Annotated in this window: 101 protein-coding genes, 1 tRNA gene and 1 pseudogene (1 of these 103 only partly in view); 51 read left to right on the top strand and 52 right to left on the bottom strand. The window is 59.6% G+C overall.

Annotation, left to right across the window (positions count from 1 at the left end):
• Window positions 1-267 precede the first annotated feature (267 nt).
• The 7 genes from AC2CHD_RS10070 to AC2CHD_RS10040 are packed head-to-tail and all read left to right on the top strand — an operon-like array spanning window position 268 to window position 8,264.
• Window positions 268-1,428, top strand: coding sequence for a transporter substrate-binding domain-containing protein (locus AC2CHD_RS10070; RefSeq protein ID WP_484553563.1), 1,161 nt, complete (start codon window positions 268-270; stop codon window positions 1,426-1,428).
• Complete coding sequence (locus AC2CHD_RS10065; RefSeq protein ID WP_484553562.1) at window positions 1,425-2,042, top strand: ANTAR domain-containing response regulator; 618 nt, start codon at window positions 1,425-1,427, stop codon at window positions 2,040-2,042. The genes AC2CHD_RS10070 and AC2CHD_RS10065 overlap by 4 nt, the downstream gene beginning before the upstream one ends.
• Window positions 2,023-2,913, top strand: coding sequence for an ABC transporter permease (locus AC2CHD_RS10060; RefSeq protein WP_484553561.1), 891 nt, complete (start codon window positions 2,023-2,025; stop codon window positions 2,911-2,913). Before AC2CHD_RS10065 ends, AC2CHD_RS10060 begins: the two co-directional genes overlap by 20 nt.
• Window positions 2,913-3,833 (top strand): ABC transporter permease, encoded by a 921-nt coding sequence (locus tag AC2CHD_RS10055; protein ID WP_322339778.1) that lies wholly within the window; start codon window positions 2,913-2,915, stop codon window positions 3,831-3,833. Before AC2CHD_RS10060 ends, AC2CHD_RS10055 begins: the two co-directional genes overlap by 1 nt.
• A 46-nt stretch (window positions 3,834-3,879) precedes the next feature.
• A complete protein-coding gene (locus AC2CHD_RS10050) occupies window positions 3,880-5,508 on the top strand; it encodes an ABC transporter substrate-binding protein (RefSeq protein WP_484553560.1) in 1,629 nt (542 codons plus the stop codon).
• Window positions 5,498-6,442: an acetamidase/formamidase family protein gene (locus AC2CHD_RS10045; protein ID WP_484553559.1), complete on the top strand. Its 945-nt coding sequence runs from the start codon at window positions 5,498-5,500 to the stop codon at window positions 6,440-6,442. The genes AC2CHD_RS10050 and AC2CHD_RS10045 overlap by 11 nt, the downstream gene beginning before the upstream one ends.
• A 10-nt stretch (window positions 6,443-6,452) precedes the next feature.
• Window positions 6,453-8,264 (top strand): ABC transporter ATP-binding protein, encoded by a 1,812-nt coding sequence (locus AC2CHD_RS10040; RefSeq protein ID WP_484553558.1) that lies wholly within the window; start codon window positions 6,453-6,455, stop codon window positions 8,262-8,264.
• Window positions 8,265-8,414: 150 nt separating this feature from the next.
• Here the strand turns inward: AC2CHD_RS10040 and AC2CHD_RS10035 are convergent, their stop codons facing one another.
• Window positions 8,415-8,624, bottom strand: a complete 210-nt coding sequence (locus AC2CHD_RS10035; protein ID WP_229447997.1) for a cold-shock protein — start codon at window positions 8,622-8,624, stop codon at window positions 8,415-8,417.
• A gap of 203 nt (window positions 8,625-8,827) precedes the next feature.
• Complete coding sequence (locus AC2CHD_RS10030; RefSeq protein ID WP_229447998.1) at window positions 8,828-9,571, bottom strand: sulfite exporter TauE/SafE family protein; 744 nt, start codon at window positions 9,569-9,571, stop codon at window positions 8,828-8,830.
• A gap of 237 nt (window positions 9,572-9,808) precedes the next feature.
• Between AC2CHD_RS10030 and AC2CHD_RS10025 the strand changes: the two genes are divergently transcribed.
• Window positions 9,809-11,020: a GGDEF domain-containing protein gene (locus AC2CHD_RS10025; protein ID WP_484553557.1), complete on the top strand. Its 1,212-nt coding sequence runs from the start codon at window positions 9,809-9,811 to the stop codon at window positions 11,018-11,020.
• A gap of 14 nt (window positions 11,021-11,034) precedes the next feature.
• On the opposite strand, the gene AC2CHD_RS10020 is transcribed toward AC2CHD_RS10025, so the two are convergent.
• Window positions 11,035-11,946 carry a LysR family transcriptional regulator gene (locus AC2CHD_RS10020; RefSeq protein WP_229448002.1) on the bottom strand — a complete coding sequence of 304 codons (912 nt, stop codon included), beginning with the start codon at window positions 11,944-11,946 and terminating at the stop codon, window positions 11,035-11,037.
• 107 nt (window positions 11,947-12,053) lie between these two features.
• On the opposite strand from AC2CHD_RS10020, the gene AC2CHD_RS10015 reads away from it, so the two are divergent.
• From AC2CHD_RS10015 to AC2CHD_RS09995, 5 genes are all read left to right on the top strand, one after another.
• The gene (locus tag AC2CHD_RS10015; protein ID WP_484553556.1) at window positions 12,054-12,560 is read left to right on the top strand and encodes a TRAP transporter small permease; all 507 of its coding nucleotides are present in this window, start codon (window positions 12,054-12,056) and stop codon (window positions 12,558-12,560) included.
• Window positions 12,561-12,575: 15 nt separating this feature from the next.
• Complete coding sequence (locus tag AC2CHD_RS10010; RefSeq protein WP_229448005.1) at window positions 12,576-13,853, top strand: TRAP transporter large permease; 1,278 nt, start codon at window positions 12,576-12,578, stop codon at window positions 13,851-13,853.
• A 30-nt stretch (window positions 13,854-13,883) separates the two neighbouring features.
• Window positions 13,884-14,714, top strand: a complete 831-nt coding sequence (locus tag AC2CHD_RS10005; RefSeq protein ID WP_484553555.1) for a creatininase family protein — start codon at window positions 13,884-13,886, stop codon at window positions 14,712-14,714.
• Entirely contained in the window at window positions 14,711-15,661 is a 951-nt protein-coding gene (locus AC2CHD_RS10000; protein ID WP_484553554.1) for a TRAP transporter substrate-binding protein, read from the top strand. The genes AC2CHD_RS10005 and AC2CHD_RS10000 overlap by 4 nt, the downstream gene beginning before the upstream one ends.
• 82 nt (window positions 15,662-15,743) lie before the next feature.
• Window positions 15,744-16,934 (top strand): M20 metallopeptidase family protein, encoded by a 1,191-nt coding sequence (locus tag AC2CHD_RS09995; protein WP_484553553.1) that lies wholly within the window; start codon window positions 15,744-15,746, stop codon window positions 16,932-16,934.
• A gap of 76 nt (window positions 16,935-17,010) precedes the next feature.
• Here the strand turns inward: AC2CHD_RS09995 and AC2CHD_RS09990 are convergent, their stop codons facing one another.
• The 6 genes from AC2CHD_RS09990 to AC2CHD_RS09965 all read right to left on the bottom strand — a co-directional run bounded on the left by AC2CHD_RS09990 (window position 17,011) and on the right by AC2CHD_RS09965 (window position 31,306).
• The gene (locus AC2CHD_RS09990; RefSeq protein ID WP_484553552.1) at window positions 17,011-17,799 is read right to left on the bottom strand and encodes an FAD binding domain-containing protein; all 789 of its coding nucleotides are present in this window, start codon (window positions 17,797-17,799) and stop codon (window positions 17,011-17,013) included.
• An 11-nt stretch (window positions 17,800-17,810) separates the two neighbouring features.
• On the bottom strand, window positions 17,811-20,174 hold the full coding sequence (locus AC2CHD_RS09985; protein WP_484553551.1) for a xanthine dehydrogenase family protein molybdopterin-binding subunit: 2,364 nt from the start codon (window positions 20,172-20,174) through the stop codon (window positions 17,811-17,813).
• A 13-nt stretch (window positions 20,175-20,187) separates the two neighbouring features.
• On the bottom strand, window positions 20,188-20,667 hold the full coding sequence (locus AC2CHD_RS09980; RefSeq protein ID WP_484553550.1) for a (2Fe-2S)-binding protein: 480 nt from the start codon (window positions 20,665-20,667) through the stop codon (window positions 20,188-20,190).
• A 400-nt stretch (window positions 20,668-21,067) separates the two neighbouring features.
• On the bottom strand, window positions 21,068-22,240 hold the full coding sequence (locus AC2CHD_RS09975) for an ABC transporter substrate-binding protein (protein WP_484553549.1): 1,173 nt from the start codon (window positions 22,238-22,240) through the stop codon (window positions 21,068-21,070).
• A gap of 21 nt (window positions 22,241-22,261) precedes the next feature.
• Window positions 22,262-22,618, bottom strand: a complete 357-nt coding sequence (locus AC2CHD_RS09970) for a hypothetical protein (protein ID WP_229448018.1) — start codon at window positions 22,616-22,618, stop codon at window positions 22,262-22,264.
• Between the two features lie 117 nt (window positions 22,619-22,735).
• On the bottom strand, window positions 22,736-31,306 hold the full coding sequence (locus tag AC2CHD_RS09965; RefSeq protein ID WP_484553548.1) for a DUF5801 repeats-in-toxin domain-containing protein: 8,571 nt from the start codon (window positions 31,304-31,306) through the stop codon (window positions 22,736-22,738).
• Window positions 31,307-31,920: 614 nt separating this feature from the next.
• Here AC2CHD_RS09965 and AC2CHD_RS09960 point away from each other — a divergent pair.
• Window positions 31,921-32,631, top strand: a complete 711-nt coding sequence (locus AC2CHD_RS09960; protein WP_229450613.1) for a transglutaminase-like cysteine peptidase — start codon at window positions 31,921-31,923, stop codon at window positions 32,629-32,631.
• Window positions 32,632-32,647: 16 nt separating this feature from the next.
• Here AC2CHD_RS09960 and AC2CHD_RS09955 read toward each other — a convergent pair whose 3' ends face one another.
• The 7 genes from AC2CHD_RS09955 to AC2CHD_RS09925 all read right to left on the bottom strand — a co-directional run bounded on the left by AC2CHD_RS09955 (window position 32,648) and on the right by AC2CHD_RS09925 (window position 40,679).
• A complete protein-coding gene (locus AC2CHD_RS09955; protein WP_484553547.1) occupies window positions 32,648-33,262 on the bottom strand; it encodes a ribbon-helix-helix domain-containing protein in 615 nt (204 codons plus the stop codon).
• 6 nt (window positions 33,263-33,268) lie between these two features.
• Window positions 33,269-34,546, bottom strand: coding sequence for an HlyD family type I secretion periplasmic adaptor subunit (locus AC2CHD_RS09950; RefSeq protein ID WP_484553546.1), 1,278 nt, complete (start codon window positions 34,544-34,546; stop codon window positions 33,269-33,271).
• Between the two features lie 53 nt (window positions 34,547-34,599).
• Window positions 34,600-36,777, bottom strand: a complete 2,178-nt coding sequence (locus AC2CHD_RS09945) for a type I secretion system permease/ATPase (protein WP_484553545.1) — start codon at window positions 36,775-36,777, stop codon at window positions 34,600-34,602.
• A 34-nt stretch (window positions 36,778-36,811) separates the two neighbouring features.
• Window positions 36,812-38,212, bottom strand: coding sequence for a TolC family outer membrane protein (locus AC2CHD_RS09940; RefSeq protein WP_484554224.1), 1,401 nt, complete (start codon window positions 38,210-38,212; stop codon window positions 36,812-36,814).
• A gap of 295 nt (window positions 38,213-38,507) precedes the next feature.
• Window positions 38,508-39,086 carry a L,D-transpeptidase gene (locus AC2CHD_RS09935; RefSeq protein ID WP_484553544.1) on the bottom strand — a complete coding sequence of 193 codons (579 nt, stop codon included), beginning with the start codon at window positions 39,084-39,086 and terminating at the stop codon, window positions 38,508-38,510.
• 88 nt (window positions 39,087-39,174) lie between these two features.
• Entirely contained in the window at window positions 39,175-39,690 is a 516-nt protein-coding gene (locus AC2CHD_RS09930; protein ID WP_484553543.1) for a hypothetical protein, read from the bottom strand.
• A 197-nt stretch (window positions 39,691-39,887) separates the two neighbouring features.
• Window positions 39,888-40,679, bottom strand: a complete 792-nt coding sequence (locus AC2CHD_RS09925) for a GGDEF domain-containing protein (RefSeq protein ID WP_484553542.1) — start codon at window positions 40,677-40,679, stop codon at window positions 39,888-39,890.
• A 278-nt stretch (window positions 40,680-40,957) separates the two neighbouring features.
• Here AC2CHD_RS09925 and AC2CHD_RS09920 point away from each other — a divergent pair, with 278 nt between their 5' ends.
• Window positions 40,958-41,176, top strand: coding sequence for a hypothetical protein (locus tag AC2CHD_RS09920; RefSeq protein WP_484553541.1), 219 nt, complete (start codon window positions 40,958-40,960; stop codon window positions 41,174-41,176).
• A 29-nt stretch (window positions 41,177-41,205) separates the two neighbouring features.
• Here the strand turns inward: AC2CHD_RS09920 and AC2CHD_RS09915 are convergent, their stop codons facing one another.
• Window positions 41,206-41,529 (bottom strand): hypothetical protein, encoded by a 324-nt coding sequence (locus AC2CHD_RS09915; protein WP_484553540.1) that lies wholly within the window; start codon window positions 41,527-41,529, stop codon window positions 41,206-41,208.
• Window positions 41,530-41,888: 359 nt separating this feature from the next.
• On the opposite strand from AC2CHD_RS09915, the gene AC2CHD_RS09910 reads away from it, so the two are divergent.
• The 8 genes from AC2CHD_RS09910 (at window position 41,889) to AC2CHD_RS09875 (ending at window position 50,510) form a co-directional block, all read left to right on the top strand.
• The gene (locus AC2CHD_RS09910; RefSeq protein WP_484553539.1) at window positions 41,889-42,911 is read left to right on the top strand and encodes a substrate-binding domain-containing protein; all 1,023 of its coding nucleotides are present in this window, start codon (window positions 41,889-41,891) and stop codon (window positions 42,909-42,911) included.
• 61 nt (window positions 42,912-42,972) lie between these two features.
• Complete coding sequence (locus tag AC2CHD_RS09905) at window positions 42,973-44,475, top strand: sugar ABC transporter ATP-binding protein (RefSeq protein WP_484553538.1); 1,503 nt, start codon at window positions 42,973-42,975, stop codon at window positions 44,473-44,475.
• A gap of 2 nt (window positions 44,476-44,477) precedes the next feature.
• Window positions 44,478-45,467, top strand: coding sequence for an ABC transporter permease (locus AC2CHD_RS09900; RefSeq protein ID WP_484554223.1), 990 nt, complete (start codon window positions 44,478-44,480; stop codon window positions 45,465-45,467).
• Entirely contained in the window at window positions 45,464-46,420 is a 957-nt protein-coding gene (locus tag AC2CHD_RS09895; protein WP_484553537.1) for an ABC transporter permease, read from the top strand. Before AC2CHD_RS09900 ends, AC2CHD_RS09895 begins: the two co-directional genes overlap by 4 nt.
• Window positions 46,417-47,436, top strand: coding sequence for a LacI family DNA-binding transcriptional regulator (locus tag AC2CHD_RS09890; RefSeq protein WP_484553536.1), 1,020 nt, complete (start codon window positions 46,417-46,419; stop codon window positions 47,434-47,436). Before AC2CHD_RS09895 ends, AC2CHD_RS09890 begins: the two co-directional genes overlap by 4 nt.
• Window positions 47,437-47,450: 14 nt before the next feature.
• Window positions 47,451-48,689, top strand: a complete 1,239-nt coding sequence (locus AC2CHD_RS09885; RefSeq protein WP_229450588.1) for a Gfo/Idh/MocA family protein — start codon at window positions 47,451-47,453, stop codon at window positions 48,687-48,689.
• Between the two features lie 352 nt (window positions 48,690-49,041).
• Window positions 49,042-50,148: an NAD(P)/FAD-dependent oxidoreductase gene (locus AC2CHD_RS09880; RefSeq protein ID WP_484553535.1), complete on the top strand. Its 1,107-nt coding sequence runs from the start codon at window positions 49,042-49,044 to the stop codon at window positions 50,146-50,148.
• Between the two features lie 11 nt (window positions 50,149-50,159).
• On the top strand, window positions 50,160-50,510 hold the full coding sequence (locus AC2CHD_RS09875; protein WP_459440098.1) for a RidA family protein: 351 nt from the start codon (window positions 50,160-50,162) through the stop codon (window positions 50,508-50,510).
• Here the strand turns inward: AC2CHD_RS09875 and AC2CHD_RS09870 are convergent, their stop codons facing one another.
• Both AC2CHD_RS09870 and AC2CHD_RS09865 read right to left on the bottom strand, forming a co-directional pair.
• On the bottom strand, window positions 50,511-51,734 hold the full coding sequence (locus AC2CHD_RS09870; protein ID WP_484553534.1) for a multidrug effflux MFS transporter: 1,224 nt from the start codon (window positions 51,732-51,734) through the stop codon (window positions 50,511-50,513).
• 16 nt (window positions 51,735-51,750) lie between these two features.
• Complete coding sequence (locus AC2CHD_RS09865) at window positions 51,751-52,212, bottom strand: Lrp/AsnC family transcriptional regulator (protein WP_229450581.1); 462 nt, start codon at window positions 52,210-52,212, stop codon at window positions 51,751-51,753.
• 107 nt (window positions 52,213-52,319) lie between these two features.
• Here AC2CHD_RS09865 and AC2CHD_RS09860 point away from each other — a divergent pair, with 107 nt between their 5' ends.
• Window positions 52,320-53,777, top strand: coding sequence for an aminotransferase class V-fold PLP-dependent enzyme (locus AC2CHD_RS09860; RefSeq protein WP_484553533.1), 1,458 nt, complete (start codon window positions 52,320-52,322; stop codon window positions 53,775-53,777).
• A gap of 168 nt (window positions 53,778-53,945) precedes the next feature.
• On the opposite strand, the gene AC2CHD_RS09855 is transcribed toward AC2CHD_RS09860, so the two are convergent.
• From AC2CHD_RS09855 to AC2CHD_RS09840, 4 genes are all read right to left on the bottom strand, one after another.
• Entirely contained in the window at window positions 53,946-54,734 is a 789-nt protein-coding gene (locus tag AC2CHD_RS09855) for an ABC transporter substrate-binding protein (protein WP_484553532.1), read from the bottom strand.
• A gap of 326 nt (window positions 54,735-55,060) precedes the next feature.
• Window positions 55,061-56,218 (bottom strand): osmoprotectant NAGGN system M42 family peptidase, encoded by a 1,158-nt coding sequence (locus tag AC2CHD_RS09850; protein ID WP_229450576.1) that lies wholly within the window; start codon window positions 56,216-56,218, stop codon window positions 55,061-55,063.
• A gap of 96 nt (window positions 56,219-56,314) precedes the next feature.
• Window positions 56,315-58,129: an N-acetylglutaminylglutamine synthetase gene (ngg, locus tag AC2CHD_RS09845; protein WP_484553531.1), complete on the bottom strand. Its 1,815-nt coding sequence runs from the start codon at window positions 58,127-58,129 to the stop codon at window positions 56,315-56,317.
• Between the two features lie 3 nt (window positions 58,130-58,132).
• Window positions 58,133-59,908 (bottom strand): N-acetylglutaminylglutamine amidotransferase, encoded by a 1,776-nt coding sequence (locus tag AC2CHD_RS09840; RefSeq protein ID WP_484553530.1) that lies wholly within the window; start codon window positions 59,906-59,908, stop codon window positions 58,133-58,135.
• A gap of 90 nt (window positions 59,909-59,998) precedes the next feature.
• On the opposite strand from AC2CHD_RS09840, the gene AC2CHD_RS09835 reads away from it, so the two are divergent.
• A complete protein-coding gene (locus AC2CHD_RS09835; protein WP_484553529.1) occupies window positions 59,999-60,499 on the top strand; it encodes a MarR family winged helix-turn-helix transcriptional regulator in 501 nt (166 codons plus the stop codon).
• A gap of 132 nt (window positions 60,500-60,631) precedes the next feature.
• Window positions 60,632-61,909, top strand: coding sequence for a 5-aminolevulinate synthase (gene hemA, locus AC2CHD_RS09830; RefSeq protein ID WP_229450568.1), 1,278 nt, complete (start codon window positions 60,632-60,634; stop codon window positions 61,907-61,909).
• A gap of 100 nt (window positions 61,910-62,009) precedes the next feature.
• On the opposite strand, the gene mscL is transcribed toward hemA, so the two are convergent.
• Window positions 62,010-62,426 (bottom strand): large conductance mechanosensitive channel protein MscL, encoded by a 417-nt coding sequence (mscL, locus tag AC2CHD_RS09825; protein ID WP_229450566.1) that lies wholly within the window; start codon window positions 62,424-62,426, stop codon window positions 62,010-62,012.
• Between the two features lie 200 nt (window positions 62,427-62,626).
• Here mscL and AC2CHD_RS09820 point away from each other — a divergent pair, with 200 nt between their 5' ends.
• Window positions 62,627-66,115, top strand: a complete 3,489-nt coding sequence (locus AC2CHD_RS09820) for a PAS domain-containing hybrid sensor histidine kinase/response regulator (protein WP_484553528.1) — start codon at window positions 62,627-62,629, stop codon at window positions 66,113-66,115.
• Between the two features lie 8 nt (window positions 66,116-66,123).
• Here AC2CHD_RS09820 and AC2CHD_RS09815 read toward each other — a convergent pair whose 3' ends face one another.
• Window positions 66,124-66,801, bottom strand: a complete 678-nt coding sequence (locus AC2CHD_RS09815) for a response regulator transcription factor (protein ID WP_229450562.1) — start codon at window positions 66,799-66,801, stop codon at window positions 66,124-66,126.
• Between the two features lie 226 nt (window positions 66,802-67,027).
• Here AC2CHD_RS09815 and AC2CHD_RS09810 point away from each other — a divergent pair, with 226 nt between their 5' ends.
• A complete protein-coding gene (locus AC2CHD_RS09810) occupies window positions 67,028-67,354 on the top strand; it encodes a hypothetical protein (RefSeq protein WP_229450560.1) in 327 nt (108 codons plus the stop codon).
• A 44-nt stretch (window positions 67,355-67,398) separates the two neighbouring features.
• Here the strand turns inward: AC2CHD_RS09810 and AC2CHD_RS09805 are convergent, their stop codons facing one another.
• Window positions 67,399-67,851: a hypothetical protein gene (locus tag AC2CHD_RS09805; RefSeq protein WP_484553527.1), complete on the bottom strand. Its 453-nt coding sequence runs from the start codon at window positions 67,849-67,851 to the stop codon at window positions 67,399-67,401.
• A 152-nt stretch (window positions 67,852-68,003) separates the two neighbouring features.
• Between AC2CHD_RS09805 and AC2CHD_RS09800 the strand changes: the two genes are divergently transcribed.
• Window positions 68,004-68,351, top strand: coding sequence for a DUF952 domain-containing protein (locus AC2CHD_RS09800; RefSeq protein ID WP_484553526.1), 348 nt, complete (start codon window positions 68,004-68,006; stop codon window positions 68,349-68,351).
• Window positions 68,348-69,439, top strand: coding sequence for a quinone-dependent dihydroorotate dehydrogenase (locus tag AC2CHD_RS09795; RefSeq protein ID WP_229450555.1), 1,092 nt, complete (start codon window positions 68,348-68,350; stop codon window positions 69,437-69,439). The genes AC2CHD_RS09800 and AC2CHD_RS09795 overlap by 4 nt, the downstream gene beginning before the upstream one ends.
• Before the next feature lie 3 nt (window positions 69,440-69,442).
• Here the strand turns inward: AC2CHD_RS09795 and AC2CHD_RS09790 are convergent, their stop codons facing one another.
• The 4 genes from AC2CHD_RS09790 to AC2CHD_RS09775 all read right to left on the bottom strand — a co-directional run bounded on the left by AC2CHD_RS09790 (window position 69,443) and on the right by AC2CHD_RS09775 (window position 72,389).
• On the bottom strand, window positions 69,443-70,789 hold the full coding sequence (locus AC2CHD_RS09790; RefSeq protein ID WP_484553525.1) for an MATE family efflux transporter: 1,347 nt from the start codon (window positions 70,787-70,789) through the stop codon (window positions 69,443-69,445).
• 22 nt (window positions 70,790-70,811) lie between these two features.
• Window positions 70,812-71,075, bottom strand: coding sequence for a DUF6460 domain-containing protein (locus AC2CHD_RS09785; RefSeq protein ID WP_484553524.1), 264 nt, complete (start codon window positions 71,073-71,075; stop codon window positions 70,812-70,814).
• Window positions 71,076-71,181: 106 nt separating this feature from the next.
• Window positions 71,182-71,255, bottom strand: a tRNA-Gly gene (locus AC2CHD_RS09780).
• Between the two features lie 207 nt (window positions 71,256-71,462).
• Entirely contained in the window at window positions 71,463-72,389 is a 927-nt protein-coding gene (locus tag AC2CHD_RS09775) for a PDZ domain-containing protein (protein ID WP_484553523.1), read from the bottom strand.
• A 341-nt stretch (window positions 72,390-72,730) separates the two neighbouring features.
• Between AC2CHD_RS09775 and AC2CHD_RS09770 the strand changes: the two genes are divergently transcribed.
• The 3 genes from AC2CHD_RS09770 (at window position 72,731) to AC2CHD_RS09760 (ending at window position 75,598) form a co-directional block, all read left to right on the top strand.
• Window positions 72,731-73,735 carry a TRAP transporter substrate-binding protein gene (locus tag AC2CHD_RS09770; RefSeq protein WP_484553522.1) on the top strand — a complete coding sequence of 335 codons (1,005 nt, stop codon included), beginning with the start codon at window positions 72,731-72,733 and terminating at the stop codon, window positions 73,733-73,735.
• A 70-nt stretch (window positions 73,736-73,805) separates the two neighbouring features.
• Window positions 73,806-74,330: a TRAP transporter small permease gene (locus tag AC2CHD_RS09765; RefSeq protein ID WP_484553521.1), complete on the top strand. Its 525-nt coding sequence runs from the start codon at window positions 73,806-73,808 to the stop codon at window positions 74,328-74,330.
• Window positions 74,327-75,598 carry a TRAP transporter large permease gene (locus tag AC2CHD_RS09760; protein WP_484553520.1) on the top strand — a complete coding sequence of 424 codons (1,272 nt, stop codon included), beginning with the start codon at window positions 74,327-74,329 and terminating at the stop codon, window positions 75,596-75,598. The genes AC2CHD_RS09765 and AC2CHD_RS09760 overlap by 4 nt, the downstream gene beginning before the upstream one ends.
• A gap of 66 nt (window positions 75,599-75,664) precedes the next feature.
• Here the strand turns inward: AC2CHD_RS09760 and AC2CHD_RS09755 are convergent, their stop codons facing one another.
• From AC2CHD_RS09755 to AC2CHD_RS09720, 8 genes are read right to left on the bottom strand one after another with little or no spacing between them, the layout of a single operon-like run.
• Window positions 75,665-76,417, bottom strand: coding sequence for a fumarylacetoacetate hydrolase family protein (locus AC2CHD_RS09755; protein ID WP_229450545.1), 753 nt, complete (start codon window positions 76,415-76,417; stop codon window positions 75,665-75,667).
• 24 nt (window positions 76,418-76,441) lie between these two features.
• Window positions 76,442-77,260, bottom strand: a complete 819-nt coding sequence (locus tag AC2CHD_RS09750) for a sugar phosphate isomerase/epimerase family protein (protein WP_484553519.1) — start codon at window positions 77,258-77,260, stop codon at window positions 76,442-76,444.
• The gene (locus tag AC2CHD_RS09745) at window positions 77,257-78,498 is read right to left on the bottom strand and encodes a UxaA family hydrolase (RefSeq protein WP_484553518.1); all 1,242 of its coding nucleotides are present in this window, start codon (window positions 78,496-78,498) and stop codon (window positions 77,257-77,259) included. The genes AC2CHD_RS09750 and AC2CHD_RS09745 overlap by 4 nt, the downstream gene beginning before the upstream one ends.
• Entirely contained in the window at window positions 78,467-78,781 is a 315-nt protein-coding gene (locus AC2CHD_RS09740) for a UxaA family hydrolase (RefSeq protein WP_484553517.1), read from the bottom strand. Before AC2CHD_RS09740 ends, AC2CHD_RS09745 begins: the two co-directional genes overlap by 32 nt.
• A 34-nt stretch (window positions 78,782-78,815) precedes the next feature.
• Window positions 78,816-80,087 carry a TRAP transporter large permease gene (locus tag AC2CHD_RS09735; RefSeq protein ID WP_025031275.1) on the bottom strand — a complete coding sequence of 424 codons (1,272 nt, stop codon included), beginning with the start codon at window positions 80,085-80,087 and terminating at the stop codon, window positions 78,816-78,818.
• Window positions 80,084-80,635, bottom strand: a complete 552-nt coding sequence (locus AC2CHD_RS09730) for a TRAP transporter small permease (RefSeq protein ID WP_484553516.1) — start codon at window positions 80,633-80,635, stop codon at window positions 80,084-80,086. Before AC2CHD_RS09730 ends, AC2CHD_RS09735 begins: the two co-directional genes overlap by 4 nt.
• A 4-nt stretch (window positions 80,636-80,639) precedes the next feature.
• Window positions 80,640-81,623, bottom strand: a complete 984-nt coding sequence (locus tag AC2CHD_RS09725; protein ID WP_484553515.1) for a TRAP transporter substrate-binding protein — start codon at window positions 81,621-81,623, stop codon at window positions 80,640-80,642.
• Window positions 81,624-81,648: 25 nt separating this feature from the next.
• Window positions 81,649-82,839, bottom strand: coding sequence for a M20 family metallopeptidase (locus AC2CHD_RS09720; RefSeq protein WP_484553514.1), 1,191 nt, complete (start codon window positions 82,837-82,839; stop codon window positions 81,649-81,651).
• Between the two features lie 155 nt (window positions 82,840-82,994).
• On the opposite strand from AC2CHD_RS09720, the gene AC2CHD_RS09715 reads away from it, so the two are divergent.
• Window positions 82,995-84,599 carry a PucR family transcriptional regulator gene (locus tag AC2CHD_RS09715; protein WP_484553513.1) on the top strand — a complete coding sequence of 535 codons (1,605 nt, stop codon included), beginning with the start codon at window positions 82,995-82,997 and terminating at the stop codon, window positions 84,597-84,599.
• 349 nt (window positions 84,600-84,948) lie between these two features.
• Here the strand turns inward: AC2CHD_RS09715 and AC2CHD_RS09710 are convergent, their stop codons facing one another.
• Entirely contained in the window at window positions 84,949-87,675 is a 2,727-nt protein-coding gene (locus AC2CHD_RS09710) for an autotransporter outer membrane beta-barrel domain-containing protein (protein WP_484553512.1), read from the bottom strand.
• On the opposite strand from AC2CHD_RS09710, the gene AC2CHD_RS09705 reads away from it, so the two are divergent.
• The 5 genes from AC2CHD_RS09705 (at window position 87,674) to AC2CHD_RS09685 (ending at window position 90,897) form a co-directional block, all read left to right on the top strand.
• Window positions 87,674-87,805, top strand: coding sequence for a hypothetical protein (locus tag AC2CHD_RS09705; protein WP_484553511.1), 132 nt, complete (start codon window positions 87,674-87,676; stop codon window positions 87,803-87,805). The two genes, AC2CHD_RS09710 and AC2CHD_RS09705, sit on opposite strands and share 2 nt — an antisense overlap.
• A 54-nt stretch (window positions 87,806-87,859) precedes the next feature.
• On the top strand, window positions 87,860-88,990 hold the full coding sequence (locus AC2CHD_RS09700) for a helix-turn-helix transcriptional regulator (protein ID WP_484553510.1): 1,131 nt from the start codon (window positions 87,860-87,862) through the stop codon (window positions 88,988-88,990).
• Between the two features lie 290 nt (window positions 88,991-89,280).
• Window positions 89,281-89,664, top strand: coding sequence for an ABC transporter permease family protein (locus tag AC2CHD_RS09695; protein ID WP_229450531.1), 384 nt, complete (start codon window positions 89,281-89,283; stop codon window positions 89,662-89,664).
• Window positions 89,658-90,035 (top strand): ATP-binding cassette domain-containing protein, encoded by a 378-nt coding sequence (locus AC2CHD_RS09690; protein WP_370633421.1) that lies wholly within the window; start codon window positions 89,658-89,660, stop codon window positions 90,033-90,035. Before AC2CHD_RS09695 ends, AC2CHD_RS09690 begins: the two co-directional genes overlap by 7 nt.
• Window positions 90,016-90,897, top strand: a complete 882-nt coding sequence (locus tag AC2CHD_RS09685; RefSeq protein ID WP_484553509.1) for an ABC transporter ATP-binding protein — start codon at window positions 90,016-90,018, stop codon at window positions 90,895-90,897. Before AC2CHD_RS09690 ends, AC2CHD_RS09685 begins: the two co-directional genes overlap by 20 nt.
• A gap of 99 nt (window positions 90,898-90,996) precedes the next feature.
• Here the strand turns inward: AC2CHD_RS09685 and AC2CHD_RS09680 are convergent, their stop codons facing one another.
• The 3 genes from AC2CHD_RS09680 to otnK are packed head-to-tail and all read right to left on the bottom strand — an operon-like array spanning window position 90,997 to window position 93,682.
• A complete protein-coding gene (locus tag AC2CHD_RS09680; RefSeq protein ID WP_484553508.1) occupies window positions 90,997-91,767 on the bottom strand; it encodes a hydroxypyruvate isomerase family protein in 771 nt (256 codons plus the stop codon).
• Complete coding sequence (gene otnC / locus AC2CHD_RS09675; RefSeq protein WP_484553507.1) at window positions 91,764-92,414, bottom strand: 3-oxo-tetronate 4-phosphate decarboxylase; 651 nt, start codon at window positions 92,412-92,414, stop codon at window positions 91,764-91,766. Before otnC ends, AC2CHD_RS09680 begins: the two co-directional genes overlap by 4 nt.
• Window positions 92,411-93,682 carry a 3-oxo-tetronate kinase gene (gene otnK / locus AC2CHD_RS09670; RefSeq protein ID WP_484553506.1) on the bottom strand — a complete coding sequence of 424 codons (1,272 nt, stop codon included), beginning with the start codon at window positions 93,680-93,682 and terminating at the stop codon, window positions 92,411-92,413. The genes otnC and otnK overlap by 4 nt, the downstream gene beginning before the upstream one ends.
• A 158-nt stretch (window positions 93,683-93,840) precedes the next feature.
• Between otnK and AC2CHD_RS09665 the strand changes: the two genes are divergently transcribed.
• Window positions 93,841-95,634, top strand: coding sequence for an apiosidase-like domain-containing protein (locus AC2CHD_RS09665; protein ID WP_484553505.1), 1,794 nt, complete (start codon window positions 93,841-93,843; stop codon window positions 95,632-95,634).
• Window positions 95,631-96,587, top strand: coding sequence for an amidohydrolase family protein (locus tag AC2CHD_RS09660; protein WP_484553504.1), 957 nt, complete (start codon window positions 95,631-95,633; stop codon window positions 96,585-96,587). The genes AC2CHD_RS09665 and AC2CHD_RS09660 overlap by 4 nt, the downstream gene beginning before the upstream one ends.
• Here AC2CHD_RS09660 and AC2CHD_RS09655 read toward each other — a convergent pair.
• The 6 genes from AC2CHD_RS09655 to AC2CHD_RS09630 all read right to left on the bottom strand — a co-directional run bounded on the left by AC2CHD_RS09655 (window position 96,573) and on the right by AC2CHD_RS09630 (window position 102,662).
• Entirely contained in the window at window positions 96,573-97,277 is a 705-nt protein-coding gene (locus AC2CHD_RS09655) for a GntR family transcriptional regulator (protein WP_484553503.1), read from the bottom strand. The genes AC2CHD_RS09660 and AC2CHD_RS09655 overlap by 15 nt on opposite strands.
• A gap of 73 nt (window positions 97,278-97,350) precedes the next feature.
• Entirely contained in the window at window positions 97,351-98,526 is a 1,176-nt protein-coding gene (locus tag AC2CHD_RS09650) for an ABC transporter ATP-binding protein (protein ID WP_229450521.1), read from the bottom strand.
• A gap of 19 nt (window positions 98,527-98,545) precedes the next feature.
• Window positions 98,546-99,379: a carbohydrate ABC transporter permease gene (locus AC2CHD_RS09645; protein WP_484553502.1), complete on the bottom strand. Its 834-nt coding sequence runs from the start codon at window positions 99,377-99,379 to the stop codon at window positions 98,546-98,548.
• Entirely contained in the window at window positions 99,376-100,233 is an 858-nt protein-coding gene (locus tag AC2CHD_RS09640) for a carbohydrate ABC transporter permease (protein WP_484553501.1), read from the bottom strand. Before AC2CHD_RS09640 ends, AC2CHD_RS09645 begins: the two co-directional genes overlap by 4 nt.
• A gap of 136 nt (window positions 100,234-100,369) precedes the next feature.
• Window positions 100,370-101,689 carry an ABC transporter substrate-binding protein gene (locus tag AC2CHD_RS09635; RefSeq protein ID WP_229450516.1) on the bottom strand — a complete coding sequence of 440 codons (1,320 nt, stop codon included), beginning with the start codon at window positions 101,687-101,689 and terminating at the stop codon, window positions 100,370-100,372.
• 43 nt (window positions 101,690-101,732) lie between these two features.
• Window positions 101,733-102,662, bottom strand: a complete 930-nt coding sequence (locus AC2CHD_RS09630; protein WP_484553500.1) for a PdxA family dehydrogenase — start codon at window positions 102,660-102,662, stop codon at window positions 101,733-101,735.
• Window positions 102,663-102,817: 155 nt separating this feature from the next.
• Between AC2CHD_RS09630 and AC2CHD_RS09625 the strand changes: the two genes are divergently transcribed.
• Window positions 102,818-103,696: an NAD(P)-dependent oxidoreductase gene (locus tag AC2CHD_RS09625; protein WP_484553499.1), complete on the top strand. Its 879-nt coding sequence runs from the start codon at window positions 102,818-102,820 to the stop codon at window positions 103,694-103,696.
• A 135-nt stretch (window positions 103,697-103,831) separates the two neighbouring features.
• Here the strand turns inward: AC2CHD_RS09625 and AC2CHD_RS09620 are convergent.
• Together AC2CHD_RS09620 and AC2CHD_RS09615 are read right to left on the bottom strand one after the other, a co-directional pair.
• Window positions 103,832-103,996 (bottom strand): annotated as a pseudogene (locus AC2CHD_RS09620) (transposase); the annotation flags it as partial.
• Between the two features lie 571 nt (window positions 103,997-104,567).
• On the bottom strand, window positions 104,568-104,843 hold the full coding sequence (locus tag AC2CHD_RS09615; RefSeq protein WP_484553498.1) for a hypothetical protein: 276 nt from the start codon (window positions 104,841-104,843) through the stop codon (window positions 104,568-104,570).
• A gap of 733 nt (window positions 104,844-105,576) precedes the next feature.
• Here AC2CHD_RS09615 and AC2CHD_RS09610 point away from each other — a divergent pair.
• Window positions 105,577-106,347 (top strand): aspartate dehydrogenase domain-containing protein, encoded by a 771-nt coding sequence (locus tag AC2CHD_RS09610; protein WP_484553497.1) that lies wholly within the window; start codon window positions 105,577-105,579, stop codon window positions 106,345-106,347.
• Here AC2CHD_RS09610 and AC2CHD_RS09605 read toward each other — a convergent pair.
• Window positions 106,303-107,217: a LysR family transcriptional regulator gene (locus AC2CHD_RS09605; RefSeq protein ID WP_484553496.1), complete on the bottom strand. Its 915-nt coding sequence runs from the start codon at window positions 107,215-107,217 to the stop codon at window positions 106,303-106,305. The genes AC2CHD_RS09610 and AC2CHD_RS09605 overlap by 45 nt on opposite strands.
• 105 nt (window positions 107,218-107,322) lie before the next feature.
• On the opposite strand from AC2CHD_RS09605, the gene AC2CHD_RS09600 reads away from it, so the two are divergent.
• Window positions 107,323-108,543, top strand: a complete 1,221-nt coding sequence (locus AC2CHD_RS09600; protein ID WP_484553495.1) for a pyridoxal phosphate-dependent aminotransferase — start codon at window positions 107,323-107,325, stop codon at window positions 108,541-108,543.
• Between the two features lie 38 nt (window positions 108,544-108,581).
• Here AC2CHD_RS09600 and AC2CHD_RS09595 read toward each other — a convergent pair whose 3' ends face one another.
• On the bottom strand, window positions 108,582-109,241 hold the full coding sequence (locus AC2CHD_RS09595) for a GntR family transcriptional regulator (protein ID WP_229450507.1): 660 nt from the start codon (window positions 109,239-109,241) through the stop codon (window positions 108,582-108,584).
• Between the two features lie 246 nt (window positions 109,242-109,487).
• Between AC2CHD_RS09595 and AC2CHD_RS09590 the strand changes: the two genes are divergently transcribed.
• The 7 genes from AC2CHD_RS09590 to AC2CHD_RS09560 all read left to right on the top strand — a co-directional run.
• On the top strand, window positions 109,488-110,444 hold the full coding sequence (locus AC2CHD_RS09590; RefSeq protein ID WP_484553494.1) for a tripartite tricarboxylate transporter substrate binding protein: 957 nt from the start codon (window positions 109,488-109,490) through the stop codon (window positions 110,442-110,444).
• Window positions 110,445-110,616: 172 nt separating this feature from the next.
• On the top strand, window positions 110,617-111,411 hold the full coding sequence (locus AC2CHD_RS09585) for an HpcH/HpaI aldolase family protein (protein ID WP_484553493.1): 795 nt from the start codon (window positions 110,617-110,619) through the stop codon (window positions 111,409-111,411).
• A 23-nt stretch (window positions 111,412-111,434) separates the two neighbouring features.
• A complete protein-coding gene (locus AC2CHD_RS09580) occupies window positions 111,435-112,232 on the top strand; it encodes a maleate cis-trans isomerase family protein (protein ID WP_223019581.1) in 798 nt (265 codons plus the stop codon).
• Window positions 112,229-113,530: a Zn-dependent hydrolase gene (locus AC2CHD_RS09575; protein WP_484553492.1), complete on the top strand. Its 1,302-nt coding sequence runs from the start codon at window positions 112,229-112,231 to the stop codon at window positions 113,528-113,530. Before AC2CHD_RS09580 ends, AC2CHD_RS09575 begins: the two co-directional genes overlap by 4 nt.
• Window positions 113,523-114,500 (top strand): hydroxyacid dehydrogenase, encoded by a 978-nt coding sequence (locus AC2CHD_RS09570; RefSeq protein WP_484553491.1) that lies wholly within the window; start codon window positions 113,523-113,525, stop codon window positions 114,498-114,500. The genes AC2CHD_RS09575 and AC2CHD_RS09570 overlap by 8 nt, the downstream gene beginning before the upstream one ends.
• 25 nt (window positions 114,501-114,525) lie before the next feature.
• Window positions 114,526-114,978, top strand: a complete 453-nt coding sequence (locus AC2CHD_RS09565) for a tripartite tricarboxylate transporter TctB family protein (RefSeq protein WP_229450497.1) — start codon at window positions 114,526-114,528, stop codon at window positions 114,976-114,978.
• Window positions 114,975-115,343, top strand: partial view of a tripartite tricarboxylate transporter permease gene (locus tag AC2CHD_RS09560; RefSeq protein WP_370633419.1) — the 5' end (the start) only. The gene runs 1,146 nt beyond the window's last position; 369 of the gene's 1,515 nt are visible here — the first part of the coding sequence; its start codon is at window positions 114,975-114,977; its stop codon lies off the right edge, out of view. The genes AC2CHD_RS09565 and AC2CHD_RS09560 overlap by 4 nt, the downstream gene beginning before the upstream one ends.

The raw sequence follows: 115,343 nt of genomic DNA, 5'->3' as shown, positions 1-115,343 counted from the left end.
CGCTTTCTTGAGCGGCCCTGTCGGCAAAAGAAAACATTTCCAGACATTTTGTCAATAAATTATCATTGAAGAAACGTGAAATTGGTTTTGCCGTTGTGGGATCCGGCTCAGGGCCTGCTCGCCGCAACCGATAAATTGATCACACACACATGGCTTGACAGTTTCATTTCGCCAGCTAGGCTTGAGGCATAATAAGATTTTGGCATCTGGGCCTCGCCGGGAATATTGTTGTTCCCGTCGGGGCCCTTTGCGTTTTGGGGAACGGGTGTGAACACTTATCCGATCGGCGTTCTGTTTTCGCGTAGCGGCGGCTACAGCCGGCCGGCCGAGCAGGGCTACTTCGGTGCCCTGGCAGCGGTGGCCGACATCAATGCGGATGACGCCTACCCGTTCAGGCTCAAAGCCCATCACGCGGACCCGAAAGGCAATGCCGACCGCTACGCGGAGCTTTGCCGCGATCTGATCCGCCAGACAGGCGCGCAGCATATTGTCGGCTGCACCACCTCATGGAGCCGCAAGGAGGTGATTCCCGTCGTCGAAAAACTCGACGCCCTCTTGTGGTATCCGTGCGTTTATGAGGGTTTCGAGGTTTCGGAAAACCTCGTCTACATCGCTGCCTGCGCCAACCAGCAGCTCGTGCCGTTGCTCGATTATATCGTGCCGCGCTTCGGCGCGCGCGGTTTCCTGACGGGCGCGAACTATATCTGGGGGTGGGAAACCAACCGCATCGCACGCGACGTGCTGACCCGTTCCGGCGGCAGCGTCCTGGGCGAACGTTACGTGCCCATCGGCGATGATGATATCGGCCATCTGATCGAGGAAATCCGGGAGAAGCGACCTGATTTCATCCTCAACAATCTGATCGGAAATTCCTCATACGCCTTCCTCGCCGCTTATCAGGCGCTCGGAAAGGAAGACCCGGCTTTCCTGCCGGAAAACTGCCCTGTCGTGAGCTGCAATCTCTGCGAGAACGAGACCACACGGCTCGGCACCATCGCAGAGGGACAATACACCGTATCGAGTTATTTCCGGGCGCTGGCGAGCGAAGAGAACGACCGCTTCGCCGCCCGGATGAAGGCTGAAAATCCTGAACAGGTGGCGGACGCATTTTTCGTTCAGGCCTATGCCGCCGTGGTGATGATCGCCGATGCAATCCGCCGCACCGGAAGCGATGAGGCACAGCGGGTGCTGGAAGCGGTCCGTGCGCATGAGACGACAACGCCGCTTGGTTCGTTGCGCGTCGATCCTGCGACCAATCACGTCAGCCTCCACGCCCATATCGGCCGCACCCGTGCCGATGGTAATTTCGAGATCGTGCATCATTGCCCCAAAGCCATCGCGCCGGACCCGTTTCTGACGGCGACACCGCTCGACCGGCTCTATGGGGGCACCGCTGCCGATGCGCGTCAGCTGAGGGTCGTGCGATGAGCCCGGCACTTGCCCATACGCCCAATTTCGTCGGCTGGCGGGCGCTGATCCTGCACCGGCCGCACCAGAATGTGGACGCGCTCACCGCGCAATGTGCACGCATCGGCATTGCCGCCGAACAGGCATGGCCGACGCTGGAAAACCGCGACGCCATGCGCGATTTCAACGTGCTGCTGATCGATGCCGATATGGGCCATGACGAGCAGTTTCCATGGACGCCCGGCTTGGCGCCCATGCCCATGATCGCGCTGATCGGTTCGGAAGCTCCCGGCCGCATCGCCTGGACGATTGGGCAGGGCGCGGATGCGCAGCTTTTGAAGCCTATCGGAAGTGCCGGGCTCTATAGTGCGCTTGTCGTGGCAAGCCAGGGTTTTCTGCGGCGCACGGCGCAGACGGAAGAGATCGCCCGCCTGAAGGATCAACTTGCCAAGAGACAGGTTGTGGCAGAGGCGACCGCCATCTTGATGCTGAAGCACAATTGCGATGCCGGCACGGCCTATAACCACCTTCGCAAAACAGCCATGGCCGAGCGGCGCTCCATCGAGAAAGCAGCTGCCGGCATCATCGCAAATCTGGATACAGACGGACGGACGAATGTCACAAACGGTCGCTGAGACACAGTCACCAGTGGCGACGCCTTCGGTGATGATGCGCCTTCTGCGCCGACCGTTGGCGCTGACGGGCCTTGTCATCATCGCCGTGGTCGTGCTGGCGGCACTCTTTGCACCATGGCTCGCGCCTTACGATCCTTATGAGCAGTTCTTCGAGGGTCCGACCATTGAGGGCGCACCGCTGCCGCCCAACGCACAGTTCTGGTTCGGCACTGACCTGGTGGGGCGGGATCTCTTCAGCCGCCTGATCTATGGCGCGCAGACATCGCTGATCATCGGCGTGGTGGCCAATGGCATCGCCGTGGTGATCGGCTCGGCAGTCGGTATCTCCGCCGGCTATTTTCGCGGCTGGGTCGATACCGTTCTGATGCGCTTCACCGATCTGATGATGGCCTTTCCGGCGCTTTTGCTCGCCATCGTCCTGGCGGCGATCTTCAGCCCCAGCCTCTGGATCGTGGCGATGGTGATCGCCATGGTGAACTGGGTGCAGATCGCCCGCGTGACCTATACCGAGACACGCTCCATCGCCGAACGCGACTTCGTGGTGGCCGAGCGCGCCATGGGTGCGAGCGCAGGGCGCATCCTGTTCCGCCACATCCTGCCGCATCTGCTCTCCACCATCATCGTGTGGGCGACGCTCGGCATCGCCACCACAGTTCTCCTTGAAGCAACGCTTTCCTTCCTTGGCATCGGCGTTCAGCCGCCCATCCCCTCCTGGGGCAACATCATCTTCGAGAACCAGACCTACTTCACCTCCGCGCCCTGGCTCGTCTTCATTCCGGGCGTGGCCATTCTCGCGCTGGCGCTGGCCTTCAATCTTGTAGGCGATGCGCTACGCGACATTCTCGACCCGACACAGCAGGGGCGCCACTGATGCTTGCCTATGTCGCCCGCCGCCTGATCCAGACCGCGCTGATCCTGCTTGGTATCAGCTTCGTGACCTTCGTGCTGCTCTATCTCGTACCGGCGGACCCCGCACGCCAGATTGCCGGGCGCAGCGCGACCGCTGCAACGGTGGAGAACATCCGCGAGCAGCTTGGGCTGAACCTCCCCTTCTATGAGCAATATCTGCGCTATCTCGGCGGGCTTTTGAACGGCGATCTCGGCCGCTCCTATCTGCAAAAGACAGAGGTTTCCGAACTCATCGCTTCCCGCCTGCCCGCCAGCCTCCTCCTGATGGTGGGCGCCATCTTCTGCGAACTCGTGCTGGGCCTGACCATGGGCGTGGTGGCGGCGCTCAAGCGCGGGTCGCGCACCGATGACACGCTGATGATCGCCTCTTTCGTGGGTGTTTCGGCCCCGCAATTCGTGATCGGCATTCTGCTGCTCTACGTCTTTGCGGTAAAACTCGGCTGGTTCCCCATCGGCGGCTACGGCACGTTTGCGCATCTCGTCCTGCCCTCCATTACGCTCGGCTTCCTTGGGGCCGGCTGGTATTCGCGCATGATGCGTTCATCGCTGATCGACGTGCTGCGTCAGGACTATATCCGCACCGCACGTGCCACCGGCATCACCCGCGCAAAAGTGCTTTTCGGCCATGCGCTTCCCAACGCCATCCTGCCCATCATCGCCATGATCGGCATCGATATCGGGCTCTTCATGTCGGGCATCGTGGTGGTGGAAAGCGTGTTCGGCTGGCCGGGCATCGGCCAGCTCGCCTGGCAGGCGATCCAGCGTGTCGACATTCCCATCATCATGGGGGTCACGCTGGTTTCGGCCTGCGCCATCGTGCTCGGCAATCTGCTTGCCGATCTGATCACCCCGCTGATCGACCCGCGCATCAAGCTGCGCTGATGCAAGACCAACGATAAGTGCAGCACCAGAGAAAGGAACACTTGAGATGAGAAAACTGCTTCTGGCCGGCGTTGCCGCCGCTGCCCTTTCCACCACCGCCATGCTTGCCCCTGCCCTTGCAGAAGACATCAAGCAGGGCGGCTCCATGACCGTGACCTACAAGGACGACGTATCGACGCTCGATCCGGCGATCGGCTATGACTGGCAGAACTGGTCGATGATCAAATCGCTGTTCGACGGGCTGATGGACTATGTGCCGGGCACGACCGAGCTGCGCCCGGAGATTGCCGAATCCTACGAGATTTCCGGGGACGGAACGGTCTTCACCTTCAAGCTGCGCGACGGCGTGAAATTCCACAATGGCCGCGACCTGACCGCCGAGGATGTGAAATACTCCATCGAGCGCGCGGTGAACCCGAAGACCCAGAGCCCCGGCGCCGGTTTCTTCGGTTCAATCAAGGGTTTTGAGGAAGCCTCCAGCGGCGATGCGGACGGGCTTTCCGGCATCACTGTGGTGGACGACCACACCATCAAGTTCGAGCTCTCACGGCCCGACGCAACCTTCCTGCATGTGCTGGCGCTGAACTTTGCTCATGTGGTGCCGAAGGAAGAGGTGGAGAAACATGGTGCGGATTTCGGCAAGCATCCGGTCGGCTCCGGCGCCTTCAAGCTTTCCGAATGGACGCTCGGCCAGCGCCTCGTCTTTGAGCGCTTCGAGGACTACTGGAACCCCGGCGTGCCGAAGCTCGACCAGATCATCTTCGAGGTGGGTCAGGAGCCGGTCGTGGCGCTTCTGCGCCTTCAGAATGGCGAAGTGGACGTGCCGGGCGATGGTATTCCGCCGGCGAAGTTCATCGAGGTGCAGAATGATCCCAAGTTCAAGGACCTGATCATTCAGGGTGGCCAGCTACACACCGGCTACGTGACCATGAATGTGAAGATGGAGCCCTTCGACAAGCCGGAAGTGCGCAAGGCCGTGAACATGGCCATCAACAAGGACCGCATCCTGCGCATCATCAATGGCCGCGCTGTTGCCGCCAACCAGCCTCTACCGCCCTCCATGCCGGGCTACGCCAAGGATTATGAGGGCTATGCCTATGATCCCGAAGCCGCCAAGGCGCTTCTGGCAGAAGCCGGGCTTGCCGACGGGTTCGAGACCGAACTCTACGTCATGAACACCGACCCGCAACCGCGCATCGCGCAAGCGATCCAGCAGGATCTGAAGGCCATCGGCATCAACGCCTCGATCAAGTCGCTGGCGCAGGCCAATGTGATCGCGGCTGGCGGCGAGGAAGATCAGGCGCCGATGATCTGGTCGGGCGGCATGGCGTGGATTGCCGACTTCCCCGATCCGTCCAACTTCTATGGTCCGATCCTCGGTTGCGACGGCGCGGTGCCGGGCGGCTGGAACTGGGCCTGGTATTGCAATGAGGACCTCGATGCGATGGCAAAGGAAGCCGACGCCATGGTCGACCCGGCCAAAGCCGGCGAGCGCGAGGCCATGTGGCGCGATATCTATCTGAAGGTAATGGAAGACGCGCCATGGGCACCGATCTTCAACGAAGAGCGCTTCACCATCCGCTCCGAACGCATCGGCGGCGACGACAAGCTGTTCGTCGATCCGGTGCACATTCCCGTCCACTATGACGAGGTTTTTGCCAAAGATGTGCAGTAACTGCGACTACACCATTCACGGGCGACATCACCATTTCGGGTGGGATCATTCGATCCCGCCCGCAGAACGGGTGACGCCGGGCTCGACGCTGGAATTCGAGTGTCTGGATTCCGGCTCCGGCCATTTTTCGCCCGACAGCACCGTGGACGACATCGCCACGCTGGATTTCTCCAAGGTCAATCCGGTCAACGGCCCCATCTATGTGGAAGGGGCCAAGCCGGGCGATGCGCTGAAAGTGGAAATCCTGTCGTTCAAACCGTCCGGCTTTGGCTGGACGGCGAACATTCCCGGCTTCGGGCTTCTGGCGGACCAGTTTAAGGACCCGGCGCTGACGCTGTGGAACTATGACGCGACCAGCCTTGCCCCGGCGGCCTTCGGCAAGCATGGCCGCGTGCCGCTCAAACCCTTTGCCGGAACCATCGGGCTGGCACCGGCGGAAGCAGGTCTCCACTCAGTGGTGCCGCCACGGCGCATGGGCGGCAATCTCGACATTCGCGATCTGGCGGCGGGCACCACGCTCTATCTGCCGGTCGAGGTGGAGGGCGCGCTGTTCTCCATCGGCGACACCCACGCTGCACAGGGCGATGGCGAAGTGTGCGGCACGGCCATCGAAAGCCAGATGAATGTGGCGGTGAAGCTGGACGTGGTGAAGGATGCCAACCTTGCCATGCCGCGCTTCACCACGCCGGGGCCGGTCACGCGGCATCTGGATGCGGACGGCTATGAGGTGACGACCGGCATCGGCTCCGACCTCATGGAAGGGGCGCGGGCTGCTCTCTCTGGCATGATCGACCTTCTGTGCGCCACACGCGGGCTTTCGCCCGAGGACGCCTACATGCTGTGTTCGGTGTGTGGCGACCTGCGCATCAGCGAGATCGTCGACCAGCCCAACTGGGTGGTCTCGTTCTACTTCCCGCGCATCGTATTCTCGTGAGAAGGGCTCAATGACCATAGCGCGCGCCAAGGATATCATCTCAGCTACCGGCCTTTTGGAAGTAAGCGGGCTCACCGTGCAGGTGGCCACGCCAACAGGCGCGCGCACGGTCGTGGACAATCTGTCCTTCACGCTGGAAAGCGGAAAGACCCTGTGCATCGCGGGCGAAAGCGGTTCTGGCAAATCCATGACCGCGCTTTCCCTGATGCAGCTTCTGCCAAAACCCATGGCACGGGTTTCAGCCGGCACCGCCATTCTGGCGGGGCGCGATATTCTCGCCCTGCCGGAAGCCGAGATGCGGCAGGTGCGTGGGCAGCGTATCGGCATGATTTTTCAGGAGCCGATGACATCGCTCAACCCGGTGCTTTCCATCGGCAAACAACTGGCCGGCGCGATTTCCGCCCATGGCGGGCTTTCTGAGAAAGCGATCCGTGCCCGAGCGCTTGAACTGCTCGATCAGGTGCAGATTCCCGAGCCCGCGCGGCGCTTGAAGCAATATCCGCACGAGCTTTCCGGCGGCATGCGCCAGCGTGTGGTGATTGCCATGGCGCTGGCCCAAAACCCGCAAATCCTGATTGCCGACGAGCCGACCACCGCGCTCGACGTGACCGTGCAGGCACAGATACTGGCGCTGATCCGCAAATTGCAGGCCGACCTCGGCATCTCCGTCATCATGATCACGCATGACATGGGCGTGGTGGCCGAGATGGCCGATGATGTGCTGGTGATGCAGCATGGCCGCATGGTGGAACACAGCCCCGCCAGCGTGATTTTCTCAAAACCGCGCCACCCATATACGCGCGAATTGCTCGCCGCCGTGCCACGGCTGGGCGAAATGACCGGCACCACGGAGCCGAAGCGCGTGGCAGCGCGCCCGGGAACCGGGCCGGACAAGCCACTTGTTGCCGAACCGTTGGTTTCCGTAAAAGACCTGACGGTGCGCTTCGACATCAAGGGCGGCATCCTGCAACGCCCGGTGCAGCGTGTACACGCGGTGGAAGGTGTTTCCTTCGACATCATGCCGGGCGAGACGCTTTCGCTGGTGGGCGAATCCGGCTGCGGAAAGTCCACCACCGGCAAGGCGCTTTTGAACCTGATCCCCTGGCAGGGCGAAATTCGCGTCGGCGGGCGTTCCACGCGCGGGCTTGCGCCACGCGCCATGCGGCCCGTGCTGCGCGATGTGCAGATGATCTTTCAGGATCCCTATGCCTCGCTCGATCCGCGCATGCGGGTGGGTGATCTGGTAGCCGAGCCGCTGCAGATCCACGGGCTGGCAAGCGGTAGCGCGCTGGAAGACCGGGTTGCCTATCTCTTCAAACGCGTGGGGCTCTCGACAGACCAGATGCGGCGCTATCCGCATGAATTTTCCGGCGGACAGCGCCAGCGCATCTGCATCGCCCGCGCGCTTTCGCTTTCGCCCAAGCTGATCGTGGCGGATGAATCGGTGGCCGCACTCGATGTCTCTATTCAGGCACAGGTGCTCGATCTGTTGCAGGACATCCAGAACGAAACGGGCATGTCCTATCTCTTCATCTCGCACGACATGGCCGTGGTGGAGCAGATCAGCCACCGCGTGGCGGTGATGTATATGGGGCGCTTTGTGGAGATGGGCAGCCGAGCGCAGATATTCGAAAACCCGCAGCACGACTATACCAAGAAGCTGATGGCAGCAGTGCCGGTGGCCGACCCCTCACGCCCGCGCCGGGCATTCATGGAAAAGGCGGAGGACCTGCCGAGCCCGGTTCATGGGCTCGATTATGTGCCACAGCAACAGGTCGCGCGCGACATCGGCGACGGGCATTTGGTGTGGCTGGGCGATTAGGAAAAGGAAGTCCCGCGAGTTCCGCATGGCTAATCTGAATAAGACTACGCCGGCCGCATCCAACAAAAAAGGCCGGGCACTAACCCGACCTTCCGGATCATCTCGATGCGATGTGCCAGTACATCCGTGGTCACACCGCAGAGATGAAAACTAAGCAGCCTGCAGATTGTCTGCTGCATTCTTGCCGGACCGGCGGTCCTGCACGATGTCGAAGCTCAGCTTCTGGCCTTCAACGATGGTCTGCATACCGGCGCGTTCAACGGCGGAGATGTGGACGAACACATCATTGTCGCCATTGTCAGGCGCGATAAAGCCGAAACCTTTGGTGGTATTGAAGAATTTCACGGTACCAATAGTCATACGATTTTCCTTTCAAATCGTCATGGGGGTTCGATGCCGGCAACTGCCGAACATCAGAGAGTTCGAATTTGAGGGAAGATCGTAGGGGCGCTTGGCAGCGCGAAAACAAAGTTCAACAGCAATTTCGATAAACATCGTGTAGAGGCAGATTGCGTCGAAAGCAAGGCTGGGCGGAATAAATAGGCCGCCCGCCTCCGCAAACCCTAAAGCAAGCGCAGGAAAAAAATCAGGCTCATCACCGTTCCCACGATGATAACCACGGCGCGCACCACGGAAGCCGGGAGCGCGCGGGCGAGCGGCGCTCCCGCATAGCCGCCGACCGTCGCCGCGACCATCATCACAAGCGCCTGCGGCCAGGCCACAATGCCGGCGAGCGCGAATGTGGCCACCGAAATGGCCGAAAGGATGAAGGACAGGCCGTTTTTCAGGCCGTTCATCGTGTTCAGATCGCGCATGCCCCAAAGCGAGAAAACCGCCAGGAGAACGATGCCCAGACCGCCATTGAAATAGCCGCCATAGATCGCAACGAGGATCGTGCTGAACCAGCCCTCCCCTGTTCCGGTCCCGAAACGGCGGGCGAGGCTTTGTATCTTCGGCCCAAAGGCGAAAGTGAGCGTGGCAATGGCCAACAGGAAGGGGACGACCAGCGAGAACGCCTCATTGGAGGACACAAGCAGAAGAAGCGAGCCGGCAAGCCCGCCAATGGCCGTGAGACCGGCAATGCGGACAAGGCGCCGTCGATCGAAGGCAGCAATCTCAGATCGGAAACCGAGCGCGCCGCCAAGGTAGCCTGGGAACACTGCAACAGCGCTGGTGGCATTGGCAGAAACGACCGGAACGCCGGCATAAACGAGTGCCGGAAAGGTGAGAAACGTTCCGCCGCCGGCGACCGTATTCAGTGTGCCGGCAAAGAATGCGGCAACTGCCAGAATGAGATAATCTTCCATCGTGGTCCCTGCTTCGATGCGCTTGGCAGAGCTGCACTAACCCAACAAGGTCGACAGGCCAATGGCCTCTGCGCGTCAGCGATTGGTGCAGGTGGCATGCCCGCTTTGGCAACAACATTGGGATGCGTCACCGACAACCCTTCAACCTTTGTTGTGAATCTGACATTAGGGAAATCGTGAAGGGACTTTGAGCGCTGACCCCACGGCGAAGCGCTTCGTAGCATGCTGGATATCCCCATGGAGAATAGCCCTGTGATCAGCATGACCGGCTTGATCGGTCCGACGATCATGCTCGTCTTTGCGATCGGTTTCATATGGGTGTGGTGTGTGGACAGGCGTCATCTGCATTCCGCCATTCTCGCCGTCGCCTGCGCATTGTTCGGTCTGGCTCTGCTTTCCCAGGTCCTGCAATGGCCTGCGGGAATTGGGCCCAATGCGCTCTTCTCCGGGTTTCTCTACACGCTGGCCGTGGTGCTGGCGAGCGTGGGCATATTGCGTCGCGCCGGCAAACGACTCGGGTTCGCCTTCGGTGTTTTGCTGATCGCCGCCATCATGATTTCGTTGTGGTATTTCGCCTATGTTCAGCCCAATCTTCTGGCTCGAATCTATGTGCAGAACTTCGGCTATGGTGCCATACTGCTCCTCGTGGCGTTGCGCATCCTGCCAAGCCGCAACACCGGAAGGGCCGATCATGTTCTCTTTTGGGTGTTGCTTGCCTTTGCATTGCATTTCTTTCCGCGAACGCTGCTGACGGCAAAACGCTCTCTGCCCACGCTGGCTATGGCTCCCGGCGATTCACTGTTCTGGCAGACGCTGCAACTTTCGCTGTCTGTTATGGGGGCCGCTCTTGCCCTGACGGTCCTTGCCACGATCCTGACCGACGTGATGAAAGAATTACGGCAGGACCGGGACCTGGACGGGCTGACAGGCGTCTTGAACCGTCGCGGTTTTGAAGAGACGGCAGACCGCCACCTGGAATCACGGCGTCGGGCGCCACTTGCCCTCATCGTCTGCGATCTGGATCATTTCAAGCAGATCAACGACACGCTCGGCCATCACGTCGGCGATGCAGCCCTCAAGGCGTTTGGAAACATGCTGCGCAAATGCGCGCGCTCGAGCGACATTGTCGGCCGGATCGGCGGCGAGGAATTTGCGCTGCTACTGCCCCATACGGATCTCGCAGGGGCACGTGACCTGGCTGAACGCTTGCGTAGCGCCCTTTCCTCCAATACGCATTCGATCCACCAAAGGGATGTTCGGCTTTCGGCAAGTTTCGGCGTCGCCCTGAAGAATGCTGACGACAATCTTGCCACGCTGCTTATGCGGGCGGATCGCCACCTCTATGACGCCAAGCAGGCAGGTCGCGACCAGATCGTATCTGATCCTGCACCGCCCTCGTATGGCAGCGATACGGGCGCTGCCCCATCCAGCCCGGCGCCGAGTACCTGAGGGCACGGGCAACTTCAGTTGCCGGTTTCGCCGACAGCAGCAAGTGTGCATTTCACGAAATCCCGCACGAACGGGTTCATGCTGTCTTCGCGCCAGGCGACAACCAGAGAGACGGCCTTTGGCAGTTTGGGAAGCTCGCGGTAAACGACGTTTTCCATCGGCGTCATGACAACCCAGGCCGGGACGATGCCGACGCCTATGCCGGCTGACGCCATGGCAACGACCGTCATGGTATGGCTGACCTCCTGCACCACTTTGGGGACAAAGCCTGCCTTTCGGCAGTGTTGCAGGACAACATCCTGATAGCTGACACCGACGATAGAAGAATAGGTAATGAAATTCTCGTCGCGCAGATCCTCGACTTCCAGGTTCTTGCGCGCGGCAAGGTTCGATTCTGCCGGAAGCACTGCAACGAACCCCTCCCGATAAATCTCCCGGTAGGCAATACCGGAAGCCGTGCGCGGAGGACGCACAAACGCCACGTCGATTTTGCGATCCTTCAAAAGGGCGAGTTGCTCTTCCGTAGTGTGAATCTGCATGTCAAGAAGCACCGAGGGGTTGCGCCGGCTGAATTCGCGCATCGCTTTCGACATGAAATTGTAGAGACCAACATAGACGGCGGCGATACGCAAACGGCCGGAAGAAAGACCGCCTGCCGCCTGTGTCTCTCGGATGCCCTCTTCCAAAGACACCAGCACCTGCTGCGCCTTTTCAAACAAAACCCGTCCGGCCGGTGTCAGCGTCACGCTGCGGGTGGTGCGGTCGAACAGCCTGACACCAAGCCGCTCCTCCAATTGGCGGATCTGCTGACTGAGCGGTGCCTGCGACACGCCCAGCATTTCGGCAGCCCTGCCAAAATGCAGCTCCTGCGCGACGCGCATGAAATAGCGTAGATGGCGAAGCTCGATGGCGCCAAGTGACTGCATCGCAATGCCCAATTAATATACAGAACAGAAAAATAGCGTCGATAAATATATTGGACAACCAATATTTGACCATGCTTCCGTAGCTGAAAAAGAGAATGGGGACCCCCGTGAAAGACCACAAACCAATGGACCTGGTGCGTCCGCTGAGGATCGCTGTTGGCGTCCTGCTCATCATCGTCGTGAGTGTGACGCTGCTGCAGATTTTCCTAAGGTATTTTTTCAATGCACCACTCGTGTGGAGCGAAGAACTCGCGAAACTGCTGATCGTGTGGATCGCGTTCATCGGAGCGGCGGCGGTTTGCTGGGATGGCCGGCATCTCAATGTCGATGTGTTTTATCTGATGTTGCCCAAAGGGTTGCGCACGATGGTGCGCTACATCAATGCGACCCTTTCCATCGGTTTTCTTGCAATTTTGGGATGGACCAGCGTGAAGCTGGTGATCCTTGAAAACATGCAGGATCTCTCCGCCCTGCCGCTTCCTGCGGGCGTGGTGCGGCTGGCTGCAACGGTGGGCGCCGCGTTGATGATCGCAGCGATCATCGGACGCATCGTCTATGTCCGGCCAATGCACCGCCAGACCGATCCGGCCTATGGCCATGAAGACCCCATGTGATCCGCGGACCCCACAATGCTGACCATCTCGATTATCGGACTTCTCCTGGTCCTTCTGTTCATGGGGCTGCCGCTGGTGTTTTCCATCGGCATATCCTCCATGGTGTATTTCTTCTTTGCCGACATTAATCTGGCGCTTCTGACCCAGCGCATGACGGCCTCCATCAATTCCTTCCTCATTCTGGCGATCCCGTTCTTCTTCCTCGCCGGGGAACTGATGAATGCCTGCAAGCTGACCGACCGCATCATTGCCATGGCGAAGGCGCTGGTCGGGCACATCCACGGCGGCCTTGCCCAGGTCAACATCTTTGCGAGCCTGATCTTTTCTGGAATGTCGGGGTCTCCAACCGCCGACACCACCGCGCTCGGCTCGGTGCTGATCCCGGCCATGAAGAAGGAAGGCTATCCCGCACCGTTCTCTGCCGCGGTGACCGTCGCCTCTTCCATGGTGGGGCCGATGATCCCGCCGAGTGTCGCGCTCGTGATCTATGGCACGCTCGCCAATGTCTCTATCGGCCGTCTGCTTCTGGCGGGTATTTTGCCGGGCTTCGTGATCATCGGAACGCAGATGCTGTTCACGTATTTTTATGCGCGCAAACGGAACTTTCCCCGTTATGAGCGAGCGACGCTGCCGGAGCTTGCGACTGCGATCAAGGGCGGTGGACCGGCCATTCTCTTCCCGGTCATCATCGTGGCGGGCATTCTGTTCGGCATATTCTCACCCACCGAGGCGGCAGCCGTTGCGGTGCTCTATGGCCTGCTTCTCAGCCTGTTCTACCGCAATGTGAAGGCCGCCGACATCTGGGGCGCGATCCAGAACACGGCGCTCGGCACGGCACGCATTCTATCCATCATCGCAGTGGCTTCGGCCTTCTCGTGGATCATGGTGCGCGAGCAGGTGCCGCTGGCCATCGCCGATGGCATCTCCACCATCTCGGAGAACCCGGTGATCGCACTCTTCGTGATCGTTGCGATGCTTCTCGGCGTCGGGCTTCTCATGGTCGCCTCCTCCGCCGAAATCGTTCTGACGCCGATCCTCGTTCCGGTGATCCTGCAATTCGGCATCGATCCGGTGCATTTCGGCGTGCTGATGGTGTTCAGCCTGATCATCGGCGGCGCAACACCGCCTGTGGGTGTGCTGATGTTCATCGCACAAGACATCGCAAAGATATCCCACGGCCAGATGGTGAAGGCGATGCTGCCCTTCTACATCCCGCTTTTCACCGCGGTCGTGCTGCTGGTCCTGTTCCCGCAGATCAGCCTTTTCATTCCCAACCTCGTGTTCGGAAACTGAGCGTTCAATGACTTTGGAGTCCATGCATCAATGAGTACCGCGAAGAAGCACCTCCTGGAGGACATGACCTTTCTGGAATTCCAGGAGCGGATGGGCGAGGATCCGGTGATCCTCATCCCGCTCGGCTCACAGGAAATCCAGGGGCCGATGGTGCCGATGGGCGACTTCATGCTGACCCGTGAAATTGCCAGCCGCGTGGCGGAGAAAAGCGGGGCCATTGCGGCACCCACCATGCCCTTTGGCTATGCGGAATATTTTCGCTCGGTGCCAGGCGGCATTGCCCTTTCGGCCGATGCGTTCCGCGCCACGCTGCGCGACATGCTCGACAATTTCCTCGACCACGGGCTGACGAAACTTGTGATCGTCAACGGCCACAGCGGCAATGCCCCACTGATCGACCAGGTCATACGCGCGGTCCGGCGCGACCATGACGTGCTGGTTCCCTGCATCAATCTATGGCGTTCGATTCCCGATACCCTCTGGCAAGAGGTGCATGGCGAGTTCGGCAAGAAGGCGTTTGCGCATGGCGGCGACCCGATCACTTCGGTCTATCTGCACCTTTTCCCGGAGCTCACCCGCATGGATGCCGTGGAGATCGACGCCGAGTTCGGAAAGATGATCGACCTGCCCACTGCCGGGCTTGCCGCGGTGCGCTTTCAGGGCACGGAGATCGGCCTGCCGGTCAATGTGGACGATCACTGCTCCAACGGGATCGCCGGCGGTGACGCCTCACGGTCTTCGGCCGACAAGGGCGCCCGTTTCGTCGATCACCTCGTGACGTTCTGCTCCGACTTTGTCGAGCACATGCGGTCCGTTTCTTCATCCACAAAAGCGAAATCAAAAGGGGAGTATGCAGCATGAAGATGAAAGCACTCGCACTCAGCGCCGTTCTTCTGGCGACGGCCAGCGCACAGGCGGACGAAATCCGCTATGCGCTCTGGGCCCAGCCGGGCGAGGCACAGTATGAAGGCGCCCAGGAGTTCAAGCGTGTGGTGGAGGAAAACTCCGATCACACGGTGACGATTTTCCCGGGCGATCAGTTGGGCACCCCGCGTGAGGTTTATGCGCAGATGGCGCTCGGCTCGACGCAGATGCTGGCAAGCGGCGATCCCGGCCTCAAGGAAATCGAATATCTCGCCCTGCCCTATCTGATGAACGGCATCGACAACTACAAGAAGGTGCTCGATACGGATTTCGGCAAGGAATGGAACGAGCGTCTGACGGCTGAACGTCAGGTGCGGATGCTTGGCTTCATGCCGCGCAGCCCGCGCCAGATCAGCGCCAATGTGGTCATCAATTCAATGGACGATCTGAGCGGCCTGAAGCTGCGCGCACCGGAACGCGACTACTATGTGGAATCGCTGCGGGCTCTGGGCGCCAACCCCACCCCGATGGCCTTCGCTGAGGTTTACACCGCCCTGCAGACCGGCATCGTTGACGGGCAGGAAAACCCGATCGAGACGATCTATGCCCAGAAATTCTACGAAGTGCAGAACGGCGTGGCGATGGTCGATTACATCAACAAGCCCGCTTATGTGGTTATCAGCGATCAGTTCTGGCAGGGGCTTTCGGAGGAAGACCAGGCACTTCTCCAGAAAGCCAACGATGCCTCGACCGCAAAAATCAACGAACTGATGCCGGACCAGACCAAGAAATACATCGCCGAGATGGAAGCGGCCGGCGTAACGGTCACCCATCCCGACAAGACGCCTTTCATGGAAGCCACGCAGTCCGTGCGCGACAACCTTGGCAAGGGTGTCTGGGGCGAAGACGTCTACAATCAGATCGTCGCAATCGGCAAAGAATAGCCGATCCCCTGACGACAACTGCCGGCGTGGTCCTGACAGGCTGCGCCGGCCATTTTTACTTTTCGAGGACTGCAGCCCAGCCATGAGTGAAGAGCACAACCTGCGCGCGCGCATTGAAGAGATCACAGCCGAGATCACACCGCGCCTGATCGAAATCCGCCGGCAGCTCCATGCCAATCCGGAACTCGGCTTCGAGGAATACGAGACCTCGGCGCTGGTGATGCAGGAGCTGACACGTCTCGGAGTCGATCATCGCTCCGGCATCGGAAAAACCGGTGTCGCAGCCACCATCGGACAGGGCAACGGCAAGACGATCGGAATTCGTGGCGACATGGACGCGCTGCCGATCGAGGAAACCGCTTCGCCGGAATACAAGTCACGCAATCCGGGCAAGATGCACGCCTGTGGGCACGACGCACACACGGCCATTGCGCTTGGTGTGAGCGAAGTGCTGGCACGCCTTTCAGATGCTCTGCCGGGACGGGCTCTGATGGTGTTTCAGCCGGCGGAGGAAGGGCTGGGCGGCGCGCGCGCCATGCTGGAGGACGGCCTGTTCGAGTGGGTCGAACCCGACATCATGCTCGGCTACCACAACTGGCCGCTGATCGACGGCGGCACGATCGGCTATCATCCGAAAACGGCCTTCGCTTCCACAGACCCGTTCGACATCACCATCACCGGCCAGTCGGGCCATGGGGCGCACCCGCACCTTGCGGTCGATCCCATCGTTGCTGCCGGCAATCTCGTTTCCTCGCTCCAGACGATCGTTGCCCGCGAGATCGCCCCGCTGGAAGCGGCGGTGGTGACCATCGGCTCGATCAAGGGTGGATCGGCACGCAACCAGATCCCCGACAGTGTGACGCTCGAAGGCACGACCCGCAGCCAGAACCCCGCCGTACGCGAGGCGGTAAAGGCCGCCATTGAACGCGTCTGCGCAGGCATTGCGCTGACCCATCGGGTGACCTGCGAGCCGACCTTCCTGACCGGCGTTCCGCCTGTGGTGAACGATCCCGACATCCTGCAGCCTGTGCTTGAGACCGCACGACGCATGATCGGCGACGACAAGGTGATCGAACTGCCGCAGGGCTCCATGGGCAGCGAGGATTACGCGGAGTTTTCTACCCGTGTGCCAAGCGCACATCTGAGGATCGGCTCGCGTCTCAAGGACCGAAAGACGATGCTCCATCGCAGCGATTTCGACCTGGACGAGGCGTGTATTCCAACGGCGGTGAAGGCCATCGCGGCGGCGGCCATCGACCTGATGAAGCGTTGAACCGGCCTCGGACAATCTCTGTTATCCCACGACAAAGCCCGGGCAGTTGCCCGGGCTTTGCTGCTTCCGCTTCTGTTCAAGCGATCGCGCGTTTGGCCATCGCCCGGATCAGATTGGCGCGGTAGGCGGCGTCGCAATGGATGTCGGACATGAGCCCGTCTGCCGAGATGTCCGCCCCGTCCACCGCCGCGGCAGACCAGTCCTTCGAGAGCGCCTGTTCCAGCCCCTCATGGCGGAACACGCCATCCGATCCGGCTCCCGTGACTGCAACGCGCACGGCGCCACCAGCTTTGGCCACGAAGACCCCGGTCATGGCGTAGCGCGAGGCTGGATTGGGGAATTTTGCGTAGCCGCAGGCCTCCGGAGCCTCGAAGCTGACGGCGGTGATGATCTCGCCCTCATCCAGCGCCGTGGAGAAAAGCCCGGTGAAGAAATCACCCGCGGCAATCTCGCGCCGGTTTGTGTGGATCGTGGCTGCGAGCGCCAGAAGACCCGCCGGATAGTCTGCCGCCGGATCGTTGTTGGCGATGGAGCCGCCGATGGTTCCCTGATGACGCACAGCGGGATCGCCGATGCCGCCGGCCAGCTTGACGATGGCCGGGCAGACCTTTGCGAGTTCGGCATTTTCGGCGACCGCCGCATGGGTGGTCATGGCACCGATGGTGACCTTGCGCCCCGATATCTTCACGCCCACAAGATCTGCGATGCCGCGCAGGTCGATAAGATCCGAAGGCGCCGCAAGCCGGTGCTTCATCGTGGGAAGCAGGGTCTGGCCGCCGGCAAGCAACTGCCCGTCGGAGGCGGCAGAGAATTTCGCAGCCGCATCGTCGACGCTTGCGGCACGGTGATAGGTTACATCATACATAACTGGCCTCCCTATTCTGCCGCGATCTTTGTCGAAGCGGCCTGCAACGCGGCCCAGACGCGCGGCGGTGTGGCCGGCATCTGGAGATCGTTGTTGCCGATTGCATCGGTGATGGCGTTGATGACCGCCGGCGGCGTGCCGATGGCCCCCGCCTCACCGCAGCCCTTCATGCCGAGCGGGTTGGACGGGCTCTTGGTGGAATGATGGTGGATGACGAAGCTCGGCACATTGTCGGCGCGCGGCATGGTGTAGTCCATGTAGCTGGCCGACAGGAGCTGCCCGTCCTCGTCATAGACCACGTTTTCAAGCATCGCCTGGCCGACGCCCTGTGCAATGCCGCCATGCACCTGTCCCTCCACGATCATCGGGTTGATGATGGTGCCGAAATCGTCGGAAGCGACGAACTGGACGATCTTTGTCTCGCCCGTTTCGGGGTCCACCTCCACTTCGCAGACATAGGTGCCTGCCGGGAAGGTGAAGTTTGCCGGATCGTAGAACGCGCCCTCCTTCAGCCCCGGTTCCATGCCGGCAGGCAGGTTGTGGGCGGTGTAGGCCGCAAGGCCAACCTCGTGCCAGGCCATGGACCGGTTGGTGCCCGCCACCTTCACCTCGCCATTCTCGATGACGAGATCGTCTTCGGAGACTTCCAGCACATGGGCGGCGATTCTCCTCACCTTGGCTTCCACCTTGTCGAGCGCCTTGACGATGGCCGACATGCCGACCGGGCCGGAACGCGAACCATAGGTGCCCATGCCAAACTGTACCTTGTCGGTGTCGCCATGCACGATCTGGATGTTGTCGATGGGCAGACCGAAACGCTCCGCCACCACCTGGGCGAAGGTGGTTTCATGCCCCTGCCCGTGGCTGTGGCTGCCGGTCAGGACCTCGATCGTGCCGACGGGATTGACCCGCACCTCGGCACTCTCCCAAAGGCCGACGCCAGCGCCCAGCGAACCGACCGCCGCCGAGGGCGCGATGCCGCAGGCCTCGATATAGGAGGCGAGCCCGATGCCGCGCAGCTTTCCACGTTTGGCCGCTTCCGCGCGACGGGCAGGGAAACCCTTGTAATCAGCCGCCTCCAGCGCCTGATCGAGATTGCCGGCAAAGTCGCCCGCATCATAGGTCATGATCACGGGCGTTTCATGCGGGAACTGGCGGATGAAATTGATGCGGCGTAGCTCTGCCGGATCGACGCCCAGTTCGCGTGCTGCCGTTTCCATGATGCGCTCGACAAGATAGCACGCTTCCGGGCGACCGGCGCCGCGATAGGCATCCACCGGCGCCGTGTTGGTGTAGACCGCGCGCACATTGCAATAGATGTTGGCGACGTCGTACTGGCCCGAAAGAAGAGTCGCATAGAGATAGGTCGGCACAGCCGAAGAGAACAGCGACATATAGGCGCCGAGATTGGCGATGGTGTCGACCTTGAGGCCGACAATGCGGTTTTGCGCATCGAAGCCGATCTTCGCCGTGGACACATGATCGCGGCCATGCGCATCGGTGAGGAAGGCCTCTGACCGGCTCGACGTCCATTTGACCGAACGCTTGGTTTTCATGGAAGCCCACAGGCAGGCGATCTCCTCCGGGTAGATGTAGATCTTGGAGCCGAAGCCGCCGCCTACATCGGGGGCGATGACACGCAGCTTGTGCTCTGGCGCGACCTGATAAAAGGCGGAGAGCACCAGTCTCGCCACATGCGGGTTCTGGCTGGTGGTATAGAGCGTGTAGTGGTCTTCCGCCTCGTCATAGGTGGCGATTGCCGAACGCGGCTCCATCGGGTTCGGCGACAGGCGGTTGTTGAGGATCTTCATCTCCGTAACGTGCGCGGCGCCGGCAAGAGCCTTGTCGACGGCTGCCTCTTCGCCCAGCCCCCAGTCGAAGATGAGGTTTCCGGGCGCATTCTCATGAACCTGCGGTGCACCACCTTTCAGCGCATCGACCGCATGCACGACGGCCGGGAGTTCTTCATAATCGACCTCCACGGCTTCTGCGGCAGCGCGTGCCTGGGCCTGCGTTTCGGCCACGACGAGAACCACGGCATCGCCCACATAGCGCACCTTGTCGGTGGCGAGCGCGGACCACGCTCCCATGTTCATGGGGCTCCCGTCCTTCGAGTTCACCGCCCAGCCGCAGATGAGATTACCGATACCATCATCCGTCAATTGCTTACCGTTGAGGACAGCAATCACACCGTCCATCTTCTCCGCTTCCGCGCTGTCGATGGACTTGACCTTTGCGTGCGCGTGCGGGCTGCGCACGAAGGCCGCATAGGCCTGCCGTTCGTTGCGGATATCGTCGGTGTACCGGCCCTTGCCGGTGATGAAGCGCTTGTCTTCCTTACGGAGGACCCGGGCGCCAATGCCTTGTTCGCTCATCTCGTTTCCTCCCTCAGCTCGCAGCCATCTTCGCTGCGCCATCCTGAATGGCCTTGACGATGTTGTGATAGCCGGTGCAGCGGCAGATATTGCCTTCCAGCTCGTGGCGGATCGCCTCTTCCGTCAGCTCCTTTCCGGCCGCCTTATACCGGGCCACCATGTCGGTCGCGGACATGATCATGCCCGGCGTGCAGAAGCCGCATTGAAGCCCGTGATTTTCCTTGAACGCCGCCTGCATGGGATGGAGTTCACCATTGGCAAGCCCCTCAATGGTGGTGACTTCCGCGCCTTCAGCGGATGCTGCCAGCATTGTGCAGCTCTTCACCGCCCGCCCGTTGACGTGAACGACGCAGGCTCCACACTGGCTCGTGTCACAGCCCACATGTGTGCCCGTCAGGCGTAGTTGCTCGCGCAGGAAATCCACCAAAAGTGTGTTGTCCGGCACAGAGGCACGCGCTGCCCTGCCGTTCACGGTCATCGAGATTTCGGTCATGTATTCCTCCCTTGCCTCGGGCTCATTCCGCGGATGCGAAACAGCGTCCTAGGTTGCGATGCGTCCTGCTCCTTCAAATGGATAAGCGAAGGTGCACGACAATCCGGTCGTGGATTGACGCAGCAGAAACCGCGTCAACACGAAAAAATCCGATAGGCTGTATGAATTTGGATAGCGCCTACGCAAGTTGAGGCACCCGATGAGGCGCCGCGTCCGCGCACCCGGCGCAGCGCATTTGCCGACAACGAGAACAAAAACCGCCAAGCCACGCCTCCCGCGTTAGCCTGCGACCGCGCCAGCCAGCCGAAAGCTTCAACCAGTTCACTCCCTAGGGTCATTTAAGCGGGGTTTTCGGCGAAAGCCAAGGCCCATTCAGGTATAGACCAAGAAGAATGCAAGATCAGAAGCCTTCGGGAGCAGGATCCTGCAATTTGAAAGCACTGCCCTCGACACGATAAATGGAGCAATTGCGCTCCACCGCTCCGGAGGCGGTGAAGCGGAATGAACCGAGCAGGCCACGAAAACCGGATTTTGCGGTCAGGGTGGAAACCGTCAAACCGGCAGCGCCTCTGGCTCTGGCAATGCCGATGGCGAGCGCTGCAGCATCAAACCCATAGGCGGCGTCCTTGCTCATTGCCCTGCCATATCTGCTTCGGAAATGCTCGGTGATGTTCCCAACCGAGAGCTGGTCGACGCGGCACATGAGTACACCCGCGACCGCAGGGCCAGGCGACAGTTGCGGCGTTGAAAGGACAAGCGCGTTCTCTCGCAGCGCGCCAGTTGCTCGCAGCGCGGCCAAAGTGGCTGCCGGTGCCTTCAAACCAGGTGCAAGGACGAGAGCATCTGCTGCCTGAAGCCGTGCAGCTTTGCCTGCCATTTCACTGGTGGAGTTGGTTGCGACAGGCACATTTGCGACGATGTTGCCGCCTTCCGCCTTGATGCCTGCCTGCAGCCTTTCCAGCGTTGCACGGTCCGCGTTGGCTGGGTGCACGACAGCGATGTTTCTCCGGCCGGCCCCGATTGCGTAAGCGGCGGCTTCGACACTGCTATCCACTTCATCCGACATGAACGCAAAAAAACCCGCCTTGCGCGCCATCCCGTTTGACACCAGCGCAATAACCGGTGGAGTGGTGCCGCCCGCCGGGACAGCACTCAGGAGGTTCGCCTGAGAGGGGCCGATAATGATCCTGGCGCCGCGTTCAATGAGGGTCTCCACGGCCTTCTTCGTATCGGCAGCATTGGGCCGGGCCGTGTAAACAGCAAGTGTAACCTGATCACCGCCAAGCTGCTCGGCGGCAAGCTTGGCACCGTCTCGGTAGTCACGCTCCGAGGCGCGGGCCGCGCCGGCAAGGTTTGTCACCATGCCGATTGTCACTGGTCCGGAGCCGACCGTTTCGACGCCCGCTGCGGAAGGAGAGATGCTGGCGTCTTCGACCTTCAGCGCGTCATCAACTCCCGAAGACTGGCAGGCTGCAAGGGCAAGCGCGGCACTTAGCGCCACTGACCGCGCCAGTCTCATGGAAAAACGCGCGTTTACACGGTGCTCAGAGCGCAGGTCTCGTGTCAAATTCATCTAGGAGCCGGATCAACAGGATCAGTACATGTAGCGAACCATGCGGGCGTGGAAACACTCGCATTTGTTCAGATAATCCTCGTCCCGATATTCGGATTGCAGATAGCCATAAGCCTTGCCACAGGCGACCTTGGCTTCGGATGCCCAGACGAAGGCGGGGCGTGCCGAATTGATCCATTGCGGGCTATCTGCAACGGCCACGGCCTCATCCATCAGACGGATGACCTCATCCGTGAGTGACGCATTGCTGGAAATGGAGAGGAGCCGAGCATTTTGCGCCACCGGGCAATACCCTCCGACTGAAAGATCAGCAGTCTGCGCTGGCCCGGCCAGAACAGTTGCTGCAATCATGGCAAATCCCAAAGTGAGCTTTTTCATAGGTCCCCCCTCGGCGTTGCTCGCCCGTGGTGTGTTCCCTGACCGGAAAATTACACCTTTCCAGCCGGCTTATCAAACCTGCGGCCGCCAACAGGCGGCCGCTCCGGCCCATTCCGTTCAGACCGTGCCTGAATTGTCACTGCCGTCATCCTCATAGAGGATCTTGATGGTGGAGGGTGTCTGCGGCACGTCGAACGTGGCGACCGTCACCCAGTCCTCGGATCCGGCCGTTCCATCGGCATCCACCTGCAATTGCGCGGAATTACCGGGATTGAGCCTGACATAGTCGGCGACATTTTCCCCGGGGCCAACAGCGACGAGCTCCGTGAGATCCACCACATCTTCCGATCCGAAACCGATGATCGCATCCGGATCGAGCGCGGCCAGCGCCGACTGATCGATCACCACCGTGTCCTCGGCATTGTCGATGTCGGTAAGGACATAGGTATCCCGTCCCTCCCCTCCGATCAGCAGGTCCGCACCTTCGCCGCCGATGAGTTCGTCGTCTCCGACACCGCCAACAAGGACATCGTTCCCGCCCATACCGAGCAGTGTCGAGCCGCCGTCATTGCCGATGAGCACCTCATCGGCGCCGGTTCCGGTGATGAAGCTGCCCGAAACTCCGGTGATCGTTACATGACCATCAACCGAGGCGCTTCCTGTGGAAGCTGTGTAATCAAACCCGCCGCTGGAGAATGCCGGAGTCGGGTCATACTCGACACGAACATTGTCGAAGTAGACTTCGGCATATTCGTTGTCGTTTTCTTTCGATGTCATCAGCCCACCGAGAGACAGCGTGTGTTGGCCAGGCGACAGTGTTATTGTCGTTGAGAAGGTTTGCCAGCCCGTTGACTGAGCATCGGAGTTGCTGGAACTCGACCCAATGAGTTCATCAATCACCCCGCCGGTTCCAAACGCGTTCCCATCGACGTCGGCGAGCACCCAGACATCGTCCGTATTGTCAGACTGTCCCGATAGGAAGGCGTAGTAATCGAATGTGATGGTCACGGTGGTCGTGCTGGCGAGGTTGAATGAGCGCGTGAATGCGCCGTTCATATTCTCGTGATTGTCGTTTCCGCTGCCTCCGAGGGACAAGGCCAAGGCACCGTTGTTGGCTATACCGCCCGTCTCCCTCTGGCCAGACGCGTCACTTCCCGTCGCCTGATAGTATTGGTCCGCGTAGCGATTGTCCTCATATGAAAAGCCGCCCAGCCCGCCGCTGAAATCTTCGTCGACAAAAGATGCCGGAGCATTGGACGGCGTGAAGACCACGCCATCGAGCAGGTTCACATGACCATCCTGCGCATTCTGGACCGCGGCGACGGTGAGCGGAGAGCCCTTCCCATCGTCGTTGTAGAGCAAGGCCTTAATCGGAATGCTGATCGCGGAATAGTCGGTGATGTTCGTCAAGACGAGATCATCAGCAATTTCAGGTGGCGGCAAGACATTCACCGTCAGCTGGGTGGTCGAGGTGTCGCCATCATTGTCAATGATCGCGTAATCGAACGTCTCGGTCCCCGCCACTGTTCCCGCATTCGCCTGGAAATTCCAGTTTCCAGTCAGGAAATCGAGTTCAAACACCCCACCCAGCGGCGTGTCGACCTCGAGATCGCTGCCTGTCTGAACCGGCTCACCGCCATCATTCGCGATCTGATCGGTGTCCGGGTCATAGGTGTAGGTTACTCCATCGACCGTAACTGCATGAAGGCGACCGCCATCTGCGCCGAAACCGTCATCGTCGCCGCCGCCGGCAGCATTGTCATCCCCCAAAAGGAGATTGCCGGAAACGCTCACCTGATTGGCGAGGTCGAGAAGCGCGTCGACAAGGTTTTCGAAACCGGAGACCGAAACGACCGTGTTGTCGCCATCGGCCTCGTCGACATCCTCCAACTGCTCGACATCGATGTTGTTGCCGATACCGACCGTCTGAACCGTCACATCATTGTCCTGAACAAAGTTGTTCCAGGCGATCTGTGTGCTGCCGTAGAGAGAATGGCCGCCGGCGCCGATCTGCTCATTCGGATTGCCATCGCTGAGGAAGAAGACCTGATTGTTGTAACCGTCCAGTGGTGTAAAGGTCGCCATCGTTTCCTCAATGGCCGCGGTGAAGTCGGTGCCTCCATTGTAGGGCCGCGACCCGCCTTCAGCAGGATTCCAGGCGTTAATCTGCGCAGCAAAAGACGCGTAATCCGTGAAGGGTCCCGGGGCAGACAAAGCGCTCGATGAAAAGGCGACCAGTTCGATCTGCACGTCACCCGTTGTGCCGGCGAAGAACGCCTGCCCGGCGGCCTTCACGGCATCGAGCATCTGATCGAGTTCACTATTGCTCACGCTGCCGCTGAAATCGAGCACGAAAGCAATGTTGAAGCTCTCGGTTCCGAGGGTCAGGCTGGCCGTGTCCGGCTTCGCTGTCGGTCCGTCGTCAAGGATCGATACGTTCAGGGTGTCAACGGCGGAAACATCGCCATCGTCGTCCGTCGCCCGAATGTGAAAGTCATCGGAGACACCTTCAGATGTACCGGTGTCCGGGTTCTGCGGATGGTCGGGCGAGTTCTGGTCGAGTTCATAGGCCCAGGAATAGTTTCCCGCTCCATCAGACGTTACCCTCAACGTCCCATTCGCCCCGACCACATCCACCGGGCTGCCGGCCGTTGCGGCTGTAACGTCGATCCAGTCGCCGTTTGCGTTCTGCACTTCCAGAACGGAAAGCATGTCGCCGCTGCCGAGTGTTATCGAAAAAGTGCCTGTATCCGCAATGCTCGCGATCCCGGCCTCAGAGCCGGTGGGAAGCCCCGCTTCATCGACTTCACCATCCGTCACGCTCATCGTCGGGGGCGCGTCCGGCTCCAGGTGAATGTCGATCTGGGCTGCCGCCGTATCGCCGTCACCATCGACGATTTCGATGGGAAGGCCGAAGTCGACCGGGTCGGTGCTGACAACAGAGGTGCCGAAATTGCCCACCTTGAACGGTTGCCCACCACTCCAGTGCGCTTCAAGACTGTTGTAGCCATCTGCCGTGTAGGTCGCGATCGAGGTGTTGTTGACGACACCAGCAACCGTCACCTCCTGGATCCCGCCATTGTCGATGAAGTTGACCGTGAAGTTGTGCCCGCCCACCGTGACCGGTTGGGCAGTGCCGGGCGTGACAAACACGGTTTGACCACCGTACGATATTGCAACCCCGGTAATGTCCTCCTGGCTGCCGTCGCCAACCTTAGTAGCGACCGGCCCGGTGCCGTCGTCGTCAAACGCACGGAAAAGGACGGTGGACTGGCCGGAAAGACCGCTTATCCCCGTAAAGTCAATGGATGCGCCGTTGGTCGTGTAATGCCCATCGAAGGTATGGTCTTGGTTTCCGGGAACCGAATAATCCCCCGTACCCGCATTGTTGCCACCAAGGTCCGTCACAAAGTCCAGACGGACCCCCTCCCCGTTGCCGACGCTGCCTCCTGTTCCAACACCACCATTGTTGGCGTTGGTGTTCATCGTGCCGCCATTGTTGCCCGGGTTGAACGAAGCTGCGGGAATTGGCGTCAGGAGCAGGTCGGAGCTTCCATCGTCGGCAGGCGTGAAGAAGCCAGCCCATGGTTCGTTGCCGCCTTTGAAGTCATAACCCCCGTCATTGAAATCGACGAAGGACTGACTGTCGACCGATCCATCCATATCGACCGAGTAGGTGCCGTTTGCCGGGTCAAGCGTCACCGTGAAAACGGTGGTTCCGCCGGCGCCGCCGATCTTGCCGGTCAGAACCGTCCCGTCTCCCGAGAGATGGTAGGTGATGGGCTGTCCCCCTGAGGTCAAGCCACTGTCCTGCCCCTCGGTGACCGTGAACCGCACCGTGCCGGCACCATCAGCCCCGTAATTGTCGATGACCGACCCGTCCAAATCCAGGTTGAAGACCTGTGGTGTCCCGGCCGAGTTGCTCAGAACCGCATCTTCGGGGACGATGACCGTCGGTCCGTCGTCATCGAACCGGATCGAAAGCGCACTGGCGCTTGTCGCCGTGGCCGTGTCGCCATCGGCATCCGTCACCGTCTGGACAACGGAAATGGCTGCTGCACCACCAAGGAAGAGCGCATCGTCATGTGCCGCACCCGGGCCGCCATCGACAGTGTGTTCCAGCGTCTCGTGCTGCGTGACCGTGACCGCGCCCGTCGCGCCATTGATGGAAACCGTGAAGGCGGGCGTCCCGACGCCCCCCCCGGCGCGACCTTCATAGACGGTGTCGGAAACCTTCACGAGAATGATCTCGTTCGCCGCACCCGACTGGCCTGTCAGCCAAAGGCCGGTCGCCGCACCGTCGGTCGCGGAGAACGAATAGGCCACTGAGCCGGCGCCATCTGCCCCGAAATCCGGGGTGGCGAACAGGCCCTGGATGTCGCCGGCCTGAATCTGACCGGGGTTGATCCCGTCCGTGCCAGAGCCGCTGCCATCGGATTCATCGAGCACAACCGATGCTGTCTCGCCGGCTGCAGCCTCGGCCTTCGGCACATCGTCGATGATGTCGATGGAGATCGTCCCGGTCGTGGTGTTGCCGAATGCATCGGTGGCAACATAGGTGAAGCTTTCGGCTCCGCTGATGGTCTGAACCCCGTCATCCGCCGTCGCGTTCAGATAGTTGGAACTCAGCGTGTAGGTATAGGTGCCGTCGCTGTTGACCTGGATCGAACCATAGGTGCCTGCCGTCACCGCATTGCCGCCGGTCTGCAGGGCGTAGGTGTAAGGCCCGGTGCCACCGGTCGCCGAGGCCGTACCGCCGGAGGTCTCGTCCGTGGAGCCCGGCAGCGAACCCGTCACCGTTCCCGGGACAAGATCGTCACCGTCCTTGTTGAGGTCCAGCGCCGCTTCATTTACCGTGACCGTGTAGTCGGGCGTCGCCAGACCACTGTCGTTGACATTGATCGTCAGCGTGGTGGTGGACGGATCGCCGTCGGCATCGGTGATCGTGTATGAGAAGACGTCCTGAACGGTACCGCTCGCAACAGCGCCCGGTGTGGACTGGTAGCTGTAGGAGCCGTCGGCGGAAATGGTAAGCGTGCCATACTGGCCGTTGACCACGGTGTTGGTGCCCACATTCGTTGCGCTGCCACCCGCCGTGGTGGCCACGATGGACGTCACCGTCGCGCCATCCGCGCCCTGAACGTCAGCGACACCATCCGTCGCGTTCGCGTCCGAGCCGCCGGAGCCTGTCAGGACATTGCCGTCCGCAATGCCACCTTCGATGGCACTGTCCGTATCGGCCATGGCCTCTGGGACGTCGTCGACGATCTTCACCGACAGGACATCATTGGCGCTCTGGCCATCCTGATCGGTCAGCACAACCGCAAAGTCCTCGAACAGGTCGTTCTCGCCCGCGCCCGTGCCATGCGCCTCGTTGTCGACAAGCGTGTAGCTGTAGCTCACAACGCCCGTGCCGGCGTCATAGCCCGTCACATGGAGCGTGTTGCCGAGGCCGGTTGTCACCGAACCCGCCGTGAACACGCCATTGGTGATGAAGCTCTGACCGCCGATCGTCAGCGACGCAATGCCATCGGGCGAGCTGATCGTGAACGTGCCCGACTGTGTCGTGCTATCGCTGCCGTCCGAACCGGCCGGCTTGCCGCCGCCGCGACCCGCCGCAAGGTCATCCTCGTCAACCACCACATCGCCACCATCCGCCTTCGGCGTCAGGTTGCCGATCTCGGGCGGTGCATTGCCGATGTCGATCGTCAGCGTCGTGTGCGTCAGGTCGCCGTCGCCGTCCTTCAGCGTGTAGGTGAACACATCCTGGACGCCACCGGCCGTGCCGGCATCGCGGGTGTAGCTGTAGGAGCCGTCCGCGTTCAGCGTCAGCTTGCCATAGGCGCCCTGGATCACCGTGCCGACCGTGGCAGGATTCCCCGATGTCGCATCATCCAGATCCGCACCCGTGTTGCCGACGGCAACGCCGACGACAGAGGCATCGTCCGCACCGACCGTGTCGGCACCGCCATCGCCCTCAGCATCCGTGATCACATTGCCCGTCGCCGGGCCGAACTGGCCGGCACCGATGCTGTCCGTATCGGCAACCGCAACCGGCGCATCGTCGATGATGGCGATGGCGATCGTGCCAGACTGGCTGTCGCCATCCGCATCCGTCACCGTCACGCCGAACGACACACCGTCCGGATCGGCAAACGTGTTGTCCGTCAGCGTGTAGCTGTAGCTGATCGAGCCCTGACCCGTCACCGCATTGTAGCTGTAGCCCGTCACCACCAGCGTGCCCGTCGCATCGCTCGCCACCGTCTGCGGGAACGGATCGCCAAGGGCGAGCGCCGTGCCGGCAACGCTGACCGACTGGACGCCATCCGGCGCCGTGAACGTCACCGTGCCCGACGTCGCCTCCGACGGATCGTCATTGTCCGTGCCGTCGCCATCCGCGCTCTCGCCCGAACCCGCAGGCTCGGCACCACGCTCGGCAAGGCCCTTCTCATAGACGGTCGTGCCGTCATCGCCCGGCTGCGGCGTCGTCACCGTCACACCGCTGTCGCCGATGTCGATCGTCAGCGTCGTGTGCGTCAGGTCGCCGTCGCCGTCCTTCAGCGTGTAGGTGAACACATCCGACACGCCGCCGGCCGTGCCGGCATCGCGGATGTAGCTGTAGGAACCGTCCGCGTTCAGCGTCAGCTTGCCATAGGCGCCCTGGATCACCGTGCCGACCGTGGCAGGATTCCCCGATGTCGCATCATCCAGATCAGCACCCGTGTTGCCGGCGGCAACGCCGACGACAGAGGCATCGTCCGCACCGACCGTGTCGGCCCCGCCATCGCCTTCCGCATCCGAGATCACATTGCCCGTCGCCGGGCCGAACTGGCCCGCACCGATGCTGTCCGTATCGGCAACCGCAACCGGTGCATCGTCGATGATGGCGATGGCGATCGTGCCAGACTGGCTGTCGCCATCCGCATCCGTCACCGTCACGCCGAACGACACACCGTCCGGATCGGCAAGCGTGTTGTCCGTCAGCGTGTAGCTGTAGCTGATCGAGCCCTGACCCGTCACCGCATTGTAGCTGTAGCCCGTCACCACCAGCGTGCCCGTCGCATCGCTCGCCACCGTCTGCGGGAACGGATCGCCAAGGGCGAGCGCCGTGCCGGCAACGCTGACCGACTGGACGCCATCCGGCGCCGTGAACGTCACCGTGCCCGACGTCGCCTCCGACGGGTCGTCATTGTTCGTGCCGTCACCATCCGCGCTCTCGCCCGAACCCGCAGGCTCGGCACCACGCTCGGCGAGGCCCCGCTCGAAAACGATGGTACCATCTTCCTCGACACCCGGCGTGCGGATTTCGACCGACGCATCGCCGATATCGATCGTCAGCGTCGCCGTGTCGGTGTCCCCGTCGCCGTCCTTCAGCGTGTAGGTGAACACATCCTGGACGCCACCCGCCGTGCCTGGATTGCGCGCATAGCTGTATGAGCCATCCGAGGAGATCGTCAGAACGCCGTAGAGACCCTCAACCACCGTACCGGTTGCGACAGCGGTGGCTGGCCCTTCGGCAGAGGTCGCGATGACAGAGGACACCACTGCGCCATCCGCACCGGGTGTATCAGCGCCATTGTCGCCATTGGCTTCAGTATCCGTGATCAGATTGCCCGCCACCGGGCCGAACACGCCGGGTTCGATCGTGTCTGTGTCGTCCACGGCAACCGGGCCATCATCGGTGATGGTGATCGTGAGATTGGCCGTTGCCGTATCACCATTGCCGTCGGTCACGACGAATTTGAAAACGTCTCTAACGATATCGTTCGCGCCAATCTCACCCGGATTGGCGTGATCTGTGGTGTTCTCTGACAGGAGATATTCGAACTTGTACGTGCCATCGCCGTTCCGCGTAACGAGCAACGTTCCGTATGCGCCCTCAACCCGACCGCCATTCGTTACATCCACGCTCACGCCACGCGCGTTCGTAACCACGAGCGAAGCGAGGCCATCATTGCCGGGATCGACGAGAATATTGCCCAAAGCCGTGGTCGTGCCGCCACCGGATCCGGAAGCAAGTGCACTCTCGTTCACCTCGCCGGGCCGCGCTCCGATCCCTACAATGCTGAGCTCGGGAACATCATTTTCCTGTTCTTCGCGAAGTGACGGAAACAGCTCACGCCGCTCCGGTGCGCCGAATTGCAATGCCGTGGGGGGAAGGAGATCGATTACCGGGCCGGCATCACCAATACCGCCATTGGGCGTGGTGAAATTCCCGCCGCCACTCTGCGTGGCAGAGGAAACGACGGTCAACGCGCCATCAGGACCCGCGGCAACGTCGATACCATTGGCCTGCAGCGCAGCGGTGAGCGCCAGCTCGGGTATTTCCACCTCCCCTATCAGGAAGGTGGGTACCTTCAGAGCGGCATTGAGGATTGTGATGCCCGAACCATCGGGTTGAACCAGAACCAGATTGTCGCCATCGAGTTTGATCTCGTCTATGGAGACACCTTCGGGGAGCCGAACGATGTTGTCCGCGCCCGGTGTTATCGTTTCGGGAACCTCGAGAACAACCGATGTGGCCCCGGGTTGACCAGCGGCGGGGTCGACCGGGACCGGCTCTCCGGCGCTATCATCCTGTGCGACCAGAAGTGCGGGCCGATCGACCTGACCGGATAGGTGGTCTGTCGCTTCTCCGACAGCATTCGTGTGTGCGTCGGACGTATCGGTGCGATCTTGGTTGGCCATGATAACCCCCGGGGAACAGATTTCCAGGAAGCGGGCCACACCGGTCTAATTGGCACAATGCAATGTAAAGCGGATCGATATATTATTTTATTCGCTTATGTGAGATATTTATTTCTGGTTAATCTAAAAGTATATCATGATATATATTTCAATATAAACCGCTTCTTTCACATCCTCAGGGCGACGTGTCGGCGGCTCAGAAATGGTTAGCGGAAAATTACACATCAAATAAAACTTTTATATAAATACGCTTAAATCCGCAAACCCATAATAATCCTTGCCGCTTAATCGGCATTTCATCTGCATCCCCTATCTTTTCCACAAGATCCGGGGGCGGAAAGATGCATTTAATAAAAAATATACATACTCGGTGGGGTGCGTCATTTCTATTGTCCGCACTGCTACTGACAGCAACGCCCCAGCCGACTGTTGCAGGACATATTGCAACAACGCTCACCTCCTATTTTACCACATCCAGCGTGAACTTTCCTACGGCTTCAACCGCCATTGCGGCGGCCGGCGATAGCCTTGCCCGGTTAAAACTTCGGTGGAATGCGGCTGTCGGCGAGCTTCCGGCGGGAAAAATTGATGCTACAGCCTCCTCCACAATGGAGATGCGACGCAAAAAGCTCAAGAACCCTGCTTCTGCAACAGGCGTGTTCGGGTCAGTGGCCATCCCTTTCAAGGCTCTCCCGTCAGCCGCAAGCTGGCAGCGCGTTTACCCGTCAATCGAACGGGCGGAATTCGCCAAATGCACAGATGACCGCGATTGCGCACCACGCGGGATCGCACTTTCGCACCTGGTTCAGGAGATCAAAGCCAAGCCGTTTCTACAGAAGCTGGACGCGATCAATCGAGCGGTCAATCGTTCTGTCACCTATATGTCGGACCGCGCCAATTATCGCCGGTTGGATGTATGGGCAACGCCGATGCAGATCATCAACCGCGGCCGGGGAGATTGCGAGGATTATGCAATACTCAAGATGGCTGCCCTCAATGCGGCCGGGGTTCCCCTGACAAGCATGTCGGTGGTTGTGCTTCAGGACCAGAGCCGTTCCCTGTTTCATGCGGTATTGGCCGTTTCCACGACCAAGGGACACTATATTCTCGACAATCTGCATGATCGGGTGATGAAAGACACCGCACTCCCGAACTATCTGCCTCTCTATTCGCTCAGCGGCCAACGCTCCTGGATCCACGGCAAGGAGCGCGATGATTCCATGGTGGCAGCGCTTGCCCCTTTGCCGCGCGATGTGGCACCTGGAGAAGGCTTCAAAGCCGCTTCCGGACACGGAATAGCCAATCAACGCACCACCGCGAACTGACGGATGTCCATGTTTCTCAATTGGGCAAAATGAATCCGATGATCGCCTCCCGATCAATCAGCGGGGCGAGAATTGCATTGAGGCGACCGCGGATCAACTGACGCTCGACGCCGATCACGAAGCCGACCGTCGCCGGCCCGCTGCCCTCGATCCTGAGTTTTTCGATCAAGTCTGAAAACTGGATATCCAGCGACAGTCGAACGCCCTGTCCCGTGGCGTCGGAAGCGAAACTTGACAGGCGGGACTGGACGAAACCGATGAATGCCGGATTGTAGGCCATCAATTGTTTGTCACCGGTCAGTGCAAAACATGGTGAGGGGCTCGCCATGACCTGATTGCGCACCGCCTGTCGACCGGTCTTGCTAAGGGCGGCTTCCAGCTCCTGCTGCAGGTAGGTTACCGCCTCGACCCGCAAAGCCGAGGACAGGTTCGCGCCCTTTTCCAACCGGCTTTCGCAAGCCAGGATAACGTCGCCCACAGAACAATTGCGTGCATCGGCGATCTTTTGCAGCACCGTCCAGAAAATCTCTTCGAGGCGAATGCCCCGTCGAACGCTACCGACGCGGAGCACACGGAACCTGGGCTGGAAGGCCCAATCCTCATCTCTCGGGATTTCAGCAGGTTTCGTCATGGTTGCTCACCGCTCGCGAAGCGCTTCATTGCGCGCCTTGTTGATCGGCTTCATGAGGTAGGCGAGTATGGTCTTCTTGCCGGTCATAATGTCGGCGGTGGCCACCATGCCGGGAAAGATCGCATGGCTTTTGCCGTCCCGGATCAGTTCGGCCTGATCGGTTCTGACCCGCACCTGATAGTAGGTTTCGCCGGTGTTTTGATCCACAAGACTGTCGGCGGACACATTCGATACCTCACCTTCGAGCCCGCCATAGATCGAGAAATCATACGCGGTTACCTTGATGAGCGCGGGCTGCCCGGGCCTGACAAAGGCGACATCGCGGGGTGAAATTCGTGCTTCCACCAGCAATGTGTCGGACGTCGGTACCACGCCGGCCACGACAGTACCTGGCTCCACATAGGCGCCAATCGTGTTCACCTCCAGGGTGTTGATAATGCCGTCCACGGGAGAACGGATATCCGTGCGTGCCACCCGGTCACTCGCACCGCGAATGGTCTCTTCGATGACGGAGAGCTCCGCCAGCGCCTGCGTTTTCTCGGCCAGCGCCTCCTGCTGCATCTGCAGGCCAAGCTCATCAATCTGCAGCGTTGCCTCGTTGATGGAGGCCTCGATGCGCTCGACGGCCTCGCGGGTGGATTCGAGCTGGCCACGGGTTTCGGCGAGTTCCTTCTGGACGCGCAACAATTCCGTCTGCGCGACCAGCTTGCGTTTGACCATGGGCGCCAAAAGATCGGCTTCGCGCTGCGACAGCTCCAGGTTCTCTTCCAGCCGCGTGATGTTGGCGCGCGCTTCGTCGAGCTCATTCAACCGCTGAAGGCGTCGCTCGATCAGAACAGAGCGTTTGTTCCCGATAGTGTCCGCACGGGCCTTCAGAAGCCTCGCCTCATTCTGGCAGATGTCTGGCGCAACCTCCTGCAGCTCTGCGGGACAGACATATTCCCCTTCGAGCTCGCCTTTTTCCTCCAGTTCAAGCCGTGTGACCTGCGCGCGCAAGGCGCGTGCACGTGCAGCCGCTTCCCCAAGCGATGACGCCGTCGCCGTGTCATCGAGTTGCAGGATCAGATCGCCTTTGCTTACGGCCTGCCCAATCGTCACAGCGATTTCCTGAACGATACCAGCCTCGCTCGATTGAACGATCTGGGTTTTCGAGACCGGTATGATCTTGCCTTCGCCACGGGCGATCTCCTGCACCTCGGCAATCGATGCCCAGCCTATGAAGGTCATCATCAGGGCTGCGATCACGACCAGCCCCAATCGTGCAGCCAGTGGAGGACGGTCCATTGCAATCCGCCTTTCTTCTTGCCTGAGCGCCCGATGGAAGAGCAGCAAGAGGCCTATTGTTTCCTTCCCGAACGCCCGCTCCCGGCGTTCTTCTGCAATTCCTCGATCACCCTCTCCTTGGGCCCGTCGGCGATGACGCGCCCCTGATCGATCACCACCAACCGGTCCACCAATTGCAACATGCTGTGCCGATGGGTGGAGATGACCAGTGTCACATCTTCGCGGAACGCCGTTTTCATTCGGGCAATAAGCTCGCGCTCGCTTGCCAGATCCATGGCTCCCGACGGCTCATCCATAAACACGACCCGTGGATCGCTGAGCAGAACACGAGCGATGGCGACTGCCTGTCTCTGTCCGCCTGAGAGCTGGCTGCCACGCTCGCCCACCGGCATGTCGTATCCTCTCGGATGGCGGGCAACGAAAGCATCGACGCCAGCCGCTTCCGCTGCGGCAACCAGTTCATCATCGCTCGCCCCCGGCTTTGCCATGAGCAGATTTTCCTTCACCGAGCCCGAGAAGAGGTCTGCGCTCTGCGAGGTGAAAACGACGGCGGAACGCACGACGGAAGGATGATATTGACGGATGTCCACGCCATCCAGGAGCAGGTTACCGCTGGAGGGTGGATAGAGGCCGGCCAGAAGCCGGCCAACGGTGGTCTTGCCCGACCCGATGCGGCCGATTATGCCGACGCGTCCACCGCCCTTGACCGAGAGATTGAAATCCACCAGCGCCGGGCTTGCTGCCTCGGGATAGGTGAACCCCACATTGCGAAAGTCAACGTCACCGGAGCGGATCTCGCGATTGACGAACCCCGCACTCTCCGGCCGATCCTCCGGCTGTTCCATGATCGCGTTGAGAATGCGCAGGGACAGAAGCGCCTGACGCAGGCGCGAAAGCGTCATGGCGATCTGACCAAGCGGAGCCACAGCTCGGCCCGACAGCATGACCGTGGCGATGATTGCACCGGTGGAAATATTGCCTTCAGAGAATTCATAGGCGCCGGCAACCACCAGCGCGACCGTCACAAGCTGCTGAACGAACTGCGTCATGTTCGCTGCCCATGCGGACAACTGCTTGATGCCCTCCGCGGTACGCGACGCGTTCTTGGCCAGTTCGCTCCAGCGGCGCAGCAGAGTGCGTTCAGCACGGAGGGATTTCACGGTCTCGATGGTGGAGATCGTTTCCACCAGCAGTGACTGGCGTTGCGCGGCTTCATTGTTGGCGGCGGCCACACGCCGGCCGATCCGGGACTGGGCAATCAGACCGATGATCAGGGCAAGCGCGAATGCTGTCGCGGGAATGACCGCGAGCCAGCCGGCAACACTGTAGATGACGGCAATGAACACGAAGATGAAGACGCTGTCGATCAGCGTGCTGATCGTGTTCGAGGTAAAGAATTCGCGCACGAACTCATACTGCGTGACCCGATTGGCATATTCGCCCGTCGACATCGGGCGGGAGGCCATAGTGGCGTGCAATACCTTCTCGAACAAAAGATAGGAGAGTTTCAGGTCGGCCTTGCGGCCGGCATAGTCGATCAGCGCCGCGCGCATGCTTTTCAGAAGCAGGTCGAAAAGGATCGCGCCGGCAACACCCAGCGCCAGAACCCAGAGCGTGGCCGTCGCCTGATTGGGCAGCACCCGGTCATAGACATTCATGACGAACAGGGGCGAGGCCAGCGCAAGCAGATTGACGAAGAGAGCCGCTATGGCGACCTGGGCATAGGATTTCCAGAACGGCGCAAGCGTGGTCGTGAGCCAGTGGCGCTTTTCGATCTGCTTTGCCTGGGTCGCGTCCGTGCTTTCCGACTGGTTCAGATAGATGACACTGAAAGAAAGGATCAGCCGGATGTTCCTGGAAAGCACATCCTTCAGCGCAATGCCTTCTTCCGCAATCGGATCGGGGAGAAGCGTGGTGCGCAGATGATCGTTGGGCAACGGCTCGAGGAGCGCCTGTGCCGTGCCGTCTCCGAAAACGACGAGCACGGGCAGATCGAGCGCGCCACCGGCGAGTTCACGCCGGCTGTGCTGCTCCACCTCGAGCCCGATGCGCGCGGAAAGGCGCTCTATGTCCTCAAGGGACGGGTTGTCTTCATCGAAAGGTGTGTCCGAAAACAGCACCGTCTCCGAGCTCGGACGGGCCAAAAACTGCGCAATCTCCCGAAAGGCAAACCTGAAACTGCCTGCCTGAAGCGGCGTGCCGGCCACGGGATTATTGCGGAGCTGTTCCACCTTCCTCCTCTATGCCACCTTGCCTGTCCGGCAGCTATTGCGACCGGATCGGAGCGAGAAGATCGAGCGGCAAATCGTTCGTCTGTCGCGAAGGCAGCCTCTTGTAGGTTTCGGTCGGTGCCGTCTCCGGCATGTTGAATTCCGCGCGCGCATAGGCCTCGGACTGCTTGGCACTCGTCAGGTTCATCGTCGAGAGCAGCGTCCCTGTTGCGGCGAGTATGCGATACTCGGCAAAACGCGCGGCGTACTGGGCTGTCTTGGACAGAACGTTGACGCTGAACCGCGTGTTCTGCGCGCCAAGCACATCAAGCAAAGACCGCTGGCCGACGACCAACTGCTCTCTATAAGAGTTGACAAGCTGCGCGTTGGTCTGGGCCTGAGCACGTAGTGTGCCTGCCAGATCTATCTGGCGCTGGCGCCGATCCCACGAAATACGAACCGCTTCCTCCACCTCGCGATAAGCCTGGTGGAGCACAAGACGCTGTTCGCTGGCACGGCGGATCTGCTCCTGCTCGTTGGCTACGTCGATGCCGCCGCGGTAGAGGTTCCACTTGGCGACGATGCGCGCCTGAAGATCATTGGTGCGCCCATCGGCACCGTCTATATCGTAACCGGCACGAGCGCGACCTTCCGCGCTGATCTCGGGCAGCATGTTGGAGCGGGCGGCATCGACCAGAGCGTCGGCCGCGTCGATATCGGCGTTGGCAACCTTGATGCGCGGATTGTTGGCGCGTGCGATGCCGATCGCCTTGTCGAGGGAGGATGGCAGGGCGGAGGCCACCGAGCCCGGCATGGATGGATTGGTAAGCGGTTTGCCCACAAGCTTGTAGAAGCGGATCTTCGCCGCCTCCAGTTCTTCTTCGGCTTCCTTCTGCCGCGCTTTTGCGGAGAGCATACGCTCCTGCGCCTGCTGCCTGTCGGCTTCCGTAAGAGCGCCGCCGGAAATCAGAGACCCGATATCCCCCAGCATCGACTGATGAAAGCCCACATTCTTCCGCGCTTCGTTTACGATTTCGACCTGCAGCAGATATTCCAGATACTCACGCACCACCTGCAGGGCGATGGTCTCGGACCGCTCCAGAACACGGAACGAAGCGGAGTCCACACGCGCTGCCTGACGCTCGAGTTCGGCCCGTCGCCCGCCACCATCAAACAGCTTCTGCGTTATCGACAATCCAATTTCGGCCGGATAAAGCGGGTCATCCTCAATACCCACGCCGCGTCTTGAGGGGTTGTCGAGCCGGCGCGCACCGACGGACGCTTCAAGATCGACGCTTGGCAGGAAAAGCCCTCGGGCCTGGCGCAATTCAAACTCGATTGCTTCGCGGTTTTCGATCGCCTGACCGATCTCAGGATTGGATTCGAGTGCCACCGCCATCGCTTCCTTCACCGAAAGCGCGTTCGCGCTGGTGGGGAACAGAACCGCACCGCCCATCAATGCAGCCGCGAGAATACTCAGTACACGTGATTTGTGTGTCATCACCCCCCCCTTTGCTTGCGCCTCCACAGGCACAACCAACGGACCTGTCCAGATTAAAATCCAGACCTTCAATATTATTTTATGCTAAGCTAACTCCCCTTGGCTGGCTATTATATACGCCACACCAATACCTCTTTAGGATTAGTTTAGTCGACTCATTTTGAGAAAATGTTGCCATTAAGCAACAAAAATTGAATTCTATTAAGCATTTCAACCATAAAATGTATAAAATATTGTCAGTTTTGCTGTCCTATCTCACTATAACCAGCGTTCCTATTTTGACATTGCTATAAAGTGTTATAACATCCTCGTTCGTCATTCGTATGCATCCTGAGGAAACTGCCCGACCAATTGTCCAGGGCTCGTCGGTGCCGTGAATGCGAAACAGTGTAGAACCGAGATAAAGGGCGCGCGCGCCAAGCGGGTTTTCAGGCCCTCCCTTCATCACAGAGGGGAGAATGCGGCCCTTAGCCGCCTCACGCCTGATCATCTCGATTGGCGGACGCCATTCCGGCCATTCCGCCTTTCTTGTAATGCGCTCCCTGCCGCGCCAGGCAAATCCTTCGCGCCCCACACCGATCCCGTAGCGCACCGCCGTTCCATCGCCGCGCAAGTGATACAACCGCCGCTCGGCCGTTTCTATTACAATGGAGCCTGGGGGAAGATCTTCCGAGAAAGGCACGACCGAAGGCTTTAGCGTGGCATCAGCCCAGGGCGCCTTGAAAGACAGAGATCGCTCGCGCCTGACCCACGTCCCGGTTGCCGGATCGAACTGGCGCACGGTGGTGGTTTGCGCATCCGCCGTGATCATCGGAAGCGAAGAAATCACCAAAATCAACGCACTTGCGACAAGTTGCAGTACGGCCCTGCGCAGGGTCCTGAGAGGCGCACGTTTCACCCTGATTGGCGAAGGTGAATTAATCCAGGTTATCGTTTTTTGCCATTTCAAACGTCTCTCCCTCGATCCGTATTGAGGTTGCGTCAGGTGCCGAGAGAGATCTGCTACGCCCATCCTCACAAACGAGGACAGGCCGTTCCGCGATCTCACAATTGATCTCCGTATAAAGATTCTCCAACGGCTTGCCTCGTGCGATGATCAGAGCATCGTTCCCCAATCTCAGGACATGCCCTTCATTGCGCCCTATGAAGGCCGAGACCCCGGCCGCCCCAAAAGTCCCAATGAAACCAGATCGGTCGGCTTCGCCAATGCGCTCCTTTGCAAGACCATGCCGTTTGGCCGACATCGCCCATGCATAACGTCTCAGAACGCCGACGCGCGAACCATAAAGCGCTGCGATGTCTTTGTGCATTTCGGCCGCGAACGGCATTGGCGCCTGGAACAACCTCGCGCCACGCTCATTGGCCAGCAAGAAATCGGTAGCAAGCAGAAACAAGCATCCGCACGCCATAAGCGATTTGAGTTTCATCGCCACCCCTTGGGCGGCCTTCGCACGAACGCACCGCCTCTGCTGCAAAAGCAGACCGGATTTCGGACTGGGCGGCCCGGGGCCAGCCCAGGCAATATGGGCTGCTTGCTTTGATCATTGTGCGGCTAAATAACCGGCCTGTCCAGTGCATCGGAAACAACCGGCTGGGCTGGTGGAAGCGAAGACGATCACTTCAGTCAGGACTATTCGTGACTGTGACCGTTCTCTTCCGTTTCCAATGCATTGAGCGCGCTCAACCGGAAGCCGCCGGCTTCGCCCTGGCGCGCTTTCTCGAGCTGCTCCGAAGCAATCCTCATCAGGCCACGAAACTCTATCTGGTCTTCGAAGATCACCCCGCCAATATCAAGTGCGAGTTCGACCGTTTCCCCCTGCGCAACAAAGGGGGCCTTTGCAACGGCATTGCGTATGCGCTCACCGACATCACGCGCCTGTTCCACTGTCGCGCCCGGCAAAAACACCCCGAATTCGTTTCCACTCAGGCGACCGACGACATCGCTGCGCCGCACATTGGCCCGGATCACCGATGCGATCTGGCGCATCGACTCCTCGCCGCAACTGAAGCCGTATTCTATGCTGATGTCGCGCGTATTCTCCGCTTCGACAATCAACAACGCACCGAAGGTTCGGCCCGCTTCGGACACCGTTGCAGCGCGACGCCGCTCCACCAAGGTGGTGAACATGTCGCCGTTGAAAACCTCAGTCGAAGGGTCATGAGCGGCAGCGAAGTTCCTTTCTCGCTTTACACGCCGCAGCTGTTCACTCACCAGACCGATATAAGCAAACAGAGGTGCGGCAATGAACAGAGGCAGCACCAACGCCGCAACCAGACTGCGCTGGTAGGGATTGATCTCGTCCCCGAAGAACAGGAGATAGTGGATACAAAAGGAAAGCCCCACTGCAGCGACGGTGCCAAGCAGCGTGAAGGCAATGAGCCATGTCCATCGCGGTTTGCGTTGCAAGAGCGACTTGTCCATATGCTTTCAACGCTCCCAGTGTGACTGAGTCGTTGATAACCGGCAAACTTCTAACAAAAGCTTCATTGAAAGATCGCGTTTTAACAATCAGGGGGCAAGCTGTGCCCCTACGAGGTCAGGCCTCCGGTACACTCTATCGTTTGACTTTCAGCGGAGTGGTGAGTCGAGCAATGGCCATCGAACGGTGATCGTTAAAATGCATTCTATATAGTTTGTTTGCCGGTTACGATTTTCTGCGCATCATCATTCAGATGCGGGGGCATCGAAAAAGGACCACCATGCCGACGAATTTTGCATCCGTACACGCTTATCTGGAAAAGGCGCAGGCGGAACTTACCGGCGCTGACTCGACAACCCAGCAGTTGCGAGAAGCGGTCGGGCTGCTGATGGATGCTGCTCTCAAAGCTGAGTATTCTGCAAAGCCCAAGTCGTGCGAAGTTATCCCCTTCCCACAGTCAGGCGCGCCTGGACCCAAGCGCACCTCAAACCACGGGTAGGACACGAGCAGCGCATCCTAGAGGAAATCTCATTCCGCTTCGCTGCAGATCCGGTCGCGGGCCTTCTCCGCCTCACGCGCAATCATTCTCGCACTTTCGCTGGCGCTTTCCACATGAATGGTCGTGCCGGCGTGGTCCAAAAAGACCAGAGCTACATCGGCTTCCGGGCCCACCATCACCGCCGCGATCCGTTGAAATTGCGGATCACCATCAAGTCTACGATTGAAGAGAACACTTCCACCCACATCATTCAGGGCGGCTAGAAGAGCGGTCTCGAAACCCTGCGCAATCAAGTCTGCAAGGTTCAGCAACAATTCCAGCTGGACCACCTCCAGCGACACTTCTTTCGACACTTCTACGCTACTCGAATCACTACACACGCTGAGAAGTTAGCCGGGGTATCAGAAGCCGGGCAACCAAGCCACGGGAACAGTTTGTGTCATAATGAAACATGACTCCATTGCGTTCTTTTCGCGCCCTCGCTTCCGGGCTCATACAGATTTCCACCCTCTTCTGAGAGAACTATCCTGCAATTCGGATACGCATAAGCAGCGGAAAATTATGTCTTGAAATCGATTACATTTGCCATACAATCGATTTCATTGGCGTGGCAGGGCACCTGCGGAGGACACGTCAACGGGAAGGAAACGCACGATCGGCAACGGAGCCTCGGCTGCCTGCGCCGCTGGTGTCTGTCATCAGGGAGGAACTCATGAAACGACTGGTAACTGTCGCCCTGGCCGCTGCTGCCCTTGCGGGTACCGCACTCTCGGCCATGGCTGAAGATTTCAAGATCGGGCTTTCGAACGGCTGGGTGGGCAGCGAGTGGCGCACCCAGATGATCGAGGAAGCCGAACAGGCCGCAGCCGCCTGGAAGGACAAAGGCGTGAATGTCGAAGTGGTTGCGCAGAGCGCCAATGTCGACGTGCCCGGCCAGATCGCCCATGTTCGCAACTTCATCAGCCAGGGCGTTGACGCGATCATCATCAACCCCAACAGCCCGACGGCCTTCGACCCCGTGTTCGCGCAGGCCAAGGAAGCCGGCATTCTGGTGATCGCCACCGATGCCGAAGTTTCTTCGCCGGACGCGATCTATGTGGGCATCGACCAGAAGGGCTGGGCGATGGAAAGCGCCAAATGGCTGGCCGAGACGCTGGAAGGAAAAGGCAAGGTGGTCGCCATCAACGGTGTCGCGGGTCACCCGGCAAATGAAATGCGTGTTGCCGGCTATCGCGAAGTGTTCGGCGAGCATGAGGGCATCGAGATCGTCAACGAAGTGAACGCCAACTGGGACCAGGCGCAGGGCCAGCAGGCGATGCAGAACCTGCTCGCCACCTATCCCGACATTGATGGCGTTTGGGTGCAGGACGGCATGGCCGCCGGCGCGTGGCGCTCCATCATGGATGCGGACAAGGCGGACGACATTGCCGCCACCGGCGAGATCCGCAAGGATTTCATCGATATCTGGACAGAGAACAATCTCAACTCCGGCGCTTCGGTGAACCCGCCCGGCGTGATGGCAAGCGCGCTCAATGTGGCTGTTCTCATGCTGCAGGGACGCGAGTTGAAGGAAGCGGCCACGGCCGGGCAGTACAACAACGCCATGTATCTGCCGATCCCCTTCATCAGCTCGGAAAACCTGGACGAAGTGGCCGCTTCGGTTGAAGGCAAGCCGGGCTACTATTCCTATACGAGCTCGCTTTCCATCGAAGATGCGGAAGCGCTGTTCAAGTAAGCCCGCTCCATGAATGCCGCGCCGGCAATGACTGGCGCGGCGCTCTCTTCGGGAAAATGTCATGACCAAGCTCAAGCTCAGCGGTGTAAGCAAGGCTTACGGCGCCACCCTGGCGCTACGCCGCGGCGACCTCGCACTCGACACGGGCGAAGTGCACGTGCTGATCGGCGCCAATGGCTCCGGCAAGAGCACGCTTTGCAAGATCGTGGCGGGCAGCGTGCGGCCCGATGCGGGCGAGGTGTTGCTCGACGGGCAAGCTGTGACCGTCAGTGGGCCGCGCGCGGCGCAGGCGCTGGGCATCGGCATTTTCTACCAGGAACTGAGTATGGCCGATCATCGCAGTGTGGCCGAAAACATCTGCCTACCGGACCTGCCGAAAAAGAATGGGTTTTTCGTTGATCGTGAGGGGCTGCTTGAGAAGGCTGGCCGCTACATTGCGCTGTTCGAGACGGTTGCAGGGGCTGACCTCAATGCTGAAGCCGCCGTCAGCGATCTGCGGGCGGATCAGCGGCAACTGGTCGAGATCATGAAGGCGCTGGCGACTGAAGCGCCGATCCTGATTTTCGACGAACCCACTTCCGCCCTCGACCGCGCGCAGGTGGATCGCTTTTTCGAAATTCTTCGCGACCTCAAAAGTGAGGGGCGCAGCATTGTGTTCATTTCCCATCGCATGGATGAGATCTTTGCCATCGGCGACCGTGTGACCGTAATCCGCGATGGCGAAACGGTGGGCACCGAAGCCATTGCAGACACAAGCCCCGAAGCGGTTATCCGCATGATGGTGGGCGAACAGGAAACGCTGGCCACGCCACAGGCGGCCCCACCGTCGCATGAGGCCTCCCACGAAATCGCACTGACAGTGGAGAAGCTCACAGGCTTGGGCTTCCGCGATGTGAGTTTTGCGGTGCGGCGCGGTGAAATCCTCGGGCTTGGCGGCCTGCATGGACAGGGGCAATCGGCGCTGCTCAAGGCGCTGTTCGGCGCACCGTCGGCGCGCGCGGGGCAGGTAGTGCTCAACGGGCAGCCACTTCGCACGGAAAGCCCGCGCGCGGCCATTGCGCAGGGCATCGCCTATGTTTCAGGAGACCGCGGGCGCGACGGTGTGATCAGCGGGCGACCGATTCTCGAGAATGTCACGCCCATTCACGCGCTGCGGAACAGGCTTGTGCTGGCGAGACCCGGGCCGCTCTCTGAAAAGGCGCTGCCGGCGCTGAAGGCGCTGAACACCAAATTCGCCGGGCTCTCCCATTCCATCGGTTCGCTGTCGGGCGGAAACCAGCAGAAGATCGTGATCGCCCGCTGGCTCATCGACAAGCCGGATATCCTCCTTCTCGACGACCCGACCAAGGGCATCGACCTTTCGGCCAAGGCGGACCTTTTCGCCCTGATCCGCAGGCTCGCCGAAGAAGGGCTCGCCATCCTTCTCTATTCCTCCGAAGACGCGGAGCTTCTGAACAATGCCGACCGGATTGTGGTCTTCAATGGCGGGGCGGTGAGCCGCGAACTGAGTGGCGCGGACCGCACCCGCTACAATCTCTACCAGGCAGCCTACGAGGCGGCATGACGATGACCAGCATTTCCAACCCAACCAGACAGGACAAGGGAGGCTTTCGGGCGCTGCTCGGGCGGTTTCCCTTCCTGCCTGCCCTTCTCATTCTCGTCGTGCTTCTGGTTCTAAACGGCATTTTTGAACCCAACAGCCTGAGCTTCCGCTCGCTCACCGGCCTGGTGCGCACCTATCTCGCGTTGATGCTTCTGGCCGTGGCGCAGACCTATGTGGTCTATGCCGCCGACATCGATCTCTCGGTCGGCGCCATCGCTTCGCTGGTCAATGTGACGATCATCGTGTTGATGCAGCATTGGGGTGGCGGCGGGCTTTCGGTTCTGGCCGCGCTCGGCGTGGGCGTTTTGGTCGGGCTTGCCTGCGGGCTGGTCAACGGTTTCGTGGTGGCTGCACTCCGGCTGCAGGCGATCGTCGCAACGTTTGCCACCAGCATCTTCTTCACCGGGCTGGCGCTCGTCATCCTGCCAGTGGCTGGCATGCCCGCGCCCACCGTTTTCTGGCGCACCTATGGCGGCACATTCTTCGGCATTCCGTTCGTCTTTTATGCGGCTGCGGCACTCGCCATCCTGCTTTACCTGCTTGCCCGCACCCGGCTTGCCACGCAGCTTCTGGCGGTGGGCGACGGGCAGCAGGCGGCGTTTCAGAGCGGGCTCCCCGTCACCGCGATCCGCATTGGCGGCTATGCGCTCTGCGGCGTGTTTGCAGCGCTTGCCGCCTTCTGCATCACCGGCGATACGGCAAGCGGCGACCCGCTCGTCGGCGCGAAAATGACGCTCTTCAGCGTGGCGGCCGTGGTGCTGGGCGGAAGCGCACTATCGGGCGGTTTCGGCACGGTTGCGGGTTCCGTTATTGCGGCCCTGATCATCGGGCTCATCAACTCATTGGTCTTCTTCGCCGGCACACCCTCGCACTGGCAGAACTTCGTACAGGGGCTGGCCATACTCGCGGCCCTGATGGTCGGCGTGCTCGTCAGCCGCAGGGGACGCGCATGAACCGGGCCATCGAAATCGCAAAAAATCCGCTTCTCATCGCGCTGGTTCTGATTGCCGCGCTGCTCTTCCTCGGCAACACGCTTTCGCCGGGCTTCGCCTCGGGCGGGCAGATCCTGCGGCTGCTCATCGTTGCTGCCCTTCTCGGCATTGTCGCCGCCGGCCAGAACCTCGTCATTCTGGGCGGGCGCGAAGGCATCGACCTTTCCGTCGGCGGCGTGGTTTCGCTTTCCGCCATCGTGGCCGGCAATGTGATGAACGGCATGGATGGCGGCATCCCGCTGGCCATTCTGGCCTGTGTTGCGACCGGCGCGCTCTTTGGCCTGTTCAACGGGCTCGGCGTGACGCTGTTGCGCATTCCGCCGCTGGTGATGACGCTCGGCATGCTGGGCGTCCTTCAGGGTCTGCTCGTTGTCATCCGCCAGGGCATTCCTTCGGGACGGGCCGCCCCTGCCCTTTCGGAATTCGTGACCCGGCCATTCCTCCTCGGTCTGCCCGGCATCATCTGGCTGTGGATAGGCGTTGGCCTGCTGATGGCCTTCATCCTCCACCGCACTGTGTTCGGCCAGCGCATCTATGCGATCGGCTCCAACGAGCAGGCTGCCTTCATGGCTGGTGTGCCGGTGCGGCACATACGCATTGCGCTCTTCATGCTCTCGGGCGTGTTTGCCGCCATTGCCGGGCTTTGCCTGCTTGGCTATTCCGGCTCCTCATTTGCCAATGTGGGGGAGCAATACATGTTGCCTTCGATCATTGCCGTGGTGTTTGGTGGCACGCCGCTTTCAGGCGGCAAGGGTGGCTACACCGGCACCATGGCAGGCGCTGTTCTGCTGGTGGTTCTGCAAAGCATCCTGACCACGATCAACATCGATGAATCCGGACGGCAGATGGTGTTTGGCGCCACACTTCTGGTGCTGATGCTGTTCTATGGCCGCGGGCGGGGGCTGCGCGCATGAACCGACGCCCCAAGATCAAGGATATCGCGAAGGCGCTGGGCGTTTCGCCGGCCACCGTGTCGCGCGCCCTTAGCGGCAGCGACCTCGTGACGAGTGAGACCCGTGCACGCGTTCGCAAGACGGCCGATGCGTTGAACTATCGCCCCAATGCAAGTGCGCGCAGCCTGCGCACCGCCCGCTCCATGGCGGTGCTGATGGTGGTGCGTGATGTGGGCAACCCGTTCTATCTCGACATTCTGAAAAGCGTGGAAGCAACGGCGCGTGCCGCCGGCTATTCCGTGCTGATGGGCAATACGGAAAACGACCCCGAGCGTGAGATCGAATACTTCGACATGCTGCGCGACGGCCATGCAGACGGCATGATCCTGATGACGGGAAAACTGCCGGAAGAGGACGGTCCGCGCAACAGATTGCCTCCCAACGCCCCCATCGTGGTGGCGCTCGAAACGATTGAGGGCTCTGGCTTTCCGCATGTGCAAATCGACAATGTCGCCGCAGCCTGCGAGGCGGTGGAACACCTGATCGGGCTTGGACACTGGCGGATCGCCCATATTTCCGGTCCCGTGCCGGAGGTGATGAGCCTTCGCCGCCAGGAGGGATACCGCCGTGCCATGCGCAATGCGGGGCTTGCCATTCCGGAGGGCTATGAACAGCGCGGCGACTATCTTCTCCACGGTGGCGCCCGCGCCTGCGAGGCGCTTTTCAATCTGCCCGAACCGCCCACGGCGATCTTCGTCTCGAACGACGAAATGGCCTTCGGCGCCATTCACCATCTGCGCGAAACGGGACGTGATGTGCCGGGCGACGTTTCTGTTGTCGGGTTTGACGATCTTTATCTGAGCGAAGCCTTCTATCCGCCCCTCACCACTGTCAGCCAGCCGCGCATCGATATCGGCCAGCAGGCGATGAGCATTCTTCTCAAAATGCTTTCCGGCGCTCTCGTGCCCGCAAAACCGGTGGTCTTGCCCGCAACGCTGCGCGTGCGCGGCACCACCGCACCACCCAAATCAGCTTGAAAGGGGAAACAACCATGTCCGCACAGCCAAGAAAACGCCTGCGCATCGGCCTTGTCGGCACGGGCTTCATCGCCGAATTTCACCTGCGCTCCATGGTGGCCGTGCGCCATGTGGACGTGACCGCCGTCTACAGCCGCAAGGCGGAAAACCGGGAACGCATTGTCAAACTGGTGGCCGAACTGGGCCTTGGCGAATGCAAGAGCCACGAAAGCCTTGTGTCCATGCTGCAGGCGGACGATGTGGACGCGATCTGGATCCTCTCGCCCAATGACACGCGCGTGGACACCATGCGCACCATCCATGACGAGGTGGTGGCCGGACGCAGCAAGGTGTTTGCCGTGGCCTGCGAAAAGCCACTCGCGCGGACAGTGGCCGATGCACGCGAAATGCTGCGGCTGGCCGAAGCCGCCAAGCTGAACCATGGCTATCTGGAAAATCAGGTTTTTGCGACGCCCGTTCTGCGCGGCAAGGAGATCATCTGGCGGCGCGCCGCTTCCACGACCGGCCGGCCCTATCTGGCACGCGCGGCGGAAGAGCATTCCGGCCCGCATGAGCCCTGGTTCTGGCAGGGCGACAAGCAGGGCGGCGGCGTGCTGCTCGACATGATGTGCCACAGCGTCGAGGTGGCGCGCCATCTCCTGACAGAACCGGGCAAGAAGCGCGATTCGTTGAAACTCAAGGCGGTGCAGGGCAATGTGGCCAATCTGAAATGGACACGGCCGCGCTATGTGGAAGATCTCAAAAAGCGGTTCGGGCCTGAAGTGGATTACGCGAACCGGCCCTCGGAAGATTTCGCGCGTGGCAATGTGATGCTGGAGGACGAGGACGGCAACGAGCTGATGATCGAGGCGAGCACGTCCTGGGCTTATGTGGGGGCAGGGCTGCGCATCCAGCTTGAGCTGCTTGGGCCTGAATATGCGATGGAGTTCAACTCGCTTGGAACCGGGCTCAAGATCTTCATGTCCCGTGAGGTGACCGGCGAAGAGGGCGAGGATCTGGTTGAGAAGCAGAACGCCGAGCAGGGACTGATGCCGGTGCTGGAAGATGAAGCCGGGGTCTATGGCTATACGGATGAAAACCGGCACATGGTCGAGTGCTTCCGCAAGGGCGAAGAGCCGCTTGAGACCTTTGCTGACGGAGTCGCCGTGATGGAAATTCTCATGGGTCTGTACCTCTCCTCGGAAACCGGGAACACGGTGCGCTTCCCAAATCCCGATCTGGAGAACTACGTGCCCGTGGTGGCGCGCCGGTAAGGCTGTGCTTTGTTCACCGGCTGGAAACGAGACCAGCCGGTGAACCGCTTTTCGTGTCACGACTGACAGCGGCGAAAGGCCGGGTTGCCAGGACCCGTCCATGGGACCGCGCCCCGCTTCGACCCGTTCTCGTCTCCGATGTCTCCCATGTTCTGAAGGCTGGTGCCATAATGCCCCATGGGCGTTGAGCCTATTGCTTTCCCCCTGTGATCGGTATCTGTGGGCGAACACAGATCACCCATATCCATGAGCCGGGTATCGGGTCACCGTAGAAGAGAGTGCTCGAACGACCGGTTTGCCCTGCATGAGAACAGGGAGCCGCGTCGGACGATGGAACCGCGTGAGGGGGAAGATGAGCCAGACATCCGACATCATTATCATCGGCGGCGGCATTGCCGGTATCGGCGCCGGCGCTCGCATGGCTGCGGACGCTCGAGTCACGGTTCTGGAAGCGGAGGAAGCCATTGGATACCATTCCACTGGCCGTTCGGCTGCGATCTTCATCCGCAACTATGGCAATGCCACACTGCGTGCCCTTAACGCCGCTTCTGAACCCCTCTTCATGCAACCGGAAGGTATCTCCGAAGACAGCCTGCTCACACCGCGCGGCCTTCTATACGTCGCGCTGGAAGAACATCTGGGGGATCTGGAGGCGATTCTGGAAGGTGCAACCGGCATGGAGCGTCTCAACGCCGATGAAGCGGTTGCCCGTGTTCCGATATTGAAACGTGACACCATCGCCGCAGCCGCGATCGAGCCGGGCGCTCAGGACATCGATGTCGACCGCCTTTTGCAGGGCTTTGCCAGAATGCTGCGCCATCGCGGTGGTGCCATTGTCAACAAGGCGCCCGTGACCGCTATTTCACGCGAAAACGGCACCTGGACGCTGGATACGCCGCAGGGCTCCTTCTCCGCGCCCGTCATCGTAAACGCAGCCGGTGCCTGGGCAGACGAGGTTGCGAGGCTGGCGGGTGTCCAACCTCTGGGCCTGACGCCGATGCGCCGCTCCGCCGTGATCCTGCCTGCACCTGACGGGCATGACGTGACAGGCTGGCCGCTTTTTGCCTGTGCCGGCGAAGGCTGGTACGCCAAACCGGATGCCGGCAAGCTGATGGTCTCGCCGGCGGACGAAGACCCGTCCGAACCCTTCGATGCCTGGCCCGACGACATGGTGCTGGCCGAAGGGCTGCACCGTTTCGAGCAGGCTGTGACCGTGCCCGTCACACGCATCGAGCGAAGCTGGGCGGGGCTGCGCAGCTTCTTCCCCGACCGCACGCCCGCTGTCGGCTTCGCGCCGGACGCGGAAGGCTTCTTCTGGCTCGCCGGCCAGGGAGGCTATGGCGTGCAGACCTCGCCCGCCCTCTCTGCGCTGGCTGCCGATCTTTGTGCGGGGCGCACTTCTGCCTTGCCCGATACCGTGGTGCAGGCCCTTGCACCGAACCGTCTCATCAAGTCCTGAAAGGAAATGTCATGTCCGACATCAAACGCGTCGACACCGGCACCCGCATGAGCCAGGCCGTCATCCACAATGGCACGATCTATCTGGCTGGCCAGGTTGGAACGCCGGGCGCGAGCGTTGCCACGCAGACCAAAGATATCCTGCAGAAGATCGACACGCTTCTGGAGCAAAACGGTTCTGACAAGACCCGCATCCTGCAGGCGACCATCTGGCTCGCGGACATGAAGGATTTCGCCGAGATGAACGAGGTCTGGGACGCCTGGGTCGCACCGGGACATGCGCCAGCCCGCGCCTGCGGCGAGTCCGCGCTGGCCACACCTGATTACACGGTCGAGATCATCGTCGTGGCGGCCGCCGGCTGATCAGTTCGCACGCTTTACCGGTGTCACCGGCTTCTGGCTCGCCCCTGCGGCGAGCCGGACGAAAACGAAACCCAACAAGCCAGTGGCCAGAAAGCCGGATGCAAGCGGTATGGTCGTCTGATTGTAAAACGCACCGAAGGCGACGGCAAAGACCACAGCCACCAGGCTCGACCCTGATGCGATGAGCGAGGCGCCAAGCCCCGCCAGGTGCCCGAGAGACTGCATCGCCATGGCATTGAGATTGCCAAACAGGATGCCGATGCAGAAGAAGATCACAAAACCCATTGCCATGAAGGCCACAAAGGGTGGTCTTCCCTCATACACGAGCGACAGGGAAAGCAGGCCAAGGCCGAGGATAACGAGGCCGATCAAAGCCCCCTCGCACATCGCCTGCATCCCAAACCGGCGCACCACCTGGGCGTTGACGATGGAGGCAAGGCCGATGCCGGCGGCGAAGGCCGCGAAATAGGCGGGGAACATGGCGGAGACGCCATAGACATCAAAGAAAATGTCGGCCGCCGTGCTCAGATAGTGAAGATGCGCCCCGAACACGAGCCCGGTCGCGATGATGAGCAAAGTGACGCGCCGGCTGCGCAGGATGCGCGCACCATTCTGCAGAAGCGTGACCGGATGGAAGCGGATTCGATTCTGCGGCGGGAGCGTTTCGGGCTGCCGCGCGACCAGCCAGATGCACAGAAGCACCGACAGGGCCAGATAAACCATGAAGATGGCTCTCCAGCCGGCAAGCGCCAGAACAAGTTGCCCCATGGCGGGGGCGAGCATCGGCACGAGAATGAACAGCACGAACATGAAGGACATGATCCGCGCCATTGCCTCGCCCTCAAACTGGTCCCGGATCAGAGCGCGTGTGGCGATCTTCGGTCCTGCCACGCCGATGCCCTGCAGGATGCGGCCGACAACGATCATGCCCACACTTGTCGCACACATCGCCACCAATGTGCCCGCCATGTAAAGGCCAAGCCCCAGAACGAGAGCCTTCTTGCGGCCGATGGCATCGGAGATCGGGCCAAGAAACAACTCGCCGAACACCATGCCGAAAATGAAAAGCGACACGATGTGCTGTGTGGAAAGAGGTGGCTCCACATGCAGCTCCGTCTCGATAATCCGCAACGCCGGCAGAACGGCATCGATGCTGAGCGCGGTGAGCGATGTAAGAGACGCGTAGAGCGCGATGCGCTCGAACGAGATGGAACGTGTTTTCATGGACGGGCCCGAAAGGTCAGATCGGCAATGGGCGGCGCTCTTCGATGGCCTCCATGGCAAAATAGGACGTGACAGATTCCAGCTCCACCTTCTGGATCAGGCGTTGATAGACGGAATCGTAGCTCTCCATATCGGTCGTCACGATGCGTAGCATGTAATCATAATCGCCACCGATGCGGAAGAAGTCGACGATTTCAGGAATGCTGGAAACATGCTGGCGGAAAGTCTGCAGCCATGCTGTGGAGTGATGGCGTGTCTTGACCATCACGAAAACGACGAGGCCCAGTCCCAGTTTGTTGCGGTCCACCTGAAGTGTGCGGCCACGGATGACACCGCGCTCTTCGAGCGATTTGAGACGCCGCCAGCAGGCATTCTGGGACAAACCCACCTTATCCGCGAGGTCCCTTTGCGAGAGTGATGCGTCGCGCTGGAGAGCGCGCAATATGCGCCTGTCAAATTGATCTATTTTTTCGACCATAGCCGATCATATGACCCATTTTTTATGCATTATCCATCACTATCTGTGAATATGATAGACAATCACTGTGCGATCCTTTCGTTCTGACGAAACTGATGGACCGAACCATGGCACGTGATGTTCTGAACGTCTTCAAGCACAGCCTCAAACGCCCGGACATTGCCGGGTATCTGCAGTCTGGTCTGATCGGCGAGAACGCGGTGATCGACGGCCCTTGCGGACCAAAACCACTCATCTACGCAGATTATGTGGCCTCCGGCCGCGCACTTGCACAGGTAGAGGATTTCATCCGCGACGAGGTTCTGCCCTTTTACGCCAACAGCCACACCGAAGCGTCCTTTTGCGGATCCTTTTCGACGCGTCTGCGCGAGGCGGCGCGAGCCGAGATACACCGCATCGTCAGAGCGGATAACGAGACGAGCGTGGTCTTTTCCGGATCGGGCGCAACCTCCGGCATCAACCGACTCGTGCGCCTTCTGCAGATTGCCGAGACGGTTGCAGCAGGCGGCCGGGTGGTGGTGTTCACCGGCCCCTATGAGCATCACTCCAACATTCTGCCCTGGCGCGAGAGCGGTGCAGCGATCATCGCCATTCCCGAGACATCCTGTGGCGGCCCTGACAAGGGAGCACTGAAGACGGCGCTTGAAGCCAATGCCGATGCCGCATTGAAGGTCGGCACGTTTTCCGCCGCCTCCAATGTCACCGGCATTACAACCGACACGGATGCGGTGACGCGGCTTCTCAAAGCCCATGATGCGCTTGCCATCTGGGATTATGCAGGTGGCGCGCCCTATCTCGAAATCGACATGAAGCCCGGCACCGATTGCGCCAAGGATGCCGTGGTGCTTTCCCCACACAAGTTTCCCGGCGGGCCCGGCGCATCGGGCCTTCTGATCCTGCGCAACGCTATTGCGCGTACCGCGCAACCGACCATGCCTGGCGGCGGTTCGGTGACCTTCGTGTCACCATGGGCGCATGATTACTCCCGCTCGCTTTCAGCGCGCGAGGAGGCCGGCACCCCCAACGTCGTGGGCGACATCCGCGCCGCTCTCGTGCTCCTTGTGAAGGAGGCACTTGGCCAGGATTTCATCGATCGCCGGCACGAGGAATTGCGGACGCGGGCGCTTGGCGTCTGGTCGCAAAACCCCTGCCTCCAGCTTCTCGGAAACCCGACCGCCCCACGGTTGCCGATCTTCTCGTTCCGCATTCTTTGCCCAGAAGGTAAAACGCTGCACCATCAGCTCTTTACCCGGATGCTGAGCGATCTTCACGGCATTCAGGCGCGTGGCGGCTGTGCCTGTGCCGGCCCCTATGCGCATCACCTGCTGGGCATTGATGAGCAGCACTCGGCTGCGCTTCTGCAGAGCATTCGAGAGGGGCGGGAGATGGAGAAGCCGGGCTGGGTGCGATTGAATCTCAGCTATCTGATGACTGACGAGAAAGCCGATTTCGTCATCAACACGGTTGACCGGCTGGCGCGCGAAGCAGAGAGCCACGCCAGCGCCTATGATTTCGACCCGAGCACCGCGCGGTTCCGCCACAGGGGCCTCGCGCTGGCGGGTTAACCCTGTCCGCTCGCCCAGTGGCGGCTTCCTCGGGTTCGTACAATTGAAGCCAATTGAGTGACGGAGATCTCCGGGAGCCGGTCATGCCCCGCTCCAAGGTCGGCATTTGATCCTTACAAAACGGCGTCCTTTGAAGGGACGCCGCCGATGTTTCGGATGCTCCCGGCCTCACTCCGGTTGAGGAATAGGCATTGCCTTGACCGTGCTCGTTCCCTCATCAGGATCAACGCCGAACCAGGTCTTGTGGATGGCCGCCATCGTGCCGTCCTCCTTCATGGCCGAGATTGCCTCGTTTGCCTTTTCCAGAAGGGGATGATCCTTGCGGGTCATCATAGCAAAACGCTCGCCGGTCGGAATACGCACGAGGATCTTGAGGCCTGGCACCTGCGTCATCGCATACTGAAATCCGGCGATTTCGCCGGCACCGCCTTCGAGACGACCCGCCCGGACGTCCAGCAGGAGATCCTGCTGCGCCGAATAGGAGCGGATGTCTGCAATGCCATATTTCTCGGCGTTTTCCTTCGCCCAGGCTTCGCCGGTGGTGGCAGCGACGACGCCGATCGTCTTGCCGTCGAGCTCCTCGAGCGTCGTGACCTTGGAATCCTCGCGCCCCACAATGGTGCCATCGCTGTCGTAATAGGGTTGAGTGAAAGACTGGTTCTGCAGCCGTTCATTGGTAATCGAGATCGACGATATGGCAAAGTCGATCCGCCCTGAGCTTGTTGCGGCAAACAGCGCCTGAAAGCCCAGATCCTGGAATGTGACCTCCATGCCCAGACGCTTGGCGACCTCGCGGGCAACGTCCACCTCAAATCCTTCGAAGTCTCCGGTCTCGGTCTTGTATTCCCATGGCGGGTTGGCCGGATAGGCGCCGACCGTGATGGTTTCTGCGAACGCCGCCGGCACGAATGTGGCCGCTGCGAGCGCGATGGACAGAGCAAATGCGCGGATCCTCATGATCGATCTTCTCCCATTTTTAGCGACCCCTGTTCCCATACGGAGCGCGGAAATTATTTGATCACATGATCATTTATTTTGCCGCAGATCAACGGATATTTGAAGCTCAAAAAATCGCATCCCGACGAGACCAAGGCTCTCCCCGCACTAAAGCCAATGCGGAAACAAGCGACCAGAAAAAGCCGCCTCCTTTCAGGTTCTCACATGGTACAGATGATATGTTGCTGAAGCCGCTCACCGTTTCACGGAAACGCTGCTCCGATCTATCTATCAGTTTTGCGCATTTGTGCGGAGGTCAGGTGCTTCTACCTGCCTGCAAAAATGCTCTAGTCCTGTTTTGGCAGATTGTTGGCGCGTCTCGCCATTTCCGCCTCGTTGGTCGGCTGTTCGGTGAAGCCCTCGATATCGGAGACTTCCTCCACGTCGCGTTCGATTTCCATTGGGCTTGCCACATAGGCGGTGGCCAGCTCGGCGACCGAACGCAACGCGTGGACATGAATGCGCTCATAGCCGTGGGACGCATCGATACCGAAAGCTATCAGCGCCGTGCGCACATCGTGGCCAGCCTCGATGGCGGAAGCGGAGTCGGAACGGTAATAGCGGAAAACATCCTTCTGATAGCGAATATCTTCCTCACGGCACAGTTCGACGAGCTTCTTCGTGAGATGATAATCGAACGGCCCGGCCTGATCGGCCATGGCAATGGTGACGCCGAATTCCGCAGAGTTCTGCCCCGGCGCTGTCGTTCCGTTGTCTATGGTCACCATTGAAGCGATCTCCGGCGTCACGATCGAGGCGGCGCCCACCCCAACCTCTTCGGCGATGGTGAAAAGCCAGTGCGTATCGACCGGCAACGTCACCTCGTTGCTGAGAAGCGATTCCAGTGCTGCAAGCGCGATGGCAACCCCGGCCTTGTCATCCAGATGCCTTGAAACGATGAAGCCGTTTTCAAGAAATTCAGGCTGCGGATCGATGGCGACGAAATCGCCGACGTCGATGCCCAGATTGTGTGCGTCAGCACGGTTCCAGCACATGGCATCAACACGCAGTTCCACATAGTCCCAGCCAACCGGCATTGTGTCGACATCGTCGTTGAAGGTGTGTCCGGACGCCTTCAACGGTAAAATGGAGCCCCGGTAGGTTCCCTTTTCGGTGTAAAGCGTTGCCCGTGCGCCTTCGGCGAAGCGCGCCGACCAATGACCGATAGGGATGAGTTCGAAGCGCCCGTTGTCCTTGATGTATTTGACCTGAGCGCCCAGCGTGTCGAGATGGGTGACGATGGCGCGTGCGCCTTCGCGCCGACCGCCGCGCACGACGGCCCGAATTGCGCCGCGTCGCGTCAGCTCGGGTTCGAGCCCCAGGCGTTCAAGCTCGGTTGTGACATGTCGGACGATCGTGTCAGTGTAACCCGTGGGACTGTCGATCTCCAAAAGCGCCTTGAGCTGTTCGACCAGATAGGAAACGTCGATCTTCAGTCGCGACATGAATACCCCTTGAATTGCCCATTTCGCCCGACCTCGCTACAGCCCGGCTGCGATCATCTGAGCAGACCCTCCGGCCTGCACACTGTGTGAAACCCGCTACCCTCTGGGGGCCAATGCCCGCTCCGCCGATTTCACGCCGGAGCGCGGGAAAAGCAGATCGACAAAGCGCTCTGCTGTGGGCTGCGGTTCGTGATTCGCAAGGCCTGGCCGCTCATTGGCCTCGATGAAGACATAGTCGGGATGGCCCGGCGATCTGACCATAAGGTCGATGCCAACCACCGGAATGTCAATGGCGCGCGCCGCGGTGCAGGCTGCGCGAACCAGGTCCGGATGCACCTTCTCCGTCACATCGTGGATCGAGCCACCCGTGTGGAGATTGGCCGTTTTTCGGACCACCACTTCCTGGCCTTCCGGCAAGACGCTCGACATCTCGAACCCGAGACCGGCCACGCAGCGCCTCGTCTCGTCGTCGATTGGAATACGGCTTTCGCCGCCCGTTGCCGCCGCGCGCCGGCGCGACTGCTTTTCAATCAATTCCCCGATGGTGTTGTGGCCGTCACCCACCACGCGAGGGGCACGGCGTACCGCAGCCGCAACGAGGCGGTAATCGATCACCACCAGACGCAGGTCCTCGCCCTCGAAACAGGCCTCGATCAGAACGCGATCGGAAAGCTCGCGGGCGATGCGTATGGCGTTCTTCATCTCCTCGAGCGTTTCGAGCCCAACGGCAACGCCCTTCCCCTGTTCGCCGCGCGCCGGCTTCACCACAACACGCCCGTGCTTCTTCAGGAATGCTTCGAGTGCCGCGTCGTCATCCACGGCCTCCATCTGCTCCGGCACGATCAACCCCGCTCGTTCCACCACGCGGCGGGTGACGGCCTTGTCGTCGCAGATCGACATGGCGACAGCGGAGGTCAGCTCCGAGAGACTTTCCCGGCAGTGAATCGAACGGCCACCAAATGAGAGGCGGAAAAAGCCGCCTTCGGCATCAGTCACATCCACGGCGACACCGCGCCGATGCGCTTCATCGACAATCAGGCGCGCATAGGGATTGAGGCGGTCGAAATCCGCGGGAGGATGGGTGAAGAGTTTTTCGTTGATGGGGTTCTTGCGCTTGACCGCAAATACCGGAACACGGTGAAAACCAAGTTTCTCATAAAGTGCAATGGCCTGGTCATTGTCATGCATGACCGAGAGATCCATAAAACTTGCACCCCGTGCTGCAAAATGTTCCGCCAACCGGCGCACCAGCATCTCTCCCACTCCGGCATGGCGGCACTGGGGATCGACCGCAAGACACCAGAGCGAGGAACCGTTTTCGGCATCCTGGAACACGCGGCGGTGATCCACTCCTGTAACCGTACCGAGAATGTCGCCCGTTTGGTCATCCTCGGCCACGAAATAGGTGACGGCGCGGCTGTCACGGTTGGTCCAGAAGAAATCCGGCCGCACCGTGACCATGCCGCGACTCTGGTAGATCGCGTTGACCGCGTTCGCGTCAGCCTCCGAGGTCAGCCGCCGGATGAAAAAGCCACGCGGCTGACGCCGGCTCGGCCGATAGGTCGCAAGATCGAGCCGATAGGTGTGTGACGGATCGAGGAATAATTCCTGCGGCGCCATCGAAAGGAGCACATGCGGATCGCGTATGTAGAAGGCGATGTCGCGCCGCGCCGGCCCCTCGTCTCGCAGCGCACCCGCAAGCTCTTCATTGGTTTCGAAGGTCTGTGCGAAGAGAAGCCGCCCCCAACCAAGCTCCAGAGAGACATGCTTGTCCTGCTGAGCCGAGGACTGATCGGCCGGCGCGCTGGTCGGCTTCATGGTTTCACTGCGCAAACGTTTCAGGCGGTAGCCGAGCGCCTTGTCGCTACGCCCGCGCGAGGCACGCAAAGCCGCATCCTCTTTCTTGGCCATCGATTATACCCCGTGGGTTTGCAGCCAGAGTTCGAGCAGCCCTACCTGCCAGAGTTCGGAACCGCGCAAGGGTGTAATGTGATCAGCCGGCGCGGCGTAGAGCGTATCCAGATAGTCCTGACGGAAGAGGCCACGCTCACGCGCCGACTGCGAGGATAGCGCATCGCGCACCATATCGAGATAAGGCCCATCGACATATTTGAGCTGCGGCACCGGGAAATAGCCTTTCTTCCGATCGATGACCTCGTTTGGCACCACCTGCCTGGCAACCTCCTTGAGCACGCCCTTGCCGCCCTGTTTGAGCTTTTCTTCGGGCGGGATGCGGGCGGCAAGCTCAACCAGCTCATGATCAAGGAAAGGCACCCGCGCCTCAAGTCCCCAGGCCATGGTCATGTTGTCGACCCGCTTGACCGGATCATCGACCAGCATGACGGTGGAATCGAGCCGCAGTGCGGCGTCGACCGGCGTGTCTGCCCCGGCTCGCGTGAGATGTGCCGACACGAGTTCGCGGCTTGCATCACGATCCGCGATCCACTCAGGCGAGAGCTGCCTGCTCAGGGTTTCGTGCGAACGATCGAAAAAGACCTTGGCATAATCGTCCACCACATCATTGGAGCTCATCAACGGCGGATACCAGTGATAGCCACCGAAAATTTCGTCGGCGCCCTGCCCCGACTGCACGACCTTGATGTGTTTCGATACTTCCTTGGAGAGGAGATAGAAGCCGACATTGTCGTAGGAGACCATGGGTTCCGACATGGCCGCAAACGTGCCGGGTAGCGCATCCATCAGATCGGCCGACGGCACGAAAATCTTGTGGTGATCGGTGCCGAATTCATTGGCGATCAGATCGGAATAAATGAATTCATCGCCCTTTTCGCCATTGGCCTCCTCGAAACCGACGGAGAAGGTCATGAGACCCTTCTGGCCGGCCTCGGCGAGAAGCCCGACGATGAGGCTGGAATCCACCCCCCCTGAGAGCAGGACGCCTACCGGAACGTCGGCCACCATGCGGCGCTTGACGGCAAGACGCAGGGCTTCCAGGGTCCGGTCCCGCCAGTCATCGGGAGAAAGCGCGGCCATTTCGGGATCGCGCGCGAAGGGCGGATCCCAATAGACCCGATCCCGCTGCTTACCATCGGCTTCGATGATCCGGATGGTGGCGGGGGGAAGTTTCTTCACGCCATTGAGGATGGTGCGCGGCGGGGGGACGACCGCGTGGAATGTCATGTAGTGATGCAGTGCATAGCGGTCGATGGACGTGTCCACATCCCCGGCTGCCAGCAGGGCCGGAAGCGAGGAGGCGAAGCGAACGCGTTCAGGCGTTTCCGCAAGATAGAGCGGCTTGATGCCGAACCGGTCTCGCGCCATCACCACGCGGCCCGTCTCGCGTTCACGGAGGACGAAGGCAAACATGCCGTGAAAGCGGCTCACGCAATCTTCGCCCCAGGCGTGCCAGGCTTTGAGAATGACTTCAGTGTCGCCGGTGGAGAAGAAGCGATAGCCTCTGCCTTCCAGCTCCGCGCGCAGCTCGGGATAATTGTAGATGCAGCCGTTGAAGGCGATGGTGAGGCCCAGTTCGGGATCCTCCATCGGCTGGCGGGCCTTTTCCGACAGGTCGATGATTTTCAGCCGCCGGTGCCCGAATGCTGCGCTGCCGTGAATGACAGCTCCCGCGCCATCAGGCCCACGCGGCGCGAGACAGTCCATCATTTTCGAAAGAGCGACAGGTGAGGCAGGGCGGCCATCAAGCCGCAGTTCTCCGCAGATTCCGCACATGGGTAGCGATCTGATCCCTTGTTTAACATTGCGTCGGAGCGTATTTTAGTTATAGTTATAACTATTAGATGTCAAATTAATGGCGTCCGCATGACTTTCAAGACGACAACTGACAAGGCCGCCCAAGGGTTCCGTGACGAGGAGTTACGGGGGGTGGAAAAATGCATTCGCCGCATTGTTCGCGCCAACGATGTGCAATCGCGAGCGCTCGCCAAACAGATCGGTCTCACAGCGCCGCAACTGATCATCCTCAAGGCAATCGCTGCACTGGGGGAGGTTACGACAACCGTCTTGTCAGCCCACGTCGATCTGAGCGCGGCAACTGTAATCACCATTCTCGACAATCTGGAAACGCGGCAACTGGTGGAGCGTTATCGATCTCGCAACGACCGGCGCGTGGTCCACACCCGGCTGACGGATCAAGGCCGGGGACTGTTAGAGCGCGCGCCCGAGCCGATGGGCGACGCGTTCGCCCGGCGCTTTGCGGCTCTCTCTCCCGAGCGGCGAAGCCAGCTTATTTCAGCCTTAGCAACCATTGCCGACATGATGGCACCTGGCGACGATCTGCCGAAAAACACTCTCCAGCACTGAGTGCGACCGCGCACGGACTAAAATTGATCAAGCGCAAGGCCGTGTCGCGCAGACGTGTCAATTTGCCCGAAACACGCAATGGACGCAGACGGGGTGCGCGATTATGATCGCGCCGCACAGCAGGAAGGTTCAATGAATTACCAGCGTTTTTTCTCAGAAGCGATCGATCAACTTCACGCTGAACGCCGCTATCGCGTTTTCGCCGATCTTGAGCGGATCGTCGGCGCGTTTCCGCGCGCGCTGTGGCGCTCCGGTGAAGAGACGCGCGAAATCACTGTCTGGTGCTCGAATGATTATCTCGGCATGGGCCAGCATGAGTGTGTGATTTCCGCCATGCAGCAGGCCGCGGGCTCGATGGGTGCAGGCGCCGGCGGCACGCGCAATATCTCCGGGACCAACCACCCGCTCGTGGAGCTTGAAGCCGAGCTGGCGGATCTTCATGGAAAAGAAGCCGGTCTCGTTTTCACCTCCGGTTTCATCTCCAATGAAGCCTCCATATCGACCATCGCCCGTCTTTTGCCCAATTGCCTGGTTCTTTCCGACGAGTTGAACCATGCCTCCATGATCGAGGGAGTGCGCAGATCCGGTGCGGAAAAGAAAATCTTCCGCCACAATGATGTCGGCCATCTTGAAAGCCTTCTGAAGGAGGCCGACCACAGCCGGGCAAAGCTGATCGTTTTTGAATCCGTCTATTCCATGGACGGGGACATCGCGCCCATCAAGGCAATCGCCGACCTGGCCGATAAATATAATGCCATGACTTATATCGACGAGGTTCATGCCGTGGGCATGTATGGCGCGCGCGGTGGTGGCATTACGGAGCGTGACGGACTGGCGCACCGGATCGATGTCATTGAAGGAACGCTTGCCAAGGGTTTTGGTGTGATCGGCGGCTATATCACCGGCTCAAGCGCGGTGATCGATGCGGTGCGTTCCTATGCCTCCGGTTTCATTTTCACAACCGCCCTGCCTCCTGCCATTGCAGCGGCAGCGACCGCGTCGATCCGGCATCTCAAATCCTCGTCCGTCGAGCGGGAGGCGCAAAAGCGCCAGGCGCAACAGACCAAGGACAAGCTACTGGCCGCCGGCCTGCCGGTGATGCCGTCTCAGACCCATATCGTTCCTTTGCTCGTCGGAGATCCCGAACTGTGCAAGCAGGCCTCCGACCGTTTGCTTGAAAGGCACGGGATCTACATCCAGCCGATCAACTATCCGACGGTCCCGCGCGGCACGGAACGGTTGCGCATCACGCCGACACCGTTTCATGACGACGGGCTGATCGAGACACTACGCGATGCGCTTCTGGAAACCTGGGAAGCGCTGGGCATTCCATTCAAGGAAGCGGATCAACCTTTGCAGGCGAAATCCGAACGTGTGGTCTCCCTTCTGGTGCCCAAATCCGGCGGATGAGCGGATTTCCTCAATGAATTCAATGAAAACGCCGCCGAACTCCTGTTCGGCGGCGTTGTCGGTTTTTCTTGCCGGTTTTCCGTAAAACCGCGAAAAAGCGCTATTTTTTCGACAAAAGGTCGCGGATTTCCGTGAGAAGCTGAACGTCTGCGGGCGGTGCCTCGGGCTCTGCCGGTTTCTCGGCTTCCTTCCGGCGGAGTGAATTCACGCCCTTGACCATGAGGAAGATGATCCATGCCAGGATCAGGAAATTGACCACCACCGTAAGGAAGTTGCCATAGGCGAATACCGCACCCTGCTCCCGCGCCGCCTCAAGGGTGGTGGCGGTCACGGTGGAAGAAAGCGGAACGAAATAGTTGGAAAAATCGAAGCCGCCAAAGATGGCGCCGACGAGTGGCATGATAATGTCGTCGGTCAACGACTTCACGATGAGACCGAACGCGCCGCCGATGATCACGCCGACCGCGAGGTCCATCACATTGCCTCGTGCAATGAACTCCCGAAATTCCTTCATCATAAGGGTCTCTCCCCAATCTAACTGAAACCCGGCGACTCATCGGTCACCAACACTTGAACAGTAGAGGCGTCACGCGGGGAAAGCGCAACAAAAACCGTTCGGCGGTTTCCCCGAAGCACATTCACCGAAAGAAGCATTGGACACGCAACCTGGCCTGTGTTTGCCTTTCAATAGACCTGTGAGGAGGAGAATCGCGACCGGTGCAGGGCTGGGTCATCGCAATCATAGCCGTCGCCTATGTGACGTTGCTCTTCTTCATCGCGAGCGTCGGCGACAATCGAGCTGCCCGTCAGGGCGGGCTCGGCTCGCGCCCTTACATCTATGCGCTCAGCATCGCCATTTACTGCACCTCCTGGACGTTCTTCGGCTCTGTGGGACTGGCCTCCGAACGCGGGCTGGAGTTTCTGGCCATTTATATCGGCCCGGTGCTGGTTTTCCTGTTCGGTTTCCCGATCCTCAAGCGCATCATCCGGCTCGCAAAATCCGAAAAGATTACCTCCATCGCGGATTTTCTGGCGGCCCGCTACGGGAAAAGCTTCGCTGTCGCTTCGGTGGCAACGCTGATCGCCACCTTCGGAACGGTTCCCTATATCGCGCTCCAATTGAAGGCGATCTCGGATTCCGTCAGCCTCATGGTCACGCATTACGATGGCGCGCCACCGGTCATCGATTTCTTCGTCGGCGACATGGCGTTGATCGTGACCTTTCTCCTCGCAATCTTCGCCGTCCTGTTCGGCACGCGTCACGCCGATGCCACCGAACATCAAGAGGGGCTGGTTCTTGCCGTCGCGGTCGAGACGCTGGTGAAACTCGCGGCCTTTCTGGCTGTAGGGATTGCGATCACCTATTTCTTTTTCGGAGGGCCACTGGACCTCGCGCGGGCTGTAAGCAGCCTTCCCGAGGTGCAAAAGGCCTACACCTATCCTACGTCGCTGGCGACCTGGATCGTCATGACGACGCTCAGCGCTTTTGCCATCATCATGCTGCCCCGGCAGTTCTATGTCACGATTGTGGAGAACCGCAGCACCACGGAGCTCGAGACGGCGAGCTGGCTTTTCCCGCTCTATCTGGTGCTGATCAATCTGTTCGTGATCCCCATAGCCTTCGCCGGCCTCGCGCTGGTGGGAGACAGTGCCAACTCCGATCTCTACGTGCTCGCTCTTCCCCTGCTTGCCGGGCATGACCTCCTTGCCTTGATCGCCTTTATCGGTGGGCTTTCAGCGGCCACGGCGATGGTCATTGTCGCCAGTGTGGCGCTTTCGATCATGATTTCAAACGATCTGGTCATACCGCTTTTTCTGCGCCGTTTGCTGCGCCCCGACCATCACGAGAAAAACGATTGGTCGACAAGCATCCTCAACATCCGCCGCGCTGCGATCTTCATCATCCTTTTCACGGCGTTTCTCTACTACCGCGAAACCACCCACAACACCCGCCTGGCAGCAATCGGTCTCATCTCGTTCGCGGCCATCGCGCAGTTCGCACCAGCCTTCTTCGGTGGACTGATCTGGCGCGGAGCGAACGCCCGCGGCGCTCTTCTGGGCATGGGCTCAGGGTTTGCGATCTGGGCCTACACGCTGTTGTTCCCCTCGCTTGCCCCGCAAGGCACCAGCATCATTACAGACGGTCTCTTCGGCTTGCCCGCGCTCAGGCCACAAGCCCTTTTCGGAACTGTGGCCGAGCCTCTGAATCATGGGGTATTGTGGAGCCTCGCGGTCAACACGCTTTTCTTCGTTCTGGGTTCTCTTTCACGCGCCGCACAACCGCTCGAGCGTATTCAAGCCGCGATCTTCGTGCCGCGTGACACCGGCCCTATTCCGACCCTGCGCCGGTTTCGTACGACAGTCACCGTCAACGACCTGAAGGACACGATCTCGCGCTATCTGGGAGCCGAGCGCACCGAGCGTTCCTTTGCCACGTTTGAAGCCACCCACGGCGTTCGTCTCAACGGCAATGACCAGACCGGCATAGCGCTGGTGCGCTTTTCAGAACAATTGCTTGCCAGCGCTGTGGGATCCTCCTCGTCCCGGCTTATTCTCTCCCTGCTCTTTCAAAGGAATGATCGCTCACCGCGCGATGCACTCCGACTGCTTGACGATGCCTCCATGGCCCTGCAGCACAATCGTGATCTGCTGCAGACCGCACTTGACCAGATGGAGGAAGGTGTCACGGTTTTCGATAGGGATTTTCAGCTTATCTGCTGGAACCGGCAATACAGAACTCTTTTCAACTTGCCGGACGAGATGGGTCAGGTCGGCGTGTCGCTCGATCGGTTCGTCAACCTGCTCACCGTGCGTGGAGAAATACCCCTGGACGCCTATACGGTGACCTTGAATCGTTTCACCGACTTCGGGATGCCTTGGGAGATCCGCCTCCAAAAGAGCGGGCGCATCATCGAGTTGCGCACAAACCCGATGCCCGATGGCGGTATCGTGGCCACCTATACCGACATCACGCCCCGCGTTGAGGCAGACATCGCGTTGAAGCGCATCAACGAGACACTGGAGCAGAGGGTGGCCGACCGCACAGCGGAACTGATGCGGGTCAACGAAGAGCTGGCGCAGGCGCAGGTGATCGCGGAGGAAGCCAATCTCGGAAAAACGCGTTTCCTTGCAGCCGCGGGCCATGACATCCTCCAACCTCTCAACGCCGCCCGGCTCTATTGCTCATCGCTCATGGAACGCGCGGAAGGCGGGGAGACCCGCGAATATGTGAGCAACATCGAATCGTCGCTCGATTCCGTGGAGGCGATCCTCGGCGCTGTGCTCGACATTTCGCGCCTGGATACCGGGGCGCTCAAGCCCTCTCCCTCAGTGTTTCAGCTTGCTGGCCTGATGCGCCAGCTCACGACAGACTTCATGCCGCTGGCCGAGGAGAAAGGCCTGAAGCTCACCATCATCCCCTCAACTCTGACTGTAAATACCGACCGGAACCTGCTGCGCCGGCTCGTGCAGAACCTCGTCTCCAATGCCATCAAATACACGCCCAGCGGTCGCGTCCTTGTGGGGGTGCGGCGGCGCGGCGAATTGCTCGAGCTGCAGGTTATCGATACCGGCATCGGAATTGCCTCCGACAAGCTGAACACGGTGTTTCGGGAATTCACACGGCTGGAAGAAGGCGTGCGCCAGGCACAGGGCCTGGGCCTGGGCCTGTCTATCGTCGATCGTATCGCGCGTGTTCTGAATCTGGAGATCCGTCTTGATTCACAGATTGACGGTGGCACGCGCTTCTCTGTCATCATTCCAATCAGCTCCAGCCAGGCCAACGCCACCGATGTGCCTGCACGCCCGGCCGCGATCCAGCAGACGATGTTGGAAGGCCTGCGCGTGTTGTGCATTGACAACGATCCGCGCATTCTCGACGGGATGCGCCGTCTTCTTGAAGGCTGGGGCTGTGTGGTTTCAACAGCAACCGGGTCAAGCTCGCTTCCCGATTTCTCGGACGGCGCTCCAAACATCATCCTTGCCGACTATCACCTGGACAATGAAGTGGGGCTCGACGTGATTTTGGCCCTGCGGGGACGGTACGGGGAAACGATACCGGCAATCCTGATCACAGCCGATCGCTCCAACGAAGTGCGCGCCGAGGCAGAGGCTCTTACCGCCATGGTGCTGAACAAGCCCCTGCGCCCAGCCTCATTGCGCACACTGCTGATGCGTTGCCGCCAGATGCTTGCCGCAGCGGAGTAGCTGTCGGGTCAGCTTTCGGTGGCGATGGTGTCGGCCCCTATCCTCGACAGGCGAATGACCGCCTGGGTGCGGCTATCCACGTTCAGCTTTTGCAGAACCGCCGAGACGTGCGCCTTGATCGTGGCTTCAGAGACGTTGAGCTCATAGGCGATCTGCTTGTTCAAAAGCCCTTCGGCCAACATGCTCAGCACCCTGGTCTGTTGCGGTGTCAGGGTTTGAAGGCGGCTGATGAGATCAGCGATCTCCGGATCGGCTTCGGCTCCCAGATCGATGTCGGCAGGCGTATAGATTCCGCCGTCCAGAATTGTCCGAACCGCCGTTCTGATCTCATCCATGCCTGACGATTTCGAAATGAAGCCGGAAGCGCCCAGCTCCAGAGCCCGTCTGATGGTTTCGGGATCGTCGTGTGCGGAGACGACCACGATGGGCACCGCCGCATTCATTCCACGCAAGGCGACCAATCCGGAAAGGCCGCTCACGCCAGGCATGGTAAGATCAAGCAGGACGAGATCGATATTATCATCCAAAAGCGCTTTCGCGCCTTCAAAATCCCCTGCTTCCAGTATCTTGCATGCATCGTCGAGTCCGGAAAGCGCGCCTTTCAACGCCCCTCGAAACAGAGGATGGTCGTCGGCGACCAAAAATCTATAGCCCGATGCCAAAAGTCCCTCCCGCGCCCGCCGCATTATTGTCGTCTTCTTCCGCCGCGGGTCTCGGTGCGATTATGCGGGGAATAGCTGTCATTTCAAGCTCTGCCATGGCTGGAAGCCTCAACGCTTGCCGAAAAGCTCGCGGAAGATTTACTTGCCTGTCCCACATCTATGCCACAGACTCGCCCCGAGGGTGCAAACCCGCGAGCCTGCTATGGAGAAAATCCACAAGGTAGCCATGTTGTGCATTGGACGCGCCGTGATGTTCGGCGCCTTTGCCATCGGGCTGGTGATGCTGAGCTTTTCGTTCGACCTGATTCTCGCGTTCAGTGCCGGCGCGCTGATGACGCTGATCATGTCTGAGCTTCTGATACTCAAGGCTTATGCGGTTGCGAGGCAAAATCCCAGGAAGACCGAGGTCTGGATGCATCTTAATCCAGACGCCCGCCCGGTCGGGCGATCAGGGGCGAAGGTGTTCATAGCAATACTGAAAGATATCTATCTGCGTTTTGCCGTCCTGAGCCTGCAGATTGGCTGTGGCTTCTTCGCATTTTCGATGGTGCTGCGCCTGGTGCGAGCGGTCACCTAGAGTGTTTCGAGCTTTCCTGAAGCGGCTAAAAAGCCGCCCTCCGCTCAGGTTCGATCGGGGGCCGGCGTATCGGGCGAGGTTGTGCTGTCTTCCTTCTCGAAATCCTTCACGATCCCCATGAACTTGCGAAAGAAACGCTCCATCAATCCCAGTGTCTGTTCGAACTCGTCCTCAGAAGGCAATTCCGATTTGGCCTCCGAGGAAACACTCTCCAGCGCCTCGACACGCTCTTCAAGGGTCTCGAGCTGGTCCTGCAGTGCGGCGATATCTTCCTCATAGGCCGTACGCTCGTCGGCCGCCGGCGCACAGACAAGTTGCCCTGACCGCTCACGGCAAAGCGACATGGCTCCGGTCCTCGTGTCCATGCGCACATATCCTTCGTCCGTGCGCTCAAGCTGAAAGCGCTCGGCCTCCTGCGCCGTGGCGCCCGTCATCGTGGACAGGATGATCAGTGCGCCTGTCGCTGCGATTGTATTGCGCCTTTTTGTATTGCGCATGGGGGTATTGCGCATGGGGTCTGCTCCGCGTTCATGCTTCTTACGATGGCTTCATGCCCCAGGAATGCGCCATAATTGGGATAATGTGCAATCCCCTGAAAACGCTTTTTCGGGCCTTTCGCTGCCGCGGTATTGCAAGTATAGCCGCTGGCATGGCTCACCTGATCTATAAAATCTGTCCACGTGCGCTTTGGCAGGAAGCCGAGGCGGCGGGCGTATTCAATGGCGCACCGATTGATGTTGCCGACGGATATATTCACTTCTCCACGGCCGGGCAGGTCGCGGAAACGGCGGCCAAACACTTTGCGCAGCAAGATGATTTGCTGCTCATCGCCATCGATGCCGCGTCGCTTGGCAGTGCCCTGAAATACGAAGTCTCGCGCGGCGGCGCTCTTTTCCCCCATCTTTACGCCCCGCTTGAGCTCGACAAGATCGAGTGGGTTCGTCCTCTGCCGCTCGACTCAGACGGGCTTCACGTTTTTCCAGAGTTGCCAGAATGAAGAGCCTGCTCGACAAGATCGCTCGACAAGCCCTTTTTCGGATGGACTCCGAGCGCGCGCACAACCTTGCAATCATGGCATTGAAAAGCGGCATGCCCCTCGCTCGCCCTCCACAGGTCAGCAAGCGCCTCAAAACCATTGTCGGCGGCATGGTGTTCCCCAACCCGCTCGGGATGGCTGCAGGTTTCGACAAGAATGCCGAGGCGGCCGACGGGCTTTTGCAACTGGGGTTCGGGTTTGTGGAATGCGGCACTGTCACCCCGCTGCCGCAGGAAGGAAACCCGAAACCCCGCCTGTTCAGACTGGAAGACGACAGCGCGCTCATCAACCGGATGGGTTTCAACAATCACGGCATCGTGGCAGTTCGCAAACGGATCCTCGACCGCGCCGGCAAGGGCGGGATTGTTGGTGTGAACATCGGTGCGAACAAGGACAGTGCGGATCGCATCGCCGACTATGAGGCGGGCGTGCGGGCCTTTGGCGACATCGCATCCTATCTTGCCGTCAACATCTCCTCACCCAACACGGCCGGCCTCCGGTCGCTGCAGGATCGCGCGAACCTGTCCGAGCTCCTTTCCCGTGTGCTGACCACACGCAACGAGGTGGCCAAGCTGCGGCGCGCTCCCGTGCCGCTCTTCCTCAAGATCGCGCCTGATCTGACAGATGCCGCGCTTTCGGACATCGCCGATGTGGCATTGGACAAGCGCATCGACGGGTTGATCGTGAGCAACACCACTCTTTCGAGGGCGGGGGTGACGAGCCGGCTGGCTCATGAGACGGGTGGTCTCTCCGGCCTGCCCCTTTTCGAGCGGTCCACGATCGTGCTGGCAAAGTTGCGGTTGCTGATCGGCCCCGCCATGCCTCTGATCGGCGTGGGGGGCGTGGACTCTTCGGAGACGGCGCTTGAGAAAATTCGGGCGGGTGCTGACCTGGTGCAGATGTATAGCGGCCTGATTTTCGGCGGCACATGCCTGCCCGGCAGAATTCTCGCGGACATGAGCGCATTTGCCCAACGCGAAAACCTCTCTTCCCTCCGCCAGCTTCGCGATACACGCGTCGACGAATGGGCCGCACGCCAGCTGGACTGATGCCTATTCGGCGAATGTTCTGCGCATGCGCGAGGGCACGATTGCAAAGAGGCTGACACCGCGCACCAGAAGCAGAACGTGGAATGCGGCCCACAGGCCATGATTGCCGAAGGTCTTCGTGAGCACAAAAAGACAGACGAGATAAAGGGCGAAGGAAAGCAACATCATGTTGCGCATATCGCGGGACCACGTGGCGCCGATGAAGACGCCATCCATCTGGAACGCGAGAACGCCGGTAATGGAAATCAACGCGGCCCAGGGGAGGAACGTGTTTGCGGCTGTCCGCACCTCCTGCGCTGTCGTGATGAAGGCGATCAGGGCTTCACCAGCCAGCAGAAAGAAGAGCGACATGAGAATGGCGAAGCCGAACCCCCATGCCATGGTCAACCTGACGGAACTCAGGAAAGCGGGTCGATAACGCGCGCCCACCGCACGACCTGCCAGCTGCTCGGCCGCGGTCGCGGTGCCATCGAGGAAGTAGCCCGCCACCAAAAAGAAATTCATCAAAACCGCATTGGCAGCGAGCGTGACGGTGCCAAACTGCGCGCCCTGCCGGGTGAACAGCGCAAAGGCCGCGAGAAGGGAGAAAGACCGGATCATGATGTCGCGGTTCATCGCGACCATGCGCACCAGCTGGTGGGTGTCAAACACCCGCCTCAAGGAAACACGCGGACCCTGTCGGAAGCGCCGCGCCAGCACTGCCAGCCCGGCCAGCATGCCGATCGCCTCTCCACCCACCGTGCCCCATGCCACGCCCTCTATGCCCCAGCCGAGCGACAGCGCCAGATACATCGACAATGCGATGTTGGCGCCATTCAAGATGACCTGCAACACCAGCCCGAGCGCCCCTTCGCCACGGCCCAGCACATATCCGAGGATCGCGTAATTGATGAGGGAGATCGGAGCGGCAATGATGCGGATCGCGACATAGGCTTCCATGGCAGCCGTGACGTCCGGGCCGGCGTCCATGAAGTATGCGCCGCCGGCGATGACAAGAGGGCCGGCGAGAACGACGAGAAGGCCGGCAACCAGAGCGACAAGCAGTGCCCGCCACAGGATCGCCTGTTCTTCCAGCGCGTTGGCTTGACCATAGGCCTGCGCGACCAGGCCGGTCGTGCCGGAGCGCAGGAAATTGAATGTCGTGAAGACCACGTCGAAAACGATGGCACCTGCGGCCAGCCCGCCCAGAAGTGCTGCATCGCCATACTGGCCGACGATGGCCGTATCCGCGATGCCCAGGAGCGGCGTCGTCAGATATGCCAGCGTCATCGGCAGGGCGATCGACAGGACGAGGCGGTTCGTCACCTGGAAAGGATGCGTGACGCGGGTCTGCGGCTGAACATGATCCATCGAATGCGCCCCAAAGGGCTTCCTAGCGGCGATAATTCAGAAGGCGCAGGATCAGAAAAGCCGGTACCACAATGGCGGCCCCGAGCAGGATATAGCTCGCAAAGCGCCCCAGCGCATCAAAGCCCATGTTCCACAGATGAACGACCGTATCGCGCAGAGCGTAGAAGATGTCGAACGGCGACCAGTTGAAAGCACTCATCACGAAGCCGACGACAAGTGAAACGATCAGCAATTTGATGATGACGCGCAGCGGGCTGTCGCCCAGGAATCTGGTCAGTGCCGACACCGGAAGCTCCTTGATCTTGACCGCAAACAGATACGCATACACGGCCGGCCGCGCAAGCTTGGGCAGTCCGAAAAGACTTCCATGGATCAGGTACGGATCGGGAGATTGGAGCGGGTAGCGGGAATCGAACCCGCGCGATCAGCTTGGGAAGCTGACAGGCTACCATTACATCATACCCGCGCAGCGCGCATTAATCCGCGACCTTAAGCCCGGCGTCAAGCGGGTTTGTGAGTGGGTCGCGCGCGGCGGGTAAACGGAAATGAGAAAATCAGCGGCAACCGGAGCACTGCGGTCTCTGGATGCATGGATGGAACCATGGATCTTGACCCGTGTATGACAGAGCGCAGCCGTTTCGACCGAAATCAACTGCGCCCCAAATCGCTGACATCAAGAACCGTGGGACTGATATCGAAGCATGTTATCTTCGAGCGTCTGAAGGATGGGGCTACCGCAGCCACCGGCCTTTTCCATGAAATTGCGGAAGCTTCCGGTCCAGCCAGCGCGCGGATAGGCCCACTCTGCCTCACGAACGTAAGGTGCAAACCGGGCATCCACATCGATACTCGCCGCCTCTTGTGAGAGCACCTGACTCCAGTCCACGCCGAACGTGCTGGTATAGGTCCTGCTCCTCGTCACGGTGTAGTCGATGCCTGTGACCGGTGCGCCGCAGTTATCGAAATATCTTGCTTTGACAAGTGCATAGTGCGCGAGCAGGGGGGCAAAACGGCCCTCTTCCGCCTTTTTGTCCAGCGCTTCCTTTAGCTTGAAGGCGATTTCGTTTTCTCCCATGAAGGAGACGATCGAAGCGCGATAGGAAATGCGGTAGAATCTCTGTCTTTCAAAATCGGCCAGCTCGAACTTGTCCGAGTAAAGCGCTTTCATAACCGGCTGAATGATATCCGGCAGCTCGTTGAATGCCGCCATCTCGCTTTCGGAAAGCTCGGGGGGAGCCAGGCCAGGCGAAAGCGTCTCCCCGAGTGCAAGATGAGGCATCTCCAGTTTGATGGTCTCGCCGTCGCGAAGGAAATATTGGCTGTTGCTTTTGTTGTGCAGCACGCTGTTCAGATGCTCGATCATCATCGTGCGCGCTTCTTCACGGTTTTCGACCGGCGAGGTGTCCTTGAAGATCATGTGGTCGCCGACCTGTATTCCAGCGGCCGCGGCGGGTGTTCCGGGAACGACCGAGGTTACGACACCCTGATCATCCAGACTGAACCCCAGGTGCCGCTCCGCTTCGATATAGTTGAAATAGCCGCAGCCGCGTTCCCGGTTATCAGGGACGAGTGGCGCCGCCCGAAGCAGCAGAAATCCCATAACTCATTGAAATGGTCAGACTCACAGTCCGCGTTGATCCGCGACCTGGGGCCGGCGTCAAACGGGGTTGCGAGATGGGGGGGCGAGACCCGCCACATAGATGCATGATGAGAAGCATTTGTGGGTCAGCGCGCCCGCACCCAACGCACCCAGCGCTTCGACCCGGGCCTGATCAATCTCATTTTGTATGCCCAGCACAAAAATCCGGACATCCGTTTCATTACTCTGGTCAATGGATTCAGAGGCGTTTTCGCTTAGGGTCAATATCGTGGTTGGTATGGGTGAGGAGAAAACCTGCCAGTCTGATCAATCGAAAAATCCATTACAATCGGGAGGGGCAGATGATCTGGAGAAGTACACTGCAAGCTTGCGTGGCAGCCGCGATGCTGTTGGCGACAGGGGCTCATGCCGAAACGGTATTGCGCTTCGGGCATCCAAACGTTGCGGGCGAAATTTCGAGCAAGCTCTATGACGAATTCGTCGCACGGATCGCCGAGCGCACAGATGGAGAAGTCACCATTCAGGTGTTCCCAGGCGAACAACTCGGTAAGGAAACCGAGATGGTGCAGCAATTGCGGGATGGTGTTCTGGACATGACGGCAGCCTCAATGGCGGCCGCCAGCACGCTGGTGCCGGCGATGGAGATCCCGAGCGCGCCGTTTCTCTGGCAGAACTGGCTCGAGGCGGAAGCGGTGATTTCCGGGGCTGCCATGCAGCCGGCCTTCGACGAGCTGGAAGAAAAACACAACATCATTCCGCTCACCAAGATCTGGTACTGGGGCTGGCGCAATTTCACGCTTTCGGAAAAGCCCGTGCGCACGCCTGCAGACATGGCCGGCCTGAAAATCCGGGTTCCTGAATCCCCGGTCTGGATCGAGATGATCCGTGGGATCGGTGCTGCACCGACGCCCATTCCCTTCAGCGATGTCTATACGGCACTGCAGCAGGGGACGGTCGACGGTCAGGAAAACCCCATTCCGACCATCTACGCCCGGAAATTCTACGAGGTTCAGAGCTACATCGTGATGTCGCGTCACATGCTTCAGAACAACCTGATCCTGATGAACAAGGACTCCATGGCAAAGCTCGATCCACGCCATCAGCGGATCATTCTGGAAGAGGTAAGTGCGGCTTCTGCCAAGATGACACTGCTTCAGCAGCGCGCAGAAGAAAACATGCTGAAGGAAATCGCAGAGACCGCCGACATCTCCATCGTTGATGATCCGGACCGCGAAGCGTTCGCCGAAGCCACGACTGAAGCTGTCTTTGCCGCCCTTGCCGAGCGCTGGGGGGCGGACAGGATCGCGACCGTGCGCGAAAACATCTCCGCCACCCGCGGGCAATAGTCTGCGATTTACACCGGACCGCATCCACGGTCCGGTGTTCATTGTCCTGCCAATTGGGGGGGAGACCAGATTGAAACAAGGCATTCTTTGGCTCGACAACCGCGTGCGAGAGGTCGAGCACCATGCCCTGTGGCTACTTCTTGCCACGATCTTCGTCATTCTGACCGCAACCGTCTTCTTCCGTTACGTGCTCGGATCCCCGATCACATGGACGGAAGAACTATTGACCATGTTGTTCACCTGGATGGTGTTCATAGGCGCCAGCTCAGCCCTTTCAACCCACCAGCATATTCGCATCGACATGGTGCTGCGGATACTGCCGCCGCGCTATGAACTCTTGGCTTCCGTGGCGGCCGTTCTGGTCTGCCTGGTTGTGTTCCTGGTGGTGATCCATTTCGGCCTCAAATATGTACAGACGACCTGGGGCGACCGAACGCCGATGATGGATGTCACCTACGGGTTTTACACGCTCGCCCTGCCCGTCACGAGCATATGCGCCACACTTCACGTAATCCGCAACTGTGTGGAGGGCGGTGTGCGGGACGCGCTCAAGAGCACGATCGAGGTTCAGGCAGGTGAAGGGGATGCAGCATGATCACCACCCTGCTTTTGCTGCTCCTTCTATTTCTTCTGGTCGGGGTGCCGACCGCCTACGCGCTGGCGGCCTCTGCCATTGCCGTGATCTGGCTTGAGGGGATACCGCTGACGATTGCGGTGCAGCGCATGACTGCGGGTGTCCAGTCCTTTCCGCTTCTTGCCATTCCCCTGTTCATCCTGGCAGGCACGTTGATGAACGCCTCGGGCATATCGGAACGCCTCTTCGCACTGACCGGTTCGCTGGTCGGTCACATCCGTGGTGGCATGGCCTATGTCAACGTGCTGACAAATGTCTTCATGTCCGGCATTTCGGGGTCTTCGCTCGCTGATTGTGCGGCCACAACACGCGTATTCGTGCCGCAGATGGTCAAACACGGTTACGACAAGGGATTCAGCGTCGGACTGACGGCCTCCGCCGCCGTCCTCGCTCCCATCATCCCGCCATCCATCCTGCTCGTCATTTATGGCTGGCAAGCAAATGTCTCGATCGGAGATCTGTTCGTGGCCGGGATCGTGCCGGGGCTGGTCATCGCCACCGCGCTGGTTGTCACCGTGGCGATCATGACACGGCGTCGCGGTTTCGGGCGCGGTGCGGCGTTTTCGGCCAGCGCGCTCCGGCAGACCTTCTTCCAGGCTTCCTGGGCACTTTTGATGCCGGTGATCATCATTGTCGGCTTTCGCATGGGCATTTTCACGGCGACTGAGGTTGCCGCCATTGCAGCCGCCTATGCTTTCCTGGTCGGTCTTCTTGTCTACAGGACATTGAAGGTCGCCGAGCTACCGGGCGTGTTTGCAAGCGCTGCGCGCGACACGTCGTCGATCCTCGTCATCGCCGCGACCGCAGCACCATTCGGCTGGATCCTGTCCATCGGTCAGGCTCCGCAGCAGCTGCTTTCGTTTCTGACCGGCTTCTCGGACAGCCCGATGCTGATCCTGTTGCTCATCAACATCATCCTGCTTGTGCTCGGCACATTCATGGAAACGCTGGTGCTCATCATCATCCTCGTCCCGATCCTGCTGCCGCTGATCGAAACGCTGGGCATCGATCCGGTTCACTTCGGGATCGTGATGATCATCAATCTGGTCATCGGCCAGCTGACACCGCCCTTGGGCGTTCTGATGTATGTGACCTGCGGGATTTCGGGGACCAGCATCGCTCAGTTCATGCGGGCGATCCGACCGTTTCTCATCGCCCTGATCCTTGCCTTGCTTGCGATCACATACATTCCGGCACTGGCGCTCTATCCGACAGCGCTTCTGCGATAGTCTGGATAAAGCAATGCCCCGTGGGTCCCACGGGGCATTGCTGGTTCAACGACGACTTGCGGGCGTTCAGGCGACCCGGCTGTGCAGGCGTCCGATCTTCTCGATCTCGATGACGATCTCGTCACCAGACGCCATCGGGCCGACGCCGGATGGTGTGCCGGTAATGATCAGGTCGCCCGGCTCCAGCGTCATGATGCCCGACACGAATTCGAAAATGCGGGCGATGGGGAAAATCATGTCATTCGTGTTGGACGACTGACGCAATTCGCCATTCTGCCAAAGCTTGATGTCGACATTGTCGGGATCGAGGTCGGTTTCGATGACCGGCCCGACCGGCTTGTAGGTATCGAAGGATTTGGCACGGGTGAACTGGCCGTCCTTTTTTTGCAGATCCCGGTTCGAGACGTCATTGGCGCAGGTGTAGCCGAAGATGTAATCGCCTGCATCGTTGGCGGCGACGTTGCGGGCCCTGCGGCCGACGACAATGCCGATCTCGGCCTCGAAATCGATGCGGTCATCGGCATTGTCGAGCTGGATTTGCTCGCCATCGGCGATGATCGCGGAAGGCGCACACATGAAGAGCATCGGCTCTTCTGGAACCGGAACGCCGGACTCTTCTGCATGGAGCGTATAGTTGAGCCCCACGCAGACCAGCTTGCTTGGCGCCACCGGGGCAAGCACACGCACGGTGTCGAGGGCTACGACTGTGCCGGTCTTCTCGATCTTCTCGAAGGGAGAGCCCGACAGGACCGCGATGGATGAGCCTTCAAGCAGTCCATAGGATGTGGTTCCCTGATGGGAAAAGCGAACGATTTTCATGATGAAACCTCTGAATAGATCGCGTCAAACGCGGGTGGGGATATAGGGCCGCATGGCCTCGAAACTGGCAGCGATTGCGTGCCCGGCATCAGGAATCTGGAATGTCTCGACCGTCACATAGCGGTCGAACCCGGAATCGATCACGGCACCCATGGCGGCGTCGATGTCATAGCTTCCGTCCCCGACCGGCAGGCGGTCGGAATCGGTGATATGAAAATGCCAGAAGAGATCACCGGCCACGCGAATGGCATCGGCAACGGTCTCCTGCTCGGTGAGAATGTGCGCTGTGTCGAGCATCACGCCCAGGCTTGAGACGCCAAGACTTCGCACGAAGCTGCAGGTCTCGCCTGTGGTGAGCAGGCAGTTTGCATAATTGCGGTTGACCGGTTCAAGAACGATGGGAACATCGGGGAACGCGGCGGCACATTGCGCGATTGCCGCGCCGATCCAGTCGAGCGTCTGTTGTGGCGCGACGCCATCCATATACCGGCCGCGCAACCGACCGACATTGACCATCGCGCCATATTCGGATGCAAGATCCATCGACGCCATCATGCGATCAATGGCTTTCTGCCGCCGGCTGGCATCAGGATCAGCGAACGAAAGCCCGTCCTGACCGTAAACCTCGCCGGTGCAGACCGCCGGCATGTCGAGACCCTGATCGCGAATGGCGGCGGCGAGCGGTCGCCGGTCGATCCGTGCCGGATCGCACACCAGAAGCTCGACGCCCGAATAGCCGGTCTGTGCAATGCTGCGCATGGCCGTTTCTATCGGGCCCTGTACGGCAGTGACCTTGGCGGGTTCCACGTCTGGCGTGGCATACATGTAGGCAAGCTTCATCATTGCTGAAACCGGAAATCGTTCTGTTCGGCCAGCTTCTGATGGATCACTTCCTTGCGCACCACGCTGACATTGGGGATGGCGAATTCCTGAATGTTGAAATACTCCGCCTTGGCCTGTTGACCATTCGCCGTGTCCATCACCAGTTCGACGATCTCTTCGCCGACTTGCTTCAGTGACTTGGTCCCTTCGAGCACATCGCCCGCGCTCAGATCGATGTCCTCGCGCAGCGCCTTGAACGTGTCGTTGTTGGAGCTGATCTTGAGCACAGGGGCAATGCAGGAACCGGTCGGCGTTCCCTTGCCGGTCGTGAAGAGCACCATATGCGCCCCACCGGCAACCTTGCCAGTAACGGAAGCGATGTCGAAGCCGGGCGTGTCCATGATAACCACGCCCTTCTCTGTCGGCCGCTCGCCATATTTGACGATCTGCACGATGGGCTGGGTGCCGGCCTTGTAGATGCAGCCGAGCGACTTTTCTTCGATGGTCGTCAAGCCGCCTTCAATATTGCCGGGCGAGATGAAGACGCCGCTGTCATCCTGCGTGGTCATGGACAGCTCGATCTCATACTCCTTGATCAGGGTCATCAGATCCTGCTTGATCTTGTCGGTTTTCCCGCGCCGCCAGAGAACCCGTTCTGCGCCGACCATCTCCGTGATCTCAGACAAGACGACCGTCCCGCCGGCTCCGACGAGGATATCGGCCGCCTCTCCCACTGCCGGATTGGCCGTGAGACCGGAAAACGCGTCGGAAGAACCGCATTCCAGTGCGACGATCAACTCGCTGACGTCGCCTTCATCACTTGGTTCGGCCGCAATCTGCCCCTTCAATCGCTCGACGATTCCGATGCCCGTGTCACGGGTCGAGCGGGCACCACCCTCCTTCTGGACGATAAGCATTTCGACCGGCTTGCCCGTCGTCGAAATCGCATCGGCGATGCGCCGGGCAGACGCTGTCTCACAACCGAGGCTCACCACCAGAACGGCACCCACATTCTGGTGGCGTCCATGGCCGATGAACGTGTCTTCCGTGGTGGTGTTTTCCTCGGCATCGAAGGTGCAGCCATAGGGATGCATGAAGGTGACCGCCCCGGTCTTCGATGCGATGTCGAGCGCCACGCGGTTGACGCAGGAGACCGTCGGAATGACCAGAATGTGGTTGCGGATGCCGATCGAGCCGTCGGCGCGGCGATAGCCCTTGAACTTCATGTCATTCACCCTGCTTTCGCGCGTGGATTTCATCGAACCGGCGCCCCTTGGCGCCGCGACAATTGTGAACGTGCACCCAATGGCCCGCCAGGATCGCCTCGGTCGCGATCCCGATCACCTCGCCATATTTGTGGATCTCCTCCTGGGCCGCGATGTCGCGAAGCGCGATCTTGTGCCCGCGCGGGATTTTCTCCTCGACCCTCAGGGGACGCCCATTGCCGATGCCCGAGACGATGACCGTCTCGGTCGGCAACAATTCGACCGTGGCGGTTGCCACGTGATCGCTTTCCTTGATCTGGATGGCTGTCTTTTCCAACGTCAAACTCCTGAATGACTCTCACGAACCTCGATTAGAGGAACAGGCTCGGCAAGAATGTCGACAGTTTCGGGAACAGGATGGTCAGTATGAGGACGATGACCATGGCCGCCAGGAACGGAAGCACCGCCCGCGACGCTTCGGCAAACCGCACCCCGGCAATCTTCGCACCCGTCATCAGCGTAACACCGAGTGGCGGTGTGTTGGCCCCGATGCACAGATTGACCACGAACATGACGCCGAAATGCAGCGGGTCAATGCCATACTGATTGACCACCGGCATCAGGATCGGGATCAGAATGATGATCAGCGCATTGCTCTCCATGAACGTGCCAAGCAGCAGGAGCAGGAAGTTGAGCAGGATCAGGAAGGTCATCGGATCCGGCGCCACAGCCGCGAAAAATGCGGTGAGTTGCTGGGGAATCTGCTCGGTCGCTACGATCCACACAAACAGGTGGGAGATCGCCACGATGAGTTGCACCGGCACCGCGATGCGCATCACCTGCATGCAGATGGCCGGCAGGTCCGAGATCTTGACCTCGCGGTAGATGATCGCGGACAGCAGGAATGCGTAGACCACGGCCAAAACCGCTGCCTCCGTGACGGTGACGATACCGCCCAGAATGCCGCCAAGGATAATGACCGGCAGCAGAAGCGGAAGCACCGAATCCGAAACGGCAGAGATGAACTCGCGCCATGTCGCGCGCTCGCCCTTGCCATAGCCACGCCGGCGGCTGATCAGCAAAGAAACGATGATCAGGAGCAAGGCCATCAGGAGGCCAGGCACTAGGCCGCCAATCAACAGGCCGGCAATTGAGATGTTTCCGGTCGCCCCAAGGATGACCATGGTCAGGCTCGGCGGAATGAGCGAAGCAAGCACGCCGCTGCACCCCTGAAGGGCCGCCGCAAAGCCAGCCGCATAGTTTTTGGCCTTCATGGCCGGGATCATGATGGAGCCGATGGCGGCGGTGTCGCCGATGGCGGAACCCGACAGCGCACCGAACAGGGCGCTGCCGGCCACTGTGACCGCAGCAAGCCCGCCCGAGATGTGTCCGATAACAGCGTTTGCGAGCCGCATCATGCGCTGCGTGATGCCACCATGCTCCATGAGCACGCCGGCAAACACGAACATGGGAAGCGCGAGAAAGGGATAGGAATAGATGCCCGTCGCCGAACGCTGCGCCACGAGTGCGAGATTGATGTCCTTGACGAAGAGATAGGTCAGGCAGGCGAAGCCGATTGCAAAGGCTATCGGGACATTGATGATGATCAGGCCCAGAAGCAGAACGAAAAGGACGATGCTCATGAACGCTGCTCCTGCGCTTCCACGGTGCCGAACAAGGCCTGGATCAAGGCTTCAATAGAAACGAGCACGAGAAGCCCGCCGCCGATCAGCACGCCCAGATATTGCCAGGCACTCGAAATCTTGAGGCCGGGCATGATCGCCTCTCTGGCGGTTTCAACGATGAGAAGTGCGCCATAGGTCAGTGCAAGATTGAAGGTGAGCACCACAAGCGCACCGATGATTTGCATCAGCCGGTTAAGCGATGGCGGCAGCCACTCCACCAGGAGATCGATGGCGACGTGTTCCTTGCGCTCAAGCATCAGTGCTGAGCCCAGAAAGGTCATCCAGACCATGAGCAGAAGGGCCAGTTCTTCAGACCAGACCAGTGGTGATTGCAGGAGATAGCGCCAGATGATCTGCGCGAACATCACGCAGGTCATGGTCAGCAGCATCAACATGAGAAGCCATTGGACGAGCTTGACGAGAAGCTGTCTGGCGCAAATCAGGTATTGCGTCATCGCGGAAACCCCAATTGCGGCAGGCCAGCGCGACACCGGCCTGCCGCGCATTCAACTAGTTTGAGTATTTGCGCACAATGGCGAGGAGGTCTTCCCCGAAGACGCCTTCATACTTGTCCCAGACCGGCTGGACCATTTCCTGGAAGGCTGCCGGATCGGGCCGCGTGATTTTCATGCCCTCGGCCTCGAGCTTTGCGAGCACTTCCTCATCGCTCGCGCGGATCATCTCGCGCTCTTTCTCTTTCCAGATTTCGGCTTTCTCGCGCAGGATGGTCTTTTGCTCATCCGACAGTTTGTCCCATGCCTTGCTGGAAATCGTGAGGATGGCTGAGCCCCAGATGTGGCCTGACAGCGCCAGATTGTCCTGCACCTCGTAGAATTTGGATGCATAGATTGTTGCCAGCGGGTTTTCCTGTCCGTCGACAACCTTCTGCTGAAGCGAGGTGAAGACCTCGGAGAATGCCATCGGTGTGGGCAGAGCGCCGAGCTCGCGGAACGTATCAAGGCGCAGCTCGGCTTCCGGCACGCGCAGCTTGATACCCTTGAGGTCTTCGGGCGTTTCAATCGGGCGGGCCGAATTCGTGATATGGCGATAGCCACTTTCCCACCAGCTCAGCGCATTGATGTTCTTGGCCGCCAAGATTTCGGCGAGTGCATCGCCAAGTTCACCATCCACGGCAGCATAGGCCTTCTCACGGGTGGGCCAGGCGTAAGGCAGTTCCTCAATGATCAGGCGCTTGTCCAGAACCTGGAGTGCGCCGGTGCCAAAGAGGCCCATTTCCACGGTTCCCAGCTGCAAGCCTTCGGCCACTTCGCGGTCGCCGCCAAGCTGGGAGCTTGGATAAACCTGGATAACGACCTCGCCGCCCGTCGCTTCAGAAACATCTTTCGACAGTCCCTCCAGAGCAATCTGCCAGGGGTGGTCGGCGGCAAAGACATGGCCAACCTTCAAGGTCGTTTCCGCGTTCGCGGCACCCGCAGCGAAGACCAGCCCCGCACCGAGCCACGCGGCGGCAAGAGTTGCTTTCGTTCTAGCCATATAAGTCATGAGTTCCCTTTCTTTTTTAGTTTTGGCTGAAGTACTGCGCGATGATGTCTCCGTAGATATCTATCGCGTTGAAATAGTCATCGACGGCGAGGTGCTCGTCGGTCTGGTGCGCCTGTTCGGGGGCGCCGGGGCCGAGGATGACGATGTCATCACCATGCGCAGAAAAGGCCGAGGCATCGGTGAAATACTGGGCCCCGCGTACGGTTTCTGCGCCGGGGGAGCGTTTTGCCAGAACCTGCTGGCTGATGCGCACAATCGGAGCCCCCTCATTCGTCAGCAAGCCCGGCAGATTGAGTGCGCACTCCACCTGAAAACGCGCTTCGGGATCCTCGTCTGCGAGCGCCGCGGCGATTGCCTCGACCTGAGCCACGACATTCTGCTGGTCCTGTCCCGGCACCGTGCGAATATCGATCGTCATCTGACAGTGGTCGGGGATGACATTGGGTGCACCACCGCCATTGAATGTGGTAACGGCAAAAGTGGGCGCCGACAGCAAAGGCGTTGTCGTGGGTCCCAAATCGATGGATTTGAGACGCCCATAGAACAGGTGGAGCTTGTCGACGGCGTTTGTACCGGACCCGGGCATCGAACCATGTGCAGTCTTGCCGAAGCTGGTCACGCGAAGCCAGGTCACACCCTTGTGCGCAGTGACAAGACGGTTGTCGGTCGGCTCCGCCACGATCATCGCGTCGAATTGCGGAATCTGCTTCTTGTCGACCATCGTTGATGCGCCAAGCGCACCGATCTCCTCGCCGAACGTGGCTGCGAATATCAGTTCGCCGTCCCACAGTTCAGACGCGAAGTCTTTGTGCTTCATAAAGGCGAACAGCAGCGCCAAAAGGCCACCTTTCATGTCCGCGGTACCGCGCCCATAGATGCGTCCATCGTCGATTTCGGCCGAAAAGGGATCGTGCGTCCAGGTGGCATCACCAATCGGCACCGTATCCAGATGGCCGCTCAGGACGAGGCGGGGTCCAGGCTTTTTCGCCGGGCCTTGCCCGCGCAAAGTGGCGACCAGATTTGCCTGCTGCTCATTTTCCTGAAAGATCTCGCAGTCGATCCCAAGAGCGTCCAGTCGCGCCTTGATCATGCGGGCCAGAACGATCTCATTGCCGGTCGATGAAATGGTGTTGCAGCGCACGGCCTCTTGAAGAAACTCGAGCGCATCAAGCCGCGCCGGCGGCGCCACCGGATTGTTAGAATTCAACTGCTTTCCCCCTTAAGCCGACATGGAGCCTAACGATTCGGAAGCCGAAAAACTATTGACCAGCATCATGAAACGCCGGCAAAGTTCTTTGTACTTTGGATACAAGTCTGTAAGGTTGCCTGTGCGGGTCGCACATGGGGCGGGGTTTCAAGAGCATGGTGCTGACAATTGAGAAGGTTATGGCCCTGCCTGCGATGCAGGAGGGCTCTCTCCTCGCCGGTCATGACGGGCTGGACCGGGTTGTCAAAACCGCCACGGTGCTTGATGCACCGGACGCCGTTCGCTGGCTGCGGGGTGAGGAACTCGCGTTAACCTCTACCTACCCGCTGCTGCAGCTGCGCCACAACCTCGATCACTTCGTCGAAGAACTCGTGGAGCATGGAGCATCTGGCCTCGGCTTGAAACTCAACCGCTACATGAAGCGTGTGCCGCAAAAGATGATCGATTGTGCGAACGCACTCAACTTCCCAATAATCGTCGTTCCCGAAGACGTGGCCTGGGTCGAAATCATCACGCCGGTCATGTCGAACTATTTCGAGACGAAAGCGGAAAACGTTTCCCACTCCGAACGCTTCGGCGAGAGCTTGGGCAAGCTGTCGCTGGTCGATTCGACCCTTCAGGATTTGCTAGACGACCTCTACGCCCTGCTTGCCAATCCAGTGATTGTCACCAGCCCGATGGACGGCCTCGTGTTGCATGCTCCTAGCGAGTCGAACAAGAATATTGGCGACGCGCGGGCCCTATTGGAGGAAGAGGGATGGCCGAGCGAGACCATACAATCCCACGACACCTTCACCCGCAGGACCGGGCATCACACGAGCGTTGTCTTCACATCCTATGAGCAATCAAGTGGGATGGCCGGAACGCTTGCCGTGGTCGAGCGAAACCGCAAACTGACCGGTGAGGACCTCGATCATCTGGGCTATGCGAAAGTCTTCGTCTCCCTGAAGGTCCGTCAGATCAGGGCGGATCAGAGCACGGTTTTCGAACGACAGAACGAGTTGGTTCTTTCGCTCATTGACCGTACGCTGGGGGCTCAGACCTATGCTGCTCTCACCACACGCTACAGTGCGATCGGGAAACATCTTCACGCACGCTATGTGGGAATTGTCGTTGCATTTCATGACACGGCCGCCGACCGCCTGCTTGGATTATCGAATGCCTTGAGGGTGCATTTTGCCCAACATGGCGAAACCATCACCGGTGTCATCGCCAACAACCGCGTTGTACTCATGGTTCCAGAGGACGACGAAGCTCTTTGTCAGCCCGACATGCTTAAAGAACAGGTCGACGAAGGGTTGAACAGGGTCGGGGCGGATGACGTCCCGTGGTCGGCAGGCATCAGCCAGGTAACAGCGGTGGAGCATTTCTACCGAGCCTATGAGCAGGCGGTGCAAGCGCTCGAACACGGCCGAAGCACGAGCAAGACCAGCGGAGTCTTCCTTTATGATGATACCGGATTTTATCGGCTTTTCTCGAAAAGTTCCATGCAGCCGGACGTGAACCGCTTCGTCAATGAATGGCTTGGAACACTCATTGACCATGACAAGGAACACCGTGTCGACCTGATTGAAACGTTTCGGGTGTTCCTGGATGCCAATGGCAACTACCGGGAGACTGCAAGGGTGTTGAATCTACACCACAACACGGTGCGCTATCGCATCTCCCAAATCACGGAACTGACAGGCAAAAAGGCGCTACAACCGAAACTGCGCCTGCATTACCACCTCGCTTTGAAGTTGCTTCCACTTGTGTCCTAACATTGACTAGATCCGAGGTTTTTCGGGCTCTAGCCGAACGGAAAACAAGGGCCGCTTCCGTCCAAGCAAGCCAGAATTTCAGGCGGAGTCCGAGACTTCATAACCAATTGACAAACATGGGCTAACTAAACGCGACGTTAGTCTGAAAATTGACGGGATACCACTGCTTCATACCGCGCAGCGCGGATTAATCCGCGACCTCAAGCCCGGCGTCAATCGGGTTTGTGAGTGGGTGGTGCGGTTGGTGCTGGTTTCCTGGCGGATGGCGGAGCACTCATTCTCACACCCACATATCACAGAGCCACCACAGGGATCGTCAGCAGCGCCCCTGTCGCAAATGGCCTACCGATCAGAATGCAATTGAAATATCCAGCTCCACACCGTGGTCGGCAGCGTTGCCGGCGAGCTGCCCGGAATAGGAAACGCTCAGATTTGCCATCTCACTCAACGCGAAGTCGGCACCGATGTCCAGAACCAGTGCATCCCGGGCAATCGGTACACCGGCTGCTGTGAAATTGTCTCCACCGGCAAATGCGTGGATGGTTGTTGGTGTCACACCACCGATGGCGTGCCGCCAACCGATGCCGCCGCTCAGCCGGGCCATCGCGTCGTCACCAATCTGGACCTCTGTTTCGGCACGTAGACCAAGTGTGGTGAACGTGTTTTTGAGAACCGCGTCGGCGCTCGAAAGAGACGCTTCGCCTCCGGCTTCGCTATAGCCGTTGGTCGCAAGCCGCACATGGGCAATTCCGGCATAAGGCTCGAAGCTAGCGGTGGCGGTATCGAAGCGATAGCTCGTCTCGGCAAAGATCTGGGCTGTCCTTGCGTCGTATGACGAAGACAGAGTGTCGGAAAAGCCACGAAAGGCGGCGGAGCGACTGGTGTCAATATCGTGCCAGCTGTAGATGCCGCCGCCACGCAGACCGAACCCACCCCATTCGACACCGCCATAGACACCGAGATGCCAGCTGTCGGCCGTGGCAGACGAATTGCGGGTGTCGACACTGATGGACGACCGGGAGTAACCGCCCAGCAAACCGAGATTGAACCTGTCGGTGACAAACCCATCGGCCCCGAGTAGCACACCACCGGTAGAACGGCGCGCGTCGGCGGCATTTCCGTCGCCATCCCAATTGGCAACCGAGCCGAGCCCGCGAGCCCACATAGCCATGCCCTGATCACCACCGGCCATGCGCGCCGGCTTCTTGTCATCTCCATAGGCCAGGATCGGTGCCGAATTTGAGGCTATCGCACCGAAGGCCGAGCGGACACGGGCGTTCGCCGCTTCGCGCGCAAACCTGCTTTCCTCCATCAGAGCCCCTTTGACCGAAGCATGGATTTCGCCGGAAAGCTGGTCGAGAGCATTCGGCAATTCGGATCCGGTGAGGTTGAGGACCGCACTGTACATGCCACCCGACCCTACGGACAGAACACCGCCACAGGTGTTGGTCTGATTAAAGGTCATGCCCCCCGGGCAGGTCGACGCCGCCGCCGACTGGAGGTAGACATTCGCGCCGGAATAGATGTCGGTAAATGTGAGCAATGGAAAATCATCGATCACCTGATCGAACTCGCCGGTCCGATCATTTGCCTCGATGATCGTATAGGTCAATCCCGGCGTGTAGCTCGACCCGTCGTCACTGCCGTTTTCCGGCTTCACGTGTATGGTGCCGCCATTGATCACAAGGTTGCCGGCGCCAAAGGTCACATCCAGAAGATCGTTGTTCACCCCCTTGGTGTTGCCCCCGTCGTTCAACTCCACCTCGAAAACCGATCCGGCGTTGAAGGTCGCATTGTCGGCCGTCAAGGTACCGATGGAATTGCCCGGCGCCAGCGTGCCGCCGGAGTTGACGGCAACGTCCAGGACATTGCCGCTGCCTCCGAGAACGCCACCATTGACGGTTGTCATCGCACCCAGAAAGCCGTTCACCAGCAGGCGGCCACCCGACACTTTCGTTTCACCGGAGAGTAGACTGCCGGTCCCCGTATAAGTCGTTTCTCCAGCTTCATGGAGGATCGTGCCATAGCCAGAGAGATCAGCACTAAAAATGTAGCCGGTGTTGATGTGATTGAAGACAAGCGTACCCTCTCCGTTGCCGAAAGCCACGCTCGGCGCATTCAGCGTCCCCGCTTCCGCCGCCGGATCGCCAGAGGCTGCACCGATATTGAGCGTGCCTTTGGAATTTGCATCGTCGGCAAGTTTGACCTCTCCCACCGCGGAAGCGATCTCAACCTCTCCGTCATAGGAAATTGTCAGTTCGCCTTCGCCCTTAAGGCCAACGAACATGTTGTTGGCAGCGGTGAATTTGGTTCCCGTCCCTGCCACGGTCACTGCGCCTCTGCCAGTGCTGTTGAGCCCGAGAACGCCATTGGAGCTTGTCACCTGGCCATTGTCCGAGATCGTGAGTTCTCCCCGACCGCTTTCGCCGATGACAATGTCGCTGGTGAGATTCCACGCAGACCCCGTGCGCCATATGTTCACGATGCCCACGCCATTGGTAGCGGAACCGATCCTGCCCTGATAACTCTCAACCTTGCCGCCATCGCGGATCGTCAAAGTGCCCTCATGAGTGTACCCGACCGTCAGGATATTGCTGGGCAGTCTCCATTGCGATCCAGTGTCTTGCACGATGACCCGGCCCTCACCCGTGACCGCGCCTACGCTGAAGCCGATAAGTCCATCTCCGCTGCTGTTCAGGACACCTCCATTCTGAATGGTCAGCACGCCGAGATTGGGATCTGTGCCATCGAATCCGATGAAAACATCACGTGTCAGACCGACGCCCGTGCCGACGAAGCCGTCCAGTATCGGCTGGTTGTTGGGATCGGCCGCCGCGATGTATGTATTCTCATTGGAGTCCGGCACAGTGGCAGGGACCCAGTTTGATGGGCTGGACCATCTGCTGGAATTGGTTCCATACCAGACCGTTTGCGCATGTACATGTGTAGCCACCAACGGCGTCGCACACACAACGAATGCGCTTGTCGACAACATGGCTGCGCTACAAGCACGGTGAAAGTAGCGATGCGCGGATGCGTGGCGCACAGCAACCTTCGGCATGATAATCTTCATCATGAATCTGTATTTCCCCATCCTCGGACCGAAACTCACAGTAGAAATCGTCTCGGAGCGTCGGCATAATCCTGCTGATGGCAACAGCCTGCCCGACTTTGCCGAAACTCTGTTTACGGGAGGGGCAATCTGAGCTCATGATACAAATTGCCTATTCTGAACTGCTAATTTGCGCTGGGGACAAGACGTGCAACACAAGCTGGACACGCTGACCAAGCTGGCCTACGCGGCTGCTCTTGACGCTGGGAAATGGAGCAGCTTTCTGCAGGCCTGCTCGGATCTGGCGGGGGGCGGTGTGCGCACTTGCCTGACAGGCTACGATCTGGACGCCCATATCGATCTGGGGGCACGGCAGTTCGGCTATGATCCGGCCTTTGAACAGACCTATGCCGACTATTTTTTCGAACGGGATTTTCTGGCCGGGAGGATGTTGTCGGCAGGGGCCGGGCAGCTCGTCAGCTATGGCGACGTGTGGAGGGATCCCGCCTTGCGCCGCACGGAATTTTATGACGACTGGGTGCGCCCGCAGGAAGACATTACTGGTGGGTGTTCGGCATTGCTGTTCAAACAGGAGCGCCGCCTGTTCGCATTTAGCGGAAGCATTCGCGCCAAAGACACCGAGCGGCTGGAAGCGCCTTGGCAGGAAATCGTCAGGCATATGTTGCCCCATCTGCAGCAGGCGTTCGAGATCGCCCGAACAGTGGCTGGAGCCGAGATCGAGAAGAAGGCACTCGTCAATGTGGTTGACCCGGCATCTGCCGGCTGTCTTGTCGTGACACGCAGCCGCAGAATCGTTTTCGCCAATCAGCAAGCCGAAACATTGCTCGAAACCGGCGATGTGATCCGATGCGATCTGAGGCATCGTTTTGCCTTTGCTTCCGAAACTTGGCAGCGTCACTTCTCTGCAATCATTGCCAAGAGCGATGGCTCTTTTCGCCAACCACAAACCTTCAGCATCTCGAATTCCGACGGCAAACCTTCCCTAACCTGTCGCATTGCTCCTCTTGCAACGGAGGAGCTCGAATATCGACCATCCGGCATTTTGTTTGGCAATGAAGAGCCTTGTTTCCTCGTCACGCTCGCGGGTCGTTCCGACAGCCCCGACGTCGCCGTGCTGCTGTGTGAAACATTCGGACTGACACCCAATGAAGCACGCGTCGTGGTGCATCTGGCAGGAGGATTGAGCCCAAAGGAAATTGCAGAGCTGCGCGGCACCAGCATAAGCACGGTGAGGAACCAGCTTCACGCTGCCATGGGAAAAATGGAGGCACGCCGGCAGTCCGATATTGTGGGCATGGTAACAGCGATGAGGCACTAAGGCTTCGGCCTGCGTTTGGAATGAGCTTCAGCGGTTTGTCTTGCTGCCGTACGTAGAGGCCCATTGAACAACCTGCTCGACGCCAACGGCACAATGGTGACCCACCGCCCGTCAGATAGTCAGATCCTGCGGGTTCGTCGTGTTGCCGTTTTCCAAACCACCTCGCCAATGGCGAATGGGCATGACTGGCGAACCCGATGGTTCCGGTCGTCATGCCTTTCAACGCTGCGCGGCCGCGCTCACCACAATATCGTCCACGATCGACTGCGCGGCTTCGCAGCAAACCGAAGATGCGCACTCTTGACCGGTCTGAAATTCCGACATGCCTCACGCTTGGCTTTCAAGACCGCCTCGCCTACCACGACCTATCCAGCCTTCCGGCGCGGGCCTCACAGAGGTGCGTTGCCCTGCCCCTTGCGCTGCCGGGACTTGCGGCGATTTTCATCTACGGGTTCGTCACCAACTGGCACGACTTCCTGTTCGCCAAGACACTCATCAACTCTCAATCGCTCTGGGCAGAGGCTACCGGCATTTCATCCTTTCGCGGTGAATATTTCACCCTTCTTGAACTGCAGATGGCTGCGGCCCTGGTGTTTGCGCTGCCCGTCATCATCGTCTTCCTCATCATGCAACGGCGTATCGTCTTGGGCACGCTCGCCGGCAGCGTGTGCTGATCGCAAACAAGAGCTGGAACAGCCATGGCTACCGTGTCGTTCTCGAAGATCGTCAAATCCTTTGGGCAGACCGAGGTCATCCATGGCGCCGACATCGCATAGAAGACAGAGAGTTCGTGGTCTTCGTCGGGCCTTCAGGCTGCGGGAATTCGACACTGTTGCGCATGTTGGCGGGGCTGGAAAGTGTCAGCGGTGGCGAGATCCGCATCGGTCGGACTCTGTTCACCGAGCTTGCGCCAAAGGACAGGGACGTGGCCATGGTGTTTCAGAACTATGCGCTCTATCCACATATGACCGTGGCCGACAATATCGCCTTTCCCCTCAAAATGACCGGCGTCCAGAAGAACGAACGTGCAAAAAAGCGCAAGTGAGGCGGCTAAACTTCTCGGCCTTGACGGCCTGCTGGACCGCTTCCCGCGCCAGCTCTCGGGCAGGCAGTGCCAGCGTGTCGCCATGGGCCGCGCCATCATACGCCGGCCTTCGGTATTCCTGTTTGACGAGCCGCTTTCCGATCTGAACGCAGCGCTGCGCGTTCAGATGCGCCGCGAGATAAAGCTTCTGCATCAGAGGCTCCGTTCCACGATGATCTTTGTTACCCATGATCAGGTGGAAGCCATGACCATGGCCGACAAAATCGTGGTCTTGCGCGGCGGGCGCGTCGAGCAGATCGGAGCACCGGATGAGATCTACCGAGAACCGGAAAACACGTTCGTGGCCGGTTTCATCGGCGCACCACCCATGAACCTACTCGAAGGTTCAGTCGCTTTGCTGCAGCAAGGTCCGGTCTTCATGCCGCATACCGAGCCGAAACTCGCAATCGAGCTGCCCGCAGACGCGCGGTCGAAACCGAATGCAGCCTTTCTCGGCATTCGACCGGAGGACTGCGTTCTGCAAAGCCGAAATAGTCCGAACCTATTGGAAGGCCGCGTCAAGTTCATCGAGCAGAGTGGCCCTGAGACACAATTGACGCTCGGTCTGGGATCTAGCGGCAAGCTGACCGTGAACACGCTCAGCTGTGAAGGCAAGAAACATGCGCCGGGCGACCCCGTGAGTGTTACCTTCCCCAGCGAACGGTTGTGCCTTTCGATCATGAAGTCAGGCGTATGGGTTGATCACCTCCTGCGCCATCACCCAGAGACGCCACCGCGAACAGTCATCGGTTCAGTCAGGTGCTGCTGCACGCAGCCCAACCATGAATTCCATTGCTCTTCCTGGATCCCAGAGCCCCGCTGAGCAAAACTCATCGACCGATCTTGTTCGTATCGATCGGAACACTGTGGCGCTCATCGGCAGGCAGATCGCGGGAAGGGTGAAAGCTTAGAAGGGAAAACTCTATCCGCGTCGTTTCATATCAAAAAGCCATCCAAGCGAGCTTCGGGTATCTCCGACGGACTTGTATTCCGCGCCAAGAGGGGCCGTATAGCCAAGATCAGCTATCAGATCGAAGATGTGAGGATAACTCACCTCCCCGTGATCCGGTGGCCCGCGATCGGGAACGGAGGCAAACTGGATGTGACCGATGCGCGGGAGCAGGTGCCTGATGCGGTTGGACAGATCCCCCTCCATCAACTGGATGTGATAACAGTCGAACATCAGCTTCAGGTTCGCGATGCCAACCGCGTCCATGATCCTCAGTGCCTGATCGGTCGTGCTCAGAAAATATCCGGGCGCATCATAGCTGGTGAGCGGCTCGATCAGGATGGTGATCCCGTGAGGCTTCGCCTCCGCGCAGGCATATTGCAGGTTCTCAACAAACACCTCTTCTGCCACAGCGCCGGATGCGAAGCCCGCCATCACATGCACATTGGCTGCCTTGACGGCCACGGCATAGGCGATTGCCTCATCGATGGCGGCTTGCGCCTCAGGAGAGCGTCCGGGGAGAGCGGCCAAGCCGTTGTCCCCGTCTTTCACATTCCCGCGTCGGGTGTTGAGGCCGAGCATCGCAAGGCCGGTTTCCTGAAGCGCAGCTTGCACTTCAACGGCAGGTACATCGTAGGGCCAGTGACATTCCACGGCATCGAAGCCAGCTTTCTTTGCCGCATGGATGGCGGATGGCAAAGATCGATCCGTCCAGAGAAAGCCAAGGTTTGCGGAAAACTTCATTGATCCCACTCGATGTTGAATTTGGTCACCAGAGCGCTCACCTGATCGTCGGTCAAGAAACGGGGACCCAGGCCGCGTGTCATCATGGCGAGACGGGCAGTATCCTCAAGCTCTTCAATGGCGTTGCAGGCTGCCTCCACGTCCTTGCCGGCCACGACCGGCCCATGATTGGCCAGCATCACCGCCGAGCGCTTTCCCGCCAATCCACGCACTGCTTCACCCATAGCCGGGTCGCCGGGCAGGAAGAAGGGTAGCAGTTTCACCTTTCCAAGCTTCATGATCCCGTAGGGTGTCAGCAGTGGGAGAAAATTATCCTCGTCAATATCCGGCATCATTGAAAGCGCCACGGAATGACACGAATGCAGATGCACGACGGCGCCCGCGGTGGAGCGTGTTTGATAGAATGCCTCGTGAAGGGGCATCTCCTTGGTTGGCGCCTTGCCCGATATCTGCACGCCATCAGCGTCAAATCGGCTGAGGGTGGCAGGGTCGAGACGACCGAAACTGGTGCCCGTGGGGCTGACCAAAAGACCACCGTCCTCCGTGCGGGCGGAGATGTTGCCGGTGCTGCCACCGGTCAGCCCGCGATCGAACATCGACTTTGCGAGCAAGCAGATCTGTTCCCGCAGCTGGATTTCCGTGTTCATGTTCTCTCCAAAACTGATTGGGCATCGTCAAAGAAACCTTCGGCGCCGAAATTGCCCGACTTCAGGGCCATTGCGATGGGATGGCCTGCCGAATGGCAATAGGTCCAAGGGACGCCCGGTGCGATTTCCGCTCCGACATCCAGTTGCGACACGCCCAGTGCCTGGGTCACAGCCCCCGATGTTTCTCCGCCCGCGACGATAAAGCGCCTTGCACCGGCGTCACGCGCTGCAACGGCGCAAAACGCCAATGTTTCCTCGATCAACGCGCCCGCCCGGGCCGCGCCCAGTTTTGATTGAGCATGTTTGACTTTGGCCGGTTCGGCCGTGGCGTAGATGATGGGTGCCTCGGTCAGGTCCTGTTTTTCAAGCCAATCCAACGCTGCTGCCTGCCCATTCTGCGCAACTTCAAGAGGGTCGATGCAGAAGGAAGGCGCACCCTGGCGGATATAATGCTCCACCTGCCGATTCGACATGGCCGAACAGCTTCCCGAGAGCACCACTGTCGTGCGGGCCAGGCGTGGCGCGCTGGGCAGTGCGGTATCCCCGGAGATCAGACCCTCCGATCGATAAAGAGCGGGCAAGGACATCGCCAGGGCCGATCCGCCAGTCAGCAACGGCATGGTGCGGCAGGCGCTCGCAATCCGTTCAAGATCCGTGTCGTCGACCGCATCGATCACCGCATGTGCGATGTTTTGTGTCGCCAGTGCTTCCAGCGCCTTTTGGATTGCTTGCTCCCCCTGGGCAACCGTAGTGCGGTCGACAAGTCCCACCGAGCCCTGAACCTGGGGATTCAGGAGACGCATGAGATTGCTGTCTCGCATCGGCGTCAAGGGATGGTCCCGCATGGGACTCTCCGCCAACGGCTGCTGACCCACGAAGAGGTTTCCCATAAAAACGGTCCGCCCGTTTTCCGGAAAGGCCGGGCAGTACACCGTCTGCCTGATGCCGAGATCCGTCATCAATGCTTCTGCTGTCGGTCCGATATTGCCCTCAGCAGTGCTGTCGAAAGTGGAGCAGTATTTCAGGAAGAAGCGTCGCGCACCTGCCTCTTTCAACCATCTGAACGCTGCCCGCGTCTCTGCGATGGCCTGCGCGCGCGGCGCGGTTCGCGATTTCAGCGCAATCACTTCAAACGGTGCCGTATCGCAGGGCGGTTCGGCAGGTACGCCAATCCTGAGCGATACACGCATGCCGCTGCGGCCCAGCAAGCCCGCCAGGTCTGTTGCACCGGTAAAATCATCGGCAATGCATCCCAAAATGGCTGCCATACCTACACCCCCTCGCGCTTTCATTCGCCTGCCACTCTGGAGCGAGAGTATGCACCCGCAAGCAAGCCGCCATTGATCGCTTCAAGAAAGCCCGTGCGTTGACAGAGGTCAAGTGTATAATTAGTAATTACAGAAATCATGTTGCGCGAGGCCTTTTTGTGACTGCATCCATCGACCTTTCTTCGAGCCCGACAATCCCCGTCTGGGAACCTCATCAGTTGGTGTTCCACATGGCGTCTCCACCCGCTGATCCTTATTGCGATGCCGAGGTATGGGTTGACCTGTCGGGGCCGGGGTTCTCGCGAAGGGTCTATGGGTTCTGGAACGGTGGCGCCGAATTCGTCGTGCGCCTGTGCGCGCCGCGGCCAGGCACCTGGTCATGGCGAGCGGGTTCCTCGACCGGAGACAGGGCTATCGAGGGGCTGAAGGGCACTTTCACCGCCAATGGCCAAAGCGCCGATGCCCTGACTGAAAACCCGAACCGGCGTGGGATGATCCGGGTGACGGCAGACAGAAGAGGCCTGGAATATGCCGACGGCACGCCCTTCTTCATGATCGCCGACACCTGGTGGGCGGTCCCAAGCTTTCGCTTTCCGCTGCCAAAAGACGATACATCGCGAGGCCTCGGGCCCGACGCTTCGATCGCGGACTACATCCGCTTTCGCAAGGTGCAGGGGTTCAACTCCGTCGGACTGATCGCCGCCCAGCCATGCTGGAACGAGGACGGAAAACCCCACAATCTTTTTGATGCGGATGGCGATTGCGTGCGGCACACCTGGCCCACCCCGGAAGGGTTTGCCAAATCCATGCATGACGACAATGGAGAGCGCCCCTTTCTGTTTCCCGGCAAAGTGCCTGGGTTCGAGGATGTGGTGCCCGACTATGATCGGGTGAACCCGGACTATTTCAAGACGCTCGACAAGAAGATGGATATCCTGTTCGAGATGGGCATCGTGCCCTTCATCGAGGTGGCGCGCCGCGACACCGGTCCGATGTGGAAGAAGCATCACGACTTTCCAGAAAGCTATGCCCGCTTCATCCACTATGTGTTCTGCCGCTATCAGGCGCACAATGCGATCTTCAGCCCGATCCACTATGACCTCTACGAAAACACCATTCCCAGCCGCGAATACAACGCGCCTTGCAATCTGGTGATTGACCGGTGGGGCAAGCCTCCCTTCGGCACGATCCTGTCAGCGAATTCACGCCCTTCTTCTCTGGTGAATTTTGGCGGAGCGGACGAGTGCCGCTGGATCGACATGCATCAAAGTGGAAACTCGCGAGAGCACTATACCTATTGGTATCTGACCGAGATCTTTCACCACGAGCCCACGCTTCCCGCCCTGAACGGCGAACCATATTATTCGGGCCTTGAGGGTTTGAGCGTTCCCTATCCCTATGGCAAGCCGGGAAACACCCCCGAGGACGACATGTATGTCCGCTCGGGCATGTATGGCAGTCTCCTATCGGGTGGCTATGCAGGATATTTCTATGGGTGCGAGGGGATCTGGCAGGCCTCCGTCGAACCGGGAACCAAGGTGATGATGTGGGAAGGGTTTAGATTCTCATCCGCTGAGACAGTCAGGCACCTCAAGACCTTCGCCATGGTCAAGGGAACCGCCTATCGCGAGCTCGTGCCCGAGGCAGAACACATCATTCCCAACAGGACAGCCAATCCCATGGGCTATGAGGGGTGGAGTTATTGCGCCGGTGCAAAAGACAGATCATGGTTCCTTCTGTATTTTGAAGCGAACTGCGCGACCGAAACCTATATGCGCGGGCTGACCAAACAGTTCGACCGCTACCGTGCCACGTGGTTTGACCCGAGGTCCGGGGCGTGGTTGCCTGATCCCGTTGAGCTGATGGTGGAGAAAAGCGCACTCATCCGACTGCCCGAAAGCCCCGATCCTGCGCTCGACTGGGGCATGATGCTGGAACTGATCCCGTCTTGACCCGGACAATCGATCCCGAAACGGTAAGCTTCCTGCGTGATCTGGCGATTGTCGATGCCCATCACCATTACTGGGACCTGAGCGGTCCCGTGGCCTATCCGTGGCTGCAAACGCCGCCCTTTCTGGCATTCCGGTATGGCAATTATGGTGCGATCCGAAAGAACTACCTGCCGGAAGATTACCGGCACGATCATGGCGCCCATCGCATTGTGGCGGATGTCCACATGGAAGCCGAACCACGACATGGCATGGCCTGCGCGGAAATCGACTGGCTTGCCTCTCTGGGGGAAGTGGCGCCCCGGGCAGCGGCAGCGCAGATCTGGCTGGATGGCGACGACCTGGACGATCAGCTCAAAGAGCTTGCCCGGCGTCCTCTGGTGCGCTCTGTTCGCCACAAGCCAAAGGCCCTTCCAAGAGAGGAAGCTCGGCGAGGAGCGGCCGGCTCCATGGACGACCCGAAGTGGCGCGATGGATATGCCAGACTGGCAGCCACATCGCTGCATTTCGAATTGCAGACCCCGTGGTGGCACCTGGACGCTGCAGCCGATCTGGCCCGCGACTTTCCCAAAACCAGGATCATCCTGAACCATTGCGGATTGCCCGCTCAGCGCAGCGACGAAGGTCTGGCGGCCTGGCGCGCGGCAATCGTCCGTTTTGCGGACCTTGAGAACACGGTCGTGAAGCTCTCAGGCATAGGGCTGGCTCTCGGCATCTGGCCAGAAGAGCAGAACATCCGCATCCTGCGCGAACTGATCACGATCTTTGGCCCCGGTCGCGCCATGTTTGCGAGCAACTTCCCGGTTGATCGGCTGTGCATATCATTTGCGGCGATGTTTTCGGCCTACAAGCGCGCCGTGCATGACCTGCCGCGCCCGGACATTGTCAGCCTATTCTCTGGCTGCGCTGCAGCCACCTATGGTCTGGATATCGGCGAGATTTCAGTCGAGCGCTGACGATGCGGCCGCCGCATTTTGGGATTGCTCGTATTCGTCCTGGACGAACTCGCGAACCCGCTGCCAGCCTTTTTCCATATGGTGATCCAACTGAGACGCCAGCTGATCGGCGTCTTTCTCCTTCAGCGCCTTCAGCATGTCGGCATGTTCCTCTATGGCGAGGTCCCAGTCCTCCGCCCGGTTCGTACAGGCAAATCTCACGCGCCGCATGCGCATCAGCAGACCCGCATGAAGCTCCGACAGCACGTCGTTTCCGGCGGCCCCGACAATGGCCATGTGAATGCGCTGGTTGAGATCGAAGTAATCGGCCCGCCTGCCTTTTTCGTACGCCACGAGCATTTTCCGGTGCAATTCCTCAATCCTGGCAATCTGCGCAGGAGTGGCCCGATCGACGGCGAGCCGGGCCGATGAGGATTCAATCATGCCAGCGGCTTCAAACAGGGCGCGCGTCTCCTCGGGCGAAAGCACACGGATTTGCGCCCCGGACCTTGGCCGCACCTCCAGCAGACCTTCGGCAGACAAGACCTTGAGCGCCTCACGCAGCGGCGTTCTGGACACACCCAGCTCTTCGGTCAGCTGCATCTCAGGCAGGATCTCGCGAGGCCTCCATCGCCCCTCGACAATCATCTCTCGTATCTGCTCGAGAATTTCTTCATGCAGGGAACGGCGAACGATTTTGCGCGCTTTCAAATTGGAAACCCCGATGCTGATTTTGGCCCAGATATCCAGAGTAGCACTGATTTACAAGCTTTTACGCCGCAAATCACGCATCGCCCCAGATTGCTTCGCCGGTCGCCGCGTCGAAGAAATGCAGTGCGGAAACGTCCACCGCAATCGTCCGTCTGCCGGGTACAGTCACATCACTGCGCGGGTCGAAGCGTGCAATGCAGGTGGCGCGCATTTGCGAATTGTCATCAGGCAGCGATTCCAAAGTATCGGGCGATACGACCGGAGCCGCCTCTCCATCGATCTGAAAATGCACCATGATGTCCGACCCAAGGGATTCACGCAAAAACACATCTCCCTCGATGGTTTGCGCAACAGTCGACATTGCCGGATCTCCCATGTGTTCGGGACGAATGCCAATGATCAATCGACGGCCGTTATAACCTTGCAGATCCGGACGCTTTTCCAACATCTGCCCATCGATGCGCAGCTCCTGATTGCCGATCCTGAGCATTGCGCCCGCACCTTCCAGAGCAAAGTCTGCGAAGAGCAGCGCCATCGCGGGCGACCCCATGAAAGTCGCGACAAAAGTGTTGGCCGGACGGTTGTAGATTTCATCCGGTGATCCGATCTGCTGCAGCTCACCATCCTTCATGACCGCGACTCGATCCCCCATGGTCATGGCTTCGATCTGATCATGCGTGACATATATCGTGGTAACGCCCAGCCGGTCCTGGAGAGCGGCAATCTCGGCGCGCATCTGCACCCGCAGTTTAGCATCGAGATTGGAAAGCGGCTCATCCATGAGGAAGACGGCGGGACGGCGTACAATCGCCCGCCCCATCGCCACGCGCTGGCGCTGGCCGCCCGAGAGCTGACCGGGCCGCCTTTTCAGGTGATCCTCCAGCTGCAGAACGCGCGCGGCATCCTTCACGCGTCGATCGGTCTCGGCCTTGTCGTATTTCTGGATCTGCAACGAAAAAGCAATGTTGTCGTACACGGTCATATGGGGATAGAGCGCGTAGTTCTGGAACACCATCGCAATGTCGCGGTCCTTCGAACGCACCTCGTTCATCACCTCCCCGCCGATGCGAAGCGTGCCACTGGTGATGTCTTCCAGCCCCGCGATCATGCGTAGCGCTGTTGACTTGCCACAGCCTGAAGGTCCGACAAGTACGAGAAACTCACCGTCGGCTACGTCAATGCTCAGGTCCTTCACCGCATGAAACGTGCCGTAGGCCTTACCCAGTCTTTCAAGTTTCAGATCGCCCATTGGCCCTGCTTTCCGAATGTTATTTCAAACCCTGCGTGGCGATGCCCCGCGTGAGAAACCGTTGTGATGCAAGGAAGAATCCCAGAACCGGCCCTATCGAGAGCACCGACATCGACATCAGCCCGCCGAATGAAGACGACCCGCCGCCCGCATCCAGAAACAATGCGAGACCAAGAGGCACGGTCTTGTGCTTCAACTCTTGCAGATAGATCAGCTGCGAGAGAAAATCGTTGTAGGTGAAGATGAACGTGAACACGGCCGTCGTCACGAGCGCGGGCAGCGACAGGGGCAGAACAATGCGCCAGTAGCGTTGCCAGAATGTCGCCCCGTCAATCTCTGCTGCCTGCTCCAGTTCGGCCGGAAGTGTGCGCATGAACTGCACCATGAGGAACACGAAAAACGCGTCGGTCGCCAAAAATTTGGGAACGATCAGCGGCAGGTAGGTGTTCACCCAGCCCAGTTTCAGAAACAGCAGATATTGCGGCACGAGTTGCGCGTGGATCGGCAGCATGATCGATCCGAGCATGATCGCGAACCAGAGCCGTTTCAGCGGAAACTTCAGCCGGGCAAATGCATAGCCGGCCAAAGATGCGCCAAACAGGTTCCCGATGATGGCAAATCCGCACACGATGAACGAGTTTGCCAGAAACAGACCGAAGGTCGCATCACGCTGCGAGAACCAGCCATTCCTGTAGTTCTCAAGGGTCACGATTTCGGGGATCAAACCCGGCGAGGAGAATATCATTGCCTCCGGTTTGAACGAGGAGGAAATCATCCAGGCCACGGGGTAAAGCATCGCGCACAGAGCCACGACAAGGCCCATATGCATGGCAAGGCGTCTGACTTGGCTCATTGTTTGTCATCTCCATAGAAGACCCAATACCTGGCCGACCAGAACAAGGCCCCGGTGATCAGTGCGATGACCAGCAAGAGCAACCAGGCCATGGCGGTTGCAGCACCCATGTTGAGCTGTTCGAACGCCTGCTTGTAGAGGTAGACGGTGTAAAGCATCAGGGAGTTCGCAGGGCCTCCTGTGCCACGCGAAAGGATCCATGCCTGCGTGAAACCCTGGAAGGACTGGATGGTGAGCAGGATCAGATTGAAAAAGATGATCGGCGATAGCAAAGGCAGGGTAATGCGACGGAAAATCGCAATGCTGCTGGCTCCGTCCATCTTGGCGGCTTCGTAATAGGAGGCCGGAATTTGCCGCAGCCCCGCGAGGAAGATCACCATCGAGGCTCCGAAGGTCCAGACATTCAGCGCAACCAGTGTCGCTGGCGCCGTGGATGGATCGGAGACCCAACTCTTGCCGGCAATGCCGAACCACCCCAAAAAATCGTTGAAGATACCTTCGTCACCGAAAACCTGAAGCCACAGAAAACCAATGGCCACGCTGCTGCCGATCAGGGAAGGGATGTAGAAGAGCGAGCGATAGATCGCCAAGCCCGACAACCCCTGGTTGAGTACGGCCGCCACCAGGAGCGACGCGATCAGGATCAGGGGCACTGAGCAAAGAACATATATCGCGGTGGCGATCACGGAATCGTGGAACACCTGATCCCAGAACAGGAGATCGATGTAATTCTCAAACCCCACCCATTGCGGGGCCGAAAACAGATTGTACCGGGTAAACGACAGATAAAGCGATGCGATGACCGGTCCGATCGTTATAAGGACCAGACCGATGAACCAGGGCATCAGAAACATGTAAGCCGCGCGGCTTTCGCTTTGTTGTGGCGTCAGCCTGTGGCGCTTGCGCCGGGATCTGGCGTGCTGATCCTTCATGCTTACCTCGAGCGTCGGGAAGGGGTATCGGGCGCGCCGTGGCGCGCCCGAACCGGTCTCACTTCATGTTGCGATTGATTTCGTTGATCATGTTCGCAGCTGCTTCCTCGGGGGTCGAACGCCCGAAAGCGACACGCTCATAGGCGGACTGCAGAGAATCCTTCAAAGCCTGATAGGCGCCGGTGGGGTAGAAAACACCCTTGGCCCGCTTCGACACAACACGAAGTGCCTCGATCTGCTCTTTCTGACCATCGGTCGCATCGGGCATCTTGTATTGGGCTTCCTGGAAACGATCGACGGCCACGACGCCATTGTCCGAAGAATAGATGTTGGCGGCGCGTTCGTCCTGCAGGAAGAAGTTCGTATAGGCGACCGCGATGTCGCGTGCGCCCGCTTCGCAGCCAGCCGCAATCGAGATGCCGTTGATACCGACATCCTCGCCGGCGCCATCCGGGCCAAGAGGATAAAGGGCGATATCAAGATTGCTGCCGGGCGCGGCGGTGTCGAGCACAGCCTGGTGTGCGTCGAGGCGATTCGCCGGACGCGGCTGCACCACGAGGCGGCCATTGGCGATGCCGGACTCTTCGATCAGATCGCTGCGCTCTTCAACAAGGCTATCCGCGTCCTGAGCAGCGCCTGCCTTGCGCAGTTCTTCCCAATAGTTGAACCAATCGGTCACGATGGCTTCGTCAAATCCGACACCGCCCTCGCTAAAGACCTTCTGCCCATGGGACTGGACATAGGCAATAAATGCCTCCGGCGAGACGGGCATTCCACCGGCAGCATCCACCCCGTCAGGCAGCTTCTCGTTCACCGCCAAGAGCCATGTCTTGAACTCCTCCCACGTCACGCTGTCAGGGTCAAAGGGCGCAATGCCGGTTGATTCTGCAAGAGATTGGTTCATCAACATCACGTAGAAGAACACGCCCGTCGGCACCATATAAAGCTTCCCGTCCTCACCACGGCCGGAATCGATCAGTGGTTTGGGAATACCGGTGAGATCCAGGTTGCCGGAAGCGACGAGGTCGTCCAGCGGAAGCAGGATCGAGGGATCGTCGTAATTTGCGAGCCAGCGGTTCTGCATCTGAACGATACAGGGTAGGTTGCTGCCTGCGGCCTGAACATTCACTTTCTGCCAATATCCGCTCCAGTCCGAAGGCTCCCGCACGATGCTGACGCCCGGATTCTCGCTCTCGAACAGCTCAATCACATCGTAGGTTTTCTCATTTCGAGACGGACCGCCCCACCAACTGTACCGCGCTTCCCCGGAAAGGCCGCTCTGTGCCTCGGCGGTCGCCACAGGCGTGGCGACCATTCCCGTCAAGCTCAAAGCCAAAACAGATGTCAGCGTCTTCAAACCATTCAGTTTTGCGTTCATTCTTGCTTCCTCCCTTTTGTGTTCCCCGGAACGCGCCTGACTATCAGGTCACATTGCGGGAGATCTTGCGACACAGGGCAAGCGCCTCGCGCAGGCCGTCCAGCCGCGCCACCCCCTGTCCCACAATATCGAAAGCCGTTCCGTGGCCCGGTGTGGCGAACGGTACGGTCAGCCCGCCTATGAGGGTCACGGATCGGCCAAGCCCAATCAATTTCAGGGCGATCTGCCCCTGGTCGTGATACATGGTCAAAATGCCATTGGCGCCCTGCGCCCTGGCCTGGGCGAATACGGTGTCCGCCGGAATTGGCCCGATGATATCGAAGCCATCCTCCCGCATGGCAGCGATCGCTGGTGCGATCACGTCAATCTCCTCGCGTCCGAACACGCCCTGCTCCCCGGCATGTGGATTGAGTCCGGCGGCACAGATTTTCGGTGCCTGAATGCCAGCCGCGCTCATCGTGTTGGCCAGTAACTTCGCAGCACGGCGGATACCATCGGCTGAGATTGCGTCGGCCACGTCGCGCAGCGGAATGTGACTGGTCACGCGTGCCGTCCACATACCTTCCAGTGCGTTGATCTCCCCGGCATCCGCGCATTGGGGCATGTTCTTCATGATGTATTCGAGCTCATCACCACTTGGATGGCCCGCATCGCGCATCGCCTGCTTGTTCAGCGGGCCGTAAACCGCGCCAGCAATCTCTCGCTTGCGCGCAGCTTCGGTCAGCCAGTCCAGAACAGCCAGTGATTCCGCTCCGGCTTCCCGTGACACTTTCCCCAACGGTCCGACCGGTGCATCGAACGGTAGATCCAGAAACCGCACGCCATCTGCGCAAAACTCCGACAAGCGAGAGATGCGCGGGATTTCGCGGCTTCCGCCAAACCGGGCCGCGGCATCACGAAACACGTCCCAATCCCCCAGGATGACAATTCCTCCCTCCACCGGAGCGCCCTTGTCTATAAATGTACGTGCCACGATCTCAGGTCCGATGCCGTATCGGTCACCGAGGGTCACAATCATGGGGCGAATGGATTGATTCATGGGGCAAAACTTACACTTCGAGGTGATTGATGTGATCACTATAATCTGTAATTATAAATTATCCAGAAAATTCTGAGGGAGGATGCGAGATGGCTGGGCGGCAGGAAAAAGCGCTGATCGGATTTGTGGGTCTGGGGATGATGGGCCTGCCCATGGTGCACAAGCTCCAGCAGGCCGGACATCGCCTGGTGGTGTGGAACCGTGAACCCGAAGCGTATGATCAGTTGAGCGATGTCTTGATCGCCGAAAATCCTCGCGCCGTTGCGGAACAGGCCGGCATCATATTTCTGTGCGTGCTCGATGACCGTGCGGTGGATGATGTGGTCTTTGGACAGCGTGGCATTGCCGAAGCGGCGAACCCATCACATCTCATCGTGGATCATTCCACCGGTCTGCCTGTGCCGACACAGGCGCGAGCCGAGAAACTGAAAAGCAGCTGTGGCGCAGATTGGGTCGACGCTCCGGTGTCCGGAGGACCCGGTTATGCCCGCGAAGGCAAGCTGACCATCATGGCGGGCGGCGACCCGGACACGCTGGCGCGCGCGGCGCCCTTCATGGATGCCTATGCAGGTCGCACCACATTGATGGGACCGGTGGGCGCGGGCCAGACCGCCAAGGTTATCAATCAGGCGATCTGTGGCGTCGGATATGTTCTCATGGCGGAAGTGCACAGACTGGCCACTCAGAGCGGACTCGCTGCGGAAAGGCTTCCGCAGTGCCTAGCAGGCGGACATGCAGACAGCGCTCTGCTGCAATATGCCTATCCGAAGATTGACGCACAGGACTTTGTGCCTGTCGCGAGCAAAGCCTCGCAAATGGCCAAAGACCTCAAGAATGTGGAAGCGGAAATCAAACGTCTCGGCCTCGCGCTGCCAATCGTCCAGCTCGCCAGGAAGCGATATGCAGATTATGTGGAGGCCGGACACGGCGACGATGAAACTGCCTCGATCAGCAAACTCTACAAGTAAATCTCATACGCTCCGGAAAGTGTGTAAACCATCTCTCCGGGATCAAACGCAAACCATGTCCTTGGAATGGACCGCGAGTGATTGGTGGGCCTCACAGGAGAAAGCTCGAACCAGCTTTTTCAGACCCTTGAAGAGTGGGAACGCATGCCGCGGGTCAGCGCCCAATTCCCTGACCCATTTGCGCAGCACATTCTCATGGAGATCAAGGTCGCGGGCAGCCTGGGAGACCGACACGCCTCGTTCCTTGACCAGTCTCACCGCCTCAAGCTTGAACTCGCGGCTGAATTTCCTTCTCTGCATTCACAAACTCCGGCTTCGTCAAAAACACGTTATCTCGGTGTCCACGAAACCGGCAGCAGGCCAATCAAGAAGTGATGGAATTGTTCGGCCCATACCGAGAGGGGGAATTTGACACCACGAAAGAACTGCCCTCATCCAACATGGAGGGTTTGTCGCGTTCCTTGACGAGAATAAGCATCGCTATAGGATCAATTTCGCACATGATTTGCGCAGCGATTATCGGTCGAAGCTATTCAGTCAGCTTGTTTTTTTCCTCAAAGAGATTGGTTTGAAGCAGCGGTCAAGAAAGACGACTGCGGATGGGAAAACCGGTTATGCCTATCGAATAGATGACGGGAGCTACGAGAAGATGAAATTGATTTCTCAACGGAGAGGCAAACAAACCAATTAAATTACGCGATTAAATTCGCAGCGCCCGATAATAATAAAATAGTTTTCAATTATGAATACCTTCACTCATTGAAGGAGATTTGTTCATTTTATATTTTTATTATTTATTTTTTAAAAGGGTAACAGGCCGTATATTCTTGGGTTTCTATATAATCCACTCTGTTACCCTCGATTGGGCCGATCAGCCCTTTACTTCCTTGGCGTATTTTCGGCGACGATTGTACCAATATGTCAATGCACCCTTGGGTGTCAGGCCCGCCCCCTCTCTCACCGCTGAAACAACCGCTTCCTGCGGCTGAGTGTTCAGAGCGCGATAAATCGCCATCGACGCATCGACCTTGGTCTTGCCCTGCGCAATCAATGCCTGACCCTGTGCGATTGCCTGCTCGATGGCCTTCGCATCGTCTTCACTGATAACAACCGACTGCTTCTCTGCTTCCTGCTTCTTCGCTGCCATTTGACAATCTCCTTTTGACTGCAGCGACCATCCTTCTGATTAATCACAACAGACAACGGAAAAGGCTTGGCAGGATTCCGAGGTGGTTCGATTACTATCGGCAGGCTTGCCCGGCGGGTAGAGAACTCCGGCTCAATGAACGCGCCGGGACCACAAGCTTTTCCGGATTTTTCCGAAAGGAAAACTGGGGCCGCTTCCTTCCCTGCAGGCCAGAATTCCAAGCGCAATCCAAGGCACGAAGGAATTTATAACATACTGATAAATATGGGATAATAATTCGCGGCGACAGTTGGGAAGCTGACAGGCTACCATTACATCATACCCGCGCAGCGCGCATTAATCCGCGACCTTAAGCCCGGCGTCAAGCGGGTTTGTGAGTGGGTCGTGTGCGCGCTGGATCCCTGGCGGATGGTAGGACATTCTTCGAACACGTCTGAACCGGAATCATACGCCAATCGCAAGGACTGATTGATTGGCATTTTTGAACCCGAATGCGTCATAAACCTTCAACCCCGCGCGGAGGCGTTCACGATGATATCTTTCACGATACGCTCCTTGGCTGCGCTGCGAACCGAAGTTGCGTGTGCTTGTCGGGGCTGAAATTCCAGCAAGCCACAAGCTTGGCTTTCAAGGCCGCCTCGCCTACCAATGCCTATCCAGCCTTCCGGCGCGGGCCTCACAGAGGTGCGTTGCCCCGTCATTCGCGGCAAGACAGCCCCCAAGGAATTGAGATATGCGTGACAAGAAACGAATTGGCATCATTGGCGCTGGCGCGATCGGGGGCGCTGTCATCCGCGAGATCGACAATTCCGCGGACACAGAAATCGCTTTCGTTCTTGTTTCCAACGTCCATCGGATGACAGGCTTCAACCTGGCCGACGGTATCGTCATCGATGACGCGAGCGAAGCTCTTTCGCGGCCGGTCGATCTCGTTGTCGAGGCGGCCATGCCTTCGGTCGTTCAGGAGCTTGCTCCGCGATTTCTTCGATCTGCCGACTTCTGCGCCTTTTCCAGCACGGCCATGGCCAGACGCGAGACCGAAGAGGAAGTTCGCTCCATCACGGCCCGGCACGGCAGCGCGTTTTACGTGCCGCACGGCGCCATCCTTTCCCTAGATGGCATTGCCGATGGCCGGGCGGCCATCGAGCAAGTGACCGTAACAACCACGAAGAGCGGGAAGAGCCTTGGCATCGACCCCAAGGCCGATGGATTGATGTTTGAAGGCGCGACACGCGAGGCCTGCGCCCGCTTTCCCCGCAACGTGAATGTTCACGCGGCCATTGCCCTTGCGGGTCTGGGATTTGACCGGACGGTCAGCCGGATTGTTGCTGTTCCTGACCTTCCCACAATGGAACACCAGATTGAGGTAAGTGGACCGGGATTGTCGTGGGACATTCGTGTCTCCTCCCGTTCCCTCGGCGGCGTGACGGGCTCCTACACGCCACATTCAGCGATCGGCTCAGTTCGCCGGATTCTCGGCGGCGGCGGGATCGTTGCCGTCTGAGTGGCGCAGGGAGACATCGCGGCACGCAGAAACAAAGGCATCAACAGCAGCCGCGCGCGCACCGGTCCGCCGCCACAAGATGCCTATTTTCCGGACCCCGCCGGAAGGCAGAAGGACCTTTCGCAGCGTCAGACCCTCTGGCCAAGGCGGTGCCCAATCGGGAACGATGGCGACACCCAGGCCGCGGCTGACCAGCGCGGCAATTGCATCGAGCGCGTCGAGCTCCAGCCACTCACGAACCGCAAGTCCGTTCTCCGCCAGATAGCGCGCCACGATCTGCCCACCCCACTGGTTGCGGTCATAGAGAATGAACCGCTGAGAGGCTATAAGGGCGTGCGGGGGCAATTCGGGAAGGGAATGCGGGGCGATGAACACGAGCGGCTCTTCGCGGATCGTGCTCCAGCCCATGGCTTTGGGCAGTGCAAAGTCAGGCCGGACGATCAGAGCGGCATCAAGCTCCCCGGCAATCACGCGATGGTAGAGTTCGGACGATGAACCAGGCTGAACGAAATAATCGATGGCCGGGTACCGATCGCTCAGCATTGTGATGATGTCCGGCATGAGACCGATCAGGGCGGTTGAGGTGGCACCGATACGCAATTGGCCGGCTGGCGCTCCATTTGCAGCAAGTGCGCTGAGGTCACGCGCCTTTTCCACGAGCTCCCTCGCCCTTTCAAGCACGGCAAGACCCGCCGCCGTCGGCTGCACGGTCCGTCCCGAACGGATTATCAGCTTGTGGCCAAGCTCCTGCTCAAGAACCTGAATGCGCTGGGAAAGCGCCGCCGGCGTCTTGTTTGTTCTGCGGGCGGTCTCGGCAATCGAGCCACAGTCCACGATCGCCAGAAAGGTTTCGAGAAAGCGAATATCCATTCGATGTTTTTTGCATCTTTTGAAGCAAGAAAAAATAGGTTTTTCTATCGTTTTGCCGCTTTAAACTCCCTGCCGAATATCGCCAGTTCATCGCAGGGAACCCCCATGTCGGAAATTGAGAAGAAGTTCAGAAAGCTGGAAACGGACAATGCGCCGGGTCAGGAGGTGCGGCAGTCCGCGAAGCTCGATGACGGCTACCTGAAAGGCGATATGCTTGAGGGACAGCGCGTCGACTTCTCCCATGGGGACGTCGATGCCCATGAGCCAACTCCGGGCGCGTTCGATGAATTCTCCGCCGGTGTCACGCGCGGCGGCTCACAGGCCTATACGGAATATCGCGGGGCGCTCGATATCCGCGACGAGCTGGCTCCCCGGCTTGCGGATTTTACCGGCGCCGACGTGGATGCCCGCGACGGATTGATCATAACGCCAGGCACGCAAGGGGCGCTTTTTCTGGCCATTGCCTCGACCGTCTCGCGGGGAGACAAGGTTGCGATCGTCCAGCCGGATTATTTCGCGAACAGGAAACTTGTCACCTTCTTTGACGGTGAAATCGTTCCGGTCCAGCTTCGCTATGGCGAGGCTGGGCCCGACGAGGCCGGTCTCGACCTGGAGGAGCTTGAAGCGGCGTTCCAATCCGGCGTGAAACTCTTCCTGTTTTCCAATCCGAACAACCCGGCAGGTGTCGTCTACTCGCCGGAGGAAGTGTCCCGGATTGCAGCTCTCGCGGAGCAATACGGCGCCACAGTCATCGTCGATCAGCTTTATTCCCGTCTCAGATATGAGGGCGTGACCTACACGCACTTGCGCGCTGTGAGCACGGCGTCTGAAAATGTCATCACGATCATGGGGCCCTCGAAGACAGAATCGTTGAGCGGCTATCGTCTGGGGGTCGCTTTCGGCTCAAAAACCATCATCAACCGCATGGAGAAACTGCAGGCCATCGTTTCGCTCCGGGCGGCCGGTTATTCGCAGGCGGTGCTCAAGACATGGTTCAACGAGCCCGAGGGATGGATGGAAGAGCGCATCGCCCGCCATCAGGCGATTCGCGATGATCTTGTGACGCTTTTTCGCGGTATCCCCGGATGCACGCTCCGCGTGCCACAGGCCGGCAGCTATCTGTTTGCCCGCCTACCCGAACTGACGGTGGCACCTGGCGATTTCATCAAGGCATTGCGCCTTCAGGCCGGTGTGATCGTTACCCCCGGCACCGAGTTCAGCCCCCATTGTGCCGACAGCATCCGTCTGAACTTTTCGCAGGATCATGCCGCTTCAGTGGCAGCCATCGAGCGACTGGCGACACTGGTGCAGCGCTATCGCGCCTGACGGCATCGGAGAAGATCGCTGTGCACCGTTTGCATCGTTCAATTCTGAAGCAGGCGGCGCACAATGCTTTCCCGGATCGCGTTGATGTGGCGGTACATTGCCTGGCGCGCAGCGTCAGGCTCGGAATCCGGGCGCAACGCTTCAATGATCGCCAGATGTTCCCGGCAAGTCTCGAGAAACCGCTCCGGCATGTTCTTGAGATCGAAGATGTGTGTCTTGCGGCGCAGCCCCGCAACAATCTCGGCAAGTTGCCGATTTCCCGCCGCTTCCGCGATGGTCCGGTGAAGCTCCTCGTCGATCCGACGCACCGCCTCACGTCCAGCCGGCATGCGGGCTTCATGATTGCTCATAAGCGTCTCGATCTCGGCTTTCATACGATCGAGAGAGTCTTCGGGTATTCGGCCCACCGCAAGTGCCGCCGCCTCGCATTCAAGCAGGCGGCGGATCGCGAGATTCTCGACATAGTGCGAGAGATCCATCGACAAGACCCGCACCACACGCCGGCTCTCGCGCACCAGAAGCCCCTCGCCTTCGAGGATCAAGAGTGCGTCCCGCATGGGCGTGCGCGAAAGGCCGAGCTCCTCAACCAGAACCTTTTCCTGGATGACAGTGCCGGCTGCCAGCTTGCCGGACATGATGTGCGCGAGAATGCGGTTATAGGCATCCTCGGCCAGTCTCGTTTCTGCCTGATTGGCCATCTCATCCCCCATCGGCTGGCAACACTCCGCCCCGCCTGCCCTGGTATCTATCGGCTCGTGCAGCAGTGCAAGAGCACAACCTCCAAATTGCACTCAATCCTCAATCCTCCGATATTCACTTAATATATTGACAGCGTATCGGCAATATATATTCTTGTTCCATCGGGCTGAGCCGCGCCCGAAAATCAAACCGCACATCTGCCGAAGAAGCCGAGTGCCAACAGACCGAAGACACAGGGGAACCACATGACCTTCAAACCTCTCGCCCTGATCGCCGCCATGGCGATCGGTATCGCCGCGACGCCTGCCGTTGCCGAATATCCGGACCGGCAGATCAAGCTGATCGTTCCCTTCTCCGCCGGAGGAGGGACGGACCTCAATGCACGCACGGTCGCTCAATTTCTGGAAAAGGAACTGGGAGAACCTGTCGTTGTCGTGAACCGCCCCGGTGCTGGCGGTGAGATCGGACTTTCCGAACTCGCAAGTTCCGACCCCGACGGCTACACGATTGGCATCATCAACACGCCTGGCATCATCACGATACCGATCGAGCGTGAGGCTCAGTTCTCGCTAGACAGTTTTGATTTCCTCGCTGCGATGGCCGAAGACCCCGGCACCATCAACGTTCTCGGGTCGAGCGACATCGGTTCGATCGAGGATCTGGTAGCCGCTGCAAAGGAAAAGCCCGGCCGCGTTACGGTTGCAACACAGGGGGCGGGCTCGGCCGGCCACATCAACACTCTGCTGCTGGAGCAGGCTGCCGGCATCGACCTGCTGCCAATCCCCTTTGATGGCTCCTCGGCCGGTCGCAACGCTTTGCTTTCCGGCGAGATCATGGCAACGACGGCCAATCTTGGTGAGGCTCTGACATTCTCCGAAGGGACGGATTGGCGCATCCTCGGCGTGATGGCCGACGAAGCTTCGCCGATGGCTTCGGACGTTCCGACCTTCGCTTCCGCGGGCTATCCGGTGATCGGTGGTTCGCTGCGCGGCATTGGCGCACCGGCCGGCCTTCCCGATGAGGTCAGAGAGAAGCTGGAAGACGCACTCAAGAAAGTCAGCGATGATCCAGAGTATCTGAAGATCGCAAAACAGGCCAATCTTCCGGCCCGCTTCATTCCATCAGATCGTTACGTCTCGATCCTTGAGGGCCTGGACAAAAGCTTCCACGAACTCTGGGAAACCACGCCCTGGAACCAGTAAAAGCATCAGGCGGGACGCCATATGGCGTCTCGCTTCCGGCTCCCGGTCGCGTCAAACGACCGCAAGCGCATCGCGATAGCGGGATACCGGTCGTTCACCACCAGACCAGCCGAACCTCACAAAGCCCGGAGCGCCAGGCTCCCGGCTCCCATGCCTATCCGGAGAGAACACAGTGATCGAAGAAATTGCCTCCAACCCCGTCAAGAAATTGCTGCGCGACGGCAAACCGGTTTTTGGCACCTGGGCCACCCTGGTCAGCAATCCAAAAATGATGAGGCTTCTGGCTGCGACCGGCCTCGACTTCGTTCTCCTGGAGATGGAACACAGCGATTTTTCGATCTCGGACGTTTCTGCGATGGCACTGGTTGCACGGGCATCCGGCATCGTGCCGATCGCTCGGCCCGACGGCCACAAGCCGCATGACATGACGCGGCTTCTGGATGCAGGCGCACAAGGCCTGCTCCTGCCCTGTATCGACAGCCCCGAGCAGCTCGAGGCCATCATGAAAGTGACCAAATACTACCCGCGCGGCGAGCGCATCCTGAACCTGCGCGGGTCGCACACCGATTATCTGCGCTACGAGGACACCGACAAGCAGATCGCGCACATCAACGCGGAGACACTGATGGTGGCAATGGTCGAGACACGCGACAGCCTCGATGCACTGCCGGAAATCTGTGACGTCGATGGGCTCGACGCCATCATGATCGGTCCCGACGACCTCTCGCAGAATCTTGGCGTTCCCGGCCAAGTGTCTCATCCATTGATGAACGAAGCCACCGAGCGGGTGATCGAGGTCTGCACGCAGAAGAACATCCCCTGGGGCTTTTCCTGCCAATCCATCGAAGCCGGCAAGAAATGGATCGATCGCGGGATCCAGTGGATGCCGCTCTCCAACGACGCCAACGCCATTTTCAACACGTTTTCGCCGCTTGCCGCCGGGCTCAAGGCCGCGGCCTCACGCTGACGCCAGACAAAGGAACCAGACGCATGAAAGCTGTCTCCATGTACAGCGCCTATGGATGGCGCGGAAAAATCGGTCTCATCCTGCCGTCCACCAACACGGTCAACGAACCGGAATTCTGGCGGCTGGCACCGGAAGGGGTGACGATCCACACCGACCGGGTGTTGCTGCTCGGCAATGCCACGCAGGAAAGCTACGACAAGATGGCCGATGCACTGGCCCAAGCAGCCGAGCGCCTTGCCACGGCCGAGGTCGACATCGTCGTCTATGGCTGCACGTCGGGATCGATCGTGTGCCCGATGCCGGAATTGCTCGACAGCATGTCGGCGCAAACCAACACCCCGGCCTGCGCTACGGCGGGCGCGGTGATCGCCGCGCTCAATGCCCTCGGTGTCAAGAAGGTCGCGGTCGGAACACCCTATGTGGATTTCGTCAATGAGAGCGAAAAGCAGTTTCTCGAAGACTACGGCTTCGAATGCACCAGCCTGCACGGCCTTCGGCTGGGCGAAACACAGGAAGAGCGGCGCGGCATCGGCCGGGTTCCGCCGCAGCAGGTCTATCGTCTTGCCCGCATGATTGACCGGCCCGATGCCGAAGCGATCTTCATCTCCTGCACCAACCTCGCCACGCTCGACGTCATCGAGCAGATCGAACAGGATCTTGGCAAACCCGTCATCACCTCCAACCAGGCCTGCTTCTGGGCGAGTTTGCGCCTGATGGGTCTTACTGACGTGATCGAAGGACACGGTCGGCTGCTGCGCGAGTGTCTCGATCCGATCACCCAGTCCGATTTCTACCTGCCAGGCACCGCGGCTTCGAAATGACCGTCGAGCCTGACATTTCGCTTGCCCGGAAGCTGTTCGACACACTTGCCGAAGCCACATCGGACGGCGTTGGCATCACCCGTGACAGCTATGGTGCGGGCGAGGCGTTTGCGCATGATCTGATCGCGTCGACGGCCCGGGACCTGGGGCTGGAAACACGCACGGACGCGGCCATGAACCTTTATGTCACGCTTGCCGGTGAGGATCGTTCCCTGCCGGCCGTGATGACCGGTTCGCATCTCGACAGCGTTCCCCGTGGCGGCAATTTCGATGGCGCAGCCGGGGTCATTGCCGGGATAAGCGTGCTCTCAGCTTGGCTTCAAGCAGGAAAAAAGCCCCTGTGCGACACCGTCGTCATCGCCATTCGCGCCGAGGAATCAGCCTGGTTTCCGGTTTCCTATCCGGGCTCCAAGGCCATTTTCGGAAAGCTTCCAGCCGAAGCGCTGGAGCTGAAGCGCTTCGACCGGGACGTGACACTGGGCGAAGCAATCGAGGCGGCAGGAGGCGATCCTCGGGCACTCGCATCGGGTACATGTCTTCTTGATCCACGAACCGTCAGCCGTTTCATCGAGGTGCATATCGAGCAGGGGCCGGTGCTCGTGGGATCCAATCAGCCAATCGGTATTGTCAATGGCATTCGCGGCAGTTTCCGCTACCGGCATGCCCGGATCAATGGTGTGTACAGCCATTCAGGCGCAACGCCGCGGGCCCATCGCCACGACGCAGTTGCGGCCGCCGCAGCCTTCATCGAACGCTTGAATGCGCACTGGTCGGCGTTTGAAGAGAACGGTGCTGATCTGGCGCTGACATTCGGGCAGCTTTCGACAGATGGCGAACAGGCGGATTTCAGCAAGGTTCCCGGTCGCGTCGATTTCAGCATCGATGTGCGTTCCGCCAGTGCGCAGACTCTTGACGCATTTGAGAGCGTCGTTTTGCGCGAGGTCGCAAATGTCGAGCAGCAGACATCCACACGTTTCGACCTGGGACCGCGCACCGCCAGCACGCCAGCACCCATGGATGCCGAACTGATTTCCGAAATGATGGACAAGGCTGAAGCGCTCGGAATTGACGCGCGCGTTATGCCTTCCGGCGCCGGGCACGATACGGCGACGTTTGCTCTTCAAGGCATCCCCTCTGCGATGATTTTCGTACGCAATCACAACGGTAGCCACAACCCTGAAGAAGCAATGGACATGGCCGATTTCGCGGTCGCCACCCGCCTTCTGGGAGCTGCTATGGATGCAGAACCGCCAATGCTCAGGGACTGCCAACCGATGGAGAACACCTCACATGCCTGAATGCCTGATTGTCCAGCCGATCCACCCCGCCGGCGAAGAAGCGCTTGAGGCTGCGGGAATAAGGGTTCGGCGCGCAAGCGCTCAGGACATGAAAACGGTCGCAGCCGAAATCGAAACGGCCGATGCCCTGATCACGCGCGATGCCGGGCTCAACGCCGAGGCGATGAACAGCGCTAAGAACCTGAAAATCATAGCCAATCACGGCATAGGCACCAACAAGATAGACGTCGCGCACGCCGCGGAACTCGGGATCCCGATCTCTTTCACGCCAACGGCCAATGCCCGTTCCGTCGCCGAACACGGGATGATGCTGATCCTCGCCTGCGCGAAGCGCACGGTCGAGGCCGATCATGCAGCGCGAAACGGCAATTTCCGCTTCAAGTTCGAAGGCGGCATGAGCGAGTTGACTGGCAAGACGCTCGGTATTGCCGGCTTCGGCACCATCGGCCGGTTGCTTGGCGAGATCGCAAAGAATGGTTTTGCGATGAAGGTCCTTGTCTGGTCGCCTTCCGCTGACGATGGTGCCATTCGCGACAATGGTTTCGAGCCGGTGGCAACGCTGGATGCCCTTCTGGAGGGCTCCGACGTGATCTCGCTGCACCGACCCGCCCGCCCCGATACGCACCACATGATCAACGCTGAAACCCTGCGTAAAATGCGGCCTCACGCCATTTTGGTGAACACGGCGCGCGGTGCGCTCATCGATGAAGCTGCTCTGGCTGAAGCGCTCGAGAGCGGGGTGATCCGCGCAGCGGGCCTTGATGTCTTCGACCCGGAGCCACTGGATGAAAGCTCGCCGCTTACAGGGCTTCGAAACATTGTGCTCGCGCCGCATGTCGCAGGCTCTACCGAAGATGCGTTGAAAGCCACGGCTCTTGCCTGCGCGCAGCACATTGTCGATGCGCTGGCAGACAAACGTCCGGAGAGCCTCGTCGACGCCGCTGTCTGGGAAAAACGCAGAAAAACATAAAATCGCGCAAAGCGAGGGGAACACCATGAGATCAATACGCTTGGAACCAACAGACGCCATTGGCGGTGTGCTGGTCACGTTGATCGGGCTGGTGACCGCCGGCATCAGCTCTCAATACCCGATAGGCAGGATTTCCAACATCGGCCCAGGCGCCTTTCCGCTGGCACTAGGGATCATCATGGTGTTGCTCGGCCTCGGCATCATCGCCGGCTCGGTTGGCAGGACCGGCAGCATTCCGCAGCCTAACTGGAGAGCGGCAGGCGTTGTCATGCTGTCGCTTACCTGTTTCGCCTTGCTCATCGGTTCTTTCGGCCTTGTGCCGGCGATCCTTGTGTCTGCCTTCATCGCCCGCTTCGCGGACAACCGCTTTCACTTCCGGCGCGTTTTCGTTCTGGCATGTTCACTGGCGCTGTTGTGCTGGGTGATCTTCATCGCCCTGCTCGGTCTGCCCATTGCGGTGCTGGAGCTTCCGCTATGATGGAGTTCATCGGACACGCCGGCCAGGGGTTTGCGACAGCGCTCAGTCCACAGACGCTGCTTTTCTGTTTTCTTGGCGTGACAGCTGGCACGTTTATTGGCGTGCTGCCCGGCATTGGCCCCCTGGCCACGATTGCCATGCTGTTGCCGCTGACCTTCTATCTGGACCCGACCACCGCCATCATCATGCTGGCCGGGATCTACTACGGTTCGCAATATGGTGGCTCCACCGCCTCGATCCTCCTCAATCTGCCCGGCACGGCCGGAGCATCGGTAACCTGTCTCGACGGCTATCCCATGGCCCGGGCCGGCCGCGCTGGCGTTGCGCTCTGCATTACCACCATCGCCTCCTTCGCTGGCGGTTGT

The sequence above is a fragment of the Nitratireductor sp. ATLC21 genome (genome assembly GCF_057196525.1).
The sequence above is the reverse complement of the archived record's forward strand: the minus strand, read 5'-3'. Positions and strand labels throughout refer to the sequence as shown.

What these genes read in the sequence shown, in the direction of transcription:
- AC2CHD_RS09905 (WP_484553538.1), top strand. Translation starts at nt 42,973, where the DNA reads ATGACCAAGCTCAAGCTCAGCGGTGTAAGCAAGGCTTACGGCGCCACC.
- AC2CHD_RS09940 (WP_484554224.1), bottom strand. Translation starts at nt 38,212, where the DNA reads ATGGGCGGTGCGGTTCTGTTCCCCACCAGCGCGAACGCGCTTTCGGTG.
- AC2CHD_RS09970 (WP_229448018.1), bottom strand. Translation starts at nt 22,618, where the DNA reads ATGAAAAAGCTCACTTTGGGATTTGCCATGATTGCAGCAACTGTTCTG.
- AC2CHD_RS09850 (WP_229450576.1), bottom strand. Translation starts at nt 56,218, where the DNA reads ATGTCGCGACTGAAGATCGACGTTTCCTATCTGGTCGAACAGCTCAAG.
- ngg (WP_484553531.1), bottom strand. Translation starts at nt 58,129, where the DNA reads ATGGCCAAGAAAGAGGATGCGGCTTTGCGTGCCTCGCGCGGGCGTAGC.
- AC2CHD_RS09615 (WP_484553498.1), bottom strand. Translation starts at nt 104,843, where the DNA reads ATGGCAGCGAAGAAGCAGGAAGCAGAGAAGCAGTCGGTTGTTATCAGT.
- AC2CHD_RS09790 (WP_484553525.1), bottom strand. Translation starts at nt 70,789, where the DNA reads ATGGATCATGTTCAGCCGCAGACCCGCGTCACGCATCCTTTCCAGGTG.
- AC2CHD_RS09860 (WP_484553533.1), top strand. Translation starts at nt 52,320, where the DNA reads ATGGCACGTGATGTTCTGAACGTCTTCAAGCACAGCCTCAAACGCCCG.
- AC2CHD_RS09815 (WP_229450562.1), bottom strand. Translation starts at nt 66,801, where the DNA reads ATGCGGCGGGCGCGGGAGGGACTTTTGGCATCGGGCTATAGATTTTTG.
- AC2CHD_RS09565 (WP_229450497.1), top strand. Translation starts at nt 114,526, where the DNA reads ATGAGATCAATACGCTTGGAACCAACAGACGCCATTGGCGGTGTGCTG.
- AC2CHD_RS09725 (WP_484553515.1), bottom strand. Translation starts at nt 81,623, where the DNA reads ATGGCTAGAACGAAAGCAACTCTTGCCGCCGCGTGGCTCGGTGCGGGG.
- AC2CHD_RS09730 (WP_484553516.1), bottom strand. Translation starts at nt 80,635, where the DNA reads ATGCGCGGCAGGCCGGTGTCGCGCTGGCCTGCCGCAATTGGGGTTTCC.
- AC2CHD_RS10040 (WP_484553558.1), top strand. Translation starts at nt 6,453, where the DNA reads ATGACCATAGCGCGCGCCAAGGATATCATCTCAGCTACCGGCCTTTTG.
- AC2CHD_RS09695 (WP_229450531.1), top strand. Translation starts at nt 89,281, where the DNA reads ATGCGCACTCTTGACCGGTCTGAAATTCCGACATGCCTCACGCTTGGC.
- AC2CHD_RS09985 (WP_484553551.1), bottom strand. Translation starts at nt 20,174, where the DNA reads ATGAGCGAACAAGGCATTGGCGCCCGGGTCCTCCGTAAGGAAGACAAG.
- AC2CHD_RS09980 (WP_484553550.1), bottom strand. Translation starts at nt 20,667, where the DNA reads ATGACCGAAATCTCGATGACCGTGAACGGCAGGGCAGCGCGTGCCTCT.
- AC2CHD_RS09600 (WP_484553495.1), top strand. Translation starts at nt 107,323, where the DNA reads ATGTCGGAAATTGAGAAGAAGTTCAGAAAGCTGGAAACGGACAATGCG.
- AC2CHD_RS09610 (WP_484553497.1), top strand. Translation starts at nt 105,577, where the DNA reads ATGCGTGACAAGAAACGAATTGGCATCATTGGCGCTGGCGCGATCGGG.
- AC2CHD_RS09745 (WP_484553518.1), bottom strand. Translation starts at nt 78,498, where the DNA reads ATGAAATCCACGCGCGAAAGCAGGGTGAATGACATGAAGTTCAAGGGC.
- AC2CHD_RS10050 (WP_484553560.1), top strand. Translation starts at nt 3,880, where the DNA reads ATGAGAAAACTGCTTCTGGCCGGCGTTGCCGCCGCTGCCCTTTCCACC.
- AC2CHD_RS09995 (WP_484553553.1), top strand. Translation starts at nt 15,744, where the DNA reads ATGAGTGAAGAGCACAACCTGCGCGCGCGCATTGAAGAGATCACAGCC.
- AC2CHD_RS09885 (WP_229450588.1), top strand. Translation starts at nt 47,451, where the DNA reads ATGTCCGCACAGCCAAGAAAACGCCTGCGCATCGGCCTTGTCGGCACG.
- AC2CHD_RS10025 (WP_484553557.1), top strand. Translation starts at nt 9,809, where the DNA reads ATGGAGAATAGCCCTGTGATCAGCATGACCGGCTTGATCGGTCCGACG.
- AC2CHD_RS09855 (WP_484553532.1), bottom strand. Translation starts at nt 54,734, where the DNA reads ATGAGGATCCGCGCATTTGCTCTGTCCATCGCGCTCGCAGCGGCCACA.
- AC2CHD_RS09805 (WP_484553527.1), bottom strand. Translation starts at nt 67,851, where the DNA reads ATGCGCAATACAAAAAGGCGCAATACAATCGCAGCGACAGGCGCACTG.
- AC2CHD_RS09635 (WP_229450516.1), bottom strand. Translation starts at nt 101,689, where the DNA reads ATGAACGCAAAACTGAATGGTTTGAAGACGCTGACATCTGTTTTGGCT.
- AC2CHD_RS09570 (WP_484553491.1), top strand. Translation starts at nt 113,523, where the DNA reads ATGCCTGAATGCCTGATTGTCCAGCCGATCCACCCCGCCGGCGAAGAA.
- AC2CHD_RS09595 (WP_229450507.1), bottom strand. Translation starts at nt 109,241, where the DNA reads ATGGCCAATCAGGCAGAAACGAGACTGGCCGAGGATGCCTATAACCGC.
- hemA (WP_229450568.1), top strand. Translation starts at nt 60,632, where the DNA reads ATGAATTACCAGCGTTTTTTCTCAGAAGCGATCGATCAACTTCACGCT.
- AC2CHD_RS09990 (WP_484553552.1), bottom strand. Translation starts at nt 17,799, where the DNA reads ATGTATGATGTAACCTATCACCGTGCCGCAAGCGTCGACGATGCGGCT.
- AC2CHD_RS09870 (WP_484553534.1), bottom strand. Translation starts at nt 51,734, where the DNA reads ATGAAAACACGTTCCATCTCGTTCGAGCGCATCGCGCTCTACGCGTCT.
- AC2CHD_RS09650 (WP_229450521.1), bottom strand. Translation starts at nt 98,526, where the DNA reads ATGGGCGATCTGAAACTTGAAAGACTGGGTAAGGCCTACGGCACGTTT.
- AC2CHD_RS09710 (WP_484553512.1), bottom strand. Translation starts at nt 87,675, where the DNA reads ATGATGAAGATTATCATGCCGAAGGTTGCTGTGCGCCACGCATCCGCG.
- AC2CHD_RS09680 (WP_484553508.1), bottom strand. Translation starts at nt 91,767, where the DNA reads ATGAAGTTTTCCGCAAACCTTGGCTTTCTCTGGACGGATCGATCTTTG.
- AC2CHD_RS09840 (WP_484553530.1), bottom strand. Translation starts at nt 59,908, where the DNA reads ATGTGCGGAATCTGCGGAGAACTGCGGCTTGATGGCCGCCCTGCCTCA.
- AC2CHD_RS09750 (WP_484553519.1), bottom strand. Translation starts at nt 77,260, where the DNA reads ATGATGAAGCTTGCCTACATGTATGCCACGCCAGACGTGGAACCCGCC.
- AC2CHD_RS09705 (WP_484553511.1), top strand. Translation starts at nt 87,674, where the DNA reads ATGAATCTGTATTTCCCCATCCTCGGACCGAAACTCACAGTAGAAATC.
- AC2CHD_RS10005 (WP_484553555.1), top strand. Translation starts at nt 13,884, where the DNA reads ATGAGTACCGCGAAGAAGCACCTCCTGGAGGACATGACCTTTCTGGAA.
- AC2CHD_RS09835 (WP_484553529.1), top strand. Translation starts at nt 59,999, where the DNA reads ATGACTTTCAAGACGACAACTGACAAGGCCGCCCAAGGGTTCCGTGAC.
- AC2CHD_RS09625 (WP_484553499.1), top strand. Translation starts at nt 102,818, where the DNA reads ATGGCTGGGCGGCAGGAAAAAGCGCTGATCGGATTTGTGGGTCTGGGG.
- AC2CHD_RS09925 (WP_484553542.1), bottom strand. Translation starts at nt 40,679, where the DNA reads ATGGACAAGTCGCTCTTGCAACGCAAACCGCGATGGACATGGCTCATT.
- AC2CHD_RS09880 (WP_484553535.1), top strand. Translation starts at nt 49,042, where the DNA reads ATGAGCCAGACATCCGACATCATTATCATCGGCGGCGGCATTGCCGGT.
- AC2CHD_RS10020 (WP_229448002.1), bottom strand. Translation starts at nt 11,946, where the DNA reads ATGCAGTCACTTGGCGCCATCGAGCTTCGCCATCTACGCTATTTCATG.
- AC2CHD_RS09770 (WP_484553522.1), top strand. Translation starts at nt 72,731, where the DNA reads ATGATCTGGAGAAGTACACTGCAAGCTTGCGTGGCAGCCGCGATGCTG.
- AC2CHD_RS10060 (WP_484553561.1), top strand. Translation starts at nt 2,023, where the DNA reads ATGTCACAAACGGTCGCTGAGACACAGTCACCAGTGGCGACGCCTTCG.
- AC2CHD_RS09965 (WP_484553548.1), bottom strand. Translation starts at nt 31,306, where the DNA reads ATGGCCAACCAAGATCGCACCGATACGTCCGACGCACACACGAATGCT.
- AC2CHD_RS09575 (WP_484553492.1), top strand. Translation starts at nt 112,229, where the DNA reads ATGACCGTCGAGCCTGACATTTCGCTTGCCCGGAAGCTGTTCGACACA.
- AC2CHD_RS09865 (WP_229450581.1), bottom strand. Translation starts at nt 52,212, where the DNA reads ATGGTCGAAAAAATAGATCAATTTGACAGGCGCATATTGCGCGCTCTC.
- AC2CHD_RS09895 (WP_484553537.1), top strand. Translation starts at nt 45,464, where the DNA reads ATGAACCGGGCCATCGAAATCGCAAAAAATCCGCTTCTCATCGCGCTG.
- otnC (WP_484553507.1), bottom strand. Translation starts at nt 92,414, where the DNA reads ATGAACACGGAAATCCAGCTGCGGGAACAGATCTGCTTGCTCGCAAAG.
- AC2CHD_RS09800 (WP_484553526.1), top strand. Translation starts at nt 68,004, where the DNA reads ATGGCTCACCTGATCTATAAAATCTGTCCACGTGCGCTTTGGCAGGAA.
- AC2CHD_RS09735 (WP_025031275.1), bottom strand. Translation starts at nt 80,087, where the DNA reads ATGAGCATCGTCCTTTTCGTTCTGCTTCTGGGCCTGATCATCATCAAT.
- AC2CHD_RS10065 (WP_484553562.1), top strand. Translation starts at nt 1,425, where the DNA reads ATGAGCCCGGCACTTGCCCATACGCCCAATTTCGTCGGCTGGCGGGCG.
- AC2CHD_RS09950 (WP_484553546.1), bottom strand. Translation starts at nt 34,546, where the DNA reads ATGGACCGTCCTCCACTGGCTGCACGATTGGGGCTGGTCGTGATCGCA.
- AC2CHD_RS09755 (WP_229450545.1), bottom strand. Translation starts at nt 76,417, where the DNA reads ATGAAAATCGTTCGCTTTTCCCATCAGGGAACCACATCCTATGGACTG.
- AC2CHD_RS09795 (WP_229450555.1), top strand. Translation starts at nt 68,348, where the DNA reads ATGAAGAGCCTGCTCGACAAGATCGCTCGACAAGCCCTTTTTCGGATG.
- AC2CHD_RS09605 (WP_484553496.1), bottom strand. Translation starts at nt 107,217, where the DNA reads ATGGATATTCGCTTTCTCGAAACCTTTCTGGCGATCGTGGACTGTGGC.
- AC2CHD_RS09955 (WP_484553547.1), bottom strand. Translation starts at nt 33,262, where the DNA reads ATGACGAAACCTGCTGAAATCCCGAGAGATGAGGATTGGGCCTTCCAG.
- AC2CHD_RS09920 (WP_484553541.1), top strand. Translation starts at nt 40,958, where the DNA reads ATGCCGACGAATTTTGCATCCGTACACGCTTATCTGGAAAAGGCGCAG.
- AC2CHD_RS09775 (WP_484553523.1), bottom strand. Translation starts at nt 72,389, where the DNA reads ATGGGATTTCTGCTGCTTCGGGCGGCGCCACTCGTCCCTGATAACCGG.
- AC2CHD_RS09890 (WP_484553536.1), top strand. Translation starts at nt 46,417, where the DNA reads ATGAACCGACGCCCCAAGATCAAGGATATCGCGAAGGCGCTGGGCGTT.
- AC2CHD_RS10000 (WP_484553554.1), top strand. Translation starts at nt 14,711, where the DNA reads ATGAAGATGAAAGCACTCGCACTCAGCGCCGTTCTTCTGGCGACGGCC.
- AC2CHD_RS10045 (WP_484553559.1), top strand. Translation starts at nt 5,498, where the DNA reads ATGTGCAGTAACTGCGACTACACCATTCACGGGCGACATCACCATTTC.
- AC2CHD_RS10055 (WP_322339778.1), top strand. Translation starts at nt 2,913, where the DNA reads ATGCTTGCCTATGTCGCCCGCCGCCTGATCCAGACCGCGCTGATCCTG.
- AC2CHD_RS10035 (WP_229447997.1), bottom strand. Translation starts at nt 8,624, where the DNA reads ATGACTATTGGTACCGTGAAATTCTTCAATACCACCAAAGGTTTCGGC.
- AC2CHD_RS09810 (WP_229450560.1), top strand. Translation starts at nt 67,028, where the DNA reads ATGTTCGGCGCCTTTGCCATCGGGCTGGTGATGCTGAGCTTTTCGTTC.
- AC2CHD_RS09760 (WP_484553520.1), top strand. Translation starts at nt 74,327, where the DNA reads ATGATCACCACCCTGCTTTTGCTGCTCCTTCTATTTCTTCTGGTCGGG.
- AC2CHD_RS09715 (WP_484553513.1), top strand. Translation starts at nt 82,995, where the DNA reads ATGGTGCTGACAATTGAGAAGGTTATGGCCCTGCCTGCGATGCAGGAG.
- AC2CHD_RS09975 (WP_484553549.1), bottom strand. Translation starts at nt 22,240, where the DNA reads ATGAATTTGACACGAGACCTGCGCTCTGAGCACCGTGTAAACGCGCGT.
- AC2CHD_RS10010 (WP_229448005.1), top strand. Translation starts at nt 12,576, where the DNA reads ATGCTGACCATCTCGATTATCGGACTTCTCCTGGTCCTTCTGTTCATG.
- AC2CHD_RS09910 (WP_484553539.1), top strand. Translation starts at nt 41,889, where the DNA reads ATGAAACGACTGGTAACTGTCGCCCTGGCCGCTGCTGCCCTTGCGGGT.
- AC2CHD_RS09590 (WP_484553494.1), top strand. Translation starts at nt 109,488, where the DNA reads ATGACCTTCAAACCTCTCGCCCTGATCGCCGCCATGGCGATCGGTATC.
- AC2CHD_RS09960 (WP_229450613.1), top strand. Translation starts at nt 31,921, where the DNA reads ATGCGACGCAAAAAGCTCAAGAACCCTGCTTCTGCAACAGGCGTGTTC.
- mscL (WP_229450566.1), bottom strand. Translation starts at nt 62,426, where the DNA reads ATGATGAAGGAATTTCGGGAGTTCATTGCACGAGGCAATGTGATGGAC.
- AC2CHD_RS09645 (WP_484553502.1), bottom strand. Translation starts at nt 99,379, where the DNA reads ATGAGCCAAGTCAGACGCCTTGCCATGCATATGGGCCTTGTCGTGGCT.
- AC2CHD_RS09580 (WP_223019581.1), top strand. Translation starts at nt 111,435, where the DNA reads ATGAAAGCTGTCTCCATGTACAGCGCCTATGGATGGCGCGGAAAAATC.
- otnK (WP_484553506.1), bottom strand. Translation starts at nt 93,682, where the DNA reads ATGGCAGCCATTTTGGGATGCATTGCCGATGATTTTACCGGTGCAACA.
- AC2CHD_RS09900 (WP_484554223.1), top strand. Translation starts at nt 44,478, where the DNA reads ATGACCAGCATTTCCAACCCAACCAGACAGGACAAGGGAGGCTTTCGG.
- AC2CHD_RS10030 (WP_229447998.1), bottom strand. Translation starts at nt 9,571, where the DNA reads ATGGAAGATTATCTCATTCTGGCAGTTGCCGCATTCTTTGCCGGCACA.
- AC2CHD_RS09640 (WP_484553501.1), bottom strand. Translation starts at nt 100,233, where the DNA reads ATGTTTCTGATGCCCTGGTTCATCGGTCTGGTCCTTATAACGATCGGA.
- AC2CHD_RS09875 (WP_459440098.1), top strand. Translation starts at nt 50,160, where the DNA reads ATGTCCGACATCAAACGCGTCGACACCGGCACCCGCATGAGCCAGGCC.